Raw genomic sequence first — 115,343 nt, 5'->3', positions numbered from 1 at the left:
CCACGCGAGGTTTGGGTTTTATGGTCCAGTCCGCCGGTGAATTTCTGGCAACCGATGTGGTGCTGGCGGGGATCGCGGTCATTGCCGTTATCGCCTTTATTTTAGAACTGGGTTTGCGCGCGCTTCAGCGTCGTCTGACGCCCTGGCATGGAGAAGTACAATGAGTGAACGTCTGAACATTACCCCGCTGGGGCCGTATATTGGCGCACAAATTTCCGGTGCGGACCTGACGCGTCCGCTAAGCGATAACCAGTTTGAGCAGCTTTATCATGCGGTGCTGCGCCATCAGGTGGTGTTCCTGCGTGAGCAGGAGATTACGCCGCAGCAGCAGAGAGCGCTGGCGCTGCGTTTTGGCGATCTGCATATTCATCCGGTCTACCCGCATGCCGAAGACGTGGAGGAGATTATCGTGCTGGATACTCACAACGATAATCCGCCAGATAACGATAACTGGCACACCGATGTGACCTTTATCGACACGCCGCCAGCCGGGGCCATTCTGGCCGCAAAAACGCTGCCTTCGACCGGAGGCGATACGCTGTGGACCAGCGGGATTGCCGCTTATGAGGCGCTCTCTGAGCCGTTTCGCCAGTTGCTGAGCGGCCTGCGGGCAGAGCATGATTTCCGCAAATCGTTCCAGGAGTATAAATACCGTAAGACGGAAGAAGAGCACCAGCGCTGGCTGGAAGCGGTCGCCAAACATCCCCCGTTGCTGCATCCGGTGGTGAGAACGCATCCGGTAAGCGGTAAACAGGCGCTGTTTGTGAACGAGGGATTTACTACGCGGATTGTGGATGTCACGGAGAAAGAGAGCGAAGCGCTACTCGGGTTCCTGTTTGCGCATGTCACTAAACCAGAGTTTCAGGTGCGCTGGCGCTGGCAGCCTGGCGATGTGGCGATTTGGGATAACCGCGTGACACAGCATTACGCCAATGCGGATTATCTGCCGCAGCGGCGCATTATGCATCGGGCCACGATTTTAGGGGATAAGCCGTTCTACCGTGCGTCGTAACAGAGAATTACACCGTTCGGCACGCTGCGGTACCGTGCCGAATGGCGGCGCAAACGTCTTATTCTGTCTGTGAAACCAAATGCGGTTCGATATACCGCTGGTAGCGATTTGCCTTCAGATACGTTAAATCCACCAGCACCAGGCCATCCACGCAGTTGTTAAAGTCCGGGTCGCTGCCAAAGTCGATAAACTGTACGCCACCTGGCTCACACACTTCGGAATATTGCTTGTAGAGTGGTGGAATACCACAACCAAGGTTGCCGAGCAGCGATTTCAGTCGCGTCAGGTCTTCGCTGTAATCTTCCCCGCCAAACTGCGCCAGTGCGTCGGGTAACGAAGCCGGGTACGGTCGACGCGACTCCGCCAGCGGATGCGTTGCCGGAAACCACAGGCGATAAAAGGCAACCAGCAGATCGCGGGCCGAAGGCGGTAGCCCACCAGAAATGGAGACCGGGCCAAACAGGTAGCGATAGTGTGGATGGCGCGCCAGATACGCGCCGATGCCGGACCACAGATAGTCCAACCCGCGGCGTCCCCAGTAGCGTGGCTGAATAAAGCTGCGCCCCAGCTCAATGCCGTGCTGGAGGATATCGTCCATCCGTTCGTCGTAATGAAACAGGCTATAGCTGTAAATTCCGTCCAGCCCGCGCTTTTCCATCTGCAGTGCGGTCGGCGTAAAGCGGTAGGCGCCGACGATCTCCAGATCATCTTCATCCCACAGGATCAGATGCAGGTAGTCATCGTCATAACTGTCGATGTCGCGGCGTTTGCCGCTGCCTTCACCTACCGCACGGAAGGCGATTTCCCGCAGACGACCCAGCTCACGGAGCAACGGAACCTCTTCCTGACCGTTACGTTGCCAGAGATAGATAACCTTACCGTCTGCTGTACGTCCCAGGCACTCGGCCTGGTGTAGCTCGCGCTTGAGCAGGGCACGAGGTTCCGGGCGAGCGATCGCGCTTTCAGTTTTGAAGACGCCCGGCTGTCCTTTCCCCAGTAGCTGAACGTGCCGGTAGCACTTGTCAGTCATTTCTCGCGGCGTGGTTTGCGGGTTGCACCATGTCGACCACGCAATTTGCTCGCCAATGGTCACCGGCAGGTTGCTGTTACGGCGGCGGAACATCTGCTGCATTAACAACAGCATCGGCAGGTTTTGCGACACCAGAGTGCTGGCATAAAACAGCGTACTGTTGCGTGCCTCAATCCATGCAGGCAAGAGCGGTGCGCGGTATTTGGCGGCGAGCTTAATAAAGCCGGAGTGCCATTTTTTATCGTGAATGCCGCGCCGGGTTATGCGCGAAACCTCACCGGCGGGGAAGAAGATCAGCACACCGCCGTTTTGCAACTGTCGGTCCATCAGCTGTAGCGCCGCTTTAGCGGTGCGGCCATTAATATTATCCACCGGAATAAACAGCGAACTGAGCGGTTCGAGATGGGTGAGCATGCGGTTAGTGACGACTTTAACATCGCGGCGAACGCGAGAGACGGCGTACAGCAGGGCCAGGCCGTCGAGTGTGCCGGTAGGGTGGTTGGCGATGATAACCAGCGGCCCTTGTTCGGGAATTTGTTCCAGACTACGGACCGGAATTTGACAGTGAATGTTGAGGTGCTCCAGCACCTGTTCGACGGTATCTAACCCTTTCAGATGGCGGTGATGAGCGGCAAACTGTTGGAATTCCTCTTCATGTAACAGTTTTCTCAGTACTTTTTTTTGCCACGGGGCGGGCCTCGCCTCTGGCCACAGGTCGTCGATGACATTGTCGAGACTAAACATAGCGGCTCCTCCTCTGTCCTTTTGTGACAGTAGAAGGGCGATGTGTCGGTTAGATGGCGGTTTGGTGACGTTTTATGATAAAACGCCCCGCAGTGCGGGGCGTTGAAAGGAATTAACGCAGGATTTTTTTCTCAGCCAGATCGCGTGCGAAGTAGCTGAAAATCAGATCCGCGCCAGCGCGCTTGATCGAGCCTAAGCTTTCCAGCACCACTTTCTCTTCATCTATAGCACCCGCCATCGCCGCGAATTTGATCATCGCGTATTCACCGCTGACCTGATAAGCGCCAATCGGCAGCTCGGTGCGCTCGCGGATATCGCGCAGGATATCGAGGTATGCGCCAGCCGGTTTGACCATCAGGCAGTCTGCACCCTGAGCTTCATCCAGCAATGATTCGCGGATCGCTTCACGGCGGTTCATCGGGTTCATTTGATAGGTTTTACGATCGCCTTTCAGCGCGGTGCCTGCGGCTTCACGGAATGGGCCGTAGAAAGAAGAGGCAAACTTGGTGGAGTAGGACATGATCGCGGTATCGGTGAAGCCCGCGGCGTCCAGCGCCTGGCGAATTGCCTGCACCTGGCCGTCCATCGCGGCGGAAGGGGCGATGAAGTCAGCACCCGCAGCGGCGGCAACCACCGCCTGTTTGCCAAGATTAGCCAGGGTTAAATCGTTATCAACGCCGTGCTCGCATAATACGCCGCAGTGGCCGTGCGAGGTGTATTCACAGAAGCAGGTGTCGGACATGACGATCATTTCCGGTACGGTCTGCTTACAGATACGCGACATGCGCGCCACCAGCCCGTCTTCTTTCCAGGCGTCGCTGCCGGTGTCATCGGTGTGGTGGGAAATACCGAAGGTCATCACCGAACGGATGCCGGCGTTGGCAATGCGCTCAATCTCGCGTGCCAGATGTTTTTCCGGAATGCGCATCACGCCTGGCATGGCTTCGATGGCTTTGTAATCGTCGAGTTCTTCTTCAACAAAGATCGGCAACACCAGGTCATTTAAGCTGAGTGTTGTCTCTTCAAACATAGCGCGCAGCGCAGGTGATTTGCGCAGGCGGCGAGGGCGTTGGATTAGGTCTGTCATGGTATGCCTGATGTTTGTGAAATCGAAGGCCGTAGTATACCTGAACCTGATGCAAGGGAGTTTATGAAAGTTGCCTTTATGCCGCATCCGCCAGGAAAGCGTTTGTGAACACAGGCAAACGGGAGATTTTCAACCCGTTGCCTGTGGCGTGCTGAATCAGGATGCGGGAATCACTTGCGGTTTGTTGCCGCTCAGTTCGCTCACCAGATTGTTGATCCCGTCGCTCATATTGGTAAAGCGGGTCAACGGGGAGCGGGTCACCACGACAAAGGCCCCGACGTTTTGCTGTGGGATCATCGCCATATAAGTAATGAAGCCACCGCCGCCACCGGTTTTTTGAATAATGCCTGGTCGTCCATTCTTCGGCGCCATATAGACCCAGCCTAACCCTAGCGCATCGGCTCTGCCCGGAACATCCATCCCTATCACTTTGGTTAACTGCGTACGCTGATAAATCAGCGTCTGCATCCGGTCGGCCTGCTGGCTACGATGATAAAAATCAGAGGAGAGATACTGTTGCATCCAGCGCATCATATCACCGGGGGTAGAATAGACGCCGCCGCTGCCCATGGCCGCCAGCGTATTGTTACACGGGCTGGCGCCTTTTTCCGCGACCATCAGGCGTGCGCACTGATCGGGTGACGGGGTAAAGGTGGTGTCTTTCATCCCGAGTGGTCGGGTGATTTTCTCTTCAAACAACTGCGGATAAGGTTTGCCGGACGCGGTTCCCAGCGCATCGGCCAGCAGGTCAAACGCCAGGTTTGAATAAGAGGCCTGCGAGCCTGGTGCGGCTTTTAGCGTTGCGGTAGAGAGATAGCTCCAGCGTTGCTCACGAGTCGGCCAGACAAAGACCGGGCGTTTTGCCGCGCCGCCAGGCTGCTCGCGTGGCAGTGCGCTGGTGTGCGTTGCCAGATTCACCAGCGTAATAGGCGTTCCCTGATAGGTCGGCACGCGTGCGCCTGGTGGTGCATATTTACTCAATGGATCGTTGAGTTTTACTGTGCCCTGATCGAGTAATTTCACTAACATTTCGCTGGTCATTAATTTGGTCAACGACGCGATGCGAATGACGGAATCCAACTGCGGGTGAACATTATTGCCGGGGCGCGTTTCACCAAAGCTACGAAACACGCGCTGATTACCATCAATCACCACAAGCGCCATCCCTGTCGCTCCGCTGCCGTAGAAAATATGATCGGCATACCGGTCGACGATGTCAGAGGCAAAGACGGGATCGGTTATAGGCTGTGCCGCCTGGACAGATGTCAATGACGCCGCACACAGCGCGGCAGAAAAAAGCAGACTACGTTTCAACGGTGGTGTCCATGAGTTAGAGGAAGTAAAAGATGACGTGCGTATGCGTATTTATACTACTCGTTGGCATATTGCAAAGCGCTTATCAGCCAATGATAGTGGGAAAAACGTAACGATGAGTAAACGTGGGCTTTTCCCGGAGAGTGGATGTTCGCTTTTGTGATCTCACGCTGTAATAATCTGAACATGCCGGAACGCTGTCGGTGTGAAAACCGCAGAAACAATTCTACAAAACCAGATAGCGAACTAAGTGCGTCGGTTCTGGTCACAATTGTCGGTTTCAGCTTGTGTTTTTTGGGCGTAAGCCGTCTTGTCGCGGTAAACCACCGTGGCAAATGCACAGCAGTCGTCATAACGATAAGAAGTTAGCAGGAGAGCACTATGTTTAAGTCTTTTTTCCCAAAGCCGGGGCCGTTCTTTATTTCGGCATTTATTTGGGCACTGGTCGCTGTTGTATTTTGGCAGGCGGGTGGGGGCGCCTGGGTTGCACAGATTACCGGCGCATCGGGGGATGTACCGATTAGCGCAGCGCGATTCTGGTCGCTGGATTATCTGATTTTTTATGCGTACTACATTCTGTGTGTTGGCGTGTTTGCGCTGTTCTGGTTTCTCTACAGTCCGCACCGCTGGCAGTACTGGTCGATACTCGGTACCTCGCTGATTATCTTCGTTACCTGGTTTCTGGTTGAAGTCGGCGTCGCCGTCAACGCCTGGTATGCGCCGTTCTATGACCTGATTCAAACCGCGCTCAGCACGCCGCATAAGGTGAAGATTGAGCAGTTCTATCAGGAAGTGGGGATCTTTCTCGGGATTGCGCTGATTGCCGTCGTCATTGGCGTGATGAATAACTTCTTCGTCAGCCATTACGTCTTCCGCTGGCGTACCGCGATGAACGAACATTATATGGCGCACTGGCAGCATCTGCGTCATATCGAAGGTGCGGCGCAGCGTGTGCAGGAAGACACCATGCGTTTCGCTTCCACGCTGGAAGACATGGGCGTGAGTTTTATTAATGCGATTATGACGCTGATTGCCTTCCTGCCGGTACTGGTTACGCTCTCTGCGCATGTCCCGGATCTGCCGATTGTTGGGCATATTCCCTACGGTCTGGTGATTGCCGCGATTGTCTGGTCGTTGATGGGGACCGGGCTGCTGGCTGTGGTGGGGATCAAACTGCCTGGGCTGGAGTTCAAAAATCAGCGAGTGGAAGCGGCGTACCGTAAAGAGCTGGTGTACGGTGAAGATGATGGTAATCGCGCGACGCCGCCGACGGTTCGCGAGCTGTTCCACGCGGTGCGTCAAAACTATTTTCGCCTCTATTTTCACTATATGTACTTCAATATTGCCCGTATTCTTTACCTGCAGGTTGATAACGTTTTCGGCTTGTTCCTGCTGTTTCCATCGATTGTTGCCGGTACGATTACGCTCGGTCTGATGACGCAAATCACCAACGTGTTTGGTCAGGTACGCGGTTCGTTCCAGTATTTGATTAATTCGTGGACGACGCTGGTTGAGCTGATGTCTATCTATAAGCGTCTGCGTAGCTTCGAGCGTGAACTGGATGGTCAGGAAATTCAGGCTGTTACCCATACGCTTAGCTAACAAAAGGAGATGTTATGTCGACGGTTTCCCGTCTTTACCCCTGGTCTGGTCTGGCGGCGTTGGTGCTGGTGGGGTGTAGTAGCCAACCCGCGCAGCCATTAAAAAAGGGGGAGAAAGCCGTCGATGTGGCGAGCGTGGTGCGGCAAAAAATGCCTGCCAGTGTGAAAGACCGGGACGCGTGGGCGCAGGACCTGGCGAAAACGTTTGCCAGTCAGAAGCTGGCGCCGACGATTGAAAATATCTGTTCGGTGCTGGCGGTGGCGCAGCAGGAGTCCAACTATCAGGCCGATCCGGTTGTCCCGAATTTAAGCAAAATAGCCTGGAAAGAGATTGACCGTCGCGCCGAGCGTATGCATATTCCGGTGTTTTTGGTTCATACCGCACTGAAGATTAACTCGCCAAATGGGAAAAGCTACAGCGAGCGTCTGGATTCAGTGAAGACGGAAAAGCAGCTTAGCGCCATTTTTGATGATTTCATCAATATGGTGCCGATGGGACAGACGTTGTTTGGTTCGCTCAACCCGGTGCATACCGGGGGACCGATGCAGGTCAGCATTGCGTTTGCCGAACAGCATACTTCCGGATATCCGTGGAAAATGGAAGGAACGGTACGTCAGGAGGTCTTCACCCTGCGCGGCGGACTCTGGTTCGGCACGTATCACTTGCTGAATTACCCGGCGAACTATAGCGCACCCATCTTCCGTTTCGCGGATTTTAATGCGGGATGGTACGCCAGCCGTAATGCGGCGTTTCAGAATGCCGTCAGCAAAGCCAGTGGTGTGAAGCTGGCGCTGGATGGGGATTTGATTCTCTACAACAGCAAAGAACCGGGGAAAACGGAGCTGGCGGTACGCAAGCTTGCCGGGAAGCTGGGGATGAGTGAGAGCGATATCCATCGTCAGTTGCAAAAAGGCGACAGCCTGGCTTTTGAGGACACCGCGCTGTACGAGAAGATGTATAAGCTGGCGGAAGCGAAGGCAGGAAAAGCGTTACCACGGGAAATGCTGCCAGGTATTCAACTGGAAAGCCCGAAGATTACGCGTAATTTGACCACGGCATGGTTTGCTAAACGCGTGGACGATCGTCGGGCGAAGTGTATGGGTCAGTCATCGTTGTGATGACGATGGCGCCAGCGCACCACCGCCGCGATGACGCCAAGGATAAGGCATCCAGTGAGGAAGGGAATCAGTCCAAACAGGGTGCCGACGCCTAAGCCAATTTCAACGCGCGGGCGTCCGGTCTCTTGCATCTGTAGCTGCATCAGTTCTTCATAGATACCGGGCGCATGGGCTAACAGATTTAAAACCTGAGCTCCGGCCCAGAAGCAAAACAGCACAAAAACGGCATACGCAATGTTGCCGGGCAGAGAGGAGGTATCTCGATGCTTGCCCTTAAACAGGGATTTTGAGAGCGTAAAATCAGCCATAGAGACCTCCAGAAATATCCTGCGTTGTCGATGCCATACCAGTAACTGACAGTGAGTCTGACAGGTGATCGGGATTGTCAATATCAGAATGATGGTAATTTCAGGTAGAGATTATTCCTGGATTTTGGTTTTTTGTTGAGCGTCACAAATATGTAACCTTAAGTTAAATTAACTCACATTTCAGAATTTCCGCACAGGACGCAGACGCTCGCAGGGAAATGTGCGAGGATGCTGCTCAACGATGTACTTCCACCGGAGCTGTTATGAATCTGCCTGTAAAAATTCGCCGCGACTGGCACTATTACGCGTTTGCCATTGGGCTGATCTTTATTCTGAATGGCGTGGTGGGGTTATTGGGGTTTGAAGCGAAAGGATGGCAAACCTATGCGGTGGGGCTGGTTACGTGGGTGATTAGCTTTTGGCTCGCGGGACTTATTATTCGCCGCCGTGTCGATGAGGATGAAGACGTCAAGGATGCCCAATAGTTATCGGGCATCCTGTCTGCTTTTACATGCTGGTTTTCAGCGCGCTATCGGCTGCGTGGCGCTCCAGCGCCAGCTCGATCAGACGTGTGATCAGATCGGTATAGCCTAAGCCGCTGGCCTGCCACAGTTTGGGATACATACTGATGTTGGTAAAGCCCGGCAGCGTGTTGATCTCGTTGATCACCACATCATTCTCTGCGGTCAGGAACACATCCACCCGTGCCATCCCGGCGCAACCCAGCGTCTGGTAGGCCTGAATAGCGATCTCACGGATCTTGTCGTTAATTTCTGGCGCAATCGCCGCCGGAACCACGACTTTGGCCCCGTTATCGTCAATATATTTGGTGTCGTAGGCGTAGAAATCGCTGTTCAGGACGATCTCGCCGCAGGTGCTGGCCTGCGGGTGATCGTTCCCCAATACCGCACATTCGATCTCGCGGCCTTTGATTCCCTGTTCCACCACCACTTTATGATCGAACTCAAACGCCAGTGCTACAGCCTGGTCGTATTGCGCTTCGCTGGTGACTTTGCTGACGCCAACGGATGATCCCTGATTGGCTGGCTTCACAAACAGCGGCAGGCCCAGACGCGATTCGACCTCAGCAAAGCTGATGGCATTGCGATTGGCGCGGGTGAGCGTAATAAATGGCGCGATGTTTAATCCGGCATCGCGCAGCAGACGTTTGGTGACGTCTTTATCCATGCAGGCCGCAGAGCCCAGCACATCGGACCCGACGAACGGTAAATTCGCCACGCGCAGCATGCCTTGCAGTGAACCATCTTCACCCAGCGTGCCGTGCACGATAGGGAAAATAACATCGACCGTAGGCAGTGGCTGACCGTTTTGCGCATCGATCAGTTGCTGTTCTTGTTTACCCGGTACCTGCGCCAGGCTGGTCGCGGAAGGACGCAACGCAATGTGTGCCGGATCGTCAGCGTTGAGCAGATAGTTGCTGGCATCGCTCACGTGCCACTGCCCTTGTTTATCAATACCTAACAGCACAACGTCAAAGCGAGTCTTGTCGATGGCATCGACAATATTTTTTGCCGATTGCAATGACACTTCATGTTCCGCTGATTTACCACCAAATACGATTCCTACTCGCAACTTTGCCATCTTAAAAACCCATTCCTTGAATGCAAAGCACATACATTACCACGACAAAACGCAGGATTCCTCGGCTTCTGGCAGATTGTTTTGGTGGATTCCTCAGGAATGAATACGCACAAACCCACAGGGCATGTTCGAAGCATAATCCCCTGTGTGTAATGTGGGTTTGATGTGATGAATATCACAAATATGATGAGCGGGGAGATAAAATACTAAACTGTGAAACATCGCACCTCTGGACCCTCGTTTGCAGGCGCAATTTGTTAAGCTGCTCGCAGTTTTCAGCTACTTACCGTTATGAGTCCTTATGGAATCCTGGAGAGTTAACCTTATTTCCGTGTGGTTCGGTTGCTTTTTCACCGGACTGGCGATCAGCCAAATCCTGCCTTTTCTACCGCTCTATATCTCCCAACTGGGAGTCACCTCGCACGAAGCGCTCTCAATGTGGTCCGGGCTAACGTTTAGCGTCACGTTTCTTATTTCTGCCATTGTTTCACCGATGTGGGGCAGTTTAGCTGACCGTAAAGGGCGTAAGCTGATGCTGTTACGGGCCTCTCTGGGCATGGCCATTGCCATTTTGCTGCAGGCATTTGCCACTAACGTCTGGCAGCTTTTTCTGCTGCGAGGAGTGATGGGGTTAACGTCGGGATATATTCCTAATGCGATGGCGTTGGTGGCGTCGCAAGTCCCGCGTGAACGCAGTGGTTGGGCGTTGAGTACGCTCTCAACGGCGCAAATTAGTGGGGTGATTGGCGGGCCGCTGATGGGGGGTTTTATTGCCGACCATGTTGGCTTACGTGCGGTATTTTGTATTACCGCCGCGCTGTTGGTGGTGAGTTTTTTGGTCACGCTGTTCTTAATTAAAGAGGGTGTCCGACCGACGATTAAAAAAAGCGAGCGTTTAAGCGGAAAAGCTGTTTTTGCTTCGTTACCTTATCCCGTGCTGGTTATTAGCCTGTTTTTTACCACCATGGTGATTCAACTGTGTAACGGCTCAATTGGCCCCATTCTGGCGCTGTTTATCAAATCGATGGTGCCAGATAGCTCAAATATTGCTTTTCTCAGCGGGCTGATTGCCTCGGTTCCCGGCATATCCGCTTTGATTTCAGCGCCACGTCTTGGAAAGTTGGGTGACAGAATTGGTACTGAACGGATTTTAATGGCGACCTTAATCTTCGCGGTGGTGCTGTTTTTCGCTATGTCGTGGGTTACCACGCCGTTGCAACTGGGGATTTTGCGTTTTCTGCTCGGCTTTGCCGATGGCGCGATGTTGCCTGCGGTGCAAACGCTATTAGTGAAATACTCCAGCGAGCAGATTACCGGGCGCATCTTTGGGTATAACCAGTCGTTTATGTACCTTGGGAACGTTGCCGGACCCTTGATGGGGGCAACCGTGTCGGCCATGGCGGGTTTCCGCTGGGTCTTTATCGCTACCGCGAGCATTGTGCTTATTAATATCTGGCAACTGGCTATCGCGTTGCGACGCCGGCGTCTCGCTCGCTGAATGGCGGATTAACAACGCGGGTTGCCCGCGTTGTTAATCCATAATTGAAGATTATATATCCGGGTGACTATTAATCTCCTTACCCTTTTATATTGAATTATTCTGCAGAAAGCGTCATTCCCCCTTATTTTGTGTTGTGATTGTTTTCGCAAAACGCTTTATTTCTGCAATAAATACAACTTTCATCCTCTAGGAAGTCGTGAGTCTTAGTGATAACGTGGCCTTTATTTGGTTAAGGGAATACGAAAATGAAAAATCTCATCACTGAGTTGTTACTTAAGCTCGCCCAAAAAGAAGAAGAGTCGCAAGACCTGGCCGTGCAAGTCGCAACGTTAGAGCGGGTCATCATGGAAATGCTGCGCAACATGGCAACAAATGAGCAGCAAACCCTGATTCGTCAAATAGAAGACGCGCTGGCAGGGGTAAGTCAAATGCCCGCATTTCTGACGACGATGCACAGTGCTGGCGAAAACGTACCTAAAACGTGTTGAGATATCTGCAGATACTTATCCACGAATTATCATAAAAGTGTCACATCAAATACTTATAGTCGCTTTGTTTTAATTTTACCGTATTTGTACATGGAGAAAATAAAGTGAAACAAAGCGCACTCGCTATTGCCCTGTTACCCTTGCTGTTTACCCCGGTTATTCATGCAGAAACATCTACCGTAGCGGCTATGGATAATCGTGCCGCACAGGGAGATATCACTAAACCGGGTGGCGCACGTCGATTAACGACGGATCAAACGGCAGCACTACGAGATTCTTTGAGCGATAACCCAGCCAAAAATATTATTTTATTGATCGGCGATGGTATGGGGGACTCGGAAATTACCGCTGCGCGAAATTATGCCGAAGGCGCGGGTGGTTTTTTTAAAGGTATTGACGCGTTACCCCTGACCGGGCAATACACGCACTACGCATTGGATAAAAAAACGGGTAAACCTGACTATGTGACCGATTCCGCAGCCTCTGCGACGGCATGGACGACCGGGGTTAAAACATATAACGGTGCGCTGGCCGTTGATATTCACGAAAACGATCACGCCACTATTCTGGAAATGGCCAAAGCTGTCGGTCTGGCGACAGGCAACGTATCCACTGCTGAATTGCAGGATGCCACCCCCGCCGCACTGGTTGCGCATGTGACGTCGCGTAAATGTTACGGTCCGAGTGTCACCGCTGAGAAATGCCCGACAAATGCGCTGGAAAAAGGCGGTAAAGGCTCAATCACCGAGCAATTATTGAATGCCCGCGCTGACGTTACGCTGGGCGGCGGGGCAAAAACCTTTGCTGAGACCGCTGCAGCGGGCGAGTGGCAGGGTAAAACGCTGCGTGAACAGGCTCAGGTCCGTGGTTATCAGATGGTCAGTGATACCGCGACGCTGGCAGCCATTACCGAAGCGAACCAGGATAAACCGCTGTTAGGCTTGTTCTCTGACGGCAACATGCCGGTACGCTGGGAAGGGCCAAAAGCGTCTTACCACGGTAACCTTGATAAGCCAGTCGTGACCTGTACGCCAAATCCAAAACGTAACGACACGGTGCCAACGCTTGCCCAGATGACGGATAAAGCGATTGAGCTATTGAGCAAGAATGAAAAAGGCTTTTTCCTGCAGGTAGAAGGCGCGTCCATCGATAAGCAGGATCACGCCGCAAACCCGTGCGGTCAGATTGGTGAAACGGTCGATCTGGATGAAGCCGTACAGCGTGCGCTGGCCTTCGCGAAGAAAGACGGCAACACGCTGGTCGTCGTGACCGCTGACCACGCGCATGCCAGCCAGATTGTGGCGCCAGACACCAAAGCCCCAGGCCTGACTCAGGCGCTGAATACCAAAGATGGCGCGGTGATGGTTATCAGCTATGGTAACTCGGAAGAGGAATCACAGGAGCATACCGGCAGCCAACTGCGTATTGCCGCCTATGGCCCGCATGCGGCGAATGTGGTTGGCCTGACCGACCAGACCGACCTGTTTTACACCATGAAAGCGGCGTTAGGGCTGAAGTAACCTGCTATTTGGTCACTTAATTTGAATAATAAGGTGGCTATTTCTGCGTCAGCAACCAGACTTACTACACGTCATCCTTCAAGCAGCCAACGTTGAGGTCGCTTGAAAGGTGACGTGTAGAGTGAATACTCACAACAGGATGGTGCTATGAAAATAACATTGCTCGTTACCCTATTATTTGGCCTGGTTTTCTTAACTACCGTCGGCGCTGCCGAGAAGACGTTAACCCCGCAACAACAACGTATGACCACCTGCAACCAGCAGGCGACGGCGCAGACCTTAAAAGGGGATGCCCGGAAGACATATATGAGTGATTGCCTGAAAAACAGTAAGTCTGCGCCTGATGAAAAGAGTCTGACGCCGCAGCAGCAGAAAATGCGTGAATGCAACGTTCAGGCAACAGAGCAGTCGCTGAAAGGCGACGATCGTAAAAAATTTATGAGCGCTTGCCTGAAAAAAGCTGCGTAATACATACGGGTGAGCGGATAAAATCGCTCACCCGAAATATCATACTTCCGCCGCCAGACCCCTTTCTATAATTTGGGAAATTTGTTTCAGAATATTCCCAAATACGATGAATGATGAAAACTTTTATCAAAAGAAGGCCGTACCGAATGAAGCATTTATATCGCTTCATCAAAACGACCACCAACGTTCCGGTCTGCGATTTGCCCGACGGATAAGACTGCCTCGCGCAGTCGGGCTGGGGGGAATGTTTTTCCCCATCGCGTCGGTATTAGTCTCGCAACCCATAACCGGAGGTTGGTGGCTATTACTGGTGGGATGGGCGTTTGTCTGGCCGCATCTGGCGTGGCAGTTGGCGAGCAAAGCGGAAGATCCGCTGTACAGTGAATTTACGAATATTAAAGCCGATGCGATCCTCGCTGGCATGTGGGTGGGGATCATGGGGGCAAACCTGCTGCCATCCACGGCGCTGTTGATGATTATCTGCATCAACCTGATGGGCGCAGGTGGGGTGCGATTATTCATCGCTGGCGTCGTGTTGATGGTGGTTTCATGTCTGGTGACGCTACAGTTAACGGATATTCCGGTCGTGTTTAGCAGTACGCAACTGAGCGTGCTGTTGTCGCTGCCGGTACTGGTGATTTATCCGCTGCTGTTTGCCTGGGTTAGCTACCAGACGGTGATTAAATTGGCGGAGCATAAACGCCGCCTGCAGGTAATGAGTACGCGAGATGGAATGACCGGAGTTTATAACCGGCGCCATTGGGAGCTACTGCTGCGCAATGAGTTTGATAATTGCCGTCGTCAGCAACGTGATGCCACGCTGCTTATTATCGATATCGACCATTTTAAGAGCATCAATGATACCTGGGGGCATGACGTTGGGGATCAGGCGATTGTTGCGCTTACGCGTCAGTTGCAAATGACGCTGCGCGGCAGTGATGTGATTGGGCGTTTTGGTGGTGATGAGTTTGCGGTAATTATGTGTGGTACACCTGCTGCCAGCGCAATCGCGGCGATGTCGCGCGTCCATGAAAGACTTAGCCAGTTACGCTTGTCCTGTGCTCCGCAAGTAGCCCTGCGGATTAGCGTCGGTGTTGCTCCGCTGACTTCTGAAACAGAGCACTATCGGGAATGGTTGAAGTCAGCGGATATGGCGCTTTACAAAGCAAAGAATGCCGGACGTAACCGTACTGAAGCGGCGGCCTGACGTCCGACTGGCACTCAGGATTTGCTGAGTTTCTCTGATTGTTCCATGCACTTAACCATCGCTTCGATGACTGACGAACGGAAGCCGCGTTCTTCGAGGACGCGCACTGCCTCAATGGTGGTTCCGCCAGGCGAGCACACCATATCTTTCAGTTCTCCGGGATGTTTACCCGTTTCCAGTACCATCTTCGCCGATCCCATGACCGCCTGTGCCGCGAATTTATAGGCTTGTGCGCGTGGCATGCCGCCCTGAACGGCGGCATCCGCCATGGCTTCGATAAACATAAACACATATGCCGGGGCTGAACCGCTGACGCCAACGACCGGGTGAATCATCGATTCTGCGATGACTTCGGCTTCGCCAAAGCAGCGGAAAATATTCAACACATCAGCAGTATCTTCCGGTGTTACCAGCGCATTTGGGGTGACGGACGTCATTCCTGCATTGACCAGTGACGGCGTGTTAGGCATTGCGCGGATAATTTTACGGTCATGACCCAGTGCGCGGGCGAGCTGATCGAGGGTGACGCCCGCCGCGATGGATACCACCAGAGAATCTTTGTTCAGGCTGGAGGTGATTTCACTCAGCACTTTAATCATGATGCCTGGCTTCACGGCGCCAAAGACAATATCTGCGATTTGCGCGACTTCTTGCGCAGACTGCGCCGCATTTATGCCGTACTGATCGTGCAGCGCTGCGACTTTATCGGGAGAGGGGGTATAAACCCAGATTTGTCCGGGGAGTACCTGGCCGCTGGCGATCAGGCCGCCAAGAATCGCTTTACCCATATTACCGCAGCCGATAAAACCAATTTTCTTGTCCATCTTGTCACTCCCTATGCGTGATATTCATTGTTTTATACCCGTTATTCTTCAATTCACTTGAATTATTTAGGGTAAATCTGGGAAAGCTAAGCTTAGCGCGGAATGAAGGTGTTCAGAAGGAGAAACAGCGCTTTGCCTGAAAGTAAAAGCACGAGACAATGTGCAATTGCACATGTGTCTGGAGGTATTATGACGATTTGGGTGGATGCGGATGCGTGTCCGAATGTGATTAAAGACATTTTATATCGGGCTTCCGAGCGGATGCAGATGCCGCTCATTTTGGTCGCCAATCAGAGTTTGCGCGTTCCGCCTTCGCGTTTTATCCGCACCTTACGTGTTCCTGCCGGGTTTGATGTCGCCGATAACGAAATTGTGCGCCAGTGCAGCGCGGGAGACCTGGTTGTCACGGCGGATATCCCGCTGGCCTCTGAAGTCATTGAAAAAGGCGCTGCGGCACTCAACCCACGCGGTGAACGCTATACCGAGGCGACGATCCGTGAACGTCTGACGATGCGTGATTTTATGGATACGCTGCGTGCCAGCGGGATCCAGACCGGGGGGCCTGACAGCCTTTCACCGCGTGACAGGCAACATTTTGCGGCTGAACTGGACAAGTGGTGGCTGGAAGTTCAACGTAGAAAATAATAACTGTAATTTATTTTTTACACTTTCTTCGTTGTGAATTCTTGTTATAGTAGGGTTTAATCGGTTTTATCGCTCTGTTGGAATTAATTCTTTACGCTTTGGCGATGTACTAGTTTGATGGTATGATTATAACTTTAACAGCATCAGATCCCGCTTACCTGCGGTTCTCTGGGGAACTTCTGTGATGACACAACCGCTTTATCTTGTTGGCCCCCGGGGGTGTGGTAAGACGACAACCGGTATGGCGCTGGCGAAAGCCATCGACTTTCAGTTCGTTGATACCGATCGCTGGTTGCAATCACACGTGCAGATGACGGTGGCTGAAATTGTTGAAAGAGAAGGATGGGAAGGTTTTCGCGCCCAGGAAACGACCGCCTTGCAGGCCGTTACGGCCCCTTCAACCGTCGTGGCGACCGGCGGCGGTATTATTCTTACTGAATATAATCGTCACTACATGCGTAGTCACGGCATGGTCATCTATTTAAACGCACCGGTATCGGTACTGGTAAACCGCCTGGAAGTGGCGCCTGAGGAAGGATTGCGCCCGACGTTAACCGGCAAGCCATTAACCGAAGAAGTGCAGGAAGTTCTTGAGCAGCGCGATGCGCTGTATCGTGAAGCGGCGCATTATATTGTTGATGCGACGAATGAACCTTCGCAGGTTGTGGCCGATATTCTTGCGATACTGTCGCAAGCCCGGTCACGGCTACAGGGCGGAGCTTATTGTTAAGGGCTGCCCGATATAGACCGACCTTTCCACGCCATCCCAGGCGCGCAGACAAATTATCTGTCCTCTGCCAGAGCGTGCCTGTATCACAATTTTCGAACCTCCCGGTATACCGCGGAAAGTGAAAATTAAGCGATAACAATATAGTACTGGAATGATTTGGAATCTTTACACTATGCATCGCCGATCTGCTGCTACGCTTTTGAGCATTTGTAGCGCAGGTCAGCACCCGGCATTTGTCCGGGAATTCACGGCAAAGTAAGAAGACGGTGGAGCAACAAATGAGTACGTCGTTGGCTATCCTCACGATTGGTGTTGTGCCGATGTGTGAGGTGTTACCGCTCCTGACGGAATATATCGATGAACAACACATTACTCACCACAGCCTGCTGGGACAGATGCGGCGAGAAGATGTGATGGCTGAGTATGCAGTATCGCCCGGTGACGAGTCGTTATTGACGCTGCTGAGCGACCATCAACTGGCTCATGTCTCGCGCCAGAAAGTCGAGCGCGATTTGCAAAGTATTGTTGAAGTGCTGGATAACCAGGGGTTTGACGTTATTTTGCTGATGAGCACGGCCTCAATTTCCCGCCTGACGGCCCGCAATAGTATCCTGCTGGAGCCTTTACGAATTATTCCTCCCCTGGTGGCCTCAATTGTTGAAGGGCATCAGGTTGGGGTGATTGTGCCGGTCGCCGAATTGCTCCATGCCCAGGAACAAAAATGGCAGGTGCTACAGACGCCCCCTGTCTATGCCGTGGCAAACCCGATTCACGGTTCTGAACAACAGCTGATTGATGCCGGAAAAGATCTGCTTGAGCAGGGGGCGGATGTGATCATGCTGGATTGTTTGGGGTTTAACCAACGCCATCGTGATTTACTGCAAAAGTCGCTGGATGTCCCGGTTCTTTTGTCTAACGTACTGATTGCCCGACTGGCATCCGAGTTGCTCGCTTAATTTTGCGTGACAGCTACAACGTCAGGCCCCTATATTGGTTATCAACTTAATCACGAGATAGGGCCAGTTGTATGCTTCAAAGTAATGAATACTTTTCCGGCAAAGTAAAATCGATTGGTTTTACCAGCAGCAGTACTGGCCGCGCCAGCGTTGGCGTTATGGCGGAAGGTGAATACACCTTTGGTACGGCGGCACCTGAAGAGATGACGGTGGTAAGCGGTGCGTTAAATGTGTTACTGCCGGGGGAAACAGAGTGGAAAGTGTATGCCGCAGGGGACGTGTTTAACGTACCGGGCAACAGCGAATTTCATCTGCAAGTGGCAGAGCCAACATCCTATCTTTGCCGCTATTTGTAATTGTTTAGTGCCTGATAGTACTCACTTATCTGGCCTACGCCTATTGTAGGCCAGATAAGTCGTAAGGGGTGACATCGGGCAATACGACGTCACTCAGCGCTGTGCTTCGCCGCCTAAACCTTCCACCAGGCTTTTAATCAACGCGGCCAGTTCACCCGTCATCAGGATGAAATCGGCATCAAAACGTTGAGCATAGTCTTCACGGTCGATGTCTTCATTTTGATCGCGCAGTTCATCGCTGAACTTCAGACGCTTAATGGAACCGTCGTCGCACATGACAAACTGAATACGCTGCTGCCAGTCGAGCGCCAGCTTGGTGACCAGTTTGCCTGCTTCGATGTGTACGGCAATTTCATCGCAAACCAGATCCTGTTTCTTCGCGCGGATCACGCCACCATCTTCCAGCATCGCTTTCAGTTCGGCTTCATCCAGTAACTGGAAACCTTGCGCCGTCGTGCCGGAACGGACCCATTCGGTCAGCGTCAGTTCGATTGGGTTTTCCATCGTCAGCGGGACAACCGGCAGTGAACCGAGGCTTTTACGCAGCAGTGCCAGCGTGTCCTCTGCTTTCTTTGCGCTGGCACAGTCGACAATGATCAGGTCATTGACGGTGTCGATCCACATCATTGTCTGGCTGAAGCGGCTAAAGGCGCGCGGCAGCAATGAGTGCAACACTTCATCTTTCAGCGAGTCTTTTTCGGTCTTTTTGAGCTTGCGACCCTGCTCAGCTTCCAGTTTGGCTATTTTTGCTTCCAGCGCCTGTTTAATAACCGGCGACGGCAGAATTTTTTCTTCTTTGCGGGCGCAGATAATAATTTGGCCATTGGCGGTATGCGTTAATGCATCGCTGTGCGATCCCATCGGCGGCACCCAGCCCATTTTTGCCATATCCTGGCTACCGCAAGGGGTGAACGTCATTGATGCCAGCTGTTTTTCCATCTCTTCGGCACGCAAAGAAACATCGCGGCTAAGACGGTAAACCATTAAATTTTTGAACCACAGCATGATAATTTCCACGGCCTTGTCGTTAAATCCAGCGGGCATGATAGCGAATTGTCGCTATGCTTGCATTGTTAATCGGGAAGAGGAGTAAACCGTGCGTATAGGTATCGATTTAGGCGGTACGAAAACGGAAGTTATCGCGCTTGGCGATGCGGGTGAGCAGCTTTTTCGCCATCGCCTGCCGACGCCGCGTGATGATTATCGACAAACCATAGAAACCATCGCCGCGCTGGTGGAGATGGCGGAAAAAGCCACCGGGCAGACGGGAACCGTGGGGATGGGCATTCCCGGTTCAATTTCGCCTTATACCGGGGTGGTGAAAAATGCCAACTCGACCTGGCTCAATGGACAACCCTTTGACAAAGACCTGAGTACGCGACTGAACCGTGAAGTCCGCCTGGCAAACGATGCTAACTGCCTGGCGGTGTCTGAAGCGGTCGATGGCGCAGCCGCGGGAGCGCAGACCGTGTTTGCGGTGATAATTGGTACCGGCTGTGGTTCCGGTGTGGCGCTCAATGGCCGGGTGCATACCGGTGGTAATGGCACGGCGGGCGAGTGGGGGCATAATCCACTGCCGTGGATGGATGATGATGAGTTGCGCTATCGGCAAGAGGTGCCTTGCTATTGCGGTAAACAAGGCTGTATTGAAACCTTTATCTCAGGGACTGGATTTGCCACTGATTATCATCGCCTGAGCGGAAATCCGCTAAAAGGCAGTGAAATTATCCGTCTGGTAAACGAACAGGATGCGCTGGCGGAACAGGCGCTGAGCCGATATGAATTACGCCTGGCGAAATCGTTAGCGCATGTGGTGAATATTCTCGACCCGGATGTCATTGTGCTGGGCGGGGGAATGAGCAATGTCGACAGGCTGTACCAAAACGTTCCGTCACTGATTAAGCAGTTTGTCTTTGGCGGTGAGTGTGAAACGCCTCTGCGCAAGGCGTTGCACGGTGACTCCAGTGGCGTGCGCGGCGCGGCCTGGCTGTGGCCGCAGGCATAAACGTTTACGTCGCGGGTGCAACCTGTTGCACTCCGCGCTTCAGACGACCATAGATCAGCAGTGATGACATCGCGGAAAAAGACAGTAGCGCCGCAGGGATCGTGACGTAGTTGTAGGCAAAGCCCAGCGTCAACATTAAGCCGCCGAAGTAAGCGCCAATTGCGCTACCCAGATTAAAAGCCATTTGCCCTCCGGCCGCGCCCAGCAGTTCACCGCCCTTCGCGTTTTGCAGCAGTAAAATTTGCAGCGGCGCTGATAGCGCAAATAGTCCCGCACAGCAAATAAAGGCGAACGTCAGCGAGGCGGCTTTGATGCCGCCGAATGCAAACAGCAGCAGCAGAGCCACTACAATCACAAAATCGGTTACTACCGCAATGCGTAGCGGCGTGTAGCGACCAGACAGTCGTCCGCTCAGCAAGTTGCCCAACACCATCCCCAGCCCAACCAGCATCATGATGAAAGTCATCAGCGTTTCGGAGAAACCAGAGATGTACATCATGTAGGGTTTGACGTAGCTGAACCAGGCAAAAACACCGGCGTTCCCAAACATGGTGGCGGAGAAAATGAGCCACGGTGCGGGGCTTTTCAGAAAGTGAAATTGCTCGCGTAGCCTGCCTTTTGCTTCGTCGCGGAGGTTGGGTACCCAAAACATAACCGACAGAATAACGGCGATGTTAAACACGGCAATCAGCAGGAACGTGTAGCGCCAGCTAAACGTCTGACTCAGCCAGGTGCCAACGGGAATGCCAATCAGATTGGCGACGGTCATGCCGGAAATCATACCCGCTACGGCAGCGGTGACTTTACCAGGACGCGCCAGCTTTGACAGGATAATCGCGCCGACGCCAAAAAATGCCCCGTGTGGAAACCCGGAGACCAGCCGACCTACCGCCAGCATAAAATAGCTGGAAGAGAGGGTGAAGATGGCGTTACCGACCACACACAGCGTGACCAGAAACAGCAGAATATGCTTGAGCGAAAAACGATTGGAAAACACGGCAATAATGGGGGCGCCGATGACAACGCCAAAGGCGTAAAACGAAATCATATGGCCAGCATCGGGAATGGAAATGCCCACGTCACGCGCCAGTTCGGTTAAGACGCCCATAATGCCAAACTCGGCCATGCCCAGCCCAAACGTCCCGAGAGCTAAAGAGAAAATGACTTTTTTCATACTACCTGCCAACAATAAAGACGCAGGATGTGCGCCACAGCGTCGAATGCTCGCCGCCAATAAAGGGATAGCTTGCGGATAAGAAAAAGAGATTGCCATTTCATATCCGTCTTTGTGTATTCACGATCGTGCTATGTATTATGCCGGATGATGCTTACGCACATCCGGCCCGTGAAGCCACATCCGTTGGTTGATTACTCCACCGCAAACATCTTGTCGAGTTTGCTGTAACCCAGACCGTTGATTTTTTTAACCTTGATCTGCACCGGAATCCGTTCTTTCATCGCTTCAACGTGGCTTATCACGCCAATGGTCTTGCCGGTGGCGTTCAGGGCATCCAGCGCGTCGAGCGCGGTATCCAGCGTTTCGCTGTCCAGCGTGCCGAAACCTTCATCGAGGAACAGAGAGTCAATGCGTGTTTTGTGACTGACCAGGTCGGACAGCGCCAGCGCCAGCGCCAGGCTTACGAGGAAGCTTTCGCCGCCGGAGAGCGTGCGGGTATCACGCACGGCATCGGCCTGCCAGGTATCCACCACTTCAAGTTCCAGCGCCTCACTGGCCTTGCGTTGCAACAGATAGCGACCGTGCAGGCGGGTCAGCTGATTGTTGGCCAACCAGACCAGGTTATCCAGCGTCAGTCCCTGGGCAAACTTGCGGAATTTATCACCTTCTTTTGAGCCGATCAGCGCATTCAGGTAGCCCCAGTCTTCGACCTGCAGTGAGGCCTTTTCAATCTCTTGCATCAGGGTCTGCTGCTGCTGGCGGTTTTCGGCATCCTGCCTGAGCTGCTGGCGAATTTCGCCCTGACGCGTGGTGTTATCCCGCAGTTGTTGCGCGAGCTGTGCCAGTGCATCGCGAAGATAGTCCACAGTGAGCGTGAGATCCGCGCCGGCTGGCGGTTGCTGCTGATGCGTTGCCAGCGCCTGCTGAGCCTGGTTAAGCAGCGTTTGTGCCTGTTGGAGCTGGCCTTCCAGCGACTGCTTAAGCTGCTCAAGATGGTTAAATGCCTCTTCATCCAGCAGGGCGGCAAGGAAGGCGTCGCGATCGTCAAAAACACTGGCCTGCAATGCGCTATCAAACTGTGCCTGAATCTCTGCTGCGCGTTGAGCCTCCTGGGCTTCCTGTTGTTGCAGTGACTGCCACTGGCCCTGTAATGAGAGGCAGTCATCGTGCACCTGCCGCCAGTTTTCCAGCGCCAGGCTTTCTGTCGTTTCTTCCTTCGCGCCGGTTTCGGGCAAGGTTTCCAGCAATGGCGCAAGCTGTGCCATTTTCGCCTGGAGCTCGGTCAGTTCATTCTGGCGACGCTGCCACATCTGCGCTTCGCCCGCACGTGCGTTAAGCCAGGCGGTGATGTCGTCATCGGCAGGAAGCGACAGACCGTAGCGGGCTAATTCAGCGAGCAGCGTAGTCTGCCGCTGTTCAATATGCTGCTGAAGCTGGGTTATCTGTTCGGAATGCGCAGTAATTTGAGCCTGCAGGGCATGACGCAGGCTCAACTGGTGAAGCTGTTGTTCGTGTTCCTCCTGGGCTGCAAGCCAGGGGGCGATATCATCCTGCGGTTGTAACGTTATGTTCAGACGGGTAGTCAGCGCCTGCCACTCTTGAGTAAGTGCTTGCTCCTCCTGAGAAAGCGTCTGTACCTCACGTTCATCGTGCTGTAGCTGTTGGGTTATCGCGTCGAGCTGTCCGCGTAGCGTTGACCCCTCATCGGCCAGCGTTTTGACCTCTTTTTCTAATGCTTCCCGTCGCGCCTGATTGACGCTGAGCTCGAGCGTCTGATAGTGCTCAATGGCCGGATGCGTCGTGGAGCCACAAAGCGGACAAGGCTGTCCGGATTGCAGTAAAGCACGCTGACTTTCCAGATCTTTAATCCGTGCTTCCTGCTCGCAGAGCGTTTTTACATCGGTCAGATGCTGATTTTTATCTTTATAACGCTGACGTTTTTCGGCCAGGGCCGCGTTGCGTTGCGCTTGCTCCTGCTGGCGCTGCTGGATTGTGGTGCGTAGCTGTACCAGTTGTTTTTGTTTCGGCGCAATTTGTCCATGCAGATTGCTCAGTTGCTGGCGTAATGGACGCAACTGTGCGTGCTGCGCCAGCGCTACCGTGACCTCTTGCGCGCTAAGGGTCAGAGAGGGAAGTGGCAGTGCATCCAGCTTGCGCACGTCGCTGTCGCGGAGTGTTTGCCACTGACGTAGCTGCTCGTTAGCGTCAGATTGCTGTGCCAATAGCGCTTTCCATCCCGCCAGTTCGCTGCTCCATAAGCGGAAACGGTCATGTTCGTTCAGCCAGTCGGTTAGCGTCTGCTGCCCGGTGAGCAGGGTCGCCGACTGTTTTTGTGCCTGCTGACGGATGCGCCCACGCAGCGCTAAGCTGCTTTGTAAGCGAGCATTCACTTCCTGAATATTCTGTCGTGTTCGGCCGAGCGTGGCGGATTGTTCCTGAATTCGCTCCCAGTACGGGCGCAACGTTCTGGCGGGAAGTGCCAGGCTGAGTGTCGCCAGCTGCGGTTGTGCTTTTTCTTGCGCCTCTTTTGCGGTCTGTAAGGCTTGCTGGTGGCGGCTTACTTCTGCCTGTAGCTCATTTTGTCGGATGAGCCAATTGAGATGCTGTTGCTGGATTTGCTGACGGGTAAGATACTGTTTTTCTTCGTCAGTAAGTACCTGCAAACTTTCTGTCAGGGACTGCACCTGCTCTGCGGCGAGCAGGGCTACACCGCTGGCCTGCGCCTGTAGCTTTTCCAACGCTGTGCGCGCCGCTTTATGTTTTTCGAACACCATGGCGGAGATTTGTCCATAAATCTCGGTCCCCGTCAGTTCTTCCAGGAGCTCGGCGCGTTCTTTCGGTTTGGCATTGAGAAAAGCAGCGAATTGCCCCTGAGACAGCAACATAGAACGGGTAAAGCGTCCGTAGTCCAGACCGGTAAGTTCTGCGGTCATTTCCAGCTTGTCTTTAACTTTATCGGCGAGAATTTTGCCATCGGCGCAGCGAGCCAGTTCGACACGCGGAACCTGCAGGTTACCTTCTGGCTGGTTGCGCGCGCGGTTCTGACTCCAGAATGCGCGATAGGCTTCGCCTCTGACTTCGAATTCAACTTCGGCCAGACATTCCGCCGTGTCGCGGGTCATCAGGTCATTTTGCGACTGCGAGACGGTATTGAGTCGTGGTGTTTCGTGGTACAGCGCGAGGCAAATGGCGTCCAGTAGGGTGGTCTTCCCGGCACCGGTTGGACCGGTGATGGCGAACAGCCCGTTGCTGGCAAAAGGCTCTGCCGTGAAATCAACTTTCCATTCCCCTTTCAGGGAGTTGAGGTTTTTCAGACGCAGGCTGAGAATTTTCATGCTTCGGTCTCCCCGGCGAGCGTGTGTAAGGTCGTGCTAAACAGGTGATTCAGACGCTCACGCTGCGGATCGTCGAGTTCTTCCAGTGCCAGACGGCGGTCAAACACCTCCGTCACGCTCAATTCGCTCAACGTTTCACGTCGTTCATTGGCCATGATGCGCTCGCGTTGTTCACGACTACGCCGCACCAATAAGACTTCTACCGGTATGTCTTCGGTCAGGGCCTGGATTTTGCGCTGCATATCGTGCAGATAGTCATCGGTCGCGATTTCTATATCTAACCACACCGGCGGTTCCTGTTGCGTGCCACGCCATTGTTCCAGCTGTGCGCTAATCGTCGCTAAATCGCCTTTCAACACGGCAAGCTGTTGGGTTACTGGCACGATGAGGTTTTCAACGGCGCTCAGCTTACCGTTTTCAAAGCTCACCAGGTGGACGCATTTGCTTTTGCCGCACTCGTCAAAACTGAGTGCAATCGGGGAGCCGCAATAGCGAATATGCTCTGTACCGCCGATGGCCTGTGCCCGGTGAATATGTCCCAGCGCGATGTAATCCGCTGGTGGGAAATTTTGTGCCGGAAACGCATCCAGCGTCCCAATATAAATATCACGTACAGCGTCACTTTTACTGGCACCGACGGTGGTCAGATGCCCTGTCGCAATAATCGGCAGATTCTGCTCGCCACGCAGCGCGCAGGCGTCCTGATATTGTTGCTGGTAATAGTCGGTGATTGCACCTAATAAATGCTGCTGTTTTTCGTGACCGGTTAGCCCCGCCTGGCTGGTAATGATGTCACGTGGACGTAAAAAAGGAACCGGACAGAGGATTGCGCCCGGCGTGCCGTCGCGTTGAGGGAGCACTTGCGGCGCGTGGCCCGCGCTGGCCACGACGGTGGTGTTGAGGAATGCCAGAATATCGCGGGATTCATTGAGTGTGGCGACGGAGTCATGGTTTCCTGCCAGTACGACCAGATGACAGCCCGTTTGCTGTAGATTAACAACAAACCGGTTATACAGCTCGCGGGCGTAGCTGGGCGGTGAGCCGGTATCGAAAATATCACCTGCCACAATAATGGCATCCACCTGATGGGACTGTGCCGTTTCCAGCAGCCAGTCGAGAAAGGCCTGGTGTTCAGCGGCGCGGCTCTTGCTGTAGAAATTTTGGCCCAGATGCCAGTCAGACGTGTGGAGGATGCGCATAAGAGCTCCATGACAAAAAAACGATGGCGGAGATTATAACCTTGCAAGGGCGGTAATATCTTGTTTCCGGGCTGTCATAATTCGCCTGGCTGCGTTAAACCTGGACTATCTTTTCATAAATCTGTCATAAAAGTGACGCATAATGCCACGGTATTGATGGCAAACGATTTAATTATAAACAGGGCAAATCATGGCGAGACGTATTCTGGTCGTAGAAGATGAAGCTCCAATTCGTGAAATGGTCTGCTTCGTGCTCGAGCAAAACGGGTTTCAACCCGTAGAAGCCGAAGACTATGACAGTGCTGTGAACCAACTTAATGAACCCTGGCCGGATCTCGTCCTGCTTGACTGGATGCTTCCCGGCGGCTCGGGTCTACAGTTTATTAAACACCTCAAGCGGGAAGCGATGACGCGGGATATCCCCGTAATGATGCTGACGGCGCGCGGTGAAGAAGAAGACCGTGTGCGGGGTCTGGAAACCGGCGCGGATGACTATATTACTAAGCCGTTCTCTCCGAAGGAGCTGGTGGCGCGTATTAAAGCCGTTTTACGACGTATTTCCCCTATGGCGGTGGAAGAAGTTATCGAGATGCAAGGGCTGAGTCTTGATCCTACCTCGCACCGTGTGATGACCGGAGAGGACCCGCTGGATATGGGACCTACCGAATTCAAGTTGCTCCATTTCTTTATGACCCATCCTGAGCGTGTCTACAGCCGCGAGCAATTACTCAATCATGTGTGGGGAACCAACGTATATGTAGAGGACCGGACGGTCGATGTGCATATTCGCCGGTTGCGTAAAGCGCTGGAGCATAGCGGACACGATCGTATGGTGCAGACGGTACGCGGGACGGGATATCGCTTTTCGACTCGCTTCTGACTGCAGGTAATAAGAGCCTGAGGGATTAGGCTGTAAATGGAGTATGACGTTTGCTTGAACGATTGTCATGGAAAAGGCTGGTACTGGAGCTGATCCTCTGCTGCATACCGGCTTTTATCCTTAGCGCTTTTTTTGGTTATCTACCCTGGTTTTTACTGGCGTCGGTAACGGGCCTGCTTATCTGGCATTTCTGGAATTTATTGCGTTTGTCCTGGTGGCTGTGGGTCGACAGGAGTATGACGCCGCCACCGGGGCGTGGCAGTTGGGAGCCACTGCTCTACGGCCTGCATCAAATGCAGTTGCGTAATAAAAAGCGCCGTCGCGAATTGGGTAACCTCATTAAACGCTTTCGCAGCGGCGCCGAATCACTGCCCGACGCAGTGGTGCTGACCACCGAAGAAGGCGGGATTTTCTGGTGTAACGGACTGGCACAGCAGGTTTTAGGGTTACGCTGGCCGGATGATAGCGGGCAAAACATTCTTAACCTGCTGCGCTATCCGGAATTTACACTGTATCTGAAAACACGCGACTTTAGTCGGCCAATTAATCTGGTACTCAACACCGGACGACATCTGGAAATTCGCGTAATGCCCTACACCGATAAGCAATTGCTGATGGTGGCGCGTGATGTTACGCAGATGCACCAGTTGGAAGGTTCCCGACGTAACTTTTTCGCTAACGCCAGCCATGAGCTGCGCACGCCGCTGACGGTGTTGCAAGGTTATCTGGAGATGATGCAGGAGCATCCGCTGGAAGGGACGACGCGAGAAAAAGCGCTGCATACCATGCGTGAGCAAACCTACCGTATGGAAGGGCTGGTGAAGCAGTTGCTAACACTGTCGAAAATTGAAGCCGCACCGGCGATGATGCTCAATGAAAAGGTGGATGTGCCGATGATGCTGCGCGTGGTTGAACACGAAGCACAGACGCTGAGCCAGCATAAACACACGTTTACTTTTGATGTTGATAGCCAACTGAACGTGCGGGGCAACGAAGAACAACTGCGTAGCGCAATCTCAAACCTCGTGTATAACGCAGTGAATCACACGCCTGCGGGAACGCATATTACCGTACGCTGGCAGCATGTGGCGTCGGGAGCGGAGTTTAGCGTGGAAGATAACGGTCCGGGTATCGCTGCTGAGCATATTCCACGTCTGACTGAGCGTTTTTATCGTGTAGATAAAGCACGATCCCGACAAACGGGGGGGAGCGGATTAGGACTGGCGATTGTGAAGCATGCCCTGCATCATCACGACAGCCGTTTGAATATCGACAGCACCCCAGGCAAAGGGACACGATTTAGTTTTGTGCTCGCGGAACGTTTAATTGCCAAAAATAACGGTTAAAAGGTATTCGTAAGCTTATCTTTCCAAAAGCCAGCGCAAGCTGGCTTTTTTTGTTGCAGTCAATAAAGAGATACTGAATTTTACGACGTTTGATTGTTTTTTGTTCGCATGATTACCCACGTCTTTTTCCAGGGAATGGTGTTTTGTGCTGGCTCAATTTTTCATATCGCTATATTGTTCTGGTTTTTAGATCCCACCTTGCTTTAAAACGTTATAAGCGTTTAAATTGCGCATCAAATGCTGTCATACCGACTGCATTTACGCGGTAAATCGAAAAACTATTCTTCGCCGCGCCAGGCTGGGAGAATTTCCCGCTGGAATTGCTTAAAAATACCGCTGTATCGTCCCGCAGGGAAAGGCAGAAAATTAAACGTTTTCAACACCACATCCACAGGCAGTAAGACTTTATGACCCATCAGTTAAAATCGCGCGATATTATCGCTCTGGGATTTATGACATTTGCACTGTTCGTTGGTGCAGGTAACATTATTTTCCCCCCAATGGTTGGTTTGCAGGCAGGCGAACACGTCTGGACCGCAGCCTTTGGCTTCCTGATTACCGCCGTCGGCCTTCCGGTACTTACCGTGGTCGCACTGGCGAAAGTGGGCGGCGGCGTGGACAGCCTGAGCACGCCTATCGGTAAAGTTGCCGGTCTGCTGCTGGCTACCGTCTGCTATCTGGCCGTGGGGCCATTATTCGCCACGCCGCGTACCGCAACGGTTTCGTTCGAAGTTGGGATTGCACCGCTGACCGGTGATTCCGCGCTGCCGCTGTTCATCTACAGCGTGGTGTACTTCGCGATTGTGATTCTGGTGTCACTGTATCCCGGCAAACTGCTGGATACCGTGGGCAACTTCCTGGCTCCGTTGAAAATTCTGGCACTGGTTGTGCTTTCCGTGGCGGCGATTGTCTGGCCAGCGGGCCCGATCAGCAATGCGATGGAAGCCTATCAAAACGCAGCATTCTCGAATGGTTTTGTGAACGGCTATCTGACGATGGATACGCTGGGTGCGATGGTATTTGGTATTGTTATTGTGAATGCCGCTCGTTCGCGTGGCGTTACCGAAGCGCGTCTGTTGACCCGTTACACCGTCTGGGCTGGCCTGATGGCGGGTGTGGGTTTAACGCTGCTGTACCTCGCGTTGTTCCGTCTGGGTTCAGACAGTGCGACGCTGGTCGATCAATCTGCTAACGGCGCGGCAATTCTGCATGCGTATGTTCAGCACACCTTCGGTGGTGCAGGCAGCTTCCTGCTGGCGGCGTTGATTTTCATCGCTTGCCTGGTCACCGCGGTTGGCCTGACCTGTGCATGCGCTGAGTTCTTCGCGCAGTATGTTCCGCTGTCTTATCGTACGCTGGTGTTTATCCTTGGCGGCTTCTCGATGGTGGTCTCTAACCTGGGCCTGAGCCATCTGATTCAGATCTCTATTCCGGTGCTGACGGCTATCTATCCGCCATGTATCGCACTGGTTGTATTAAGCTTTACCCGCTCATGGTGGCATAATTCTTCCCGCGTCATTGCACCTGCGATGTTTATCAGCCTGATTTTTGGTATCCTTGATGGCATTAAAGCTTCTGCAATTGGCGATGTCTTACCAGCCTGGACCCAGCGTTTACCGCTGGCGGAGCAGGGGCTGGCGTGGTTGATGCCAACAGTCGTGATGGTGGTCCTGGCCGTTATCTGGGATCGCGCAGCGGGTCGACAAGTGACCTCCAGCGCACACTAATATCACTGACAATAAGTTTTAACCACGGGGCTATTAATATGGCCCCGTGGTTTTTTTATTGTGTTAACAGGTTAGGAATCGATGGAAAGTAATAACAAGCTAAAGCGTGGGCTGAGCACCCGGCACATTCGCTTTATGGCATTAGGTTCAGCAATTGGTACCGGGCTGTTCTACGGTTCAGCCGATGCCATCAAAATGGCGGGGCCGAGCGTGTTGCTGGCCTATATTATCGGTGGCGTCGCGGCGTACATTATTATGCGTGCGCTGGGCGAAATGTCAGTCCATAACCCCGCAGCCAGCTCTTTCTCGCGCTATGCGCAGGAAAACCTCGGACCGTTGGCTGGCTACATTACCGGCTGGACCTACTGTTTTGAAATCCTGATAGTCGCCATTGCCGACGTGACAGCCTTCGGTATATACATGGGCGTTTGGTTCCCGGCTGTACCGCACTGGATTTGGGTACTCAGCGTCGTGCTGATTATCTGCGCCATCAACCTGATGAGCGTGAAGGTGTTTGGTGAGCTGGAGTTCTGGTTCTCATTTTTCAAAGTCGCCACCATCATTGTTATGATTGTTGCTGGTTTCGGCATTATCATTTGGGGGATTGGTAACGGCGGGCAACCAACCGGTATCCATAATCTGTGGAGCAACGGCGGCTTCTTCAGCAACGGCTGGCTCGGCATGGTGATGTCGCTACAAATGGTGATGTTCGCCTACGGTGGGATTGAGATTATCGGGATTACCGCGGGCGAGGCCAAAGACCCGGAAAAATCTATTCCGCGTGCCATCAATTCTGTCCCCATGCGCATTCTGGTGTTTTATGTGGGGACGCTGTTCGTCATTATGTCTATCTACCCGTGGAACCAGGTCGGTACCGACGGTAGCCCGTTCGTTATGACATTCCAGCACATGGGCATTACCTTTGCAGCCGGGATCCTCAACTTTGTGGTTCTGACTGCGTCGCTGTCAGCCATTAACTCTGATGTATTCGGTGTGGGGCGTATGCTGCACGGCATGGCGGAGCAGGGCAGTGCCCCGAAAATGTTCGCTAAGACGTCGCGTCGTGGCGTGCCGTGGGTCACGGTGATGGTGATGACTATCGCGCTGCTGTTTGCGGTGTATCTTAACTACATCATGCCGGAAAACGTCTTCCTGGTGATCGCCTCTTTGGCAACGTTCGCCACGGTTTGGGTGTGGATAATGATCCTGCTGTCGCAGATTGCTTTCCGTCGTCGTCTGCAGCCGGAAGAAGTCAACGCGCTGAAGTTTAAAGTACCGGGTGGGGTAACGACGACCGTTGTTGGCCTGATTTTCCTGGTCTTTATCATCGCGCTTATCGGCTATCATCCGGATACCCGCATTTCGCTGTACGTCGGCTTTGCGTGGATCCTCCTGCTGCTTGCTGGCTGGGTTTTCAAGCGCCGTCGCGAGCGCCAACTGGCTGAAGTACAGTAATTTGTTTGCCGGGTAAGACAGTGTCGACGCCCGGCAACATCTCCTCCCCCGCGCTCCTCCCCCAATAAACGTTAAGATGATGAGTGATCCTGCACTTCGCTATGGCAAGGTGTCGTCATTATCATCAAAGGGGATACGTGATGTTGAACGCCTGGCACCTTCCGGTTGCCCCATTTGTGAAGCAAAACAAAGATCAACTGACGATTACGTTATGGCTGGCAGGGGAAAATCCTCCTCAGCGGGTGACGCTACGCGCAGAAAACGATAACGAAGAGATTTCGCTGGCTATGCACAAGCAGCGTAGCCAACCGCACCCTGGTGTCACCGCGTGGCGTGCGGCGATCGATCTTACCAGCGGGCAGCCCCGCCGACGCTATAGCTTTAAATTACTGTGGCTCGATCGCCAGCTATGGTTCACCCCGCAGGGATTCAGCCATTTTCCGCCTGCGCGTCTGGAGCAGTTTGCCGTCGATGTACCGGATAATGGTCCACAGTGGGTGGCCGATCAGATTTTTTATCAGATTTTCCCGGATCGCTTTGCCCGCAGCCAGTCGCGTGAAGCGGCTCAGGATAACGTCTATTACCATCACGCCGCCGGACACGACATCGTGCGGCGCGAGTGGGACGAGCCGCTTACGGCTCAGGCCGGTGGTTCGACGTTTTATGGCGGAGATTTGGACGGCATCAGCGAAAAGCTGCCGTATCTGAAGACGTTAGGGGTCACGGCGCTGTACCTGAATCCGGTATTTACCGCGCCGAGCGTACATAAATACGATACTGAAGATTATCGCCATGTTGATCCGCAGTTTGGCGGCGATCGGGCGTTGTTGCGCTTGCGGCAGAACACGCAACGGCAGGGGATGCGGCTGATTCTGGACGGTGTCTTTAACCATAGCGGCGATTCGCATGCCTGGTTTGACCGGCATAATCGCGGGACGGGTGGAGCGTGTCATAATCCGGATTCCCCCTGGCGTGACTGGTACCATTTCTCTGATGATGGGGTTGCGCTGGACTGGTTGGGGTACTCAAGCCTACCCAAACTGGACTTTTCCTCTGAAAGCCTGGTGAATGAAATTTATCGTGGCGAAGACAGTATTGTTCGCCACTGGCTAAAAGCACCGTGGAGTATGGACGGCTGGCGACTGGATGTCGTGCATATGCTGGGCGAGGCGGGTGGCGCACGTAATAACTTGCAGCATGTCGCCGGAATTACGCTGGCGGCGAAAGAAACCCAGCCAGAGGCGTATGTGGTGGGTGAACATTTTGGCGATGCACGCCAGTGGTTGCAGGCCGATGCGGAAGATGCCGCCATGAACTATCGCGGCTTTACTTTCCCCCTCTGGGGATTCCTCGCCAATACCGATATTTCATACGACCCACAATCTATTGACGCTCAGACCTGTATGGCGTGGATGGATAACTACCGTGCGGGCCTGTCGCATCAGCAGCAGTTGCGGATGTTTAATCAACTCGACAGCCACGATACCGCCCGCTTTAAATCTTTGCTGGGTAAAGACGTTGCACGCTTACCGCTGGCGGTGGTGTGGCTGTTTACCTGGCCTGGCGTGCCCTGTATTTACTACGGTGACGAAGTGGGGCTGGACGGGAATAACGATCCGTTTTGCCGCAAGACGTTCCCGTGGCAGCCTGAACATCAGGATGCTAACCTGCTGGCGTTGTACCAGCGACTGGCAAAATTACGCCACCAGAGCCAGGCGTTACGCCATGGTGGCTGTCAGGTGATTTACGCCGAGGATAACGTGGTGGTATTTGTACGCGTGCTAAACCGCCAGCGCGTGTTGGTGGCGATCAATCGCGGTCACGCTTGTGAAGTCGTGCTGCCAGCCTCACCGTTGCTCAATGTCAGTCAATGGCAGCACCAGGAGGGCAAAGGCCAACTCGTCGATGATATCCTGACGCTGCCCGCAATATCGGCTTCAGTCTGGATGAGTCATTGATATAAGCGCGCAATTTCCTCACTGGCCAGCAGCGCGTCTCGCCACCAGCGCTGCGCCAGTCCTTCGCTACTATTGCGCCATGCCATATAGGCGACGTCTTTTTGACGAAATGAGATAACCGTCTTTTCCACCAGTTCACCGCTGGTAATCCATGGGCTGGCAATGTGGCGGGGGAGAAATCCGCAGCCCATTCCCGCCCGCAGCAGCATCACCTTACTGTGGAAATCATCGACGCGAATCTGCGCCTGTTCATCCATCAGGTTGGTCTGTAACGGGTGGCAAAAGCGAGCGCTGTCGCTGATAACAATCGCCCGGTGCAGGCACAATTGCTCATTCGTCAGGTCATCAGGCGCGCTCGCCAGCGGGTGCCCTGGGGCGACGACAAAGACATTGTCCAGCGTGCCGAGCATTTTGTAGGACCAGGCTGCGGATGTGGGCGGTTCATTAATTGCGCCGAGGATAATATCCGCCCCGTTATGGGTCAGTTCTTCCCATGAACCCGCCAGCGTATGGTGGGTGAAGTTGAGACGAGTTTTTTTATTAAGTGCATGAAATTCATCAATAATGGATAGCAATGAGGCAAAGGGAAAGGAGTCATCGAGCGCGATTGCCAGATCCTTTTCCCAGCCGGAACTTAGCTGTATTGCCTGCTTTTCGAGATCTTTTGCCGCACTCAGCAGTAGACGCCCTTTTTCCAGCATCATCCGTCCGGTGTCGGTGAATTTTGCCCGGTGCCCGGAACGGTCAAGCAATTCGATGTTCAGATCGCTTTCCAGCTTCTGAATCATATAGCTGAGTGCGGCAGGTGTTTTAAATAGCGATTCGGCCGCCGCGGCAAAAGAGCCGTGCTTGTCGAGTGCATCGAGGATCAGCAGAACATCCAGATTGAGGCGCATAAGCAGAAAATATCCTGATAATTAAACCCCTCTGTTGTACCGAACGGCGAAAAACAATGCCAGTGAATAAATTAGATGAGTCATGTGTATTTTTTTGATGATGACCAGGATATATCGCAACATGAAATAATTAATTTCACGAGATGGTAAGTTTTCTTTAATAACTCGTTAGAAATTTCCCGCTATACTCAACAAGCTTTCTGATTCAGGATCCTGCTGCTGACGGCAGATACAGACCGTTGCCTTTTAACTTATTGATTAAGAAGGTGTGATATGTCTATCCGGGAACTGATTGACCCTCAAAACTCCACGCTAATTTTTATTGACCATCAACCGCAAATGTCATTTGGTGTGGCGAATATTGATCGCCAGACATTGAAAAATAATACCGTCGCATTAGCCAAAGCCGGGAAAATATTCAATGTTCCAGTAATTTATACTTCAGTGGAAACGAAAAGTTTTAGCGGATATATCTGGCCGGAATTGTTAGCCGTTCATCCTGATGTGAAACCGATAGAACGTACGTCTATGAACTCCTGGGAAGATGCCGCCTTTGTGAAGGCGGTGGCAGCGACCGGGCGTAAAAAACTGATTATTTCCGCGTTGTGGACCGAAGTCTGCCTGACGTTCCCGGCGTTAATGGCGCTGGAAGCGGGCTATGAAGTGTATGTCGTGACGGATACCTCCGGTGGTACGTCTGTGGATGCTCATGAACGTTCGATTGATCGCATGGTGCAGGCAGGGGCCGTTCCGGTCACCTGGCAGCAGGTGTTGTTGGAGTATCAGCGTGACTGGTCACGTAAAGAAACCTACGACGCCGTCATGGATTTGGTGCGTGAACACAGCGGTGCTTACGGTATGGGTGTGGATTACGCGTATACCATGGTGCATGGCGCGCCGGAACGTAAAGCCTGAGTACACGCCATTTTTCATGTTGCCTCTTTGTTGGCTTCGTTTGCGTACCCCGGTCACTGACTTATGTCAGTGACCGGGGCTACACAATCTTGCCACCTCGATGTTTCACGAATGATTGTGTATTGCTTTCATGGCTTAAGCAGGTCAATTTCCCTTTAGCAAGGAACCTTTCATGGCGCAGAACAAACATGTGACGTTGGTAATTACTCACACCCTGCGGCCTGACCAGGCGCAGCGTTATGAGCAGTGGCTGGGGAAAATCATGCCGCTGGCCGCCGAGTTTCCCGGGCATCTTGGGGCGAATGTCATTCGACCTACAGATGGACAAAACCTGTGGAACATCATTATCCGCTTCGACACCCTTGAGCATCTGTATAACTGGACTCAATCCGATACGCGCCGGGAGCTGGTTGAGGAAATTGCGCCGCTGCTGGCCGAAGGCGATAAAACAGAAGTACGCACCGAAGCGGCCTTCTGGTTTACTCCGCCAGCCCCCCATGTACGCCAGCCCAAACGCTGGAAGCAGTTTTTGATAACGCTGCTGGTGATTTTCCCCAGTACCAACCTGGTGCCGTGGCTGACCGGTATTCTGCTGCCTTCAATGAAAGGCTCGTTACTCCTGCATCTGATTAATGATGCCTGTGTGGTTGCGCTGGTGGTCTGGTTGTGGATGCCCATCGTAACCCGTCTGTTTGCCGGATGGCTGAAAAAAGCCTGACCGGTTTCTCAGGAGATTGTTATGTCTCAAACTGCCACATTGATTCTGACTCACGGAAAAATTCATACTCTCGAAAAGCAAAGCCCGCAGGTAGAGGCGGTGGCGATCGCCAACGGGAAGATCCTCGTGACGGGTAGTCACGATCGGGTAATGAGCTTTGCGACCGACGGTACGCAGATTGTCGATCTGCAGGGACACACCGTGATCCCGGGTTTAAATGATTCACACCTGCACCTCATTCGCGGTGGGTTGAACTACAACCTGGAACTGCGCTGGGAAGGGGTCCCATCGCTCGCGGATGCGCTGCGCATGCTCAAAGAGCAAGCCGATCGGACGCCGTCTCCGCAATGGGTGCGGGTGGTCGGCGGCTGGAGCGAGTTTCAGTTTGCCGAACGCCGTATGCCGACGTTGGAAGAACTGAACGATGCTGCACCGGATACACCGGTATTTGTTTTGCACCTCTACGACCGGGCGTTGCTGAACCGTGCGGCGCTGAAAGCCGTTGGCTACACCAAAGCCACACCGGACCCGGCGGGGGGAGAGATTGTACGTGACGGCAATGGTAATCCTACCGGAATGCTGATCGCCAAGCCCAACGCCATGATCCTCTATTCGACGCTGGCGAAAGGGCCAAAACTGCCGTTAGAGATGCAGGTTAACTCGACCCGCCAGTTTATGCGTGAGCTGAACCGACTGGGGCTGACCAGCGCCATCGATGCCGGCGGCGGTTTCCAGAACTACCCGGAAGATTACGAGATCATCGAGCAACTGCACGCTAACCAGCAGATGACAGTGCGTATTGCCTACAACCTGTTTACCCAGCGTCCGAAGCAGGAAGTGGAAGATTTTGAGCGCTGGACGGATATGCTCAAACCCGGGCAGGGAACCGACTTCTATCGTGCTAACGGGGCAGGGGAAATGTTGGTCTTCTCGGCGGCTGACTTCGAAGATTTCCTGCAGCCACGTCCGGATTTACCGGAAGGGATGGAAGAGGAACTGGAGCGTGTCGTACGTCATCTGGTGGAGCATCGCTGGCCGTTCCGCCTGCATGCCACTTATGATGAGTCCATCAGCCGTATGCTCGACGTGTTTGAGAAGGTGAACCGTGACATCCCGTTCAATGGCCTGCACTGGTTCTTCGATCACGCCGAAACGATTACTGAACGCAACATCGAGCGGGTAAAAGCACTGGGCGGTGGCATTGCCGTTCAGCACCGTATGGCATTCCAGGGCGAGTATTTTGTCGATCGCTATGGCAAAGAGGCGGTGAAACATACGCCGCCGGTGGCGAAAATGCTGGCGGCTGATGTACCGGTTGGTCTGGGTACTGATGCTACGCGCGTGGCAAGTTACAACCCGTGGACCGCGTTGTACTGGCTGGTATCAGGACGCACCGTTGGCGGTATGGCGATGTACGATGATAACAACCGCCTGGCGCGTGATGTTGCCCTGGAACTGTGGACAGCAGGCAGCGCCTGGTTCTCCAGCGAGCAGGGGAAGAAAGGGCGTATTGAAAAGGATCAACTGGCTGATCTGGTGGTGCTGTCAAAAGACTATTTCAGCGTGCCGGAAGAAGAGATCAAAGGCATTGAGTCAGTGATGACCATTGTCGATGGCAAAGTGGTTTATGCGGCCGGACATTTCTCCCCGCTGGCCCCCCCAGCGATTCCGGTTGTCCCTGACTGGTCGCCCGTGGTGAAAGTACCAGGACATTATCGCTCAGCGCCGCCGGTTGCTGCAAAGGTTGGGGCAATGGTGCAGATGCATCAGTGCTGCGGAAGCTGTGGTGTACATGGCCATCAACATGATATTGCGCGTAAAGCAGGGATACCGGTATCAGATGACCGGGCCTTCTGGGGCGCGCTCGGCTGCTCTTGCTTCGCGTTTTAACGCACGGGCCAGCGCCAATAAAAAAGGCCGCTTTTGCGGCCTTTTTTCGATTCATGCCAATTACAGGCTGGAAACGTTTTCGGTCAGGTATTTTGCTACGCCGTCCGGAGACGCGTTCATACCTTCTTTACCTTTTTCCCACTGTGCCGGGCAAACGTCGCCATGTTCTTCGTGGAACTGCAGCGCGTCAACCATGCGCAGCATTTCGTCAATGTTACGGCCCAGCGGCAGGTCGTTAACAACCTGATGGCGAACAACGCCGTTAGCGTCGATCAGGAAAGAACCACGCAGAGCAACGCCCGCTTCCGGGTGCTCGATGCCGTAGGCTTTCTGGATTTCGCGTTTGATGTCAGCAACCATTGCGTATTTCACTGCACCGATGCCGCCTTTGTCGACAGGGGTGTTACGCCATGCGTTGTGGACAAATTCAGAGTCAAAAGAAACGCCAACCACTTCAACGCCACGTTTCTGGAATTCTTCGTAACGCTTGTCGAATGCGATCAGTTCAGACGGGCAAACGAAGGTGAAGTCCATTGGCCAGAAGAACAGAACGGTGGTTTTACCGTTGGTATGCTGTTTGAAGTTGAAGTTATCAACAATCTCACCGCTACCCAGTACCGCAGCTGCTGTGAAATCCGGAGCCTGACGAGTTACCAGTACCATATAAATTCTCCTGCAAAGTTAAGGGTTTTTTGGAACGCAACGCGGGCCAGTATAGAGAGTGTTTGGCAATAAGACAAAGAGGCGCTGGCAATCAATGAGACAGGTTTTGACTATCAATGTTTGCCGGATAATGGCTTCGCCTTATCCGGCCTACAACGCATGCTGCAATCAAAGCGTTTTACGGCGTGCCTGTTCCATCATCTGCGGGTAAAACTGCCAGAAGCGTTCTTCTAAGGCATCGTAATGGGTGTCCAGGTCGTACCATGAATCGCGCAGGGCATCGAGACGTGGACGGCGACTGGCCATCCCGTTGAGTACGTTCTGGATAAAATCCATGTCGCGGTAGCGCTCAAGCCATTTCTCTGACCACATATAATTGTTCAGATTAATAAAGCGCGGCGGTGATTCTGGCAGAATAGTGGCAACCTGGGTGTGTGCGTAGCGCACAAAATCCGTCAGCGGGAAATCGGGAGAGATTTCCGACCAGTGGCGCGACAGAAAATGATCCCACATGACGTCCAGCGTAATCGGCGCGACGCGACGCGTTTCGTTACGAAACCACTCTTTGGCTTCACGCACCTGCGGCAGGTTATCGGTCATCACGTCGATACGACGATGCATGAAGATGCCTTCCACCACGTCAGGCGAGTAGTGCGTTTCCGGATTACCGCGGACAAAATCGGCCAGCAGATTGCCGGAAAGCGAGCTATCCGCTAAATGTGCTAAGTGCAGGTGTGCAAGAAAATTCATAGTTAAACGTTTATCCAGAGGGGTAAAGGTTGCAGGGAGAACGCCCCGGCACTAGACTACCCGCCTCTTATTTTAGTCTGAGTCAGTGTCATGCGCGTTACCGATTTCACCTTTGAATTACCCGAATCCCTGATTGCCCACTATCCGCAAGCTGAGCGCAGCAGTTGCCGCTTGCTGTCACTGGATGGGCCGACGGGCGCGCTGACGCACGGTACTTTCACCGATTTGCTCGATAAGCTCAACCCTGGAGATCTGCTGGTCTTTAATAACACCCGCGTGATCCCGGCTCGTCTGTTTGGCCGTAAAGCCAGCGGCGGCAAGATTGAAGTGCTGGTCGAGCGTATGCTGGATGACAAACGTATTCTGGCGCATATTCGCGCCTCGAAAGCGCCGAAACCGGGTGCCGAACTGCTACTGGGTGACGACGAAAGTATTAATGCGACGATGGTCGCTCGCCATGACGCGCTGTTTGAAGTTGAGTTTAACGACGAACGCAGCGTGCTGGATATCCTCAACACCATCGGCCATATGCCGCTGCCGCCGTATATCGACCGTCCGGATGAAGACGCCGACCGCGAGCTGTACCAGACCGTGTACAGCGAAAAACCGGGTGCCGTCGCCGCGCCGACCGCGGGCCTGCACTTTGACGATCCGCTGCTGGCTAAACTGCGCGATAAAGGCATTGAGATGGCGTTCGTCACGCTACACGTAGGGGCAGGGACATTCCAGCCGGTGCGTGTAGACACTATCGAAGATCACATCATGCACTCGGAATACGCGGAAGTACCGCAGGATGTGGTTGATGCGGTGCTGGCGGCGAAAGCACGCGGTAACCGCGTTATTGCCGTGGGCACTACCTCCGTGCGTTCACTGGAAAGCGCAGCGCAGGCAGCCAAAAACGACCTTATTGAACCGTTCTTCGGCGATACGCAGATCTTCATCTATCCAGGTTATCAATACAAAGTGATAGACGCGTTGGTGACCAACTTCCATCTGCCGGAATCGACGCTGATCATGCTGGTTTCCGCCTTTGCAGGTTATAAAAACACCATGCACGCCTATCATGAAGCGGTAAAAGCGGAATATCGCTTTTTTAGTTACGGTGATGCGATGTTTATCACGTACAATCCGCAGGCTATTTCTGAGCGACCGTGAGAAGGCTATCTCACTTGCCATTTTGATGGCGGGCAGTGCTCGTCATCCTCACGTACTGCGTGTACGCTCCGGTGGCTGTGCGCTGGTCGCTCCCAAACTGGCTGCGCCGATTGCGCCTTCGCCAGTGGGTTAAAATATTTATACTCCGTGGAGTGAATCCATGGGGAAAGTTTAATCATCAGACTGTCTCTCTGATGCAGGAGAAAAAATGAAATTTGAACTGGATACCACCGATGGTCGCGCACGCCGCGGCCGCCTGGTTTTTGATCGTGGCGTAGTGGAAACGCCTGCCTTTATGCCGGTCGGTACTTACGGCACTGTTAAGGGTATGACGCCAGAAGAAGTTGAAGCGACTGGCGCACAGATCATCCTCGGCAACACCTTCCACCTGTGGCTGCGCCCGGGTCAGGAAATCATGAAGCTGCACGGCGACCTGCACGATTTCATGCAGTGGAAAGGACCGATCCTCACTGATTCCGGTGGTTTCCAGGTGTTCAGCCTGGGCGATATCCGTAAGATAACCGAGCAGGGCGTGCATTTCCGTAACCCGATCAACGGCGATCCGATTTTCCTCGATCCCGAGAAGTCGATGGAGATTCAATACGATCTCGGTTCCGATATCGTGATGATCTTCGACGAATGCACACCGTACCCGGCAGACTGGGACTATGCTAAACGCTCAATGGAGATGTCTTTGCGTTGGGCGAAGCGCAGCCGTGATCGTTTTGATAGCCTTGGCAACAAAAATGCGCTTTTTGGCATCATTCAGGGCAGTGTTTACGAAGATTTACGTGATATCTCCGTCAAAGGTCTGGTAGATATTGGCTTTGATGGCTACGCTGTCGGCGGTTTGGCTGTCGGTGAGCCGAAAGCGGATATGCACCGCATTCTGGAACATGTTTGCCCGCAAATTCCGGCAGATAAACCTCGCTATCTGATGGGCGTTGGCAAACCAGAAGATCTGGTTGAAGGCGTGCGTCGTGGTATCGATATGTTTGACTGCGTGATGCCAACGCGAAATGCCCGTAATGGTCATTTGTTTGTGACTGACGGCGTGGTAAAAATTCGTAATGCGAAACATAAAAGCGACACCAGTCCGCTCGATGCCGAGTGTGATTGCTACACCTGTCGCAATTATTCGCGTGCTTACTTGCATCATCTCGACCGTTGCAACGAAATATTGGGCGCGCGACTCAACACGATTCATAACCTTCGCTACTACCAGCGTTTGATGGCGGGTTTACGCAAGGCTATTGAAGAGGGTAAATTAGAGAGCTTCGTGACCGATTTTTACCAACGTCAGGGTCGACCTGTTCCACCTTTGAACGTTGATTAATTTTAATAATGAGGGAATTTGAATGAGCTTTTTTATTTCTGATGCGGTAGCGGCAACAGGTGCTCCGGCGCAGGGCAGCCCGATGTCTCTGATTCTGATGCTGGTGGTGTTTGGTCTGATTTTCTACTTCATGATCCTGCGCCCACAGCAAAAGCGTACCAAAGAACATAAAAACCTGATGAGCTCCATTGCCAAGGGTGATGAAGTGCTGACTAACGGTGGCCTGGTAGGTCGCGTGACCAAAGTAGCAGAAACTGGCTACATCGCTATCGCGCTGAACGACACCACTGAAGTGGTTATCAAACGTGATTTCGTAGCTGCCGTTCTGCCGAAAGGCACGATGAAGGCGCTGTAATTTATTGTTTTCCCAAAGGGAACTGCCGTGTTAAACCGTTATCCTTTGTGGAAGTACATTATGCTGGTCGTCGTTATTATCGTCGGCCTGCTTTACGCACTTCCCAACCTGTATGGTGAGGATCCGGCTGTTCAAATCACTGGCGTGCGCGGTGCCGCCGCCAGTGAGCAAACGCTGATCCAGGTCCAGAAAACGTTACAAGAAGATAAAATCACACCTAAGTCTGTGGCTCTGGAAGAGGGCGCTATTCTTGCGCGCTTTGACTCCACCGATACCCAACTGCGCGCACGTGAAGTGTTGATGGGCGTGCTGGGTGATCAATACGTCGTGGCGCTTAACCTTGCTCCGGCAACGCCCCGTTGGCTGGCAGCCATTCACGCAGAACCGATGAAACTCGGTCTTGATCTGCGTGGCGGCGTTCACTTCCTGATGGAAGTGGATATGGACACCGCACTGGGTAAATTGCAGGAACAAAATATCGATAGCCTGCGCAGCGATCTGCGTGAAAAAGGCATTCCTTATACTACCGTTCGGAAAGAAGATAACTACGGTCTGAGCATCACCTTCCGTGATGGAAATGCCCGTGATGAAGCGATCTCTTACCTGAGCAAGCGTCACCAGGATCTGGTGATTTCCAGCCAGGGCAGCAATGCGCTGCGTGCGGTGATGACCGATGCGCGCCTGAGTGAAGCGCGTGAATACGCGGTACAGCAGAACATCAACATTCTGCGTAATCGTGTTAACCAACTGGGTGTTGCTGAACCTGTTGTTCAGCGTCAGGGTGCTGACCGTATCGTCGTCGAACTGCCGGGTATCCAGGATACCGCGCGTGCGAAAGAAATTTTGGGCGCCACCGCGACGCTGGAATTCCGTCTGGTAAATACCAACGTTGACCAGTCTGCTGCGGCATCCGGACGTGTTCCGGGTGATTCGGAAGTGAAACAATCCCGTGAAGGTCAGCCAGTAGTGCTGTACAAGCGCGTGATACTGACCGGTGACCACATCACCGACTCCACTTCCAGCCAGGACGAATACAATCAGCCGCAGGTTAACATCTCGCTGGATAGCGCAGGTGGTAACATCATGTCTAACTTCACCAAGGACAACATCGGTAAACCGATGGCGACCCTGTTCGTGGAGTACAAAGACAGCGGTAAGAAAGATGCCAACGGTCGTGCCGTACTGGTGAAACAGGAAGAGGTGATTAACATTGCCAACATCCAGTCTCGCCTGGGCAACAGCTTCCGTATTACCGGTATCAACAACCCGAATGAAGCGCGTCAGCTTTCCCTGCTGTTACGTGCTGGTGCATTGATTGCGCCGATTCAGATTGTTGAAGAAAGGACAATCGGCCCAACCCTGGGTATGCAGAACATTAAACAGGGTCTGGAAGCGTGTCTGGCCGGTCTGGTGGTTTCAATTCTGTTCATGATCTTCTTCTATAAGAAGTTCGGTCTGATTGCGACAAGCGCGCTGATTGCCAACCTGGTATTGATTGTCGGCATTATGTCACTATTGCCGGGGGCGACGTTGAGTATGCCGGGTATTGCGGGGATCGTCTTAACCCTTGCCGTCGCGGTCGATGCTAACGTATTGATCAACGAACGTATCAAAGAAGAGTTGAGCAACGGACGTTCGGTGCAGCAAGCAATCAATGAAGGTTATGCGGGTGCATTTAGCTCCATCTTCGATGCGAACATTACGACGTTGATCAAGGTCATCATCCTGTACGCAGTCGGCACCGGGGCAATTAAAGGGTTCGCGATTACTACTGGTATTGGTGTGGCGACGTCGATGTTTACCGCGATTGTCGGTACACGTGCCATCGTAAACCTGTTGTATGGCGGCAAGCGCGTCAAAAAGCTGTCAATCTGAGGAGTGCGATGTGGCACAGGAATATACTGTTGAACAATTGAACCACGGCCGTAAAGTCTGGGACTTTATGCGCTGGGACTACTGGGCTTTCGGCATTTCTGGTTTCCTGCTGATTGCGGCCATCATTGTGATGGGCGTACGCGGGTTTAACTGGGGGCTCGATTTCACCGGTGGTACGGTGATTGAAATTACGCTGGAAAAACCAGCGGACATGGACGTGATGCGCGATGCGCTGGAGAAAGCGGGCTTTGTGGATCCGCTGCTGCAGAACTTCGGCAGCAGCCACGACATTATGGTGCGTATGCCGCCAACTGAAGGGGCAAACGGCGGCCAGGTGTTGGGCAGCAAAGTGTTGAGTGTGATTAACGAGTCCACCAACCAAAACGCGGCGGTGAAGCGAATTGAATTCGTCGGGCCGAGCGTGGGGGCAGACCTGGCGCAAACCGGTGCGATGGCGCTGATGGCGGCACTGATCTCCATCCTGGTCTATGTTGGTTTCCGCTTCGAGTGGCGACTGGCGGCAGGTGTGGTTATCGCATTGGCGCACGACGTTATCATTACGCTCGGGATCCTGTCGTTGTTCCATATCGAGATTGACCTGACTATCGTTGCCTCACTGATGTCGGTAATCGGTTACTCGTTGAACGACAGTATCGTGGTATCTGACCGTATTCGTGAAAACTTCCGCAAGATTCGTCGCGGTACGCCTTACGAAATCTTTAACGTGTCACTGACCCAGACGCTGCACCGTACGTTGATTACATCCGGTACCACGTTGATGGTTATCCTGATGCTGTTCCTGTTCGGTGGCCCGGTACTGGAAGGCTTCTCGCTGACCATGTTGATCGGTGTGTCTATCGGTACTGCATCGTCTATCTATGTGGCTTCGGCACTGGCGTTGAAGCTGGGTATGAAGCGCGAGCACATGCTGCAGCAGAAGGTCGAGAAAGAAGGGGCGGATCAGCCGTCAATTCTGCCTTAACCAACGCAGGCAAAAGTACTGAAATCCCGATCGCAAGGTCGGGATTTTTTTTGCCTGTGGAAACTCCACAGCCTCTCTGTGTAATGCCAGTTAGCTAACGCCTCAGTTTTAGAAAGCATCACATGTGTTGGCAGAGATAATGAACATGCTATCTCTGAGGAACGGAGACTTATTCAGAGCAAAACGTTCTCTATACATGTTTAACTGATCATCATTACAGCCTGGCTGTGGAACAAAAAAAGCCAGCGGTTAAGCTGGCTTGTCTTTGATTAATTTACTGGATTAGAAGTTGTAACCTACAACCAGGTAACCACCCCAACCGGTAGATTTCGCGCTGAAGTCACCTTCGCCCCAGTTCAGAGTATCGCCGCCTTTCCACTGGCCGCCGTTATGGAAATAACGCGCGACGACAGAGTAGTGCCAGTGATCATAGTTCAGGGCCAGAACATGGCTGGATGCGATAGAGTTGCTGGTACGGTTCGGATCATCACCCAGATCTGAGCCCCAGTCGAAGTTGGTGAAGCCGATATAGGTCAGCTGGCCGCCCCAAACCTGAGTGATTGGCACAAAGTATTTAACTTTGAAACGGTAACCATCCCACTCGTTTTCGTTAGACGCGCCATAGTTCTGCCACTGGTATTTAGCATACACGTTCAGAGACAGGCCCATCGGCAGGCCGGTGTCGATATCAGTACCCAGACCCATGTACCAGGTGCTCTGACGGCTGGCTTTGTTGTCACCCATATCGTAGATATAGTTGTTGGCAAAGTACCATTCTTTGAACGGACCAAAGCTCAGGTCAGCACCCGTCAGTTTATCGATAGAGAAACGCGGTTCGATTTCCATGAACAGCGGGGAACCGTCAGACCAGATGCCTTTATCGTTGCCGTTACCCCAGTCAAAGGTCTTAGGAATATCGATGTAGCCATAGAAATCAAACCAGTCTTTTTTGGCAAACGCTTCGTATTCGAGATAAACGTCGTTGTTCAGCTTCGGAGAAAAGCGAGTGTGGTAGCTACCCACAACGTTAACGCTCTGATGCCACCAGTCGGAAAGATATTGCGGTTTGTCATTTTCTGCCGCGTTTGCAACAGTAAATGATGAGGAGAGCGCCAGCACTGCACCGGCTGCAAGTAATGTTTTTTTCATATGTATGCCACTGTTTGAAATCCCTTTCGGGAGTGAAAAAGGCGCAAATTGCGTTTCTAAATATTTCGTATTTCTTCGGAGCCTATTATAAAAATCATTGTTCACAAAAATATGTCTTGTTTCACAGTTCTATCATTTACGTAATCGATTGCGTTCACGTTTGCGTACTTTAGGCGGCGAATTGTACTGGCTCCCATGAATGTTGCCAAGTTTTACCGGAAATATCGGTTATGTCAGGGGAGTAACATAATAAGGCGGAGTGATGTTGCGGAACGCACAAAAACGTTCCGCAAAAAGTTTATTGACTAACAGGCTGGATGTCGTGGATGCGAACAAAACCTAACTGGTCAGGAGACAGTCCGTTTAGCTGCAACGGAATATCTACATCGCTGGGGGCAAGGATACTCGCCGGGGCGTTTATCAACTGATTCTGTACATTCACTTCCTGGTAGTTGTCTGTGGTGCCCTGAATCTGTCCGTACTCTACAGTACCGCTAAAGGCAGGGAGCGGGGTATTCGATTCCCCCTGAATCCGCAGCGTCAGGCGCGTTCCTGCCGCATTTGGCGCAATATTCACCAGCGACATACGCAGCGTGCCGATCTGACTATCCAGCCGGGCAGGTGTTTTGGAACCGGGTAGCAGGTAGGCTCCGCTGGTCGATTTGGCATTCAACATATTTTGTTGCGTAATTTTTACCGTTTCCTGATTGAGCTGCGTCATCTCTTTATTCAACGTGCTAACGCTTTGATGCATCTGGCGTACTTCGCTTTGCTGTGCACAGGCGCTGAGGCTAAAGAGGCTTCCCACCAGGAGAATTCTTAGGTAACGTCTTGTCATTGTGATTACTTCCTTCATTGTCGCGATAGCATAATGGTAGTGTGCGCAGAGCACGAAGGCATCGATCCTTTGTCTCAAAAGCGCTCCGCCTTTGTTGTCACGCCAGTTCAGGGTAAAATAGATTTCTGCGAACCACTAAGGTACAGGACGCCGTATGCATTGCCCATTCTGTTTCGCCGTAGACACCAAGGTAATTGACTCTCGTCTTGTGGGCGAGGGCTCTTCGGTACGCCGCCGCCGACAGTGTCTGGTCTGTAACGAACGTTTCACCACCTTTGAGGTGGCTGAACTTGTTATGCCGCGCGTTGTAAAAAGCAACGATGTGCGTGAACCCTTTAATGAAGAGAAGCTGCGTAGCGGCATGCTCAGAGCGCTGGAGAAACGTCCGGTCAGCGCTGATGACGTCGAAATGGCGTTAAACCATATAAAATCACAGCTGCGTGCGACAGGCGAGCGTGAAGTGCCGAGTAAGATGATCGGCAACCTGGTGATGGAGCAGCTGAAAAAGCTCGATAAAGTCGCTTACATCCGCTTTGCCTCGGTTTACCGGAGCTTCGAAGATATCAAAGAATTTGGCGAAGAGATTGCTCGCCTACAGGACTAAGCCATGCAGGATGAATTGTACATGGCGCGAGCGCTGAAGCTTGCTGCGCGCGGACGTTTTACTACTCACCCCAATCCCAACGTGGGCTGTGTGATTGTTAAAGATGGGGAAATCGTCGGTGAGGGGTATCACCATCGCGCGGGCGAGCCTCATGCCGAAGTCCATGCTCTGCGTATGGCGGGAGAAAAAGCGCAGGGGGCAACGGCCTACGTTACGCTTGAACCCTGTAGTCATCATGGTCGCACGCCGCCGTGCTGCGATGCGCTGATCGCCGCCGGTGTGACGCGTGTGGTTGCTGCTATGCAAGATCCTAATCCACAGGTCGCTGGCCGTGGGCTTTATCGCTTGCAGCAGGCGGGCATTGACGTCAGCCATGGCCTGATGATGAGCGAAGTTGAGCAGCTTAATAAGGGCTTTCTCAAACGGATGCGTACCGGATTCCCTTACGTACAGCTCAAGCTGGGCGCCTCGCTTGATGGGCGTACGGCGATGGCCAGTGGTGAAAGCCAGTGGATCACCTCGCCGCAGGCACGTCGCGATGTGCAACGCCTGCGCGCGCAAAGTCATGCCATTTTAACCAGCAGCGCCACGGTACTGGCGGATGACCCTCAGCTTACCGTTCGTTGGGAAGAACTGGGGGAGTCAACCCAGGCGAGTTATCCGCAGGAAAATCTGCGCCAGCCGATCCGTATTGTACTTGATAGCCAGAACCAGGTGACACCGGCGCATCGTATTGTGCAACAGCCTGGAGAAACCTGGATTGTCCGTACCCAGGACGATCCTCGCAGCTGGCCGGAAACGGTTCGTAGCCTGAAGGTGCCGGAACATAACGGGCATCTGGATCTGGTGGTGTTGATGATGCAGCTGGGCAAGCAGCAAATTAACAGTATTTGGGTTGAGGCCGGGCCAACACTTGCAGGCGCGTTATTACAGGCTGGCGTGGTGGATGAGCTAATCGTCTATGTTGCGCCTAAACTGTTAGGCAGTGATGCCCGGGGATTATGTGTGCTTCCAGGCCTTGAGAAACTGGCTGACGCCCCCCATTTCAAATTCAACGAAATACGCCATGTAGGTCCGGACCTTTGCCTGCATTTAGTGGGCGCATGATCTCCCGGTTCGAAAGGGAAGCAGCGCACAGATTATTATGATAAAATCCGCCCCCCTGCGGGGTCTAGTGAATCCGAAGGAAGAATATGAACATTATTGAAGCTAACGTTGCTACCCCGGACGCTCGCGTCGCCATCACCATTGCGCGTTTCAACAACTTTATCAATGACAGCCTGCTGGAAGGTGCGATCGACGCCCTGAAACGTATTGGTCAGGTTAAAGATGAAAATATTACCGTCGTTTGGGTTCCAGGCGCGTATGAGCTGCCGCTGGCGGCTGACGCACTGGCAAAAACCGGTAAATATGACGCGGTGATTGCGCTGGGTACGGTTATCCGTGGCGGTACCGCACACTTCGAATATGTGGCTGGCGGTGCAAGCAATGGCCTGGCGCATGTCGCTCAGGACAGCGGTATTCCGGTAGCCTTCGGTGTTCTGACCACCGAAAGTATTGAACAAGCCATCGAACGTGCTGGCACCAAAGCCGGCAACAAAGGCGCAGAAGCTGCACTGACTGCGCTTGAAATGATTAATGTATTGAAAGCCATCAAGGCCTGATTTTTGTAAGGGGAAATCCGTGAAACCTGCTGCTCGTCGCCGCGCCCGTGAGTGTGCCGTCCAGGCGCTCTACTCCTGGCAGTTGTCCCAGAACGACATCGCTGATGTTGAATACCAGTTCCTGGCGGAACAGGACGTAAAAGATGTCGACGTTCTGTATTTCCGTGAACTGCTGTCCGGGGTGGCGACTAACAGCGCGTACCTGGATGGACTGATGAAGCCTTACCTGTCTCGCCTGTTGGAAGAGCTGGGTCAGGTAGAAAAAGCCGTGCTGCGTATTGCGCTGTTCGAACTGTCTAAGCGTAGTGATGTGCCGTATAAAGTGGCCATTAACGAAGCGATTGAACTGGCGAAAACCTTCGGCGCTGAAGATAGCCACAAATTCGTCAACGGCGTACTGGATAAAGCAGCACCTGTGATTCGCCCCAACAAAAAGTGATCCCGAGGCCGGCTGGAGGGTGGAACCTGTTTCCACTGTCCCCGGCTTTTTCTTTTTTCCTGCTGAGGCATAACGTATGGCATGTGGCGAGTTTTCCCTGATTGCCCGTTATTTTGACCGCGTAAGAAGCTCTCGTCTTGATGTCGAAACCGGTATTGGCGACGATTGCGCACTTCTGAACATTCCTGAAAAACAGACGCTGGCGATCAGTACCGATACGCTGGTGGCTGGCAACCACTTCCTCCCCGATATCGATCCCACAGACCTTGCCTGGAAAGCGCTGGCGGTGAACTTGAGCGATCTGGCAGCGATGGGAGCCGATCCGGCATGGCTGACGCTGGCAATCACATTGCCTGACGTCGATGAAGCCTGGCTTGAAGCTTTCAGTGATGGCCTGTTTGAGCTCCTGAATTACTATGATATGCAGCTGATTGGCGGTGACACCACGCGTGGGCCGCTGTCGCTGACGCTGGGTATTCATGGCTACGTCCCGGTTGGACGGGCCTTAAAACGCTCCGGTGCGAAACCGGGCGACTGGATTTACGTTACCGGTACGCCGGGCGACAGCGCTGCCGGGTTGGCTATTCTGCAAAACCGATTGCAGGTAACTGATGCCAAAGATGCTGACTATCTGCTCAAGCGGCACCTGCGTCCTACGCCGCGAATTTTACAAGGGCAAGCCCTGCGCGACCTGGCGAGTGCCGCTATCGATCTCTCGGACGGTCTGATTTCAGATCTGGGCCATATCGTTAAAGCCAGCGGCTGCGGCGCACGGATTAACGTCGATGCTCTGCCATATTCCACTGCGTTTACCCAACACGTCGAGCCTGAACAGGCGTTGCGTTGGGCGCTCTCGGGCGGTGAAGATTATGAGTTATGCTTTACCGTACCGGAAATGAATCGTGGGGCGCTGGACGTCGCGCTGGGGCATCTCGGCACACCGTTTACCTGCATTGGGCAGATGAGTGCGGATGTGGAAGGCATTCATTTTACGCGTGATGGAAAGCCCGTCACGTTTGACTGGAAAGGATATGACCATTTTGCCGCGCCTTAAAAAAGATGTCGCAAAAAGCCGTTTGAGCATGCGTAATCCGTGGCACCTGCTGGCTACCGGATTTGGCAGTGGATTGAGCCCGATTGTACCGGGCACCATGGGATCGCTGGCGGCGATCCCATTTTGGTATTTAATGACATTTCTGCCGTGGCAACTCTATTCACTGGTGGTCATGCTGTCGATCTGTATTGGCGTCTATCTGTGCCATCAGACGGCAAAAGATATGGGTGTGCACGATCACGGCAGCATTGTCTGGGACGAGTTTGTCGGAATGTGGATAACCCTGATGGCGCTGCCGACCAACGACTGGCAGTGGGTTGCCGCTGGATTTGTGATTTTCCGTATTCTGGATATGTGGAAACCCTGGCCGATTCGCTGGTTCGATCGTAACGTACATGGCGGCACGGGGATCATGATCGATGATATTGTCGCCGGGATACTTTCTGCAGGGATCCTGTATTTTATCGGCCATCACTGGCCGGTAGGGATCATTTAAAGGGGATGCCGGATGGCGGCGTAAACGCCTTATCCGGCCTACAATCTACAACCGCGCTTATTTAAATCCCACCACCGGATGCTGTTTGTACGGCATTTCCAGTTCGGCAATGTGCTCTGGTTTCAGCGTTAAATCTACCGCGTTAAGTAATTCATCCAACTGTTCTTCCCGCGATGAGCCGATAATCGGTGCGGCGACGCCTGGCTTGCTTAACAGCCATGCCAGCGCGACCTGCGCGCGCGTTACGCCCAGTTCCTCGCTGACGCCGGTCAGCCGTTCGGCAATTTGTGCGTCGTTTTCATCGCTCTCGCTGTACAAATTTTTACCGACCTCATCGGAAACCAGACGCGCGGTCGTTTCTCCCCACGGGCGCGTCAGGCGACCACGCGCCAGCGGGCTCCATGGGATCACCGCCACACCCTCCTGAGAGCAAAGCGGTAGCATTTCGCGTTCTTCTTCGCGGTAGATCAGGTTGTAGTGATCCTGCATGCTGATAAATTGCGCCCAGCCGTGTTGTTTCTGCAGGGCCAGTGCCTGAGCAAACTGCGAAGCGTGCATGGATGATGCGCCGATGTAGCGCGCTTTTCCGGCTTTTACGACGTCATTAAGCGCTTCCAGCGTTTCTTCAATGGGCGTGTTGTAATCCCAACGGTGAATTTGCAGGATGTCCACATAGTCCATACCCAGGCGTCTGAGGCTGTCGTCGATTGAGCGCAGGATTTGTGCGCGGGATAATCCTTCTGCTAAATCATCTACCTGGTGAAAAACCTTGGTCGCCACCACGACATCTTCGCGGCGGGCGAAATCGCGCAGCGCACGGCCGACAATTTCCTCACTGCTGCCTGCGGAGTAACTGTTTGCGGTATCGAAAAAGTTAATACCACCCTCAAGGGCATGTTTGATAATCGGGCGACTACTCTCTTCTGGTAGCGTCCAGGCGTGATTGCCGCGATGGGGTTCGCCAAACGTCATGCAGCCCAGACAAAGGCGGGAGACCCGAAGGTCGGTTTTTCCTAAGGTGTTGTATTGCATAAATTCGCTCCTGCTTAGCGTGTTATTCATTAAGCATAGCAGGAGCGAGAGGGGGATTATGCCAGCCAGGCCTTGATTTTGGCCTCAATTCCGGCGGCATTCAGGCCCAGTTCGGCGCGAGCCTCGTCCTGAGTACCCTGGGGAATGAAGAAATCAGGCAGACCAATGTTCAGTACCGGAACCGGCTTACGATGCGCCATCAGCACTTCGTTTACGCCGCTACCTGCGCCGCCCATAATGGCGTTTTCTTCAATCGTCACCAGCACGTCGTGCTGTGCTGCCATTTCCAGAATCAGTGCTTCATCCAGCGGTTTCACGAAGCGCATATCGACCAGCGTTGCGTTCAGCGATTCCGCGACCTGAGCCGCTTCCGGCATCAGCGTACCGAAGTTCAGAATCGCCAGTTTCTCACCGTGACGCTTGACGATACCTTTACCGATAGGCAATTGCTCCAGCGGCGTCAGCTCAACACCTACGGCAGTACCGCGGGGATAACGCACGACCGTTGGGCCATTGTTGTAGTGATAGCCGGTAAATAACATTTGGCGACATTCGTTCTCATCGCTCGGGGTCATAATGACCATTTCCGGGATGCAGCGCAGGAAGGAAAGATCGAATGCACCCTGGTGAGTTTGCCCATCAGCACCCACGATTCCTGCCCGATCAACGGCGAACAGGACCGGTAGTTTCTGAATGGCAACATCGTGCAGCACCTGATCGTAGGCGCGTTGCAAGAACGTGGAATAGATAGCGACGATGGGTTTATAACCACCAATCGCCAGGCCGGCCGCAAAGGTCACCGCATGCTGCTCGGCAATGGCCACGTCGAAGTAGCGATCCGGGAACTTACGCGAGAACTCCACCATACCGGAGCCTTCACGCATCGCCGGGGTGATCGCCATCAGCTTGTTGTCTTTTGCTGCGGTTTCACACAGCCAGTCACCGAAGATTTTTGAATAGCTCGGCAGACCGCCGCTGCTTTTCGGCAGGCATCCGCTGGACGGATCGAATTTGGGCACCGCGTGGAAGGTGATCGGATCTTTTTCTGCCGGCTCGTAGCCACGACCCTTCTTGGTCATGATGTGCAGGAACTGCGGGCCTTTCAGATCCCGCATGTTTTTCAGCGTGGTGATAAGACCCAACACGTCGTGGCCGTCTACCGGGCCAATATAGTTAAAGCCCAGCTCTTCAAACAGTGTGCCGGGTACGACCATACCTTTGATGTGTTCTTCGGTACGTTTGAGTAGCTCTTTAATCGGCGGTACGCCGGAGAACACTTTCTTGCCGCCTTCGCGCAGCGACGAATAGAGTTTTCCAGAGAGCAGTTGCGCCAGGTGGTTATTCAGCGCACCGACGTTTTCCGAAATCGACATTTCATTGTCATTGAGGATAACCAGCATGTCGGGCTTAATATCGCCCGCATGGTTCATCGCTTCAAACGCCATCCCTGCGGTGATGGCACCGTCGCCAATGACGCATACGGTGCGGCGCTCTTTGCCTTCTTTCTCGGCGGCAACCGCAATGCCGATGCCTGCGCTGATAGAGGTTGAGGAGTGGCCAACGCTCAGTACGTCATACTCACTCTCGCCGCGCCACGGGAACGGATGCAAACCGCCTTTCTGGCGAATAGTGCCAATCTTATCGCGGCGGCCGGTAAGAATTTTGTGCGGATAAGCCTGATGTCCCACATCCCAGATTAACTGGTCGAACGGGGTGTTGTAGACATAGTGCAGCGCGACGGTGAGTTCCACCGTGCCCAGACCAGAGGCGAAGTGCCCGCTGGAACGGCTCACGCTGTCGAGCAAATAGCGGCGCAGTTCGTCGCAAAGCTTAGGCAGGCTCTCTTTTGGCAGCAGTCTTAACTCCTGGGTGGAGTCGACCAACGCCAGGGTCGGGTATTTGGCTATATCAAAACTCATCGCAAGCTCATTGGATATGTTGGTTTATTTATCACGCTGGATTATGTAGTCCGCTAGCGCTTCCAGTGCCGAGGTATCGAGAGACTGTGCGGCCAGCAAACTTAACGACTGGCGGGCATCCTCAATTAAATCCCGGGCTTTATTCCGGGCTTGCTCAAGACCCAGAAGTGCAGGATAGGTACTTTTGCCAAGCTGCTGGTCGGCACCCTGACGTTTACCCAATGTTGCAGTATCGCCTACCACATCCAGTATGTCATCCTGAACCTGGAAGGCCAGACCGATACTTTCGGCGTATGTGTCGAGTATCGGCAGAAGTTCTCTCCCTTTATCGCCAGCACTTAACGCACCCAGACGAACGGCGGCGCGAATCAATGCGCCGGTTTTATGGCGATGAATACGCTCCAGCGCCGCCAGTTCTACCTGCTGACCTTCTGCTGCCAGATCCAGCGCCTGACCGCCACACATACCGGCGATACCACTGGCCTGAGCCAGTTCAGAGATCATCGCGATGCGGTCACGGTCGGCGACTTCCGGCATCGGGGCGTCGCTGATAATAGAGAACGCCAGCGTTTGCAGCGCATCACCGGCCAGAATCGCATTCGCTTCGCCAAACTTGACGTGGCAGGTTGGCAGACCGCGACGCAGATCATCGTCGTCCATCGCGGGCAAATCATCGTGTATCAGCGAATAGGCATGGATGCACTCAACCGCGGCGGCGGGGGCGTCAAGCGTACTCAGGCTCACGCCAAACATCTGACCGGTCGCATACACCAAAAACGGGCGCAGACGTTTACCGCCTAATAATGCGCCATACTGCATGGTTTCGACCACGGGAGTGTTCTGAAAGGGCAGTGGCGCGATAAAACGGCTCAGTGCCTGGTTAGCCTGCTCAACGCAAGCCTGTAGCTGCTGCGTAAAATCCATTTACTCATTATCCGGTGTAAAAGGCGTGAGGGCGGCGTCTTCAGTTTCTGACAGCAGGATTTGCACGCGCTGTTCAGCCTGTTGCAATTTGACTTGTCCCTGACGTGCCAGCTGTACGCCACGTTCGAATTCGTTCAGCGCCTCTTCCAGCGGCAAATCGCCGCTTTCCAGACGGGTGACAATCTGTTCCAGCTCGCTCAGCGCAGTTTCAAAGCTGGCGGGCGCTTCATTTTTCTTCGGCATAATGAATGTCTGACTCTCTGTATTGACAGCACAAGACTATGGTAACGGACTCGCACTGATAAGCAAATAACGCGCAATGTGCACAGTAGCCGCGCGATGGTGGTATACTTGCGCGCTTGGATGCAGTCGCGGGTATGGGCTGCTGTATTATTTTCCATCACAAGTCGTTCAGACTTGCCAAAGAACCATTGCCGCCATGAAGTTTATCATTAAATTGTTCCCAGAAATCACCATCAAAAGCCAATCTGTGCGTTTGCGCTTTATAAAAATTCTGACAGGGAACATCCGTAACGTTTTAAAGCACTACGATGAAGACCTTGCCGTTGTCCGTCACTGGGATCACGTTGAGGTTCGCGCCAAAGATGAAAGCCAGCGTCTCGATATTCGTGACGCGTTAACCCGAATCCCGGGTATTCACCATATTCTCGAAGTAGAAGACGTGCCGTTTACTGATATGCACGATATTTTCGAGAAAGCGCTGGTGCAGTATCGCGATCAACTGGAAGGAAAAACCTTCTGTGTGCGCGTCAAGCGCCGCGGCAAGCATGAGTTTAGCTCCATCGAGGTGGAACGTTATGTTGGCGGCGGACTGAATCAGCATATTGAATCTGCACGCGTGAAGCTGACGAAGCCGGATGTGACGGTTAATCTTGAAATCGAAAACGACCGTCTGCTGCTGGTTAAAGGCCGCTATGAAGGTATCGGCGGTTTCCCGATTGGTACACAAGAAGACGTACTGTCGCTGATCTCCGGTGGTTTCGACTCCGGCGTTTCCAGCTACATGCTGATGCGTCGCGGCTGCCGCGTACACTATTGCTTCTTCAACCTCGGCGGCGCTGCGCATGAAATCGGCGTTCGCCAGGTGGCGCATTATCTGTGGAACCGCTTTGGTAGCTCACATCGCGTACGTTTTGTTGCGATCAACTTTGAACCAGTGGTCGGTGAGATCCTGGAAAAAGTCGACGACGGTCAGATGGGCGTGGTCCTTAAGCGCATGATGGTCCGTGCGGCGTCTAAAGTGGCTGAACGCTATGGCGTACAGGCGCTGGTGACCGGTGAAGCGCTGGGCCAGGTGTCCAGCCAGACGCTGACCAATCTGCGTTTAATCGACAACGTATCTGACACCCTGATCCTGCGCCCGCTTATCTCCCATGATAAAGAGCACATCATCAATCTGGCGCGTGAAATCGGTACTGAAGACTTCGCCCGTACCATGCCGGAATACTGTGGGGTGATTTCAAAAAGCCCGACGGTGAAAGCGGTTAAAGCGAAGATTGAGGCCGAAGAAGAAAACTTCGATTTCTCGATCCTCGATAAAGTGGTTGAAGAAGCCAACAATATCGATATTCGCGACATTGCCCAGCAGACGCAGCAGACCGTGGTGGAAGTTGAAACCGTGAGCGGCTTTGGCCCTAACGATGTGATTCTGGATATTCGCTCCGTGGATGAACAGGATGACAAACCGCTGAAGGTGGAAGGTGTGGATGTGGTTTCTCTGCCGTTCTACAAGTTGAGCACCAAATTCGGCGATCTGGACCAGAATAAAACCTGGCTGCTGTGGTGTGAACGCGGGGTGATGAGCCGTCTGCAGGCGCTGTATCTGCGCGAGCAGGGCTTTGAAAACGTGAAGGTGTATCGCCCGTAGTCCCTTTTGCCTGATGGCGCTGCGCTTATCAGGCCTACAAATTGTACGTTTTTGTAGGTCTGATAAGGCGTTTACGCTGCCATCCGACAAGTATGCTTACTCGTAGTAGTTATAAATTCCCGCAGCCATCACCAGTTGTGATGCCACTTCGTAAGCTTTTTCGCGACTCACCAGCAGATCAATGATTTTTAAACCGAAATCGATGGAAGTCCCCGGTCCCTGGCTGGTTAACAGGTTGACACGTGGATCCCATACCACTCGCTTGTCCTGCCACTGATCGGTGGGAATTTTGTCTTTCAGCGCCGGAAAACCGGTCATGTTACCGATGGGGAAAATATCGTGCGGGACGAGCACGGTGGCGGCAGCGGCACAGATTGCCGCGACAATGCGCCCGGAGCGATGAAACTGTTTCACGGTTTCGACCAGTAGAGGGCTATCGCGAAAACACTCGGCGCCTTGAATGCCTCCAGGCAACACGATAATGTCGAAATCGCCGTCCGCAACTTCGACCAGGGGCGCATCAGCCAGTAATTTTACGCCACGCGAACAGACAATCGTCAGGTTGCCATCGCTGGCGACGCTTGCGGTCGTGACTTTAATGCCGCCACGAACCAGCAGATCGATAGTGGTGACCGCTTCGGTCTCTTCACTACCAGGGGCGAGGCAAACCAGTGCCTGAGCGCTCATACTCACTCTCCTTTCGCTTTACCATTTCAAACAGGCGGGCATTTTCCGGGACGGCGATGCCGTGCGCACGTGCGCGTTTTAACAAATAACCGGTAATGTAGTCGATCTCAGTATGACGCAAGGCACGAATATCCTGCAGCATTGATGAGATATTTTCCGCCGTACTGTCAATCACTTGCTCGACATAATAGCGTAAATCATCCACTGATGTGTGGTGGCCTTCGCGCTCGATGACCGCCGCCACTTCCTCGCATATCAACGCTATTTTTTCTGGATGCTGACGCAGCTCGCCGTTGGGACAGTTCCAGAGTGCGGTGAGTGGATTAATGACGCAGTTGACGGCCAGTTTGCGCCAAAGCTCGGCGCGAATAGTGTCGTGCCAGGCGACATCAGGCAGGACATCTTGCAGGATTTCAGCCAGATAACTGAAATCACCGTCTTGTTCACGCGCCGGACCGATGCGCGTTGTGCCCTGGGCGACATGAATAATAACGTTCCCGTCACGGCGTGCCGCGTGAGTGGTGGTGCCCATCAGCAGAGGTTGCTTAATGTTATGCAACTCTTCAATCGTTCCCATGCCGTTGTGAATCAGCAGAATAGGAGTGGTTTCAGGCAGAATTGCGGCCAGGCCTTTTACCGCATCAGAAACCTGCCAGGCTTTGAGGGTGACTAGCAGCAGGTCGCTTTTCGCCAAAAAGTCGGGGTCGTTTGCCGTCAGGGATTCATTAAAAACGGATCCATCCGTGTCGATCAGGTTCACGCTGCAATAGGGTTGCGGTACGCGTAGCCACCCCTGCACCTCATGTCCATGTTTGCATAGCGCGGTTAGCCAAAGCTGGCCTAACGCTCCGCATCCCAGTACGGTAATTTTCATTCTTCCTCCTCACCTGCAACAGCACCAGGTGTTAATCCATATCCGCTACATCCCATTATTGTTCGCAGCTATCAGTACCACGTACAATTAAAGGATACAGCCTAGTATAGCGCTGTCTGTTGAGTAACTTTGCAGGTATTATGCTTCGCATCAAAAATGAAGGGAGAGGAAAAGATGCCATCTTTCGATATTGTTTCTGAAGTTGATCTTCAGGAAGCCCGTAACGCGGTTGATAATGCCAGCCGTGAAGTGGAGTCACGCTTCGATTTTCGTGGCGTTGAGGCGACTTTTGAGCTGAACGAGTCAAATAAGACGATTAAGGTGCTGAGCGAGTCTGATTTCCAGGTTAATCAGTTGTTGGATATTTTGCGTGCCAAGCTGCTGAAACGTGGCATTGAAGGCACGTCGCTGGATGTACCAGAAACTTTCGTGCACAGCGGTAAAACCTGGTTTGTCGAAGCTAAGCTGAAGCAAGGCATTGAAAGCGCAGTGCAGAAGAAAATTGTCAAGTTGATCAAAGACAGCAAACTGAAGGTGCAGGCGCAGATTCAGGGCGAAGAAATTCGTGTGACCGGTAAGGCGCGTGACGATCTGCAATCCGTTATGGCGCTGGTTCGCGGTGGTGATCTCGGACAGCCGTTCCAGTTCAAGAACTTCCGCGATTAAGTCGTTATGTCAGATGGCGTGAGCCGCCATCTGACAAATCTCATCTTCAAGCCTGGCTAATCGTCTGTTCAACCTCAAATCGATTTGTCACTTTGCTGTCGATCTTCACGTAGGCTGAATGCTCTTTCGCGATAATTAACACTTCGCTTATCCCTTCTTTTGCCAGCAGACGCTGCTTCAGGGTGTCATCCGCAGCAATCTCTGGTGGGATTTCCACGCGCAGGCTACTGACATATGGCGGCTCTTTCATTGTACTTGCCACCGCCAACCAAACTGCCGCCAGAAGTGCACCGGCCAGAAATACCGCCTGACCATCAAACATTTCAACCACCCAACCGCCGAGCGAACCGCCAATCGCCACGCCAAGAAACTGGCTGGTGGAGTAAACGCCCATCGCCGTGCCTTTATAGCCAGCCGGGGACTCTTTGCTGATAAGCGAGGGGAGGAGGGCTTCCATCAGGTTGAAGGCGAGGAAGAATATCTGCACGCCGGCAATCAGGCCCCAGAAACGAATGTTAGCGCTCCACAATACAATCTCTGCGATAAGGATCAGTAACACGCAGGCGAGGAACACGCGTTTCATCTTGCGCTTCACTTCGGCGTAAATGATGAACGGCACCACGGAAACAAAAGACAACAGCATCGTCACCAGATAAATTTTCCAGTGTTCGGCGGCGGGGAAGCCCGCTTTCGCCAGTTGGCCTGGTAAGGCGACGAAGGTGGACATCAGTAAAATGTGCAGACACATGATGCCGAAATTGAGCTTCAGCAGTTTAGGCTCTGCCAGGACTTTACTGAAGCTGCCTTTGACCATGCCTGATTCGCGGTTCAGCACGTGGCTGGTGCTATTGGGAACGACCCAAATGGTCAGCACAATACCGGTGGTGGCGAGCGCGGCAATCATCCAGAACAGCGCGTGTAATCCCAGCGCGTGGGTGACGATGGGCCCCAGCACCATCGCAATGGCGAAAGTGATACCAAAGCTAACGCCGATAAACGCCATTGCTTTGGTGCGATTTTGTTCGCGGGTTAAGTCAGACAGCAGCGCCATCACGGCAGCGGCAATCGCGCCAGAGCCTTGCAGCGCCCGGCCGAGAATAATTCCCCAGATTGAATCGGAAAGGGCGGCAATCACGCTGCCGAGAACGAATACCGCCAGCCCCCCGACGATAAGCGGCTTACGACCGATACGGTCAGAGAGCAGACCAAAGGGGATCTGGAAAACGGCCTGTGCCAGACCATAAATACCGATGGCAAGGCCTATCAGCGCTTCGCTGGCACCTTGTAGCGCCATACCGTATGTGGTCAGAACCGGCAGGACCATAAACATGCCAAGCATGCGCAACGAGAATACGGTCCCTAAACCCCAGGTGGCGCGCAACTCACCGGGCGTCATTTTGTAATCGTTCATTCCCACCTCTGTATTAATTTCGCGCCTAGTGTAAAGCGGGGAAGGAATGGGGTAAACCACTACGATATGTGGAATTGTGTAGCGGGAAAATTGAAATAGTTACAATTGCAACTAATTTACTTGCGATAATTACAGGTGTAGTCTTTTTGTGGTTGTTTCTAATGGAAAGAGGGAAAAGGAAAATGGTATTTCGCGATAAATATAATCAATTGCTTCAAGCTGATGACTGTATTTAGTGGACATCAATCTAATGAGTATTCAAGACGATGTATTAAAGCTTTTCAGGGAAGAAATACCTGGGTTTTTGGATGAAAACTGGAAGGAGCTTCCTTTAGAACTCGACTCAGAATTGTTTGACGCTCCCGGTGATGATCTCCACAGTGCTCTGGATAGATATGAGAAAGAGTTCAAAGTCGATTTATCATGTGTGAACTGGAAACCTTATTATCCATGGCACAATCTGCCACTATTCACGAGATGGTTCAAAGCTAACCGGGAAGAAGTGGAAGCAACACGTTTACCGTTAACCGTAAGGATGTTTGCTGAGTCGGCTGAAGCGGGGAAATGGCTGTTTGAGATCTGACCTGATGAACAAAAAGACGAGACCTGACGCTCTCAAAATCGCGTAGTAAAAAAAGATGCCGAAGTACCCTGTTAGCATTCGCTGAATTTACCCAACCCAGGTCAACAGATTGTGTGAATTATGCATCATAAAGTCTAATGATATCATCACATTAGCGCGCCAAAAAGAACGCATTCAATGGACATCTTTCTGATGAGAAATTATGAAGCTGAAGTTATTGAGTACATCATGAAGAATTACCCAATTAGGGAACGTTGGTTCAGACCTGGTCTTAAGCAGGTCACTAAAGAATGGACCCTTAAGGATGACTTTCAGTTTGTTCCGGAAGATGCGTATGATTTTTTGGCTGATTTATTTGAGCATTTTGATATTGAATATTCGACGTTTGATGGAAGGAATTATATTGAACAAGAATACCCTTTCTGGCGAAAAGACCCTCCTGAAATTGAGTTAAAGCCTTTGACAGTAGGTATGATTATTGAGTCAGCAAAGGCTGGGAAATGGCTCTATAACTGAATAACATTCTTGCCAATAAAAAGGGTGCCGGAGCACCCTTTTCGTATCTGCAGATTCTTACCAGACGTAAGTCAGCAGGTTCTGCGAGTTTGGCACCATAAAGTCGACGGACATCATCACGCTGAGCGCGGTAATGGCGATGATGGAGAAACCGAACAGCTTACGCGCCCAGACTCTGTCATCTTCCACTTTATAACCGCGCAGCGCCATGCCCAACCACCAGACGCTCACCGCCGCTGCAACAATCAGGTATTTATATCCTGCATAGCCGCCCAGGGTTAGCATCAGTGTGGCAATAGCAAATGCCACGATGTACAGCGTGATATGGTTCTTCGCGACCGAAATACCTTTCACCACCGGCAGTACCGGGATGTTGGCAGCCTGATAATCCTTAAAGCGGAAAATCGCAATCGCGTAAGAGTGCGGCATCTGCCACAGGCTGAAAATAGCCAGCAGAATCAGCGCACCGCTATCGAACACACCGGTTACGGCGCAGTAGCCAATCACCGGCGGTGCTGCGCCGGAGAGTGAGCCAATCAGCGTACCGTAAACGGAATGGCGCTTCATATACAGGCTATAGACGCCCACATAGACCACGAAGCCCATTACCCCCAGCCAGCAGGCCAGAGGGTTTGCGCCAAACCACAGCAGCATAAAGCCAGCAATACCCAGCAGGGTGGCGTAGACCAGCGAGACCGCAGGGGAAATCAGACCTTTAACCAGCACGCGGTTTTTGGTCCTCTCCATCTTCCTGTCGATATCCCTGTCGATGTAGTTGTTAAATACACAACCCGACGCCACAACCAGTGACACCCCAACCAGCGTGTAGATAAACAGGGGATAATCAATGCTGCCTTTCGAGGCCAGCAGGAATCCCCCAATCACCGAGATCAGGTTGCCAAAGATGATGCCTGGTTTCGTTACTTGCAGGTATTGCTTAAACATCATAATCGCCGCTCTTAGTGCATCATCATGTTGTAGTTCAGGTTCCACATAATCCAGATGGAGCCCACAACCAGGATGGCGATGATTAGCACAGTAAAGACAAAGGCCGTCATGTTCCAACCTTCATCAGATTTGCTATTCATGTGCAGGAAGCACACCAGGTGCACCAGAATCTGTACCACTGCCATTGCCAGAATAGTTCCCAGAATGACGGCAGGAGAGGCAGAACCTGTCATAACCATCCAGAACGGAATGACCGTCAGGATTACCGACAGGATAAACCCTGTCATGTAGGTTTTTACGCTGCCATGGGATGCGCCGCCGCTCTCGTTAGAATGACTCATTACATCGCCCCCATCAGATAAACAACAGTGAACACACAGATCCACACCACATCAAGGAAGTGCCAGAACAGGCTCAGACACATGATGCGGGTGCGGTTAGTACTGGTCAGGCCGCGACGAGCAACTTGCACCATCAGCACCGCCATCCAGATAAGACCGGAGGTGACGTGCAGACCGTGCGTGCCGACCAGCGCGAAGAACGCAGACAGGAAGCCGCTGCGATCCGGGCCCATACCGTTAACAATCAGGTGATGGAATTCATAGAGTTCCATCCCGATGAATCCGGCACCGAACAAGAAGGTCAACGCCAGCCAGGAGATAACCTGGCTCTTGTTGTTCTTGTACATGGCAATCGCTGCCATGCCGTAAGTAATGGAGCTGAATAACAGCAGGAATGTTTCAACCAGAACGAACGGCAGTTCAAAAATGTCCTTACCTGTTGGGCCACCCGCGGTGCCGTTCACCAGAACGGCATAGGTTGCAAACAGAATAGAGAACAGAATGCAGTCGCTCATCAGGTAGACCCAGAATCCGAAGATCTTGGTCTGGCCTGCATCGTGGTGCCCGTGTTCGTGCGCGTGGGCAGTCGCGTGCGTTAAAGTATCAGTTGCCATTTTTCAGCCCTGCCTTAGTAATCTCATCGAAATGCTGGTTTTCCAGTTTTTCGACTTCCGGGACCGGCACGTAGTAATCCACGTCTTCATCAAAGCTTTTCACGATCCAACTGATGATCATGCCTGCGAAGCTTGCAATCGCCAGCCACCAGATATGCCAGATCATGGCGAAACCAAACAGCGTTGCGAAGGCGGTAATGACGATACCGGCACCGCTGTTCTTCGGCATATGAATTTCTTCATAGTGCGCAGGCTGCTTGTACGCTTCACCTTTTTCTTTCATTTCCCAGAAGGCATCACGCTCGTGAACGTGCGGCACAACGGCAAAGTTATAGAACGGAGGCGGGGAAGAGGTTGCCCACTCCAGCGTACGACCACCCCATGGGTCACCGGTCAGGTCACGGTTCTGCTCGCGGTCGCGAATAGACACGTAGATCTGAATCAGCTGGCACAGGATACCCAGTGCAATCAGCGCGGCGCCGCAAGCGGCAACGACCAGCATTGGATGGAACTGAGGGTCAATCTGCTGGCTGAGGCGACGGGTCATACCCATAAAGCCCAGCACGTACAGCGGCATAAATGCCACGAAGAAGCCGATGATCCAGAACCAGAATGCGCGTTTACCCCAGGTTTCGTTCAGCGTGAAGCCAAACGCTTTTGGCCACCAGTAGGTCATACCTGCGAAGCAGCCAAATACGACGCCGCCGATGATAACGTTATGGAAGTGCGCAATCAGGAACAGGCTGTTGTGCAGTACGAAGTCCGCACCCGGCACCGCCAGCAGTACGCCGGTCATGCCGCCGACTGAGAAGGTGACGATAAAGCCAATCGTCCACAGCATTGCTGAGTGGAATACGATACGGCCTTGATACATGGTGAACAGCCAGTTGAAGATCTTCACCCCGGTCGGGATGGCGATAATCATGGTGGTGATACCGAAGAAGGCGTTTACGTTAGCGCCTGCACCCATGGTGAAGAAGTGGTGCAGCCAAACAACGAACGACAGAACGGTGATACACACGGTTGCCCACACCAGCGAGGTGTAACCAAACAGACGTTTACGCGAGAAGGTTGCAGCGATTTCGGAGAACACACCGAACACCGGCAGAACCAGAATGTACACTTCCGGATGGCCCCAGGCCCAAATCAGGTTGATGTACATCATCATGTTGCCGCCCATATCGTTGGTAAAGAAATGGGTGCCCAGATAGCGATCCAGGGTCAGCAACGCGACGGTAACCGTCAGGATTGGGAAAGACGCGATAATCAGGATGTTTGCGCACAGAGATGCCCAGCTAAATACCGGCATCTTGAACATGGTCATTCCTGGTGCACGCATCTTAATGATGGTCACAAAGAAGTTGATACCGGTCAGCGTTGTACCGATACCGGACAACTGGACCGCCCATATCCAATAATCGACCCCGACGCTTGGACTGTACTCTATTCCCGAGAGTGGCGGATAGGCCAGCCAACCGGTCTGTGCGAATTCACCTACACCCAGAGACAGGTTAACCAGAATGACGCCGACAACGGTGAACCAGAAGCTCAGGTTGTTCAGGAACGGGAATGCAACGTCACGTGCGCCGATCTGCAGTGGAACCACCAGGTTCATCAGACCGATAACAAATGGCATTGCCACGAAGAAGATCATAATCACGCCGTGAGCCGTGAAGATCTGGTCGTAGTGGTGAGGAGGCAGGAAGCCCGCTTCACCTGCAGAAGCCAGCGCTTGCTGACTACGCATCATGATGGCGTCAGCAAAGCCACGAATCAACATGACGATTGCGACGATGACATACATGATGCCAAGGCGTTTGTGGTCAACCGAAGTTAGCCACTCTTTCCACAGGTAGGTCCACTTACCGAAGTAAGTGATAAGGCCGAGTAAGGCCGCACCACCGATGATAATGGCAGCGATCGTAACCATGACGATTGGTTCATGGAACGGAACTGCATCCAGTGTCAATTTTCCGAACATCGTATTCTTCCTCAGCCCCTTGAGTTCGCGGATTCCGCGTGGCTCATGTCCATGCCTTCCATGCCTTCGTGTGCGCTGTGCTCACCTTCGGGTTGGGTCATGTCCATGCTCTTACCGTGAGCCATAAATTTGTTAATAACGTCTTTAAACAAATCCGGTTTCACGTTGGAGAAGTATTCCACCGAGTTGTATTCGCTTGGCGCAGCCACTTTCTCGAACGCAGCCATGTCGCTCATGGTGTCCGTGGACTGTTTAGCTTTAGCAACCCATTGGTCGAATTCGGCGCGGTCCTTTGTTGCGATAGCCTTGAACTTCATACCGGAGAAGCCTGGTCCGCTATAACTTGCGGAGATACCATCATAAGTACCGACTTCGTTGGCGATCAGATGCAGTCGAGTCTGCATGCCGGCCATGGCATAAATCTGGCTACCCAGACGCGGGATAAAGAAGGAGTTCATCACGGAGTTGGATGTCACTTTGAATTCAACCGGAGTATTCGCCGGGAAGGCGATTTCATTCACGGTAGCGATACCTTGTTCCGGATAGATGAAGAACCATTTCCAGTCCATGGAAACCACTTCGATGGTAATGGGCTTCTCGTCATGCGCCAGCGGTTTGCTTGGCTCAAGAGCGTGAGTGGTTTTCCAGGTCAGAACGGCAAGGAAAATGATGATTAAGATAGGCACCGTCCAGACCACAGCTTCCACTTTATTGGAGTGTGACCAGTTCGGGCTGTACTTCGCATCTTTATTGCTTGCACGGTACTTCCAGGCAAAACCAACAGCCATCAAGATGGCAGGAATAACGACAATCAACATCAGGCCAAATGCCGTCAGTATCAATGACCGTTGTTCCAGTCCAATCTGTCCTTTAGGGTCAAGCAGCGCAGAATTACAGCCACTGAGTAATGCAGTGCCTGCAATTAATGACAACCATCCCAAACTTTTATTGTATTTCCTGAGTCTCATTTAACGACCTCAATTCCACGGGACCGGGTGGCGTTTAAAGTGTGAGGGCATTTTACGGGAAGGTTACATTACTGTAAACATCATTGGATCTGTGTTACCGGGTTCTGCCGCGCATGTCACATATGTTGCAATATATGTCGCTTCGGCTTTAAGAACCTGTTGCAACATCACGTTATAACGAAAGCGGGTGAGCAGGGGCGCTGTTGAGGGCAATTGGTATAACCAATACGAAAATAAAACAATTGTTTAACAATTGATTATCAATAAAAAGACAAATAAAGAACAAAAAATAAATGTGATTCGGCTGAATCGAGTAAGGGAAATAGAATTTATAAAAGGAGTCAATAATTTCCAAATTCTATGGCGCACAAAACAACAAATATTATTTTCATTAACTGCTGTTTATTTAGCCGTTATAATTACGCAAGGTGATTACAACGGCCAAATATGCTCGTCATACTTCAAGCTACGGGTGTGTTGGCTTTCCTCGCTCACCCCAGTCACTTACTTATGTAAGCTCCTGGGGATTTGCTGCGTCGCCGCCTTCCCGTAACTCGAATTATTTAGAGCATAAATACGCAACATCACATCAGACGTGTTTTTCGTAGTGCAAGATAGTCCAGTAACCCACCAAATACGACGCCACAGATGGCGACCGCGACTGAGACTTCAAGCAGCTCAGCCAGGAAAGAGAAGTTGGTGTAATCCAGTGCGTTCATGGTGAGCAGCAACAGCCAAACAGCCAGCAAACAGCAGCCCGTCACCAGCGTCATCAAAGCAAGATTGTACGCCCCACGGAACTCTGTGCGTGGAATAAAACTCTCATTTTGCCAGCTATGTTCCAGCGTCTGGCGACAAACCAGCAGCAGCAGGAGTCCAGGGATCGCAGCAAACACGGAAAACAGATAAAACGTTGGCCAACCGTGCGCCTCGACGAACCAACCTGCCACTGGGCCGACATAAACGCGCCCCACAGCGGAAAGCGCGGAGAGCAGGGCGAACTGCGTTGCGGAGAAGGATTTATTGCACAGCGTCATTAATAAGGCGACAAACGCCGCAGTACCCATCCCGCCGCACAGGTTTTCGAAGAAAACCGCTGCCGCCATACTGAACATGTGCTTGTCGGTAATAGAAAGCAGCCAGTATCCGGCATTCGATACGCCCTGCAGAATGCCGAAAATGAGTAGCGCGCGAAACAGCGAAAGACGCTGCATCAGGATCCCACCGTACAGCGCGCCGACTATTGTCGCCAGCAGTCCCAGCGTTTTATTGACGACGCCGACTTCACCGGCATCAAATCCGACACCGCGGATTAAAAACGTCGTGGTCAGGCTCATGGCGAAAGCATCACCGAGCTTGTACAGCACAATGAGCAGCAATATCAGCCAGGCGTTGTTACGACCAAAAAAGTCACGCAGTGGCGCAGCAACCGCTTGTTCCAATGTTTTAGGCACGGGAATGGTGTCAGTGGGTTCGGGTGCTAACAGGGTGGCGATAATGCAGGGAATCAGTAGCGCGGCCATCAGCCAGTACATACCTTGCCAGCCGAGCCAGCGGTCGGCCATCCACAGTGCCAGACCACCGGAAACCAGCATCCCCAGGCGGTAACCCAGTACGCTGATTGCTGCACCGGTACCACGTTCTTCTGCTGGTAAAACGTCTGTTTTCCAGGCGTCAAAAACAATATCCTGCGACGCCGAACAAAATGCGATCACCACTGCGAGTGCCGCCATCCAGCGTAACTGTGTGCCAGGTTCCAGAAAACCCATCGCGGCGATGGAAATAAGAAGCAATACCTGGGTAGTCAGCAGCCAACCGCGACGACGACCTAAAAACGGTGGGGTATAGCGGTCCATTACCGGGGACCAGAGAAACTTAAATACGTAGGCCTGGCCGACCAGAGAAAAGAAACCGATAGTTTTCAGATCGATATTTTCGACCGTCATCCACGCCTGAAGCGTACCTGAGGTCAGGGCGAGCGGTAAACCGGAAGCAAAACCTAACATCAGCAGAATCGCTGATTTTGGTTGCTGAAAAATACGTAAATAGTGATTGGACATGGGCATTAAAAGCTGACCCGGCGAAATGCCGGGTCAGGGGGCTTAAATTAGCGAGCGTTCTGCTTGATGAAATCGTGAACGCTGGTGTCCTGGGACATATCAGCGATGGTGTCGGTCAAGACGCTGTTAACGGCATCAGCAATATTTTTGTTAGAGGCCTGGAATGCGCCTTCAACAGAGTAGCTTGCACGGTAGTTTTTGGTCATCTTGTTGCCGTTGGCAGCCGTTGCAATAATGGCGATGTCTGCTTTGGTGGCGATGTTATAGCGCACGCTACCTTGCGACACATCAGCGTACAGCTGGCTTACGATGATTTGCAGGTTAACTGCACCGTTTGGACCCACCATATAACCGCGTGCAGTCATCTGTTTTTCCAGCACTTCTTGCAGCAGGAAGCGCAGATCGCGAGACGCAGTCAGCGTAACCAGTTGATTGTCGCGGGTGACTTTTGCCAGCGCCTGATCCTGACGCTGGTCGGCGCCATTGATACTGACAGTTACCCCCATCAGACTCGGATCCTGCTGTGGCAGGGTAATTTTCGGCGATACGTTGATGGTAGTGGGCGGCGTTGCGCAGCCAGCCAACATAAACAGCGCCACTAAAGGAAAGAGGATTTTTTTAAACATGCCAGGGCTCTCAGCGAATCTAAATTGTATGGTTAGCGAAAATTCCCGCCATCATAACATCGCCAACGATGAGGGGAAGTGGGTAACGCATGTAAATTCATCATGTTGTCCGTTTGATGATGTTGTAGAGACCCAAAATGGCCTTTTTGCAATAACGCGAACACAAGAATCAGTAAACTTCATTCGTTTGGGTGAGAAAATCAGACAAGCGCTAATTTTTTGTTGCTAAGGTGTAATGGAAACGGTAAAAGCGGCTAGTATTTAAAGGGATGGGTGACATCTCAGCGTTGTCGGAGGAAAAATTTCATGATGATTCGTGAGCAAATAGAAGAAAAATTAAGGGCAGCGTTCCAACCCGTGTTCCTCGAAGTTGTGGATGAAAGCTATCGTCACAATGTCCCGGCTGGTTCTGAAAGCCACTTTAAGGTTGTGCTGGTCAGCGATCGCTTTACAGGTGAACGTTTTCTTAATCGTCATCGGATGATTTACAGCACGTTAACGGCGGAGCTTTCCACAACCGTACATGCTCTGGCCCTGCATACCTACACCATTAAGGAGTGGGAAGCGCTGCAGGACACCATTTTTGCATCCCCCCCGTGTCGTGGAGCGGGAAGCATCGCCTAAAAAACGGATTTGCAACAACCGGCGCTTTTCCAGTATGTTGCTACAGATTATGTGAAAACGGCCTGCGGGCCGTTTTGTTTTGTCTGAATTCTGAGTAGGTCGTCCAGTATTCAGACAAAAATTAGCCGGGAATTGTGAAAAAAGCCGCAGCAACGCGCAATAACCGTTCTCGACTCATAAAAGTGATGCCGCTATAATGCGCGTCTTATTTTTCGGAATGTCTTCGGGATGATTCTGACGACAGGGAATGTGATTGATTATGAGAACATCCCAGTTCCGCGAAGCCAACAACCTGTGCTTGCGGAGAAGAGTTGACCGAGCACTGTGATTTTTTGAGGTAACAAGATGCAAGTTTCAGTTGAAACCACTCAAGGCCTTGGCCGCCGTGTAACGATTACTATCGCTGCTGACAGCATCGAGACCGCTGTGAAAAGCGAGCTGGTCAACGTAGCGAAGAAAGTGCGTATTGACGGTTTCCGCAAAGGAAAAGTACCGATGAATGTCGTTGCTCAGCGTTATGGCGCTTCTGTTCGCCAGGACGTTCTGGGTGACCTGATGAGCCGTAACTTCGTTGATGCCATCATCAAAGAAAAAATTAATCCGGCTGGCGCACCGAACTACGTTCCGGGCGAATACAAACTGGGTGAAGATTTCACTTACGCGGTAGAGTTCGAAGTTTACCCGGAAGTTGAGCTGACCGGTCTGGACGCAATCGAAGTTGAAAAACCGGTTGTTGAAGTTACCGACGCTGACGTTGACGTGATGCTGGATACCCTGCGTAAGCAGCAGGCGACCTGGAAAGACAAAGACGGCGCTGCTGATGCAGAAGACCGTGTAACCATCGACTTCACCGGTTCTGTAGACGGCGAAGAGTTCGAAGGCGGCAAAGCGTCTGACTTCGTACTGGCGATGGGCCAGGGTCGTATGATCCCGGGCTTTGAAGAAGGCGTTAAAGGCCACAAAGCTGGCGAAGAATTCACCATCGACGTGACCTTCCCGGAAGAGTACCACGCTGAAAACCTGAAAGGTAAAGCTGCTAAATTCGTTATCAACCTGAAGAAAGTTGAAGAACGTGAACTGCCGGAGCTGACCGAAGAATTCATCAAACGTTTCGGCGTTGAAGATGGTTCCGTAGCAGGTCTGCGCGCTGAAGTGCGTAAAAACATGGAACGTGAGCTGAAAGGCGCTGTGCGTAACCGCGTTAAGTCTCAGGCGATCGAAGGTCTGGTTAAAGCCAACGACATCGACGTTCCTGCTGCACTGATCGACAGCGAAATCGACGTTCTGCGTCGCCAGGCTGCACAGCGTTTCGGTGGCAACGAGAAGCAAGCTCTGGAACTGCCGCGGGAACTGTTCGAAGAACAGGCTAAGCGTCGCGTCGTTGTTGGTCTGCTGCTGGGCGAAGTGATTCGTACCAACGAGCTGAAAGCTGACGAAGATCGCGTAAAAGGCCTGATCGAAGAGATGGCTTCTGCTTACGAAGATCCGAAAGAAGTTGTTGAGTTCTACAGCAAAAACAAAGAGCTGATGGACAACATGCGTAACGTTGCTCTGGAAGAGCAGGCTGTTGAAGCGGTTCTGGCGAAAGCGAAAGTGACTGAAAAAGCCACTACTTTCAACGAACTGATGAACCAGCAGGCGTAATTCGTCGCTTTTATAGCACGAAATTCGCACATAAACCCGTCACCTTCTGGTGGCGGGTTTTTTTTTGTCACGCATTTTGCATGGGAAGGGTGCGAAAACAGCGTTTCAGTGTTAGCGTTACAACAAAAGATTGTTATGCTTGAATTATGGCGATGTCGTACCCATTACAGAGGGACTAGCTGATAATCCGTCCATAAGGTTACAATCAGCACAGCAGGTTTTTTCAAATTTTATCCAGGAGACGGAAATGTCATACAGCGGCGAACGAGATAACTTTGCACCCCATATGGCGCTGGTGCCGATGGTCATTGAACAGACCTCGCGTGGTGAGCGCTCTTTTGATATCTATTCTCGTCTACTTAAGGAACGCGTCATTTTTCTGACCGGCCAGGTCGAAGACCATATGGCTAACCTGATCGTGGCGCAGATGCTGTTCCTGGAAGCAGAAAACCCGGAAAAAGATATCTACCTGTACATCAACTCCCCTGGTGGAGTGATCACTGCCGGGATGTCTATCTATGACACCATGCAGTTTATTAAGCCGGACGTCAGCACCATTTGTATGGGCCAGGCGGCCTCAATGGGTGCGTTCCTGCTGACGGCCGGGGCGAAAGGTAAACGTTTTTGCCTGCCTAACTCTCGCGTCATGATCCACCAGCCTCTGGGCGGTTACCAGGGTCAGGCAACGGATATTGAAATTCATGCCCGTGAAATCCTGAAGGTAAAAGGGCGCATGAACGAACTTATGGCGCATCATACGGGTCAATCTCTTGAACAGATTGAACGCGATACCGAGCGCGATCGCTTCCTCTCCGCTTCTGAAGCGGTAGAGTACGGCCTGGTCGACTCGATTTTGACCCATCGTAATTAATGCCCAGGGCGCAGGTGTGCCGCTATAATTACCTGGAGCGGCACAACGCTGACTAGCGTCTTGCGCCTGAGAATGGCATTTGCGTCGTCGTGTGCGGCACAAAGAACAAAGAAGAGGTTTTGACCCATGACAGATAAACGCAAAGATGGCTCGGGCAAATTGTTGTACTGCTCTTTTTGCGGCAAAAGCCAGCATGAAGTGCGTAAGCTGATTGCCGGACCATCCGTGTATATCTGCGACGAATGTGTTGATTTATGTAACGACATCATTCGCGAAGAGATTAAGGAAGTAGCACCGCACCGTGAACGCAGTGCGCTGCCGACGCCACATGAAATTCGCAACCACCTGGACGATTACGTTATTGGTCAGGAACAGGCGAAGAAAGTGCTGGCGGTCGCGGTATACAACCATTACAAACGTCTGCGCAACGGCGACACCAGCAATGGCGTCGAGTTGGGCAAAAGTAACATCCTGCTGATTGGCCCGACGGGTTCTGGTAAAACGCTGTTGGCTGAAACGCTGGCGCGTCTGCTGGACGTTCCGTTCACCATGGCCGATGCCACCACCCTGACCGAAGCCGGTTATGTGGGTGAAGATGTTGAAAATATTATTCAGAAGCTGCTGCAGAAGTGCGATTACGACGTGCAGAAAGCGCAGCGCGGTATTGTCTATATCGATGAGATCGACAAGATTTCGCGTAAATCAGACAATCCGTCTATTACGCGTGACGTTTCCGGTGAAGGCGTACAGCAGGCGCTGTTGAAACTGATCGAAGGTACGGTTGCCGCCGTTCCGCCACAGGGTGGACGTAAACATCCGCAGCAGGAATTCCTGCAGGTTGATACCTCCAAGATTCTGTTTATCTGCGGTGGTGCATTCGCCGGTCTGGATAAGGTGATTGCTAACCGCGTTGAAACCGGCTCCGGCATTGGTTTTGGCGCGACGGTAAAAGCCCAGTCCGATAAGGCCAGCGAAGGTGAACTGTTGTCGCAGGTTGAACCGGAAGATCTGATCAAATTTGGTCTGATTCCTGAGTTCATCGGTCGTCTGCCCGTAGTGGCAACGCTGAGCGAACTGAGCGAAGAAGCGCTGATCCAGATCCTGAAAGAGCCGAAAAACGCCCTGACTAAGCAGTATCAGGCGCTGTTCAATCTTGAAGGTGTGGATCTGGAATTCCGCGAGGAAGCGCTGGATGCTATCGCCAGGAAAGCGATGATTCGTAAAACCGGTGCGCGTGGTCTGCGTTCTATCGTCGAAGCCGCGTTGCTTGACACCATGTACGATCTTCCTTCTATGGAAGACGTTGAAAAAGTGGTGATCGACGAGTCTGTGATTGGCGGTCAGAGCAAGCCGTTGCTGATTTACGGTAAGCCTGAAGCACAGCAGGCATCTGGCGAATAATTCATCAATTCATACAGTCGTTTAACCAAAAAGGGGGGATTTTATCTCCCCTTTTATTTTTCCGTAAACATGGCGTTGAATGTGTGGGAAACATCCCCATATACTGACATACATGTTAAAGGTGGTGTGAAGCACAGTCGTACCACCTGATTACCTGGCGGAAACTAAACTAAGAGAGAGCTCTATGAATCCTGAGCGTTCTGAACGCATTGAAATCCCCGTATTGCCATTGCGCGATGTGGTGGTTTATCCGCACATGGTCATACCCTTATTTGTAGGGCGGGAAAAATCTATCCGTTGTCTTGAAGCGGCTATGGACCATGATAAAAAAATCATGCTGGTCGCACAGAAAGAAGCGTCAACGGATGAGCCGGGTGTAAACGATCTTTTCACCGTCGGGACCGTGGCCTCTATTTTGCAGATGCTGAAACTGCCTGACGGCACCGTAAAAGTGCTGGTCGAGGGGTTACAGCGCGCGCGTATTTCTGCGTTGTCAGACAACGGCGAGCATTTCTCTGCGAAAGCGGAGTACCTTGATTCGCCTGCTATTGATGAGCGCGAACAGGAAGTGCTGGTACGTACAGCTATCAGCCAGTTCGAAGGCTATATCAAGCTAAACAAAAAAATCCCACCAGAAGTGCTGACGTCGCTGAACAGCATCGACGATCCCGCGCGTCTGGCGGACACCATCGCTGCCCATATGCCGCTGAAGCTGGCGGATAAGCAGTCCGTGCTGGAGATGTCCGACGTGAATGAACGTCTGGAATATCTGATGGCAATGATGGAATCCGAAATCGATCTGCTGCAGGTTGAGAAACGCATTCGCAACCGCGTGAAAAAGCAGATGGAAAAATCCCAGCGTGAGTACTATCTGAACGAGCAAATGAAAGCGATTCAGAAAGAGCTCGGCGAGATGGACGATGCGCCGGATGAAAACGAAGCGCTGAAACGTAAGATCGACGCGGCGAAGATGCCGAAAGAGGCAAAAGAGAAAGCGGAAGCAGAGCTGCAGAAGCTGAAAATGATGTCTCCGATGTCGGCGGAAGCGACGGTCGTGCGTGGCTACATCGACTGGATGGTACAGGTTCCGTGGAATGCGCGTAGCAAGGTCAAAAAAGACCTGCGTCAGGCGCAGGAAATCCTCGATACCGACCATTATGGTCTGGAGCGCGTGAAAGACCGCATTCTTGAGTATCTTGCGGTCCAGAGCCGTGTAAACAAAATCAAGGGACCGATCCTGTGTCTGGTTGGACCGCCGGGGGTGGGTAAAACCTCTTTGGGTCAGTCCATCGCGAAGGCGACAGGGCGTAAATACATCCGTATGGCGCTTGGCGGCGTGCGTGATGAGGCTGAAATTCGTGGTCACCGCCGGACCTATATCGGTTCGATGCCGGGCAAACTGATCCAGAAAATGGCTAAAGTGGGCGTTAAAAACCCGCTGTTCCTGCTCGATGAGATCGACAAAATGTCTTCTGACATGCGTGGCGATCCGGCATCAGCACTGCTTGAGGTATTGGATCCAGAGCAGAACGTGGCGTTCAGCGATCACTACCTGGAAGTGGACTACGACCTCAGCGACGTGATGTTCGTTGCGACCTCGAACTCCATGAACATTCCGGCACCGTTGCTGGATCGTATGGAAGTGATTCGTCTGTCTGGCTATACCGAAGACGAGAAGCTGAATATTGCTAAACGTCATCTGTTGCCAAAACAGATTGAGCGTAATGCGCTGAAAAAAGGCGAGCTGACGGTTGATGATAGCGCCATTGTGGGCATCATTCGTTACTACACCCGTGAAGCGGGCGTGCGTAGTCTGGAGCGTGAAATCTCCAAACTGTGCCGCAAAGCGGTTAAGCAATTGTTACTCGATAAGTCACTGAAACACATCGAGATCAATGGCGATAACCTGCACGACTACCTGGGTGTGCAGCGCTTTGACTATGGCCGTGCGGATAACGAAAACCGCGTCGGTCAGGTTACGGGGCTGGCATGGACGGAAGTGGGCGGCGATCTGCTGACCATTGAAACCGCCTGTGTACCGGGCAAAGGTAAGCTGACTTACACCGGATCGCTCGGCGAAGTGATGCAGGAATCCATTCAGGCAGCGCTGACCGTGGTGCGTGCGCGTGCGGAAAAACTGGGTATTAACCCGGACTTTTACGAAAAACGCGACATCCACGTTCACGTACCTGAAGGCGCGACGCCAAAAGATGGCCCTAGTGCGGGTATTGCCATGTGCACTGCGCTGGTCTCATGTCTGACCGGTAACCCAGTTCGTGCCGATGTGGCAATGACCGGCGAGATCACCCTGCGTGGTCAGGTTCTGCCTATCGGTGGTTTGAAAGAAAAACTGCTGGCGGCACACCGTGGTGGCATTAAGACGGTCTTAATTCCAGACGAAAACAAACGTGACCTGGAAGAGATTCCGGACAACGTCATTGCCGATCTTAATATTCACCCGGTGAAACGTATTGAGGAAGTTCTGACTCTTGCGTTGCAAAATGAACCCTCTGGAATGCAGGTTGTGACAGCAAAATAGTGACCTCGCGCAAAGAGCATTAATAAAAACAGGGCTGGCAGGCCATTTCGGGCTTGCCAGCCTTTTTTTGTATAGCTAATTTAGATAACGGATTGGGCTTGCCATCATTATCGGGTGTTGTAAGGGCATGGCAGGCCTGATATAACTGCTGCGCGGTCGCACTTTGAAGGATTCTGGTGCGATATATATTATAAAGAGGAAGAGAAGAGTGAATAAATCTCAACTGATCGACAAAATTGCTGCAGGGGCTGATATCTCTAAAGCTGCGGCTGGACGTGCGTTAGATGCAATTATTGCTTCTGTTACCGAATCCCTGAAAGAAGGTGATGACGTAGCACTGGTAGGTTTTGGTACTTTTGCCGTTAAAGAGCGTGCTGCCCGTACTGGTCGCAACCCGCAAACAGGTAAAGAGATCACCATCGCCGCGGCTAAAGTACCGGGCTTCCGTGCAGGTAAAGCACTGAAAGACGCGGTAAACTAAGTGATTTCCCCTTTGGGGATGTGACTAAGTACAAGGGCGCATCAACCGATGTGCCTTTTTTATTTCTGATTCCAGTACTTTCTATGCGTTGTGGGCTGACAATTGCCCCTGTTTCTTGTCACAATAGGCCTTTGTGCGCAGCGTTCAGGAAACGCTATGCTGCGTGAAGCATATATACTCAAAATCCTTGCCGCCGTTGTTGTAACCAACGCGGAGGCGGCCTGAAGGATAACGCGTATAGTCATCTACAGCGGAGTGTGGTTACACCATGATGGACAGCTTACGCACGGCTGCTAACAGTCTCGTGCTCAAGATTATTTTCGGTATCATTATCGTGTCGTTCATTTTGACCGGCGTGAGTGGTTACCTGATTGGCGGGGGCAATAACTACGCCGCTAAAGTGAATGGCCAGGAGATCAGCCGCGGGCAGTTCGAGAATGCGTTCAACAGCGAACGTAACCGCATGCAGCAACAGCTGGGCGATCAATATTCTGAGCTGGCGGCGAACGAAGGTTATATGAAAACGCTGCGTCAGCAGGTGCTGAATCGTCTTGTGGACGAAGCGCTGCTGGATCAGTACTCCCGTGAGCTTAAGCTCAACATTAGCGACGATCAGATTAAGCAGGCTATTTTCGCCACACCGGCTTTCCAGGTTGACGGCAAATTTGATAACAACCGCTATAACGCGATTGTGAATCAGATGGGAATGACTGCAGATCAGTATGCTCAGGCATTGCGTAACCAGCTCACCACGCAACAGTTGATCAACGGCGTGGCCGGGACCGACTTCATGCTGAAGGGTGAAACGGACGAACTGGCTGCACTGGTTGCACAGCAACGTATCGTGCGTGAAGCGACGATTGATGTTAATGCTCTTGCCGCGAAGCAGTCGGTTACCGACGAAGAAGTGGCCAGTTACTACGAGCAGAATAAAAATCGCTTTATGACGCCGGAACAGTTCCGCGTGAGCTATATCAAGCTGGACGCTGCAGCAATGCAGGAAACCGCCAGCGATGCTGATATTCAGTCTTATTATGACCAGCATCAGGATCAGTTCACTCAGCCGCAGCGTAATCGCTACAGCATCATCCAGACCAAAACGGAAGATGAAGCAAAAGCGGTGCTTGATGCGCTGAACAAAGGCGGTGATTTTGCGACTCTGGCGAAAGAAAAATCTGCCGATATCATCTCCGCCCGTAACGGCGGTGATATGGGTTGGCTGGAAGACTCCACCACCCCAGATGAGCTGAAAAATGCCGGTCTGAAAGAAAAAGGCCAGCTGTCAGGCGTGATTAAGTCTTCTGTTGGCTTCCTCGTGGCGCGTCTTGACGACGTACAGCCTGCGCAGGTTAAACCGCTCAGCGAAGCGCGTGACGACATTGCGGCGAAAGTGAAGCAGGAAAAAGCGCTGGATGCCTACTATGCGTTGCAGCAGAAAGTCAGCGATGCTGCCAGCAATGATAACGAATCTCTGGCGGGTGCGGAGCAGGCTGCAGGAATGAAAGCGGTTGAAACGGGCTGGTTTAGCCGTGACAGCTTGCCGGAAGAACTGAATTTCAAACCTGTTGCTGACATCATTTTCAATGGTGGTCTGATTGGCGAGAACGGTACGCCGGGCAGTAACTCCGACATCATCACCGTGGATGGCGATCGTGCGTTTGTGCTGCGTATTAGCGAACACAAAGCAGAGGCAGTTAAGCCGTTAGCGGAAGTGAAAGAGCAGGTTACCGCGCTCGTTAAGCACAATAAAGCTGAGCAGCAGGCGAAACTGGATGCGGATAAACTGCTGGCCGATCTGAAAGCCGGTAAAGGCGATGAAGCGCTGAAAGCGGCGGGTCTGCGCTTTGGCGAGGCAAAAACGCTGAGCCGTACCGGGCAGGATCCGTTGAGTCAGGCGGCCTTTGGCCTGAGCCTGCCTGCGAAAGACAAGCCGAGCTACGGTGTTGCGAACGATATGCAGGGTAACGTTGTACTGTTGGCGCTGGACGAGGTGAAAGCCGGTTCTATGCCTGAAGCGCAGAAAAAAGCGATGGTTCAGGGGATTACTCAGAACAACGCGCAGATTGTCTTCGAAGCACTGATGAGCAACCTGCGTAAAGCGGCAAAAATTAAAGTCGGTGACGCGCTGGAACAGCAGCAATAACCGAGTCTGCTCGCAAAAAATTGCAAAAGTTTGTATCTACCAAAGGCCGCTTTCGCGGCCTTTTCCATTTCTGATAATTGCCATTTGTCTGACGTTTATCTCCCCGCTATCGTGGCTCCGCTGTTAACTAACAAGGAGCAAAACAGTATGAAACATGGAATTAAAGCCCTGCTTATCACCTTTTCATTGACCTGCGCCGGTATGGCTCAAACTGCACTTGCAGCGGAACCTGCCGTCAAAAGTCAGGCGGTTCAGACCAAAGCGGATGCCTCAGGAGGTACACACGGCAAAGCCACGCCAGCGACAAAGGCGGGCGATGATGAAGGCACCAGGGTAAGCATCAACAGCGCCTCAGCGGAGGATTTGGCGCGAGTGATGAATGGGGTTGGGTTGAAAAAAGCACAGGCGATTGTCAGCTATCGTGAGGAGTACGGGCCGTTCAAAACGGTGGAGGACTTAAAGCAGGTGCCGGGCATGGGCAGTTCGCTGGTGGAACGTAACCTGGCAGTTTTAACACTTTAATAACTTGCAGAGCGCTGAAAGTTTGCCAGACTGTAGAGGTCATACCAGTTATGACCTCTTTACCCTGAAGTCTGTTCCTATAAAAACAACGTAAGGCGCCTGCGCTATGCAAACACAAATCAAAGTTCGTGGTTTTCATCTTGATGTCTATCAGCACGTAAACAATGCCCGCTATCTGGAGTTTCTGGAAGAAGCCCGCTGGGATGGTCTGGAAAACAGTGACAGTTTTCAATGGATGACTGCACACCACATCGCGTTTGTGGTGGTTAACATCAATATCAACTACCGCCGTCCTGCCGTGCTGAGCGATCTGTTGACCATAACCAGCCAGGTCCAACAGTTAAATGGCAAAAGCGGCGTATTGAATCAGACCATCACACTGGAGCCAGAGGGACAGGTAGTGGCTGATGCGTTGATTACTTTCGTCTGTATTGATTTGAAAACGCAGAAAGCGCTGCCGCTGGAAGGGGAGTTACGCGAGAAACTGGAGCAGATGGTGCAGTAGTGGCATTGAGTACATGTAGGCCGGATAAGCAAAGCGCCATCCGGCAATACAATCACTTTAACCCGGTTTTCTGCTTCATCGCCGCCATCACCGCCGGCTTATCCGCCAGATAATGGTTCAGACCATTGGCTCGCAGATTACAGGCAGCACAATGGCCGCAACCATTGCCCTTGATCCCGTTATAGCAGGTCAGCGTCTCTTCACGCACCAGGTCTAACTTGCCCCAGTAGTCGGCCAACGCCCAGGTTTCGGCTTTATCAATCCACATCAACGGGGTTTCGAAACGGATGTCTTTTGCCATTCCCAGACTGACGGCATGATTCAGGGCTTTGACAAACTCGTCACGACAGTCCGGATAACCAGAGAAATCGGTTTCGCAAACGCCGGTAATGACCGCCTCTGCCTGTACCTGGTAAGCGTAAATTGCCGCCAGCGTTAAGAACAGAATGTTACGACCTGGCACAAAAGTATTCGGGATACCGTTTGTGTCCGGTTCATAATCGGGTACCGGGATATTGTCGCGGGTCAGGCTGCTGACAGCCAGTTCGCTGAGCAGCGTCACATCGAGAACTTTGTGCGCACGGGCGCCGAGTTTTAAGGCCAGATCACGTGCGACGTCAATTTCAGCGCGATGACGCTGACCATAATCAAAGGTCACGCAGTGCACTTCATCATACTGATGTAGCGCTTGCGCCAGACAGGTCGTGGAGTCCTGGCCTCCACTAAATACAACAACGGCACGTTTCATGGCTTTTCCTGACAAATAACGAAAGCGCTTATGGTAGCGCCTGGGCGTGTCGCCGACCAGCTTCTTCACGCTGAAGGCGGCGGTAGCCAGGCCTCGGTGAACTCAAACCAGCCGCGCGGATTCAAACGTACGCCATTTACGCCCGGCGGAGCGCTAATTCGATAGTGATAATTGAACAGCGGCGTAAGCGTGGCGTCATGCATTAACGTTGCAAAAACCTGCTGTAAAGCCGCATGACGATCATCCTCATCTGCCTGAATTTGCAAAGCATCCAGCGTGGTCTGCAGATGAGTATATGCGGGTGCATTCAGAACGTGTGACCAGAGCTGATCGCAGCGCAGCCACTGTTCGAGGGTATATTCAGGCGCTTCGCCAATCAGCCTGTCGCCCATCATCAGATCGGCCTGGGCTAAAGGATGATCGCCATCCCAGTTTTTAGCATTATGAAAAATAAGCGTTAATTCACAACCCTGTTTTGCCAGCGCCTGGCGCAGCTGTTCCGCCATCGTATGCAGTTCGACGGGTAAGTGGTAGGCCAGCGTCAGTTTTTCCGGCAACGCCACCTCGTCCAGCGCATCCCATTGTGGGATCGTCCATCCTGGCAGCAGGGCATTGCTGGGGGTAATGAGGTTTTCATCCACTTCAAGCGTCTGTAGCAGGGAAGAACGGTGGATAATATTGACCAGTCGACGGGCCTGCTGCGTATTCAGTCGCGCGCTTTTTCTGAGCGTGAGATAGCAAAAACCGAGGCTGATCCCGCTACTCACCTGGCTTAGCATGGGCAGTTCCTCTGGTTTACCTATTGCAATTTGCACCGGATGGCGACAGCTGGTGCCCAAATCCTGGGAGAAAAGCTGCGGGGTTATCCAGTATTCAATGGCTTTCAATAGCGGATGACTCAGGTGGTAGTGATCGTGACTCTCGATGCGCACCAGCTCAGGGGTATACAGCGTCAACCGGAACGGGCCGGTACCTACAAACGGATGGTCCGGATGCGCCAGGTGACTGCTGTAGCTTGCCAGACGATGCGCCAGCCAGAAATCGGGGCGATGCAGAATAAAGGTCAGGCACTGGGGATGCGTCACCTCAATGCGTTTTACGCTGATAAACAGCTTATTCAGCGCGGGTAGCGCTAACAGCTTCAACAGCTGTTGATGTAGCTGTGTGCTGCTGACCGCATCGCCGTTATGCCAGTACAGGGTGGAACGAATATAGAAATCCCAGCGCAGACCGTCAGCAGAGATATTCCAGTGGTGGGCTAAATCGCCGCAGGGGCGTTGCGTGTGGCTGTCAAAACGAGTCAGGCCAGAGAACACCTGCCCGGCAAGGTGCTGCTCTGCACGACCGGGCAGGAATCCAGGATGCAAAGGTTCGAGCTGGCGATAATAGGGGATACGCAGGGTTGGCGTATCATTTTGCCATTGCCCGCCCATAAACGGCTGCAGCAGGGTTCTTAATTCCCCGGGGGCCAGTTGAGCCAGTTCCAGTACGCTGAGCTGTTCACCCTTTTGCAGTGCCTGCTCCATCATCGTGTTGCGCAGCGAGTCCGGAGTGACCAAAAAACGTAATGCTCCGCGTTTCCCGCGTCCGGATTGAGCGTGCCACTCCAGCCAGCCAGCATCCTGCGCTTGCCTGAGCAGGGTACGGACATGGCGCTCGCTGCAAAAGCAGCGTTCAGCCAGTTCCCCGACGGTGACTGACTGCGGCTCTCCGTTCGAAGGCTGCCACAGGCGTTGATACTGGTTCAGGCGATTAAGCAGACGCATTGATACTTTATCCTTCAGGATGCCCGTTAACGGTTTTTGCGCAGAGAAACCCGGAACAATTTATATTATCTATTCACTATTACTTCCGTATATCTCAGGAGATACTGAATCACAAGTTAACCGCGTCACAGTGTGGAGAAAGAAATGGCTCGTCTGGCTGCATTTGATATGGATGGCACCCTTTTGATGCCGAATCACCACTTAGGTGATGAAACCCTTTCGACGCTGGCACGCCTGCGTGAACGAGATATCACGCTGACGTTTGCGACCGGTCGTCATGTGCTGGAGATGCGCCATATTTTGGGCTCGATCTCGCTGGACGCCTTTTTAATCACCGGTAACGGGACGCGTATTCACTCGCTGGAAGGCGATGTATTGCATCGTCAGGATCTGGCTCCCTCGGTTGCCGATATCGTATTGCACCAGCGGTGGGAAACGCAGGCCAGCATGCATGTTTTTAATGACAATGGCTGGTTCACCGGGCAAGAGATCCCGTCACTGTTGCAAGCGCATGTGTACAGCGGATTTCGTTATCAGATAGTGGATGTGAAGCGTATTCCTGCTCATCAGGTCACGAAAATCTGCTTCTGTGGCGATCATGATGATTTGGTTCGCCTGCGTATTCAGTTGAATGACGCGCTGGGCGAGCAGGCGAATCTCTGTTTTTCCGCGGTTGATTGTCTTGAAGTGCTGCCGCTGGGCTGTAACAAAGGCTCTGCGCTGGCGGTACTGAGCGATCACTTGGGTTATTCCATGGCTGACTGCATGGCGTTTGGCGACGCCATGAACGATCGTGAAATGTTGGGCCGCGTTGGGCGTGGTCTGATTATGGGGAACGCGATGCCGCAGCTTATTGCTGCGCTGCCTCATTTATCGGTGATTGGGCATTGCCGCAATCAGGCGGTATCACACTTTTTGACGCATTGGCTGGACAATCCAAATCTACCTTATTCCCCCGAATGAGAGATCCCTTCCAGCAAGCCAGACCTTAGCGTCTGGCTTTTTTTTGACCGATTAATGGGTGTTCAGCAGGCGGGCAAGTTCTGCTTTCGATGGCGTTAAATCACCGATGTGTGCCTCGACCCACTGCGGGTTGTAATAGGTTTCCAGATAGCGTTCGCCGCTGTCGCACAGCAACGTAACCAGCGACCCCGTTTCTCCTGCATCGCGCATCCGAGCGGCAAGTTGTAACGTTCCCCACATGTTGGTTCCGGTTGAGGCGCCCACTTTACGGCCTAGCTGCGTCTCCAGCCAGTGCGCGGTGGCCACGCTTGCGGCATCCGGAACGCGCAACATTTCATCAACCACATCAGGGATGAAAGAAGGCTCTACGCGTGGACGGCCAATGCCTTCAATTTTGCTGCCGACCGGGCTGCGTAATGTTGCATCGCGATCCTGCCAGTAAGGCAGAAAGACCGAGTTCTCCGGGTCTACCACCATCAGACGAGTGTCGTAGCCCTGACAGCGGATATAACGGCCAATGGTTGCAGAGGTGCCACCGGTTCCTGCGCTCATCACGATATGGCGGGGGACGGGGTTGGGCTCGCACTGCATCTGGCGGAAGATACTGTCGGCAATATTGTTGTTACCACGCCAGTCAGTCGCGCGTTCAGCGTAGGTGAACTGGTCCATATAATGCCCGTTCAGTTCACGTGCCAGCTGTTCAGAAGCCGCATAGATTTCGCAGGCGCTTTCCACGAAATGGCAGCGACCGCCGTAAAATTCAATCTGTTCAATTTTGCGTTTTGCCGTACAGGAAGGCATAACGGCAATAAATGGCAGTCTAAGCAGACGGGCGAAATAGGCCTCAGAGACCGCCGTTGAACCGGAGGATGATTCGATAATCGTGGTGCCTTCTTTAATCCAGCCATTACACAGTCCATAGAGAAACAGTGAGCGTGCCAGGCGATGTTTCAGGCTACCGGTTGGATGCGTGCTCTCATCTTTTAAATAGAGCTGAATACCCGGAAACGCCGGTAGCGACAGACGAATGAGGTGCGTATCCGCAGAACGCTGGTAATCCGCGTTGATTTCATTGATGGCGTTTTTAACCCAGGAGCTATTCATCATTAATAGATATCCATTTGTCATTTTGTGCCCAGAATAGCGAAAAGCACGGAAAAAATTGTTGCCATTTAGCCTTTAAAATAGAATGTAAGGAGAAAATTCTTCTCTGTGGAGTGGATATGTTAGACAAAATTGACCGTAAGCTGCTTGGCCTACTACAACAAGACTGCACCCTTTCTTTGCAGGCGTTAGCCGATGCCGTTAATCTGACGACCACCCCCTGCTGGAAACGGCTCAAGCGGCTTGAGGATGACGGCATTCTGCTGGGCAAGGTTGCTCTTCTGGATCCAGAGAAACTGGGGCTGGGACTCACCGCGTTTGTGCTGATCAAAACCCAGCATCACAGCAGCGAGTGGTACTGCCGCTTTGTCACCGAAGTGAGTGGGATGCCGGAGGTGCTGGGTTTCTGGCGAATGGCTGGGGAGTACGACTACCTGATGCGGGTGCAGGTTGCTGATATGAAACGCTATGATGATTTTTATAAGCGTCTGGTGAATAGCGTACCGGGCCTGTCTGACGTTACCTCCAGTTTTGCGATGGAACAGATTAAATACACGACTGCTCTACCTATTGAATAATTCTCCCGGCGCTTATCGCCGGAAATCTTGTCAGGACATAACGCGTGCGATTATTTGCTCAATTAAGCTGGTACTTCCGCCGGGAGTGGCGTCGCTACCTCGGGGCTGTAGCCTTGCTTATCATCATCGCTATTCTTCAGCTTATCCCGCCGAAAGTGGTTGGGATCATTGTCGATGGCGTGACGACTCAACGCTTCACCACCGAGCGGCTGCTGATGTGGGTCGGCACAATTGCCCTGATCGCCGTGGTGGTTTATTTGCTGCGCTATGTCTGGCGCGTACTGCTGTTCGGCGCATCCTACCAACTGGCAGTTGAACTGCGCGAAGACTATTACCGCCAGTTGAGCCGCCAGCATCCCGAATTTTATCTGCGTCATCGCACTGGCGATCTGATGGCGCGTGCAACAAACGATGTTGATCGGGTGGTGTTTGCGGCTGGCGAAGGTGTATTGACGCTGGTGGACTCACTGGTCATGGGGTGCGCGGTGTTGATCGTGATGTCTACGCAAATCAGTTGGGAGCTGACGCTGATCGCGCTACTCCCAATGCCGGTGATGGCGATAATGATCAAACGTTACGGCGATCGACTGCATAACCGCTTTAAGGTGGCGCAAGCAGCGTTCTCCAGCCTTAACGATCGTACTCAGGAAAGCCTTACCAGTATCCGTATGATTAAGGCTTTTGGTCTGGAAGACCGACAGTCGTCGCTATTTGCCGCAGATGCTAAAGATACCGGCAAGAAAAACCTGCGCGTGGCCCGCATTGACGCTCGTTTTGACCCCACGATTTATATCGCTATTGGTATGGCTAACCTGCTGGCTATCGCCGGGGGAAGCTGGATGGTGGTGCATGGTTCTCTGACTCTTGGTCAGTTAACCAGCTTTATGATGTATCTCGGTCTGATGATTTGGCCGATGCTGGCACTGGCATGGATGTTTAACATTGTTGAGCGAGGCAGCGCCGCATATAGCCGTATTCGCGCGATGCTGGCTGAAGCCCCCGTGGTGGATGATGGGACAGAACCCGTACCAGAAGGACGTGGCGAGTTAGCGGTGGCCATTCGCGAATTTTGCTACCCGCAAACGGCTCATCCGGTGCTGGAGAATGTGAATTTCCAGCTTAAGCCGGGGCAGATGCTGGGCATTTGTGGCCCAACTGGGGCAGGGAAAAGTACCGTACTGTCGCTGCTCCAGCGCCACTTCGATATCACTCAAGGGGATGTGCGTTTTCATGATATTCCGTTAACGCGCTTGCAGCTTGATAACTGGCGTAGCCGCCTGGCAGTGGTCAGCCAGACACCTTTCCTGTTCTCGGATACCGTCGCCAACAACATTGCGCTTGGACGCCCGCAGGCCACGCAGGAAGAGATCGAGCATGTGGCACGCCTTGCCAGCGTGCATGAGGATATTTTACGTCTTCCGCAGGGCTACGACACCGAAGTGGGCGAACGCGGCGTGATGCTGTCCGGTGGACAAAAACAGCGTATTTCTATCGCTCGTGCGCTGCTGCTGAATGCTGAAATCCTGATCCTGGATGATGCGTTATCGGCGGTGGACGGTCGTACTGAACATCAAATCCTGCATAACCTGCGTCAGTGGGGCGAAGGCCGAACCGTGATAATCAGCGCTCACCGTTTATCTGCGCTGACAGAAGCCAATGAAATTATCGTGATGCAGCACGGACATATTGCTCAGCGTGGCGAACACGATGCGCTGGTGCAACAACCTGGCTGGTATCGTGATATGTACCGTTATCAGCAACTGGAAGCGGCATTGTCTGATGCGCCGGCGATCGACGAGGAGGCGGCTAATGCGTAGTTTTGGACAATTATGGCCGACCCTGAAAAGGCTGCTGTCGTACGGCTCGCCGTGGCGAAAACAGCTGTCTATCGCGGTTGTCATGCTGTGGGTAGCGGCAGCGGCAGAGGTGAGTGGTCCGCTGCTGATTAGCTATTTTATCGATAACATGGTGGCGAAGAACAATCTGCCGCTGGCGATGGTCGCTGGGCTGGTGGCGGCGTATGTCGGTCTGCAACTGTTGGCTGCGGGCCTGCATTACGCGCAGTCATTACTCTTTAACCAGGCGGCCGTTGGTGTGGTGCAGCAGTTACGTACCGATGTGATGGATGCCGCGCTGCGTCAGCCGCTCAGTGCTTTTGATACTCAGCCAGTCGGGCAGCTTATCTCCCGGGTGACCAATGACACCGAAGTGATCCGCGACCTGTACGTGACGGTGGTCGCGACGGTACTGCGCAGCGCCGCCTTAATCGGTGCCATGCTGGTCGCGATGTTCAGCCTTGAATGGCGGATGGCGCTGGTGGCGATGGCCATATTCCCGGCTGTGCTGGTGGTGATGGTGATTTATCAGCGCTATAGCACCCCCATTGTGCGTCGCGTTCGCGCCTATCTGGCGGATATTAACGATGGCTTTAACGAAGTCATCAACGGCATGAGCGTTATCCAGCAGTTCCGCCAGCAGGCGCGTTTTGGCGAGAGAATGGGCGAAGCCAGCCGTTCGCACTATATGGCGCGCATGCAAACGCTGCGACTGGATGGCTTTTTGTTGCGCCCGTTGCTCAGCCTGTTTTCTGCCCTGATCCTCTGCGGTTTGCTGATGCTGTTTAGCTTTACGTCCGGCACAGCCATTGAGGTTGGGGTGCTGTATGCGTTTATCAGCTATCTGGGGCGTTTGAACGAGCCGCTGATCGAGTTAACCACCCAGCAATCCATGCTGCAGCAGGCGGTTGTCGCCGGTGAGAGGGTATTCGAGCTGATGGACGGGCCTCGTCAGCGCTACGGTGAAGATGATCGACCGCTCAAAAGCGGAGATATTGAGGTGGATAACGTTTCATTTGCCTATCGCGACAACAATCTGGTGCTGCAAAACATCAGTCTGTCCGTGCCTTCGCGCAGCTTTGTGGCGTTGGTCGGACACACCGGCAGCGGCAAAAGTACGCTGGCCAGCCTGCTGATGGGTTACTACCCGCTGACGCAGGGTGAAATCCGTCTGGACGGTCGACCGCTGTCTTCTCTGAGCCACGGTGCGTTACGCCAGGGCGTTGCGATGGTGCAGCAGGATCCGGTAGTGATGGCGGATACCTTCCTGGCCAACGTCACGCTGGGCCGCGATATCTCAGAAGAGCGGGTATGGCAGGCGCTGGAGACGGTGCAACTGGCGGAGCTGGCGCGCGGGTTGAGCGAGGGGATTCATACCCGGCTGGGCGAGCAGGGCAATAATCTCTCCGTTGGGCAGAAACAGCTGCTGGCGCTGGCGCGGGTATTGGTTGAAACGCCGCAGGTGCTGATTTTGGACGAAGCGACGGCCAGCATTGACTCCGGTACTGAACAGGCTATTCAGCAGGCGTTGGCGGCGGTACGTGAGCACACCACGCTGGTGGTGATTGCGCATCGGTTATCGACGATTGTCGATGCAGATACCATTCTGGTACTGCACCGGGGGCAGGCCGTTGAGCGCGGCACGCACCAGCAACTGCTTGCCGCACAGGGCCGCTATTGGCAAATGTACCAACTGCAGTTGGCGGGCGAAGAGCTGGCGGCTAGCGTAAACGACGATTCGGCAATCGCCTGATGGCGCAGCGTTTATCCGGCCACGCGGTATCGTAGGCCTGAAGAAGCGTTTTCGCCGCCATCCGGCAATCAACAATCTGGTGCAAAAATGTAACGCACTATGCACCGTTATAGTGCGTTTTTTCTTTTTCTATCCTCGCCGTACCCCGTGCGGCTGAATCATCCCGCGTTTTTCATTCCTGGCACACCCCTTGCAATGTTCAGCATGTGTATCTGCAGCCACTACTGAATTCTGACTGGAGGGGATCTATGAAGCTGGTTACCGTGGTAATCAAACCGTTCAAACTGGAAGACGTCCGTGAAGCATTGTCGTCTATGGGTATTCAGGGGCTGACCGTCACCGAAGTGAAGGGGTTTGGCCGACAAAAAGGTCATGCTGAGTTGTACCGGGGAGCGGAATACAGCGTCAACTTCTTACCCAAAGTGAAGATTGATGTGGCAATTGCTGATGACCAACTGGATGGCGTAATTGATGTCATCAGTAAGGCCGCCTACACCGGAAAAATTGGCGACGGCAAAATTTTCGTCGCCGAGCTGCAACGTGTGATTCGTATTCGTACCGGCGAAGCCGACGAAGCCGCACTGTAACGTCTGGCACACAGTGATAGGAAACCAAAAAATGAAGATAGCAACGATGAAAACGGGTATTGCATCACTGGCGCTGCTGCCGGGACTGGCGATGGCGGCACCGGCGGTCGCGGATAAAGCCGATAACGCTTTTATGATGATCTGTACCGCGCTGGTGCTGTTTATGACAATCCCTGGCATTGCGCTGTTCTACGGCGGATTGATTCGCGGTAAGAACGTGCTGTCAATGCTGACTCAGGTTACGGTGACATTCGCTCTGGTCTGTATTTTGTGGGTGGTTTATGGCTACTCGCTGGCTTTTGGCGAAGGGAATAATTTCTTCGGCAACTTCAACTGGGTCATGCTGAAGAATATTGCACTGACGGCGGTGACGGGGAGCTTCTACCAGTACATCCACGTTGCTTTTCAGGGGTCCTTCGCCTGTATCACCGTTGGGCTGATTGTCGGGGCGCTGGCTGAACGTATTCGCTTCTCAGCGGTGCTGATTTTTGTGGTGGTGTGGCTGACGCTGTCCTACATCCCTATTGCACATATGGTCTGGGGTGGTGGTTTGCTGGCTACGCACGGTGCGCTGGATTTTGCTGGCGGCACGGTAGTCCATATCAACGCCGCGATTGCCGGCCTGGTTGGGGCTTATCTGATTGGTAAACGCGTCGGTTTTGGCAAAGAAGCGTTTAAGCCGCATAACCTGCCAATGGTCTTTACCGGTACGGCTATTCTCTATATCGGCTGGTTTGGCTTTAACGCCGGTTCAGCGGGTATGGCGAATGAAATTGCCGCACTGGCCTTCGTGAATACCGTTGTTGCAACTGCGGCCGCTATTCTCGGCTGGATCTTCGGTGAATGGGCGCTGCGTGGCAAACCATCATTGCTGGGAGCCTGTTCTGGCGCCATTGCGGGTCTGGTTGGTGTGACGCCTGCCTGTGGTTATATCGGTGTTGGTGGTGCGTTGATCATCGGCGTGGTTGCCGGTTTGGCAGGGCTGTGGGGAGTGACGATGCTGAAGCGCTTTCTGCGCGTTGATGACCCGTGTGATGTCTTCGGTGTTCACGGTGTCTGTGGCATTGTCGGCTGTATCCTGACTGGCGTATTCGCCGCCAGCTCTCTGGGCGGAGTGGGCTTTGCCGAAGGCGTTACCATGGGGCATCAGCTGCTGGTGCAACTGGAAAGCGTGGCGATCACCATTGTCTGGTCCGGTGTCGTAGCCTTCATTGGCTATAAGCTGGCGGACATGACGGTAGGTCTGCGCGTACCGGAAGAGCAGGAGCGCGAAGGGTTGGATGTGAACAGCCACGGCGAAAACGCCTACAACGCCTGATGTTTCAATCCGCCGGATGGCGCTAAACGCTTATCCGGCCTACGACGATGTAGTCTGTAGGCCGGATAAGACATCAATTGCGATTACGCATGACCCCTTCCTGCACGGTAGAGGCGACCAGCACGCCGTCCTGGGTATAAAACTCCCCGCGTACAAACCCCCGGGCACCGGAGGCCGATGTACTTTCTACGTTGTACAACAACCACTCATTGATATTAAAAGGACGATGGAACCACATAGAATGGTCGATCGTAGCGATCTGAATCCCTTTTTCCAGAAAACCAATGCCATACGGTTGTAAAGCAACGGGCAGGAAGTTCAGATCAGAAGCGTAACCCAGCAGATACTGATGTACGCGAAGATCGTCCTGCAGCGTGCCGTTCGCGCGGATCCACACCTGGCGAGTCGGGTCGGCAACGTGACCTTTTAACGGATTATGAAACTCCACCGGACGGACTTCCAGCGGGCGGTCGTTGATAAATTTTTCTTTCAACAGCGGCGGCAGCAGGTGAGCGACCGAACGGGCGATCTCAGTTTCTGATTTAAGCTCTTCAGGGCCAGGCGCTGCCGGCATCTCTTTTTGATGCTCAAACCCATCTTCTGGTGCCTGGAAAGAGGCAGTCATATAAAAAATGGGTTTCCCATTCTGGATCGCGGCAACGCGGCGGGCGCTGAAGCTGTTACCATCGCGCAGCACCTCGACATCATAGATGATAGGCTTTTGGCTATCGCCCGGACGTAAAAAGTAGCTGTGGAAGGAGTGCACCAGACGCTCTTCCGGCACGGTCTCTTTCGCGGCGTACAACGCCTGACCGACAACTTGTCCACCAAAAACCTGACGTAACCCTAAGTCTTCACTTTGGCCCCGAAAGAGTCCTTCTTCAATTTTTTCCAGATTTAACAATGTCAGCAAATTTTTCAGTGCCAGACTCATACGTGCTCTCCAGGTAATAGCGTTCTCGCCGCGAGGTAGGCAGAGTATAACGCAATTTTGAAAGTGGTCCGATGGGTGCAATTGTCTGAATTACAGGCCTATTACAAGCAGAAATTGCTAATTTGTGCCACACTTAGTCATGTTATGTTTTTGTTAACCACTCTTCTGGCGAGGAAAGTTCTCGCTGGTGCATAGATGAGAAGGAGAATTTAATGAAACTCGTGCACATGGTAAGTGGTTTAGCGGTTGCGGTCGCTCTGGCGGCCTGTGCTGGTAAAAGTGCTGATATTCAAACACCTGCGCCAAGTCCTAATACGTCAATTGCTGACACACAGTCAAAAATTCAACAGCCGAATGTGTCTGGTACGGTATGGATCCGCCAGAAGGTGGCCTTACCGCCGGATGCCGTGCTGACCGTCACACTGTCAGATGCGTCGCTTGCCGATGCACCGTCAAAAGTGCTGTCGCAAAAAGTTGTGCGTACCGAGGGTAAACAAGCACCATTCAGCTTCGTGCTCCCGTTTAACCCGGCAGATATTCAGCCGAACGCCCGTATTCTGCTGAGTGCGGCGATTACGGTGAATGATAAACTGGTCTTTATTACTGATACCGTCCAGACGGTTATCAATCAGGGCGGGACTAAAGCTGACCTGACCCTGGTCCCGGTCCAGCAGACGGCCGTTCCAGTACAGGCGAGCGGTGGCGCCGCGACAACGGTACCGTCAACGTCACCCACGCAGGTGAATCCGTCTTCCGCAGTTCCTGCCCCGACACAGTACTAAGGGCATTCTACCCCTCTCCATCTGGAGAGGGTTAGTACACCCAGCGATAGCGCTGTAAATCGATTTGTCCACTCCCTGAAACCACAATACCTTCCGCCAGCAATGCCTGACGTTGTCGTTGCAGGTCAGGTCCAGTCAGTGAAATCATTCCGTGACGATTAACCACGCGATACCAGGGCAGGGTGCTACCTTCGGGCAGTCGCTTGAGTACACCGCCCACCTGGCGTGCAGCGCGCGGTGAGCCAGCAAGCCTGGCGACATCGCCATAGGTGGTGACGAATCCTTCGGGGATTGAGGCAACGATTTGCCAGACGCGTTGAGGGAAAGAGTCTTGTATATCCATCGTTTATTCCTGCGCTAATCCTCCAGCATAATCCCGAATGACGAGGTAGTGAAGCTTCATTGCACAAGAAAACAGCATCCGATGCGGGATGGGTTGCAATTACAGGGTGCAGCAGTGATAATGCGCCTGCGCGTTGGTTAACAACGCTCTCAATGGGGGCTCTGTTGGTTCTCCCGCAACGCTACTCTGTTCACCAGGTCAGGTCCGGAAGGAAGCAGCCAGGGCAGATGACGTGTGTGCCGGGATGTAGCTGGCAGGGCCCCCACCCAATTCTGCCGTCCGGCAATCTCAGTTCTTCTCATCTTCTTTTCTTTGTCATCGTATTGTCATTTTATTGTCATCAAATGCTGTCAATGTGTTTCGGGGATGTTATTTGATGCTTTTGCCGCCGCCATCGCGCTGTAACAACAGGGTCTTACATCCGGTATGTTTTGGCTGACCACAAGGATTTTCTACGATGTCGACCGCAGTATTGAATGTCAAAATTGATGAGGCGCTAAAAGAAAAGCTGCGTCATTACGCTGAAGTAAATAATGAGAACCTAAGTATCTCGACGGAAAAATTGCTGCATATCGCGTTTTCCGCCATTGAAGAGGCGGGAGTCTCCGCTGACGATATTGATAGCCAGCATACGGAAGAATCCGTGGTTGAAGCACTGACTCCTAAAGAAATCAAAGCGCTGCGCAGATTACTGAAGAAGAAAAAATGAAACAACAACCGCTCTCAACCGCCTGTAATTATGGCGAAGCCTGTGAATTGCTCCGTTCCGGTTATGTGAAACATGTTCGTCTGAGCTGGAATGTCGGTAGCGATGAGTTTTTCCGTATTGCTTCTGACTGGTGCGATGCCGGGGCGAAAATTAAGAAAGACGGCGAGAATTTTGTGATTTCCCTGAAGGGGTTCCCGGTTCCTCCCCAGCGGTAATATTGCCCGGAAATCCTCGTCTATCACGGCATTCAAGGACGAGTCCTTTGACTCGTCGATTAGATTATTTTGCGCATTTTCCCGTGACTTGCCTGTAAACGCAGGTTGTCCCAAATGGGTTGCAACGTCCGGAAGGCCGAGCGCATTGTGTCATCGGGCAGTGCGAAAGGCATGCGTAAGAAGCGATCGAATGCGCCATCCAGGCCGAAGCGCGTCCCGGTACCCAACTGAATACCTGCACTTTCGGCGCGGGTGGCAAACAACGTCGCCAGCGTATCGGGTAATTCAACCCAGAAAGAGAGTCCCCCCTGCGGTTGAGTAAACTGCCATTCCGGGAAATGTGTCTTCATCAGGTCATGGCACAGATCGCGCCGGGTGGTGAGCAATTGCCGTCTGTCGGGAAGAAAATCGGCCGCATTGTCCAGTAACCAACCCGTGGCAAGCTGTTCAAGCACTGGTGATCCTAAATCAAATGTGTCGCGAGTCTGTACCAGCGCAGCAATGGTACGCGACGAGGCCCGAATCCATCCCAGACGCAGACCTCCCCAAAAACTTTTCCCCGCTGATCCCAGCATGATGATGGGCGCGTCATCATGGAATGCCGCCAGCGGTGGTGGTGGCGGGGCGTCATACCACAGATTGACCATGGTTTCGTCCACCACCAGTGTCGTGCGGGTTCTGGCGGAGATATCGGCGATAGCCTGGCGCGTCGCCGCATCCATACAACGTCCGGTAGGGTTGTGAAAATCTGGCATCAGGTAGGCCATTCTCGGTGCGGTTTGCGCAATAGTGGCAACAAGGCCCGATGTATCCCAGCCGTGTTCTGGCAGTGATACGCCAACGGGGCGGCAGGATGCACCCTGAATGGCTGCAATAGCGAGCGGATAGGTAGGATGATCGACCAACACACGATCGCCGGGACCTGTGAGCAAACGCAGGATCAGCGCCAGACCGCTGACTGCGCCATTCACCACCATTATTTCATCCGGCTGTGTGGGTAATCCGCGTTCGCAATAATGCCGGGCAATAGAGTCGCGCAGCGTTGGCAACCCCTGGGGTAAATACCCTGAACTTAGCAAATGCTGTGGCATCGCGAGCAGGGCTTGCTGGTATGCATGATGAATTTCGGGCCCGGCGCTGAGCGCCGCTGTGGACAAATCCAGCGCGGTGCTGGTGCCGGTTCGCGTCGGTACATGACGAATATGTTCCGGCAGGATCACGCGTGAACCACTTCCATGGCGGCTTTCCAGATACCCTTCTTCCCGCAGTTGCGCCATTGCGCTGGCAATCGTCGTGCGACTGACTTCAAGCACGGCGGCCAACTCGCGTTCGCCGGGTAAGCGGGTATCCAGCGCCAGTCGACCATCCAGGATCAGCAGGCGCAGTGCCTCTGCCAATTGTCGCCAGATAGGTGAACGCGAGGGGGTCTCCTGCCAGTGCCCAAGCAGGCGCTGCAGGGACTGGCTTCCATAACGGCGAGATGACATAGCAGTCCACTTTTTGAAAACTGGACATTAATCATAGTGCCAATTGCGGTGAAGATGAAAGCTATCTGAGAGGGGGGGGGGAGAAAATTATGCTGCGTCGTTTACTTCAGCTGTATGTCGGACTGGCGCTGTACGGCGTTTCGACGGCGATGTTTGTACGTGCAGATTTAGGGGCTGACCCGTGGAACGTATTTCATCTGGGCGTGGCAAATCTATTATCGATGAATATCGGCCTGGTGATCATCGCCGTGGGGGTACTGGTCCTGCTGGCATGGATACCACTGCGCCAGCGCCCCGGATTTGGCACTCTCAGCAATGTCATTATGATTGGTTTGGCGGCAGATGCTGCGCTGGCGGTGATCCCAGGATTTGAATCGCTACTGACGCGCAGTGGACTGCTGGTGGCGGCGGTTATCTTGAATGCGCTAGCGACCAGCCTGTACATCGGTGCCGGTTTTGGGGCGGGCCCACGCGACGGCCTGATGACCGGCATTCATGCGCGTACTGGTTGGTCTGTACGGACTATCCGGACCGCAATCGAGGTGTCGGTTTTGCTCAGCGGTTGGCTTCTTGGCGGAACCGTGGGTGTTGGAACAGTACTGTATGCGTTAGCTATTGGACCGTTAATTCAGATTTGCCTGCCGTGGTTTCGTCATCAGCCGCAGTCACGTATTCGTGTTCGGAATGAGCCTACGGCGTGATTGCCTGCTGACGACTAAACTTAACCTCGACTGACGCGGCCGGAATCGGCTTGCCGCGCAGTACACTTCGGAGGTTTATCTGATGAAGTATGTTGATGGTTTTGTTGTTGCCGTTCCTGCCGAAAACAAGGAGGCATATATCGCGATGGCGGCAAAGGCTGCTCCGCTTTTCAAGGAATTCGGCGCGCTGCGCGTTGTGGAGTGTTGGGCTGATGATGTTCCCGACGGTAAGTTGACCGATTTTCGTATGGCGGTCAAAGCGCAGGATCATGAGGAAGTGGTATTCAGCTGGATTGAATACCCTTCCAAAGAAGTCCGCGATGCGGCGAACCAGAAGATGATGTCCGATCCCCGTATGAAGGAGTTTGGTGAATCTATGCCATTTGATGGCAAGCGAATGATCTACGGTGGATTCTCGCCCATTATGGAAGAGTGACGTGACTGGCTGTGCGGCGTGCCGCCAGCCATCTCAATACACGCCAGTGCCATGCTAAAGTCGTTTTTCCGCCCACAGAATAAATTCCGCCTTTGGCAGTGCTTTGCTGTACAGCCAGCCCTGACCATACTGTACGCCATGTTGACGTAGCCAGCTTTCCTGGTTCTCGGTCTCGATGCCTTCTGCCACCATTTCCAGCTTCAGCGTTTTCGCTATCTCGATAATATGTGGCGTGACGTTATTGTATTCCAGCGCATCAACAAACGATTTGTCTATCTTCAGGATGTCCACATCCAGATCCTGCAAATAACTCAGGCTGGAATAGCCTGTACCAAAATCATCAATATAAATAGGGTGGCCAGCCTGGCGGTATTTGGCGATAAACGGTGCACTGTTTTTCGGGTCGGCAAATTCACGCTCAGTCAGCTCCAGGGCAATTTGTGCGGGGTTTAGTTGCCAGTGGTTAACCATGTGGCTTAACAGTGCCGGCAGCGTTTCGGACTTCAAATCGGCCGACTCAAGGTTGAGGGATATATGCTGTTGAGGATGTTGATGCAGCCATTTACCCAGATCCTCGAAGACGTTTTCAATAATCAAACGTGTGAGAGGTTCTGTCAGGCCGGTCTCTTCGGCCAGGGGGATAAAAATATCGGGTGAGAGATAGCTACCGTCAGCTTGTCGCCAGCGGGCCAGTGCTTCTGCACCCACGACCTTTCCCGTTTTGAGCGAAATAATGGGCTGGTAATGGACCTTGATAGCCCGGTTCTGAATGGCGTCTTGCAATTGGTGATGGGGGGACTGCAAGCGGCGCAAAATACGCAGAATAAAGAAGGCGGTGAGCAGGCCAATAATAATCCCTGCCGGGAGCCAGATCAGCGCCTGTCGGTGCCAGGATTTTTGCAAAGGTAATGTCGACGCCCAGCTGACGATCGTGATACCCAGTTCGGGGAAAGGGCGAGAATTATAAATACTGCCCTCTTTTTGAAAATGGCTGATAGAACTGTCTTTTTGCAGTTGATGCAACACGTCTAAAGGGAGATCGGCACTACTGGCCACCACGATGTTGCTTACTGTACCCACAATGGCGACTTCGATAGGCCATGAACCAAAAGGGATAACATCAATGAACGATCCCGGATCGATCATCACCACATAATGTTCGCTGCCAAGCGCCGCCATAAAACGTTGTATTCCGAGGTCGTTTTGCGAGGTTAACCAGGCGCGATAGCCATCAGGTGTCATTTTCATTGGCGGCGGAAACGCAGCAGCCAGGCTTCTTTTTTCAAGGGAGGAACACTGTGGAACATTGTCTTTGAGGTACATCACTTCCTGAATATAACGGTAGCTGTATGACAACCGGCGCATTTCCAGTAAATGTTCCTCTGAGCAGGGCACCCCCTGGAAGGCTTCTATTTTGCGTAGCGCTTTTTTGGCCTGCTCGCCAACGCGTTCCGTACGCAAAGCGACCCGGGTAGAGAATGAATCAAGCTCATCTATAAATTTCGTTTCGACCTGACGATGTGCCAGCCACAGGCTTAAACACACCGGTATGAGGATGGACAGAACCAGTATTCCCGTCACCAGGCCAATCAGATGTCGTGTTGTCACAGTGATATCCTTATTAACACAGCGTAGAGAAAGTATATCCGAAAGCTAAAAAAGCAATTCGATTGGCATCATATATTTAGGGCCACTTATCACTCCGATAAATTACCCATAGCATAAATCAGGTTGAGATCTGTTCGGGAGTGGTGTATTTTTATGGGTATGTTATAACGTAACAAATTGAGGTTGCCATGAAACCGGATATCCACCCTTTTTATCGCCCAGTGGTGTTTCACGATACCAGTGCCAATGAATACTTTAAGGTCGGTTCGACGATCAAAACCGAACGAGAGATTGAGTTCGAGGGCCAAATGTACCCGTACGTAACGCTTGATATCTCGTCTAAGTCACATCCGTACTACACCGGTAAACAGAAAACCTTCGATAACGAAGGCAGCGCGGCGCGTTTCCAGAAACGTTTCGGCCACTTCATTGGCACTAAGCGAGGTTAAGATGCAGGTACTCAATTCACTTCGCAGCGCAAAGCAGCGGCACCCTGACTGCCAGATAGTCAAACGCAAAGGGCGTTTGTACGTCATCTGCAAAACGAATCCGCGGTTTAAAGCGGTACAGGGCCGTAAAAAAAGACGTTAGTCACTTTGCCAGCATTACAGGGACTGAAGTGCGTTCCCCTCGGGGGACGCACTTTTTTTGTTTGTGACAGGGCGTGATTACTGACTGGCCTGCGCGCGGGTGAGTGTGAAGACATCATAAAATGACAGTTCGCCTTTCCGCGTTATCATTTTTTGCAGTTGGGCCTTATGTTCACTGTCGACTTGGGGAGAGTGCAGGATAGTGTCGATGAGCGAGGGTGGCACAAAACGCGTGTTGTACCATTCACCGTTATAGCAGACTCTGAAATCCAGTACGTCAATGTCTTCAAAGCGGTAACGCGGCGCAACATCAAAAAAGAAAAAGGCGTTGAGTAAGGCGAACAGTACCACCAACAGCCATACCGAATCGACCAGCGTTTCTGATTGCAGCATAACCGCCAGCGTGGCAAAAAACGCAACATACATGCCGATAAATAGCCCTGGATGTTTACGAATAAAGCTGATGCTAAAGCGCGGTTTGTTGTCGCGCTTTTCGCGAATATTTAAGTCGTCGATGGTTTCGGTAAGCAGGCGTTGTATTTCTGTCATCTCTTGCCTTCGTGAAGTCTGCAATAGTCAGGAGGGATCAGCCCATTTTAAAAGGGGATACTGTCTGAGAAAAGTAACAGATTAACCACAATTTAGCATAACAGTTACATATCAGATCACAGTGTTTTGATGATCCGTGCCGGATTGCCTCCGACGACGGTGTTTGCCGGAACGCTTTTAGTCACCACTGCGCCTGACGCCACAACCACGTTGTCGCCCAGTGTTACACCCGGATTTATGACTGCGCGCCCCCCGATCCAGACATTATTCCCGATAGTTACAGGTTTCCCTAGTTCAACCCCGCTGTTGCGTTCGTTAGCGTCCAGTGGATGAGTTGCCGTATAGATATGGACTCCCGGTGCCAGCATACAGTTATCACCGATGTGGATTGGGCAGACATCAAGCATGACGCAGTCGAAGTTGGCGTAAAACGCTTTGCCGAGATAAATGTTATACCCGTAGTCGCAACGAAAAGAGGGCTCAATGTAAGCGCCTTCGCTTTGACCCAACAGATCGTGCAAGATAGCCTGACGTTCACTCTGCGCATCGGGTGCGGTGGCATTGTATCGGTGGATGAGTTGACGTGCGCGGAGACGGTCGTTGCGCAACGTTTCATCTGCCGGGCGATACAGTTCTCCGGCGATCATCTTTTTCTTCTCTTCACTCATTACGAACTTTCCTGTTTGCTGATAGGCAGTCACAGTACAGTAAAACGCAATGCAGGGAGGGGGAACGTTCCCGTTTTCTCGCTGTGATCGCAATCACGTGATTTGAATTAAATAATGTTTTTTGGTACGGGAAATGGTCAGTCAGACAAACAAATGTTTTGCGATACCTGACTTAACCTCATGAGCAATTAACGAATAAATTTCCAAACAGAGGTTGGGATCTTGTCGTAGAGCTTATTCATGGTCAATTCAGCAAGACGATGATCGGCGGCTGAGTAAAATACAGCCAGTTCATTGTCAGACAATTCATATTTATTTTTCTCAATAACACGTTCAAGTGTGTCAATTGTTTGACAGCGTCGCAGGCGCATCAAATAATCTGTTTTAGTTAATGGTTTATCGGACATAACTCTTACCTATGATTGTAATAATTTTTAACAAGACAAACTGACAGGATTAGCCCTGGTGGCATTGACAAAACAGCGAAACAGTCGATTACCTGACTTCCGCCATTTCTGCAGATCCTGCGTATTAATACCATAACTACTGAACAACATAAAAGTGTCATCCAGGTATTCATCAATCTGCGCGATCAGCTTATTGTCCTCATTGTACTTAATTTTATAATTAAGTGCGAAGGTTGCAATATGCTCTATCAGTTCATTGAGCTGCAAGCTGGTTGCGGAGGTAGGGTCATTTACCCAACCATGGTTGCTTTGTTCAAGGTTTGCAAGACAGTCATGATACAGGGTTTCGCAGAGAAATTTAAGCTGCGCGATATCATGTCTTTTCGGTGAGTATTCATCCATAACGCATCCCCTTCTTAGTGGTTTAGACTAACCGAACACCTTTCGGGATGGATACAACAAACGACCTGGAACTTGCCCGCGACTCCTGATGATTTAACTATAATCTACTCTAAAAAAGATTTCATCGTCATATCACGAAAAATTACAATTATGTAAAATTATGATGCAGTGCCATTTTTACATTTTAACAGATAAATGCTGGTATTCGAAATGGAACAACTTCGTTATTCTCGGCCAATCATCACGTTATCTTGTTTAGGTTTAGCAACGAAAGGCGACAATCGACTCTGTGAACGAAAACTAGGAATAGTCTTAATATTTATTTAGGTAAATAAAGGTTCGTGACGTTTTTTAAGAATAGCCTTTAAGCTCGCAAGGATTATATCGCTTATTTAAACAAGAGAAAATAAACGAAATCGCAATAAGCGATTTTTATGATTTTTTTCCAGAAAAAAGGCCGCTTGCGCGGCCTTATCTTTAGGAATGTATCAATGATGCTCAACTGAGTGGCTATGTTCAACATCTTCATTCTTGCGGCTAAAGCGGCGGCGGACCACCACAAAGAACACCGGAACAAAGAAGATAGCCAATACGGTTGCTGTGACCATCCCGCCCATTACGCCAGTACCGACGGCGTTCTGCGCGCCACTACCTGCACCTGAGCTGATAACCAGCGGCATTACGCCGAGGATAAAGGCTAACGATGTCATCAGAATCGGACGTAAACGCATACGAACCGCGTCCAGCGTCGCTTCTACCAGGCCTTTACCTTCTTTATCCATCAAGTCTTTGGCGAATTCGACGATCAATATCGCGTTCTTCGCCGACAACCCAATGGTTGTGAGCAGGCCCACCTGGAAGTAAACGTCGTTGGTCAAACCACGGAACGTTGCCGCCAGCAGCGCACCGATAACCCCCAGCGGAACAACCAGCATAACGGAGAACGGAATTGACCAGCTCTCGTACAATGCTGCCAGACACAGGAAGACGACGATCAGTGAAATCGCATACAGGGCAGGTGCCTGGTTACCAGACAGTCGTTCCTGATAGGACATGCCCGTCCAGTCATAGCCGATACCGGATGGCAGTTTGCTGGCCAGTTGCTCCATCATTGCCATCGCTTCACCGGTACTTTTACCCGGTGCGGCCTGGCCCAGGATTTCCATGGACGGCAGACCGTTATAGCGTTCCAGACGCGGTGAACCATATTCCCAACGCGAGGAAGAGAACGCAGAGAACGGCACCATTTGTCCATCGCTACCGCGGACATACCAGTTTCCAATATCTTCCGGCAACATACGGTATTTGGCTTCAGACATGACGTAAACTTTCTTCACACGACCACGGTCGATGAAGTCGTTCACGTAGCTTCCGCCCCATGCCGCGCCCAGCGTTGTATTAATGTCACTAATGGAAACACCCAGAGCCTGCGCTTTTTCCTGATCGATATCGATCTTGAATTGCGGAGTATCTTCCAGACCGTTAGGACGTACGCCCACTAACAAATCAGGATGTTTCGCGACTTCACCAAACAGCTGGTTACGCGCCTGAGTCAATTTTTCATGGCCCAGACCGGCCTGGTCAATCAACTGGAAGTCGAAACCCGTCGCGGTGCCCAGTTCTACAATTGCTGGCAGGTTAAAGGCGAACACCATGGCGTCTTTAATCTGCGAGAACGCCCCCATCGCACGCTGAGTAATCGCTTCTACTTTGTTCTCTTCACCTGGACGTTCACTCCAGTCTTTCAGAGAGACGAATGCGATACCGGTGTTCTGACCACGACCAGCAAAGCCGAAGCCGTTAACCGCAAACACCGATTCAACATTCGCTTTTTCTTTGGTCAGGTAGTAATCCGTCACTTCGTCCAGCACTTTCTGGGTACGCTCTTGCGTTGCACCCGCTGGCAGCTGAGCCATGGTCAGGAATACACCCTGGTCTTCATCTGGCAGGAAGGAGCTTGGCAGGCGAACGAACAGATAGGCCATGCCGACGACGATGATCAGATACAGCGCCAGGTAGCGACCGGTGCTGCGCAGAATACCGCCTACGCTATCGGTGTAGTGGTGCGTGCTCTTATCGAACATGCGGTTGAACCAACCGAAGAAGCCCGTTTTGCCTTCACCGTGATCGCCTTTAGCAATCGGTTTAAGCATGGTTGCACACAGGGCAGGGGTCAGAATCAACGCCACCAGTACAGACAACGCCATTGCGGAAACAATGGTGATGGAGAACTGACGGTAAATTGCACCGGTAGACCCCCCGAAGAAGGCCATTGGGATAAATACCGCTGACAGTACCATCGCGATACCCACCAATGCGCCCTGAATCTGGCCCATTGATTTACGCGTTGCTTCTTTCGGTGGTAGCCCTTCTTCAGCCATGACACGTTCAACGTTCTCGACCACCACGATGGCGTCATCCACCAACAGGCCGATGGCGAGCACCATCCCGAACATCGTTAGCGTGTTTATCGAGAAGCCGAAAATTGCCAGCACAGCAAAAGTACCCAACAAGACGACCGGGACGGCGATAGTCGGAATCAACGTCGCGCGGAAGTTCTGCAGGAACAGATACATAACCAGGAACACGAGGATGATTGCTTCCGCCAGCGTCTTCACAACTTCGTGAATAGAGATTTTCACGAACGGTGTTGTGTCATACGGATAAACAATTTTCAGGCCTGATGGGAAGAACGGTTCCATCTTCACCAGTTCAGCACGGATAGCCGCTGCAGTATCCAGGGCGTTCGCGCCGGTAGCCAGTTTGATACCCAGACCAGACGCAGGCTTGCCGTTGAACTTCGCAATGATGTCGTAGTTTTCACCACCCAGTTCAATCTTCGCTACATCGCGCAGACGAACCTGGGAGCCATCCTGGTTCACTTTCAGCAGAATTTTGCCGAATTCGTCGGTCGAGGTCAGACGCGTCTGAGCAATGATAGAGGCGTTCAGTTGCTGGCCTTTCACGGGTGGCGTACCACCAAGCTGACCGGCTGCAACCTGGGCGTTCTGCGCTTTAATCGCGGAAATCACATCTACCGGCGTAAGCTGGTATTTGTTCAGTTCGGTTGGGTCCATCCAGATACGCATCGCGTACTGTGAACCGAACAGCTGCACGTCACCGACACCTGAAGTACGGCTGATGGTGTCTTTCATGTTAGCGGCGACGTAATCCGAGATATCTTCCTGCGTCATGGTGCCATCGGTGTTGATAACACCAACAACCATCAGGAAGCTGCTGGATGACTTCTCAACGCTAACCCCTTGCTGCTGTACTTCCTGAGGCAGCAACGGCATGGCCAGCTGCAGTTTGTTCTGCACCTGTACCTGCGCGATATCTGCATCAGTACCGGACTGGAAGGTTAAGGTGATCTGCACGGTACCCGTGGAGTCACTGTTTGAGGACATGTACATCAGGTTATCGATACCGTTCATATTCTGTTCGATAACCTGCGTAACAGTATCCTGTACTGTTTTGGCATCAGCGCCAGGGTAGGTCGCGGAGATCGTCACTGCCGGAGGTGCAATAGTAGGATATTGCGCTACCGGCAATTTGAGGATCGCGAGCCCCCCTGCCAACATGATGATAATGGCGATCACCCACGCAAATATGGGGCGATCGATAAAGAAATTAGGCATGTCTTAACGGCTCCTGTTTAAGTTAAGACTTGGACTGTTCAGGCTGGCTACCGCTTGCGGCTGGCTGGTTATTATCCGCGGTGACTTCCTGCGCTTTAACCTGAGCGCCAGGACGAACTTTCTGCAGCCCACTTACAATCACGCGGTCGCCCGGCTTAAGTCCTTCAGTGACTAACCATTTGTCGCCAATTGCTTGTGCTGCCACAATTTGACGCGTTTCAACTTTGTCATCAGCACCGATAACTAACGCACTGGCATCGCCACGCGGTGTACGGGTAACGCCTTGCTGTGGAACCAGTAACGCCGTTGGGTTTGTCCCTTCTTCCAGACGCGCACGGACGAACATGCCCGGCAGTAAGGTGTGATCCGGGTTCGGGAAGATTGCGCGTAACGTAATTGACCCAGTGGTTTGATCAACCGTCACATCCGAAAACTCCAGCGTACCGGACTGCGGGAATTTAATACCGTCGCTGGTGACCAGTTCGACTTTTGCTTTACCGTTCTCTTGCTTCAGCGTGCCATTGGCCAACTCTTGTTTCAGGCGCAGGAAATCGTTACTTGACTGCGTCACATCGACATAGATGGGATCCAACTGCTGAACGGTCGCCAGTGCTGTTGCCTGACCGTTTTGCACCAGTGCGCCTTCAGTAACGGATGACTTACCAATGCGGCCGCTGATTGGCGACGTGACTTTGGTATAGGCCAGATTGATACGTGCGGTTTCTACTGCGGCTTTCGCAGCGACAACAGCAGCGTTCGCCTGTTGTGCATCTGCCTGCGCGCTATCGTAGTCCTGTTGGCTGATGTATTTCGTACCTAACAGTTTCTGATAACGTTTAACCGTCAACTGAGCGATATTTGCCGCTGCTTGTGCTTTGGCCAGATCGCCTTTCGCACTTTCGTACGCGGCCTGGTAAGTAGCAGGATCAATCTGATAGAGAGACACACCTGCTTCAATGTCGCCGCCTTCGGTAAAGTTACGCTTCAGGATAATACCGCTGACCTGAGGGCGAACTTCCGCAATGCGAAAAGCACTGGTGCGACCAGGGAGTTCAGTTGTGATCTGTAGAGGTTCAGTTTTGAGCGTCACAACTCCAACTTCTGGCATCTGCTGGCCCCCTTGTTGGGCCTGTTTGTCGTCACATCCTGTTAGCGCTAAGCTGCCTGAGAGCATCAGAACGACTGCCAGAGGCGTTAACCCTCTGTTTTTGTTCATATGTAAACCTCGAGTGTCCGATTTCAAATTGATCAATGGCTTAAAGCCCATAAACCCATTGCTGCGTTTATATTATCGTCGTGCTATGGTACATACATTCACAAATGTATGTAAATCTAACGCCTGTAAATTCACTGACCTATGGCACGAAAAACCAAACAACAAGCACAGGAAACACGGCAGCACATTCTGGATGTTGCCCTGCGTTTGTTTTCGCAGCAAGGGGTATCATCCACCTCGCTTGCGGAGATCGCAAAAGCCGCTGGTGTAACTCGCGGTGCTATCTATTGGCATTTCAAAAATAAGTCGGATTTATTCAGTGAAATCTGGGAGCTAGCAAAACCTAACATTGATGAGTTAGAAACTGAGTATCAGGCAAAATTCCCCGACGATCCACTATCAGTATTAAGAGAAATATTAGTTTACGTTCTTGAAGCGACCGTGACTGAAGAACGCCGACGTTTATTGATGGAGATTATATTCCACAAATGCGAATTTGTCGGGGAAATAGCAACAGTTCAACTGGTTCAACGCAGCCTGTGTCTCGAAAACTATGACCGGATCGAACAAACGCTGCGACACTGTATGGCTGCAAACATGTTGCCGGAGAATCTGAATACGCGCCGTGTGGCAGTGCTACTGCGTAGTTATATCTCCGGGATCATTGAGAACTGGTTATTCGCGCCCGAATCGTTTGATTTGCGAAAAGAGGCGCGCGACTACGTTGCAGTGCTACTGGAGATGTGTCTGCTTTGTCCGACACTGCGTGTGAAGGTCGCAGAGGCGGGCTAACTTTCGGACCCAATACCAGGAATTCTCCTGGAGGGTTTCCCTCCTGCTATTCTGTCCGTCACAGCCGTGATATTCTTGCCGCTTGACTATTTTCGGTCACTTTCCCGGTTCAGAAACGTTCATTCTCATGACTATGTTGCAGCTCTATAAACGTTCACAGCATCTTATTGCTATAAGCATTCTTTTCTTCATTCTACTGCTGTCCAGCCAGTCATCAGCATTTGCGCGGGCGCAACAGAATGGTGAACTACCGACAAAAGCGGATATTCAGAGCCAGTTAGACACGCTGAATAAACAAAAAGATCTTTCCGCGCAGGACAAACTGGTTCAGCAGGATCTCATCGATACTATCGCCACGCTGGATAAAATAGATCGCGTAAAAGATGAGACCGTACAGCTTCGTCAGAAAGTGGCTCAGGCGCCGGAGAAAATGCGCCAGGCAACGGATGCATTGAATTCGCTCAGCGATGTCGATAATGACGATGAAACGCGAAAAACGCTGAGTACGCTCTCTCTGCGTCAGCTTGAATCTCGTGTCGCCCAGGTGCTGGACGATCTGCAAAGCGCGCAAAACGACCTTGCCGCCTACAACAGTCAGTTGGTTTCGCTGCAAACGCAGCCAGAGCGCGTGCAAAATGCGATGTACACCGCATCACAGCAAATGCAGCAAATCCGTAATCGCCTGGATGGGACTAATGTGGGTGAGGCGGCATTACGCCCCAGCCAACAGGTGTTGCTGCAGGCGCAGCAAGCGTTGCTGAGCGCGCAGATCGATCAACAGCGTAAGAGTCTGGAAGGCAACACGGTTTTGCAGGATACCTTGCAGAAACAGCGTGATTATGTAACGGCGAATACGAATCGTCTTGAACATCAGCTTCAGTTGCTGCAGGAAGCGGTGAACAGCAAACGTCTGACGCTAACCGAAAAGACGGCGCAGGAAGCGGTAACACCAGACGAAGCGGCGCGTATCCAGACCAACCCGCTAGTTAAACAAGAACTTGATATTAACCATCAGCTCAGTCAGCGTCTGATATCTGCCACCGAAAACGGCAACGCGCTAATGCAGCAAAACATTAAAGTCAAAAACTGGCTTGATCGTGCGCTGCAATCTGAACGCAATATTAAAGAACAAATCGCCGTGCTGAAAGGCAGCCTGCTGTTGTCACGCATTCTGTACCAGCAACAGCAAACGCTGCCGTCGGCAGATGAACTTGCCGACATGACCAACCGTATTGCCGACTTACGTCTGGAACAATTCGAGGTCAACCAGCAGCGTGATGCGCTATTCCAGAATGATGCGTTTGTCGCCAAACTAGAAGAAGGGCACAGCAATGAAGTGAATGGCGAAGTCCATGATGCCCTGCTGCAGGTTGTGGATATGCGTCGTGAACTGTTGGACCAGCTCAATAAGCAGTTGGGTAACCAATTGATGATGGCCATTAACCTGCAAATTAATCAGCAGCAGTTAATGAGCGTATCGAAAAACCTGAAAGGGATCCTCACGCAGCAAATCTTCTGGGTAAACAGTAACCGCCCGATGGACTGGGACTGGATCAAGGCGTTCCCGCAAACGCTAAAAGACCAGTTTAAGTCGATGAAAATTACCGTGAACTGGGAGAAAGCCTGGCCGGCGGTATTCATTGCATTCCTGGCCGGTCTGCCGTTGCTGCTTATTGCCGGGCTCATCCGCTGGCGTCTGAAATGGCTGAAAGAGTATCAGGCAAAACTCGCCGCCGCGGTGGGTAACCTGCGTAATGACAGCCAGCTTAACACGCCAAAAGCGATACTGATTGATTTGATCAGAGCCTTGCCTGCGTGTCTGATTATTCTCGCCGTAGGCTTGATTCTGCTGACGATGCAATTAAACGTCAGCGATCTGCTGTGGGCATTCAGTAAGAAGATGACCGTTTTCTGGCTGGTGTTTGGTCTGTGCTGGAAGGTACTGGAAAAAGATGGCGTGGCGATACGTCATTTTGGCATGCCAGCGAAACAGACCAGCCACTGGCGTCGCCAGATTGTGCGTATTAGCCTTGCGCTGTTGCCGCTTAACTTCTGGTCGGTTATTGCTGAACTGTCGCCGCTTAATCTGATGGACGATGTATTAGGGCAAGTCGTTATTTTCTTTAACCTGCTGCTGATCGCCTTCCTGGTGTGGCCAATGTGCCGTGAAAGCTGGCGTGACAAAGAGTCGCACGGTCTGCGTCTGGTCACTATCACCGTACTGTCTATTATCCCGATTGCATTAATGGTGCTGACGGCGACCGGTTATTTCTACACCACGCTGCGCCTGGCCGGTCGTTGGATTGAAACGGTTTATCTGGTTATTGTCTGGAACCTGCTATACCAGACGGTGCTGCGTGGGTTGAGCGTGGCGGCACGCCGCATTGCCTGGCGGCGTGCGTTAGCGCGTCGTCAGAATCTGGTAAAAGAAGGGGCCGAAGGCGCAGAACCGCAGGAAGAACCGACCATCGCGCTGGAACAGGTAAACCAGCAAACGCTGCGTATTACGATGCTGTTGATGGTGGCACTGTTTGGTGTTCTGTTCTGGGCAATTTGGTCCGATCTGATCACCGTGTTTAGTTACCTCGACAGCATTACGCTTTGGCATTACAACGGTACTGAAGCGGGAGCTGCAGTGGTGAAAGATGTCACCATGGGCAGTTTGCTGTTTGCCATTATTGCCTCGATGGTGGCGTGGGCGCTGATCCGCAACTTACCTGGTCTGCTCGAAGTGCTGGTGCTGTCGCGACTCAAAATGCGCCAGGGCGCATCGTATGCCATCACCACGATCCTCAATTACGCGATTATCGCTATCGGGGCAATGACAGTCTTCGGGTCGCTCGGCGTATCGTGGGACAAACTCCAGTGGCTGGCAGCGGCCCTGTCGGTTGGTCTGGGTTTTGGCTTACAGGAAATCTTCGGTAACTTCGTCTCGGGTCTGATTATTCTGTTTGAACGTCCGGTACGTATTGGCGATACGGTTACCATTGGTACGTTCTCCGGTACGGTCAGCAAGATCCGTATTCGTGCAACAACGATTACCGACTTTGATCGTAAAGAGGTCATTATCCCGAATAAGGCGTTTGTGACGGAGCGTCTGATCAACTGGTCACTGTCCGATACCACCACACGCCTGGTTATTCGTATTGGCGTGGCTTATGGTTCAGATCTGGATAAAGTGAAGAAAGTGCTGCTGCAGGCGGCAACGGAACATCCGAAAGTGATGCACGATCCGGAACCGGCAGTGTTCTTTACGGCTTTCGGCGCCAGCACGCTGGATCATGAACTGCGTTTATACGTTCGCGAACTGCGGGATCGCAGCCACACGGTTGATGAACTGAACCGCGCAGTTGATCGTTTATGTCGTGAAAACAATATTGATATCGCCTTTAACCAACTCGAAGTGCACCTGCATAATGCGAAAGGTGACACCGTGACCGAGGTTAAGCGTGACATCATCAAAGGCGACGATCCGACGCCTTCTGTAGGTTAAGTTGCAATCAGGGTGGCAAATATGCCGCCCTGATTGCATTTAGTGCGTCAGCGCGACCAGTTCTTCCTGCGTCAGGCCCGTAAGGTGCGTAATCAGATCCGGTTCCAGGCCGCGGGCGAGCATTTTTTGTGCGATATTACGCGCTTCAACCTGCCGACCTTCTTCTAACCCTTTTTCCAGACCTTTTTCCAGACCTTGCTGCATTCCTTCTGCTCTACCTTTTTCTTCCAACCATTCGGCAATCGTCATCAGCTGTTCCTTGTACTGTGGCGCACTCTGCGCCAGTTGGCGGACAAGTACGCCGGGTTCCGTGGTATTTCCTGCTTTAAGCATGTAATTAATCAAAACGTCGATTTGATATTCTGTCAGATGCTCTTGCGTTAAGAGCGTAATAAGTTGATCCAATAATTCGCTCAGATCCCGTCGACGAATATGTTTTTGCAGGAGTTCCAGCATCGCTACCCGTTGATGCTGCAGGATCTGATTATCTGGCATTACGGTCAGGTCTACCAGTGCAAATTCATTGCCATAAAGCGCTTTCGCAAGCTTTGGCTCGCTAAACAGGTGATGCCAGTTAAGGGTATAGGGCCACGGACTTTCCGTGCCATGGTAAAACAGGACAGGGACAACCAGAGGTAGCGTTTTATGCCCGGCGTTAAGGTGATGCTGCATGGCGGCAATAGCGTAGCGCATCAGGCGAAAGGCCATGAATTTATCGGGTTTGCTCTGATGTTCAATCAGCGCGTAAACGTAGCCGGGTCCATGTTTTGTTTGTAGGGAATAGAGGATATCTGAATAGCAGGTGCGTAAATCATCCTCAATAAAGCTGCCTGATTCCAGCGTTAATGTCGCCATATCGCATATATTGAGAAATGCTTCAGGCAAATGGATTTGCAAAAAATCTCGGGCGACCTCTTTTTGCGTCAGCATTTGCCGAAAGACCGCATCGTGCGGTGTGGTGGGGAGTCGTTCCATGATCGGTCCGTTATCGTCGTGATGTTGCGACGACTCTGACACCGAAGCCAATGGCAGACCAGAGGGCAATTAATCAGTTTGCGAGGAGTCTTCCGCTGTTTTAAGTTTGTTTTCATAATCACGCATAACGATCTCCAGCGCGCGTAGCACTGTGCGCGCTGGTAGTTGATTCTCTTCAAGTAAAACAATCAAATCGACGGCCAGTTTGACCTCGTCCGGGGCGTTCTCTAATGACATAAATTCTCCGGGGATTAACGGGTTAAACGCGCCAGCACGTTTTCTATTCTTGCCAGCGCATGACGGCAGCGCGCCAGTCGTGCTTCGAACGCCTCGACTTCTCGGTGCAGCTTTTGCTGCTCCTCAAACCCCGAGGCCTGAGCTAATCGCTCTTTACGTTCACGTGTCATCTCAACCAGACGCCGTTCAAATTCCTGATGCTGAACGCGTTTACGCTGCCAGCGGGCAAGACCCGGCGAGGCGCTGTCCCACTCGCGGAGCGACCAGGTGGCGGATTCGCGTGAAATCGCCTCTAACTGTGAGGCGAGATGCTCTGCAAGCCAGGCAATTTGCGGCAATTGTTGCTGCTCAACGGCACGACGCAGGGCGGCAAGATTATCGTCAGCTTCATCCAGGTAAGCCTGCAGCAGCGTGCTGCGAGTACGAAAAAGATGCCTGTCAAAGCGGGCGCTGAGCGTTGCGTGATGAGCCAAAGGCGCACATTGCTGGCGCAGGGTGTTGAGTTGACTTTCGAGCTTCTGTAGTAGCATGACGGTTTTCACGACAACACTCCGATGAAAATGAGAACTGTTATGCTAAAGTAGCGATTCTCTGTGTTAAGTACTCATACTATGCAACGCATTATTCTAATCATCATTGGCTGGATAGCGGTAGTGTTAGGCACGCTGGGCGTTGTATTGCCACTGTTGCCGACCACGCCATTTATCCTGCTGGCCGCCTGGTGTTTTGCTCGTTCATCGCCTCGCTTTCACGCCTGGCTGCTTTATCGTTCGTGGTTCGGCGGTTATTTGCGTCACTGGCAAAAACACCGCGCGATGCCGCCGGGAGCCAAGCCTCGCGCTATTTTATTGATCGTGCTGACATTTAGCGTTTCATTGTGGTTCGTGACTATGTTGTGGGTTCGCGTACTGCTGCTGGTGATGCTCGCCTGTTTGCTGATTTTTATGTGGCGAATCCCGGTGGTTGATGAAAAGCAACAAAAGCACTGAAGCACAATAATCGCTGTTGCAATTGTCTCTCACAGTCAGTAAATTCGACCGTTTTCGAGCACAGGCGCAGATGGTCAAAGGTTAAGCAAGTGTAACCCTGGCCCTTAATATAGACACAAAATCATTCAAGCTACGTCGAGGCGGCAACTGAATGAATCCCCGGAGCTTACATCAGTAAGTGACTGGGATGAATGAAGGCAGCCAACAAAGAGGTAGTTTGAAGGATGAAGTGTATAGTGCGCCGTGAAGTAATACTGTATTAATCAGGCACAAACTTATGACCGCGACTGCACAGCAGCTTGAGTTTCTCAAAAATAGCATCAAAAGCATCCATGACTACCCGAAACCGGGCATTCTTTTCCGTGATGTCACCAGTTTGCTGGAAGACCCGAAAGCGTATGCGCTCAGCATCGAATTGCTGGTTGAGCGTTACAAAAATGCCGGTATTACCAAAGTGGTCGGCACTGAAGCGCGTGGCTTCCTGTTTGGCGCACCGGTTGCGTTGGGTCTGGGCGTCGGGTTCGTTCCCGTGCGTAAACCGCGTAAGCTTCCGCGTGAAGTCATTGCTGAGAGCTATGAGCTGGAATACGGCACCGATCAGCTGGAAATCCACGTTGATGCCATCAAACCGGGCGACAAAGTTCTGGTCGTCGACGACCTGCTGGCAACCGGTGGCACGATTGAAGCGACCGTGAAGCTGATCCGTCGTCTGGGCGGCGAAGTGACCGATGCCGCTTTTATCATTAACCTGTTCGATCTGGGCGGCGAACAGCGTCTGGAAAAACAGGGGCTGACCTGTTATAGCCTGGTTCCATTCCCGGGCCACTAATTTAGGGCTATCTTATCCCGGCTGAATGAATACCGAGACACACAACCTCGCCGTCGCTGCGAGGTTGTGTTAGCATTATCCCCCTGTGAATCCACCCTCCAGCCTTTCAGAGCCTGCCAATGAGTTATCAGGTCTTAGCCCGAAAATGGCGCCCACAAACCTTTGCTGACGTCGTCGGCCAGGAACATGTGCTGACGGCACTGGCGAACGGCTTGTCGCTAGGGCGTATTCATCATGCTTATTTGTTTTCCGGCACCCGTGGCGTCGGGAAAACCTCTATCGCCCGCTTGCTGGCGAAGGGATTAAACTGTGAAACCGGCATCACCGCCACGCCGTGCGGCGTGTGCGATAACTGTCGCGAAATCGAGCAGGGGCGTTTTGTCGATCTGATTGAGATAGATGCTGCGTCGCGCACCAAAGTCGAGGACACCCGCGATCTGCTGGATAACGTCCAGTATGCGCCAGCGCGTGGTCGCTTTAAGGTCTACTTGATCGACGAAGTGCACATGCTGTCGCGCCACAGTTTTAACGCTTTACTGAAAACGCTCGAAGAGCCGCCCGCACACGTTAAGTTCTTGCTGGCGACTACCGATCCGCAGAAGCTGCCGGTGACTATCCTGTCGCGCTGTCTGCAATTCCACCTTAAGGCGTTGGATGTTGAGCAGATTCGCCATCAGCTTGAGCATATCCTCAAAGAAGAGCATATCGCCCATGAGCCTCGTGCACTGCAACTGCTGGCTCGCGCCGCGGACGGCAGCCTGCGCGATGCGCTGAGCCTGACCGATCAGGCGATCGCCAGCGGCGATGGTCAGGTGTCGACCGACGCGGTCAGCACCATGCTCGGTACGCTGGATGACGATCAGGCGCTGTCGCTCGTTGAGGCGGTTGTCGCTGCGGATGGCGAACGCGTTATGACGCTGGTGAACGACGCCGCCGCGCGCGGTATTGAATGGGAAGCGTTGCTGGTTGAGATGTCGGCCCTGCTGCATCGTATTGCCATGGTTCAACTTTCACCCGCCGCGCTCGGCAGCGATATGGCCGCCATTGAACAGCGTATGCGTGAACTGGCGCGAATTGTTCCGCCAACCGATGTGCAGCTTTACTATCAGACTTTGTTAATCGGGCGCAAAGAACTGCCGTATGCGCCGGACAGGCGAATGGGCGTCGAAATGACGCTGCTGCGTGCGCTGGCTTTTCATCCGCGCATGCCGCTCCCGGAACCTGAAGTTCCACGACAGTCGTTTGCCCCGGTCGCACCCACTGCGGTGATGACCCCGACTCAGGTGCAGCAGCAGGCTGCGCCTGCTCAGCAGCAACAGAATGTGCCGCTCTCCGATGCCACCAGCCAGGTGCTGGCGGCGCGCAGTCAGCTGCAACGCGCTCAGGGAGCAACCAAAGCAAAAAAGAGTGAACCGGCAGCCGCTTCCCGCGCGCGGCCGGTGAATAATGCTGCGCTGGAAAGACTGGCTTCGGTGTCGGAACGTGTTCAGGCGCGTCCGGCGGTCTCTGCGCTGGAAAAAGCACCGGCGAAGAAAGAAGCGTATCGCTGGAAAGCGACCAATCCGGTTGCAGAAGTCAAAGAAGTCGTCGCCACGCCAAAAGCCCTGAAAAAAGCGCTTGAGCATGAAAAAACGCCGGAACTGGCGGCAAAGCTTGCGGCTGAAGCTATTGAACGCGACCCGTGGGCCGCCCAGGTGAGCCACCTCTCGCTGCCTAAACTGGTGGAGCAGGTGGCGCTTAATGCCTGGAAAGAAGAGAATGGCAACGTGGTTTGCCTGCACCTGCGTTCCACGCAGCGACACCTTAATTCCAGCGGCGCGCAGCAAAAACTGGCTGAAGCACTGAGTTCCTTAACGGGGTCAACGGTTGAATTGACCATCGTTGAAGATGATAATCCAGCGGTGCGTACGCCGCTGGAGTGGCGTCAGGCCATTTACGAAGAGAAACTCGCGCAGGCGCGTGAGTCGATTATTGCGGATAATAACATCCAGACGCTGCGTCGTTTTTTCGATGCGGAGCTGGACGAAGAGAGTATTCGCCCCATTTGATCGTGAGCCTAATGGTTTGACGGTCGTCATCCCTTAACGTGATTGAGAGAGAAGCCTATGTTTGGTAAAGGCGGTCTGGGTAACCTGATGAAACAGGCCCAGCAGATGCAAGAAAAAATGCAGCAGATGCAGGAAGAAGTCGCCAAGCTGGAAGTGACCGGCGAATCTGGCGCGGGTCTGGTAAAAGTGACCATCAACGGCGCGCACAACTGCCGTCGTGTGGAGATCGATCCAAGCCTGCTGGAAGACGACAAAGAAATGCTGGAAGACCTGGTCGCTGCAGCATTTAACGATGCGGCACGTCGCATTGAAGAAACGCAGAAAGAGAAGATGGCCTCTGTTTCCTCCGGTATGCAGCTGCCACCTGGCTTTAAGATGCCGTTCTGATGCAAACCAGCCCGCTGTTAACTCAGCTGATGGAAGCATTGCGCTGTCTGCCGGGCGTAGGTCCGAAGTCGGCGCAGCGCATGGCGTTCACGCTCCTGCAGCGCGATCGCAGCGG

General features: G+C 52.5%; 112 protein-coding genes, 1 other RNA gene and 1 other annotated feature (2 of these 114 only partly in view). Of the genes, 68 read left to right on the top strand and 45 right to left on the bottom strand.

Annotated elements, in window-relative coordinates; all coding sequences use genetic code 11:
• A protein-coding gene (tauC, locus tag FDX19_RS24090; protein WP_137384671.1) for a taurine ABC transporter permease TauC crosses the window boundary here: on the top strand, nt 1–164 show its 3' portion. Its footprint begins 664 nt before the window's first position; only the last 164 of its 828 coding nucleotides appear in the window; its start codon lies beyond the left edge, outside the window; it ends in the stop codon at nt 162–164.
• Nucleotides 161–1,012, top strand: a complete 852-nt coding sequence (gene tauD / locus FDX19_RS24085; protein WP_137384670.1) for a taurine dioxygenase — start codon at nt 161–163, stop codon at nt 1,010–1,012. The genes tauC and tauD overlap by 4 nt, the downstream gene beginning before the upstream one ends.
• Before the next feature lie 58 nt (nt 1,013–1,070).
• Here tauD and FDX19_RS24080 read toward each other — a convergent pair whose 3' ends face one another.
• From FDX19_RS24080 to ampH, 3 genes are all read right to left on the bottom strand, one after another.
• A complete protein-coding gene (locus tag FDX19_RS24080; RefSeq protein WP_137384669.1) occupies nt 1,071–2,786 on the bottom strand; it encodes a lysophospholipid acyltransferase family protein in 1,716 nt (571 codons plus the stop codon).
• 112 nt (nt 2,787–2,898) lie between these two features.
• On the bottom strand, nt 2,899–3,873 hold the full coding sequence (hemB, locus tag FDX19_RS24075) for a porphobilinogen synthase (RefSeq protein ID WP_137384668.1): 975 nt from the start codon (nt 3,871–3,873) through the stop codon (nt 2,899–2,901).
• Between the two features lie 156 nt (nt 3,874–4,029).
• Nucleotides 4,030–5,187 carry a D-alanyl-D-alanine-carboxypeptidase/endopeptidase AmpH gene (gene ampH, locus FDX19_RS24070; protein ID WP_048212469.1) on the bottom strand — a complete coding sequence of 386 codons (1,158 nt, stop codon included), beginning with the start codon at nt 5,185–5,187 and terminating at the stop codon, nt 4,030–4,032.
• A gap of 381 nt (nt 5,188–5,568) precedes the next feature.
• On the opposite strand from ampH, the gene sbmA reads away from it, so the two are divergent.
• Both sbmA and FDX19_RS24060 read left to right on the top strand, forming a co-directional pair.
• Nucleotides 5,569–6,789: a peptide antibiotic transporter SbmA gene (gene sbmA / locus FDX19_RS24065; RefSeq protein WP_137384667.1), complete on the top strand. Its 1,221-nt coding sequence runs from the start codon at nt 5,569–5,571 to the stop codon at nt 6,787–6,789.
• Between the two features lie 14 nt (nt 6,790–6,803).
• Nucleotides 6,804–7,907 carry a DUF1615 domain-containing protein gene (locus tag FDX19_RS24060; RefSeq protein WP_137384666.1) on the top strand — a complete coding sequence of 368 codons (1,104 nt, stop codon included), beginning with the start codon at nt 6,804–6,806 and terminating at the stop codon, nt 7,905–7,907.
• On the opposite strand, the gene FDX19_RS24055 is transcribed toward FDX19_RS24060, so the two are convergent.
• Nucleotides 7,892–8,215, bottom strand: a complete 324-nt coding sequence (locus tag FDX19_RS24055) for a YaiY family protein (RefSeq protein WP_048212467.1) — start codon at nt 8,213–8,215, stop codon at nt 7,892–7,894. The genes FDX19_RS24060 and FDX19_RS24055 overlap by 16 nt on opposite strands.
• A gap of 263 nt (nt 8,216–8,478) precedes the next feature.
• On the opposite strand from FDX19_RS24055, the gene FDX19_RS24050 reads away from it, so the two are divergent.
• Nucleotides 8,479–8,700 carry a DUF2754 domain-containing protein gene (locus FDX19_RS24050; RefSeq protein WP_137384665.1) on the top strand — a complete coding sequence of 74 codons (222 nt, stop codon included), beginning with the start codon at nt 8,479–8,481 and terminating at the stop codon, nt 8,698–8,700.
• Between the two features lie 22 nt (nt 8,701–8,722).
• Here the strand turns inward: FDX19_RS24050 and ddlA are convergent, their stop codons facing one another.
• A complete protein-coding gene (gene ddlA / locus FDX19_RS24045; RefSeq protein WP_137384664.1) occupies nt 8,723–9,817 on the bottom strand; it encodes a D-alanine--D-alanine ligase in 1,095 nt (364 codons plus the stop codon).
• 301 nt (nt 9,818–10,118) lie between these two features.
• Here ddlA and FDX19_RS24040 point away from each other — a divergent pair, with 301 nt between their 5' ends.
• From FDX19_RS24040 to adrA, 5 genes are all read left to right on the top strand, one after another.
• Nucleotides 10,119–11,315 carry a multidrug efflux MFS transporter gene (locus FDX19_RS24040; protein ID WP_137384663.1) on the top strand — a complete coding sequence of 399 codons (1,197 nt, stop codon included), beginning with the start codon at nt 10,119–10,121 and terminating at the stop codon, nt 11,313–11,315.
• Between the two features lie 248 nt (nt 11,316–11,563).
• Entirely contained in the window at nt 11,564–11,806 is a 243-nt protein-coding gene (locus FDX19_RS24035; protein ID WP_124021484.1) for a sigma-S stabilization anti-adapter protein IraP, read from the top strand.
• Between the two features lie 104 nt (nt 11,807–11,910).
• Complete coding sequence (gene phoA, locus FDX19_RS24030; RefSeq protein WP_137384662.1) at nt 11,911–13,326, top strand: alkaline phosphatase; 1,416 nt, start codon at nt 11,911–11,913, stop codon at nt 13,324–13,326.
• A 147-nt stretch (nt 13,327–13,473) separates the two neighbouring features.
• Complete coding sequence (gene psiF / locus FDX19_RS24025; RefSeq protein WP_048212462.1) at nt 13,474–13,794, top strand: phosphate starvation-inducible protein PsiF; 321 nt, start codon at nt 13,474–13,476, stop codon at nt 13,792–13,794.
• Between the two features lie 91 nt (nt 13,795–13,885).
• A complete protein-coding gene (gene adrA / locus FDX19_RS24020; protein WP_137384661.1) occupies nt 13,886–15,001 on the top strand; it encodes a diguanylate cyclase AdrA in 1,116 nt (371 codons plus the stop codon).
• Nucleotides 15,002–15,015: 14 nt separating this feature from the next.
• Here adrA and proC read toward each other — a convergent pair whose 3' ends face one another.
• Complete coding sequence (gene proC / locus FDX19_RS24015; RefSeq protein WP_048212460.1) at nt 15,016–15,825, bottom strand: pyrroline-5-carboxylate reductase; 810 nt, start codon at nt 15,823–15,825, stop codon at nt 15,016–15,018.
• A gap of 189 nt (nt 15,826–16,014) precedes the next feature.
• Here proC and FDX19_RS24010 point away from each other — a divergent pair, with 189 nt between their 5' ends.
• The 4 genes from FDX19_RS24010 to ppnP all read left to right on the top strand — a co-directional run bounded on the left by FDX19_RS24010 (nt 16,015) and on the right by ppnP (nt 18,512).
• Nucleotides 16,015–16,470 (top strand): YaiI/YqxD family protein, encoded by a 456-nt coding sequence (locus FDX19_RS24010; RefSeq protein WP_101741820.1) that lies wholly within the window; start codon nt 16,015–16,017, stop codon nt 16,468–16,470.
• A gap of 184 nt (nt 16,471–16,654) precedes the next feature.
• Nucleotides 16,655–17,200, top strand: a complete 546-nt coding sequence (gene aroL / locus FDX19_RS24005) for a shikimate kinase AroL (RefSeq protein ID WP_137384660.1) — start codon at nt 16,655–16,657, stop codon at nt 17,198–17,200.
• Nucleotides 17,201–17,478: 278 nt separating this feature from the next.
• Nucleotides 17,479–18,156 (top strand): AroM family protein, encoded by a 678-nt coding sequence (locus tag FDX19_RS24000; RefSeq protein WP_137384659.1) that lies wholly within the window; start codon nt 17,479–17,481, stop codon nt 18,154–18,156.
• 71 nt (nt 18,157–18,227) lie between these two features.
• Complete coding sequence (ppnP, locus tag FDX19_RS23995) at nt 18,228–18,512, top strand: pyrimidine/purine nucleoside phosphorylase (RefSeq protein WP_003021477.1); 285 nt, start codon at nt 18,228–18,230, stop codon at nt 18,510–18,512.
• A gap of 93 nt (nt 18,513–18,605) precedes the next feature.
• Here ppnP and rdgC read toward each other — a convergent pair whose 3' ends face one another.
• Complete coding sequence (gene rdgC, locus FDX19_RS23990; RefSeq protein ID WP_137384658.1) at nt 18,606–19,517, bottom strand: recombination-associated protein RdgC; 912 nt, start codon at nt 19,515–19,517, stop codon at nt 18,606–18,608.
• 91 nt (nt 19,518–19,608) lie between these two features.
• Between rdgC and mak the strand changes: the two genes are divergently transcribed.
• Entirely contained in the window at nt 19,609–20,517 is a 909-nt protein-coding gene (gene mak / locus FDX19_RS23985; RefSeq protein ID WP_137384657.1) for a fructokinase, read from the top strand.
• A 4-nt stretch (nt 20,518–20,521) separates the two neighbouring features.
• On the opposite strand, the gene araJ is transcribed toward mak, so the two are convergent.
• The 3 genes from araJ to sbcD form a co-directional block, all read right to left on the bottom strand.
• Nucleotides 20,522–21,691: an MFS transporter AraJ gene (gene araJ / locus FDX19_RS23980; protein WP_137384707.1), complete on the bottom strand. Its 1,170-nt coding sequence runs from the start codon at nt 21,689–21,691 to the stop codon at nt 20,522–20,524.
• Between the two features lie 194 nt (nt 21,692–21,885).
• Complete coding sequence (gene sbcC / locus FDX19_RS23975) at nt 21,886–25,029, bottom strand: exonuclease subunit SbcC (protein ID WP_137384656.1); 3,144 nt, start codon at nt 25,027–25,029, stop codon at nt 21,886–21,888.
• Nucleotides 25,026–26,228, bottom strand: coding sequence for an exonuclease subunit SbcD (gene sbcD, locus FDX19_RS23970; RefSeq protein WP_137384655.1), 1,203 nt, complete (start codon nt 26,226–26,228; stop codon nt 25,026–25,028). The genes sbcC and sbcD overlap by 4 nt, the downstream gene beginning before the upstream one ends.
• A gap of 190 nt (nt 26,229–26,418) precedes the next feature.
• Between sbcD and phoB the strand changes: the two genes are divergently transcribed.
• The 5 genes from phoB (at nt 26,419) to malZ (ending at nt 33,594) form a co-directional block, all read left to right on the top strand.
• A complete protein-coding gene (gene phoB / locus FDX19_RS23965; RefSeq protein ID WP_003021496.1) occupies nt 26,419–27,108 on the top strand; it encodes a phosphate response regulator transcription factor PhoB in 690 nt (229 codons plus the stop codon).
• A gap of 50 nt (nt 27,109–27,158) precedes the next feature.
• Entirely contained in the window at nt 27,159–28,454 is a 1,296-nt protein-coding gene (gene phoR, locus FDX19_RS23960; protein ID WP_137384654.1) for a phosphate regulon sensor histidine kinase PhoR, read from the top strand.
• 407 nt (nt 28,455–28,861) lie between these two features.
• A complete protein-coding gene (brnQ, locus tag FDX19_RS23955; RefSeq protein ID WP_040232748.1) occupies nt 28,862–30,181 on the top strand; it encodes a branched-chain amino acid transporter carrier protein BrnQ in 1,320 nt (439 codons plus the stop codon).
• An 81-nt stretch (nt 30,182–30,262) separates the two neighbouring features.
• Nucleotides 30,263–31,636 carry a proline-specific permease ProY gene (gene proY, locus FDX19_RS23950; RefSeq protein ID WP_137384653.1) on the top strand — a complete coding sequence of 458 codons (1,374 nt, stop codon included), beginning with the start codon at nt 30,263–30,265 and terminating at the stop codon, nt 31,634–31,636.
• A 140-nt stretch (nt 31,637–31,776) separates the two neighbouring features.
• Nucleotides 31,777–33,594: a maltodextrin glucosidase gene (gene malZ / locus FDX19_RS23945; protein WP_137384652.1), complete on the top strand. Its 1,818-nt coding sequence runs from the start codon at nt 31,777–31,779 to the stop codon at nt 33,592–33,594.
• On the opposite strand, the gene FDX19_RS23940 is transcribed toward malZ, so the two are convergent.
• The gene (locus FDX19_RS23940) at nt 33,588–34,490 is read right to left on the bottom strand and encodes a LysR family transcriptional regulator (RefSeq protein ID WP_137384651.1); all 903 of its coding nucleotides are present in this window, start codon (nt 34,488–34,490) and stop codon (nt 33,588–33,590) included. The two genes, malZ and FDX19_RS23940, sit on opposite strands and share 7 nt — an antisense overlap.
• Before the next feature lie 273 nt (nt 34,491–34,763).
• Here FDX19_RS23940 and FDX19_RS23935 point away from each other — a divergent pair, with 273 nt between their 5' ends.
• From FDX19_RS23935 to FDX19_RS23925, 3 genes are all read left to right on the top strand, one after another.
• A complete protein-coding gene (locus FDX19_RS23935) occupies nt 34,764–35,405 on the top strand; it encodes a hydrolase (protein ID WP_047416914.1) in 642 nt (213 codons plus the stop codon).
• A 172-nt stretch (nt 35,406–35,577) separates the two neighbouring features.
• The gene (locus tag FDX19_RS23930; protein ID WP_005125120.1) at nt 35,578–36,123 is read left to right on the top strand and encodes an antibiotic biosynthesis monooxygenase; all 546 of its coding nucleotides are present in this window, start codon (nt 35,578–35,580) and stop codon (nt 36,121–36,123) included.
• Between the two features lie 21 nt (nt 36,124–36,144).
• Nucleotides 36,145–38,013: an amidohydrolase gene (locus tag FDX19_RS23925; protein WP_137384650.1), complete on the top strand. Its 1,869-nt coding sequence runs from the start codon at nt 36,145–36,147 to the stop codon at nt 38,011–38,013.
• 60 nt (nt 38,014–38,073) lie between these two features.
• Here FDX19_RS23925 and FDX19_RS23920 read toward each other — a convergent pair whose 3' ends face one another.
• Together FDX19_RS23920 and acpH are read right to left on the bottom strand one after the other, a co-directional pair.
• Nucleotides 38,074–38,676, bottom strand: a complete 603-nt coding sequence (locus tag FDX19_RS23920; protein ID WP_048212444.1) for a peroxiredoxin — start codon at nt 38,674–38,676, stop codon at nt 38,074–38,076.
• A 168-nt stretch (nt 38,677–38,844) separates the two neighbouring features.
• Nucleotides 38,845–39,426 (bottom strand): ACP phosphodiesterase, encoded by a 582-nt coding sequence (gene acpH / locus FDX19_RS23915; protein WP_137384649.1) that lies wholly within the window; start codon nt 39,424–39,426, stop codon nt 38,845–38,847.
• 90 nt (nt 39,427–39,516) lie between these two features.
• Between acpH and queA the strand changes: the two genes are divergently transcribed.
• From queA to secF, 5 genes are all read left to right on the top strand, one after another.
• Nucleotides 39,517–40,581, top strand: a complete 1,065-nt coding sequence (gene queA / locus FDX19_RS23910; RefSeq protein WP_137384648.1) for a tRNA preQ1(34) S-adenosylmethionine ribosyltransferase-isomerase QueA — start codon at nt 39,517–39,519, stop codon at nt 40,579–40,581.
• A 208-nt stretch (nt 40,582–40,789) separates the two neighbouring features.
• Nucleotides 40,790–41,917, top strand: a complete 1,128-nt coding sequence (gene tgt, locus FDX19_RS23905; RefSeq protein ID WP_137384647.1) for a tRNA guanosine(34) transglycosylase Tgt — start codon at nt 40,790–40,792, stop codon at nt 41,915–41,917.
• Nucleotides 41,918–41,939: 22 nt separating this feature from the next.
• Complete coding sequence (yajC, locus tag FDX19_RS23900; RefSeq protein WP_061155582.1) at nt 41,940–42,272, top strand: preprotein translocase subunit YajC; 333 nt, start codon at nt 41,940–41,942, stop codon at nt 42,270–42,272.
• A 27-nt stretch (nt 42,273–42,299) separates the two neighbouring features.
• Nucleotides 42,300–44,147 carry a protein translocase subunit SecD gene (gene secD / locus FDX19_RS23895; protein WP_137384646.1) on the top strand — a complete coding sequence of 616 codons (1,848 nt, stop codon included), beginning with the start codon at nt 42,300–42,302 and terminating at the stop codon, nt 44,145–44,147.
• A 10-nt stretch (nt 44,148–44,157) separates the two neighbouring features.
• On the top strand, nt 44,158–45,129 hold the full coding sequence (gene secF / locus FDX19_RS23890; protein ID WP_137384645.1) for a protein translocase subunit SecF: 972 nt from the start codon (nt 44,158–44,160) through the stop codon (nt 45,127–45,129).
• Nucleotides 45,130–45,411: 282 nt separating this feature from the next.
• Here the strand turns inward: secF and FDX19_RS23885 are convergent, their stop codons facing one another.
• Nucleotides 45,412–46,278 (bottom strand): nucleoside-specific channel-forming protein Tsx, encoded by an 867-nt coding sequence (locus FDX19_RS23885; RefSeq protein ID WP_137384644.1) that lies wholly within the window; start codon nt 46,276–46,278, stop codon nt 45,412–45,414.
• Between the two features lie 298 nt (nt 46,279–46,576).
• Nucleotides 46,577–47,116, bottom strand: coding sequence for a DUF3251 domain-containing protein (locus tag FDX19_RS23880; protein WP_137384643.1), 540 nt, complete (start codon nt 47,114–47,116; stop codon nt 46,577–46,579).
• Between the two features lie 154 nt (nt 47,117–47,270).
• Here FDX19_RS23880 and nrdR point away from each other — a divergent pair, with 154 nt between their 5' ends.
• The 6 genes from nrdR to pgpA all read left to right on the top strand — a co-directional run bounded on the left by nrdR (nt 47,271) and on the right by pgpA (nt 51,373).
• Nucleotides 47,271–47,720: a transcriptional regulator NrdR gene (nrdR, locus tag FDX19_RS23875; protein ID WP_003021571.1), complete on the top strand. Its 450-nt coding sequence runs from the start codon at nt 47,271–47,273 to the stop codon at nt 47,718–47,720.
• Between the two features lie 3 nt (nt 47,721–47,723).
• On the top strand, nt 47,724–48,827 hold the full coding sequence (gene ribD, locus FDX19_RS23870; protein WP_137384642.1) for a bifunctional diaminohydroxyphosphoribosylaminopyrimidine deaminase/5-amino-6-(5-phosphoribosylamino)uracil reductase RibD: 1,104 nt from the start codon (nt 47,724–47,726) through the stop codon (nt 48,825–48,827).
• Between the two features lie 86 nt (nt 48,828–48,913).
• Nucleotides 48,914–49,384: a 6,7-dimethyl-8-ribityllumazine synthase gene (gene ribE, locus FDX19_RS23865; RefSeq protein ID WP_003021575.1), complete on the top strand. Its 471-nt coding sequence runs from the start codon at nt 48,914–48,916 to the stop codon at nt 49,382–49,384.
• 19 nt (nt 49,385–49,403) lie between these two features.
• Nucleotides 49,404–49,823 carry a transcription antitermination factor NusB gene (gene nusB, locus FDX19_RS23860; RefSeq protein WP_000801129.1) on the top strand — a complete coding sequence of 140 codons (420 nt, stop codon included), beginning with the start codon at nt 49,404–49,406 and terminating at the stop codon, nt 49,821–49,823.
• Between the two features lie 76 nt (nt 49,824–49,899).
• Nucleotides 49,900–50,877 (top strand): thiamine-phosphate kinase, encoded by a 978-nt coding sequence (thiL, locus tag FDX19_RS23855; RefSeq protein WP_137384641.1) that lies wholly within the window; start codon nt 49,900–49,902, stop codon nt 50,875–50,877.
• Nucleotides 50,855–51,373 (top strand): phosphatidylglycerophosphatase A, encoded by a 519-nt coding sequence (gene pgpA, locus FDX19_RS23850; RefSeq protein WP_003021578.1) that lies wholly within the window; start codon nt 50,855–50,857, stop codon nt 51,371–51,373. Before thiL ends, pgpA begins: the two co-directional genes overlap by 23 nt.
• 57 nt (nt 51,374–51,430) lie before the next feature.
• On the opposite strand, the gene yajO is transcribed toward pgpA, so the two are convergent.
• From yajO to xseB, 4 genes are read right to left on the bottom strand one after another with little or no spacing between them, the layout of a single operon-like run.
• Nucleotides 51,431–52,405: a 1-deoxyxylulose-5-phosphate synthase YajO gene (yajO, locus tag FDX19_RS23845; RefSeq protein ID WP_137384640.1), complete on the bottom strand. Its 975-nt coding sequence runs from the start codon at nt 52,403–52,405 to the stop codon at nt 51,431–51,433.
• Nucleotides 52,406–52,461: 56 nt separating this feature from the next.
• Nucleotides 52,462–54,324, bottom strand: coding sequence for a 1-deoxy-D-xylulose-5-phosphate synthase (gene dxs, locus FDX19_RS23840; protein WP_137384639.1), 1,863 nt, complete (start codon nt 54,322–54,324; stop codon nt 52,462–52,464).
• Between the two features lie 24 nt (nt 54,325–54,348).
• The gene (gene ispA, locus FDX19_RS23835) at nt 54,349–55,248 is read right to left on the bottom strand and encodes a (2E,6E)-farnesyl diphosphate synthase (RefSeq protein WP_137384638.1); all 900 of its coding nucleotides are present in this window, start codon (nt 55,246–55,248) and stop codon (nt 54,349–54,351) included.
• Nucleotides 55,249–55,491: an exodeoxyribonuclease VII small subunit gene (gene xseB, locus FDX19_RS23830; protein WP_096759458.1), complete on the bottom strand. Its 243-nt coding sequence runs from the start codon at nt 55,489–55,491 to the stop codon at nt 55,249–55,251.
• A gap of 196 nt (nt 55,492–55,687) precedes the next feature.
• On the opposite strand from xseB, the gene thiI reads away from it, so the two are divergent.
• Nucleotides 55,688–57,136: a tRNA uracil 4-sulfurtransferase ThiI gene (gene thiI, locus FDX19_RS23825; protein WP_137384637.1), complete on the top strand. Its 1,449-nt coding sequence runs from the start codon at nt 55,688–55,690 to the stop codon at nt 57,134–57,136.
• Nucleotides 57,137–57,232: 96 nt separating this feature from the next.
• Here thiI and yajL read toward each other — a convergent pair whose 3' ends face one another.
• Together yajL and panE are read right to left on the bottom strand one after the other, a co-directional pair.
• Nucleotides 57,233–57,823 (bottom strand): protein deglycase YajL, encoded by a 591-nt coding sequence (gene yajL / locus FDX19_RS23820; protein WP_137384636.1) that lies wholly within the window; start codon nt 57,821–57,823, stop codon nt 57,233–57,235.
• Nucleotides 57,786–58,697, bottom strand: coding sequence for a 2-dehydropantoate 2-reductase (gene panE / locus FDX19_RS23815; protein WP_137384635.1), 912 nt, complete (start codon nt 58,695–58,697; stop codon nt 57,786–57,788). Before panE ends, yajL begins: the two co-directional genes overlap by 38 nt.
• A 174-nt stretch (nt 58,698–58,871) precedes the next feature.
• On the opposite strand from panE, the gene FDX19_RS23810 reads away from it, so the two are divergent.
• Complete coding sequence (locus FDX19_RS23810) at nt 58,872–59,363, top strand: YajQ family cyclic di-GMP-binding protein (protein WP_003831002.1); 492 nt, start codon at nt 58,872–58,874, stop codon at nt 59,361–59,363.
• A 46-nt stretch (nt 59,364–59,409) separates the two neighbouring features.
• On the opposite strand, the gene FDX19_RS23805 is transcribed toward FDX19_RS23810, so the two are convergent.
• Entirely contained in the window at nt 59,410–60,774 is a 1,365-nt protein-coding gene (locus tag FDX19_RS23805) for an MFS transporter (protein ID WP_137384634.1), read from the bottom strand.
• Nucleotides 60,775–61,024: 250 nt separating this feature from the next.
• Here FDX19_RS23805 and FDX19_RS23795 point away from each other — a divergent pair, with 250 nt between their 5' ends.
• Nucleotides 61,025–61,357: a DUF1493 family protein gene (locus FDX19_RS23795; protein WP_137384633.1), complete on the top strand. Its 333-nt coding sequence runs from the start codon at nt 61,025–61,027 to the stop codon at nt 61,355–61,357.
• Nucleotides 61,358–61,534: 177 nt separating this feature from the next.
• Nucleotides 61,535–61,873 (top strand): DUF1493 family protein, encoded by a 339-nt coding sequence (locus FDX19_RS23790; RefSeq protein ID WP_249357597.1) that lies wholly within the window; start codon nt 61,535–61,537, stop codon nt 61,871–61,873.
• Between the two features lie 57 nt (nt 61,874–61,930).
• Here the strand turns inward: FDX19_RS23790 and cyoE are convergent, their stop codons facing one another.
• The 7 genes from cyoE to FDX19_RS23750 form a co-directional block, all read right to left on the bottom strand.
• Nucleotides 61,931–62,821 carry a heme o synthase gene (gene cyoE / locus FDX19_RS23785; RefSeq protein ID WP_100194043.1) on the bottom strand — a complete coding sequence of 297 codons (891 nt, stop codon included), beginning with the start codon at nt 62,819–62,821 and terminating at the stop codon, nt 61,931–61,933.
• A gap of 11 nt (nt 62,822–62,832) precedes the next feature.
• Nucleotides 62,833–63,162, bottom strand: a complete 330-nt coding sequence (locus FDX19_RS23780) for a cytochrome o ubiquinol oxidase subunit IV (RefSeq protein WP_137384632.1) — start codon at nt 63,160–63,162, stop codon at nt 62,833–62,835.
• Complete coding sequence (locus tag FDX19_RS23775; RefSeq protein ID WP_003831007.1) at nt 63,162–63,776, bottom strand: cytochrome o ubiquinol oxidase subunit III; 615 nt, start codon at nt 63,774–63,776, stop codon at nt 63,162–63,164. Before FDX19_RS23775 ends, FDX19_RS23780 begins: the two co-directional genes overlap by 1 nt.
• Nucleotides 63,766–65,757, bottom strand: coding sequence for a cytochrome o ubiquinol oxidase subunit I (gene cyoB, locus FDX19_RS23770; protein WP_003021610.1), 1,992 nt, complete (start codon nt 65,755–65,757; stop codon nt 63,766–63,768). The genes FDX19_RS23775 and cyoB overlap by 11 nt, the downstream gene beginning before the upstream one ends.
• An 11-nt stretch (nt 65,758–65,768) precedes the next feature.
• A complete protein-coding gene (gene cyoA / locus FDX19_RS23765; protein ID WP_137384631.1) occupies nt 65,769–66,725 on the bottom strand; it encodes a cytochrome o ubiquinol oxidase subunit II in 957 nt (318 codons plus the stop codon).
• 584 nt (nt 66,726–67,309) lie between these two features.
• A complete protein-coding gene (gene ampG / locus FDX19_RS23755; protein ID WP_137384705.1) occupies nt 67,310–68,785 on the bottom strand; it encodes a muropeptide MFS transporter AmpG in 1,476 nt (491 codons plus the stop codon).
• Nucleotides 68,786–68,832: 47 nt separating this feature from the next.
• Nucleotides 68,833–69,411: a lipoprotein gene (locus FDX19_RS23750; protein ID WP_005125164.1), complete on the bottom strand. Its 579-nt coding sequence runs from the start codon at nt 69,409–69,411 to the stop codon at nt 68,833–68,835.
• A gap of 306 nt (nt 69,412–69,717) precedes the next feature.
• Between FDX19_RS23750 and bolA the strand changes: the two genes are divergently transcribed.
• The 9 genes from bolA (at nt 69,718) to FDX19_RS23705 (ending at nt 80,141) form a co-directional block, all read left to right on the top strand.
• Entirely contained in the window at nt 69,718–70,035 is a 318-nt protein-coding gene (gene bolA / locus FDX19_RS23745) for a transcriptional regulator BolA (protein WP_040232707.1), read from the top strand.
• A gap of 345 nt (nt 70,036–70,380) precedes the next feature.
• Nucleotides 70,381–71,679, top strand: coding sequence for a trigger factor (gene tig / locus FDX19_RS23740; protein WP_137384629.1), 1,299 nt, complete (start codon nt 70,381–70,383; stop codon nt 71,677–71,679).
• A gap of 247 nt (nt 71,680–71,926) precedes the next feature.
• Entirely contained in the window at nt 71,927–72,550 is a 624-nt protein-coding gene (gene clpP, locus FDX19_RS23735) for an ATP-dependent Clp endopeptidase proteolytic subunit ClpP (protein WP_003021624.1), read from the top strand.
• Between the two features lie 126 nt (nt 72,551–72,676).
• On the top strand, nt 72,677–73,951 hold the full coding sequence (gene clpX / locus FDX19_RS23730) for an ATP-dependent protease ATP-binding subunit ClpX (RefSeq protein ID WP_040232704.1): 1,275 nt from the start codon (nt 72,677–72,679) through the stop codon (nt 73,949–73,951).
• A gap of 184 nt (nt 73,952–74,135) precedes the next feature.
• Nucleotides 74,136–76,490 (top strand): endopeptidase La, encoded by a 2,355-nt coding sequence (gene lon / locus FDX19_RS23725; RefSeq protein WP_003831014.1) that lies wholly within the window; start codon nt 74,136–74,138, stop codon nt 76,488–76,490.
• Between the two features lie 190 nt (nt 76,491–76,680).
• Nucleotides 76,681–76,971 (top strand): nucleoid-associated protein HU-beta, encoded by a 291-nt coding sequence (gene hupB, locus FDX19_RS23720; RefSeq protein WP_219352570.1) that lies wholly within the window; start codon nt 76,681–76,683, stop codon nt 76,969–76,971.
• A 268-nt stretch (nt 76,972–77,239) separates the two neighbouring features.
• The gene (gene ppiD, locus FDX19_RS23715) at nt 77,240–79,114 is read left to right on the top strand and encodes a peptidylprolyl isomerase (protein ID WP_137384628.1); all 1,875 of its coding nucleotides are present in this window, start codon (nt 77,240–77,242) and stop codon (nt 79,112–79,114) included.
• Between the two features lie 147 nt (nt 79,115–79,261).
• Nucleotides 79,262–79,636, top strand: coding sequence for a helix-hairpin-helix domain-containing protein (locus tag FDX19_RS23710; protein ID WP_137384627.1), 375 nt, complete (start codon nt 79,262–79,264; stop codon nt 79,634–79,636).
• A 106-nt stretch (nt 79,637–79,742) separates the two neighbouring features.
• Nucleotides 79,743–80,141 carry a YbgC/FadM family acyl-CoA thioesterase gene (locus FDX19_RS23705; protein ID WP_005125170.1) on the top strand — a complete coding sequence of 133 codons (399 nt, stop codon included), beginning with the start codon at nt 79,743–79,745 and terminating at the stop codon, nt 80,139–80,141.
• Nucleotides 80,142–80,193: 52 nt separating this feature from the next.
• On the opposite strand, the gene queC is transcribed toward FDX19_RS23705, so the two are convergent.
• Nucleotides 80,194–80,889 carry a 7-cyano-7-deazaguanine synthase QueC gene (gene queC, locus FDX19_RS23700; RefSeq protein WP_137384626.1) on the bottom strand — a complete coding sequence of 232 codons (696 nt, stop codon included), beginning with the start codon at nt 80,887–80,889 and terminating at the stop codon, nt 80,194–80,196.
• 65 nt (nt 80,890–80,954) lie between these two features.
• Nucleotides 80,955–82,655, bottom strand: coding sequence for an SgrR family transcriptional regulator (locus FDX19_RS23695; RefSeq protein ID WP_137384625.1), 1,701 nt, complete (start codon nt 82,653–82,655; stop codon nt 80,955–80,957).
• Between the two features lie 144 nt (nt 82,656–82,799).
• On the opposite strand from FDX19_RS23695, the gene cof reads away from it, so the two are divergent.
• Nucleotides 82,800–83,618 (top strand): HMP-PP phosphatase, encoded by an 819-nt coding sequence (gene cof, locus FDX19_RS23685; protein WP_137384624.1) that lies wholly within the window; start codon nt 82,800–82,802, stop codon nt 83,616–83,618.
• A 51-nt stretch (nt 83,619–83,669) separates the two neighbouring features.
• Here the strand turns inward: cof and FDX19_RS23680 are convergent, their stop codons facing one another.
• Complete coding sequence (locus tag FDX19_RS23680) at nt 83,670–84,725, bottom strand: PLP-dependent cysteine synthase family protein (protein ID WP_137384623.1); 1,056 nt, start codon at nt 84,723–84,725, stop codon at nt 83,670–83,672.
• A 116-nt stretch (nt 84,726–84,841) separates the two neighbouring features.
• On the opposite strand from FDX19_RS23680, the gene decR reads away from it, so the two are divergent.
• From decR to amtB, 5 genes are all read left to right on the top strand, one after another.
• Complete coding sequence (gene decR / locus FDX19_RS23675; RefSeq protein WP_170974431.1) at nt 84,842–85,300, top strand: DNA-binding transcriptional regulator DecR; 459 nt, start codon at nt 84,842–84,844, stop codon at nt 85,298–85,300.
• Nucleotides 85,301–85,344: 44 nt separating this feature from the next.
• On the top strand, nt 85,345–87,117 hold the full coding sequence (locus tag FDX19_RS23670; RefSeq protein ID WP_137384621.1) for a SmdA family multidrug ABC transporter permease/ATP-binding protein: 1,773 nt from the start codon (nt 85,345–85,347) through the stop codon (nt 87,115–87,117).
• A complete protein-coding gene (locus FDX19_RS23665; RefSeq protein ID WP_137384620.1) occupies nt 87,110–88,888 on the top strand; it encodes a SmdB family multidrug efflux ABC transporter permease/ATP-binding protein in 1,779 nt (592 codons plus the stop codon). Before FDX19_RS23670 ends, FDX19_RS23665 begins: the two co-directional genes overlap by 8 nt.
• Before the next feature lie 248 nt (nt 88,889–89,136).
• Nucleotides 89,137–89,475, top strand: a complete 339-nt coding sequence (gene glnK / locus FDX19_RS23660; protein WP_137384619.1) for a P-II family nitrogen regulator — start codon at nt 89,137–89,139, stop codon at nt 89,473–89,475.
• A 31-nt stretch (nt 89,476–89,506) separates the two neighbouring features.
• Nucleotides 89,507–90,793, top strand: a complete 1,287-nt coding sequence (amtB, locus tag FDX19_RS23655) for an ammonium transporter AmtB (protein ID WP_115600833.1) — start codon at nt 89,507–89,509, stop codon at nt 90,791–90,793.
• Nucleotides 90,794–90,866: 73 nt separating this feature from the next.
• Here amtB and tesB read toward each other — a convergent pair whose 3' ends face one another.
• The gene (gene tesB, locus FDX19_RS23650) at nt 90,867–91,727 is read right to left on the bottom strand and encodes an acyl-CoA thioesterase II (RefSeq protein ID WP_137384618.1); all 861 of its coding nucleotides are present in this window, start codon (nt 91,725–91,727) and stop codon (nt 90,867–90,869) included.
• Nucleotides 91,728–91,939: 212 nt separating this feature from the next.
• Here tesB and FDX19_RS23645 point away from each other — a divergent pair, with 212 nt between their 5' ends.
• Entirely contained in the window at nt 91,940–92,509 is a 570-nt protein-coding gene (locus FDX19_RS23645) for a YbaY family lipoprotein (protein ID WP_137384617.1), read from the top strand.
• A gap of 31 nt (nt 92,510–92,540) precedes the next feature.
• On the opposite strand, the gene FDX19_RS23640 is transcribed toward FDX19_RS23645, so the two are convergent.
• A complete protein-coding gene (locus tag FDX19_RS23640; protein WP_137384616.1) occupies nt 92,541–92,852 on the bottom strand; it encodes an MGMT family protein in 312 nt (103 codons plus the stop codon).
• A 162-nt stretch (nt 92,853–93,014) separates the two neighbouring features.
• Between FDX19_RS23640 and ffs the strand changes: the two genes are divergently transcribed.
• The 3 genes from ffs (at nt 93,015) to FDX19_RS23625 (ending at nt 93,776) form a co-directional block, all read left to right on the top strand.
• Nucleotides 93,015–93,111, top strand: an RNA gene (ffs, locus tag FDX19_RS23635) — signal recognition particle sRNA small type.
• A 198-nt stretch (nt 93,112–93,309) separates the two neighbouring features.
• Nucleotides 93,310–93,561 carry a hypothetical protein gene (locus FDX19_RS23630; RefSeq protein WP_137384615.1) on the top strand — a complete coding sequence of 84 codons (252 nt, stop codon included), beginning with the start codon at nt 93,310–93,312 and terminating at the stop codon, nt 93,559–93,561.
• Nucleotides 93,558–93,776 carry a hypothetical protein gene (locus FDX19_RS23625; RefSeq protein ID WP_005125184.1) on the top strand — a complete coding sequence of 73 codons (219 nt, stop codon included), beginning with the start codon at nt 93,558–93,560 and terminating at the stop codon, nt 93,774–93,776. The genes FDX19_RS23630 and FDX19_RS23625 overlap by 4 nt, the downstream gene beginning before the upstream one ends.
• 59 nt (nt 93,777–93,835) lie before the next feature.
• Here the strand turns inward: FDX19_RS23625 and FDX19_RS23620 are convergent, their stop codons facing one another.
• Complete coding sequence (locus tag FDX19_RS23620; RefSeq protein WP_137384614.1) at nt 93,836–95,263, bottom strand: PLP-dependent aminotransferase family protein; 1,428 nt, start codon at nt 95,261–95,263, stop codon at nt 93,836–93,838.
• 89 nt (nt 95,264–95,352) lie between these two features.
• Here FDX19_RS23620 and FDX19_RS23615 point away from each other — a divergent pair, with 89 nt between their 5' ends.
• Together FDX19_RS23615 and FDX19_RS23610 are read left to right on the top strand one after the other, a co-directional pair.
• Nucleotides 95,353–95,964, top strand: a complete 612-nt coding sequence (locus tag FDX19_RS23615; protein WP_137384613.1) for a YitT family protein — start codon at nt 95,353–95,355, stop codon at nt 95,962–95,964.
• A gap of 82 nt (nt 95,965–96,046) precedes the next feature.
• Complete coding sequence (locus FDX19_RS23610; protein WP_061067436.1) at nt 96,047–96,400, top strand: DUF1428 domain-containing protein; 354 nt, start codon at nt 96,047–96,049, stop codon at nt 96,398–96,400.
• A gap of 54 nt (nt 96,401–96,454) precedes the next feature.
• Here FDX19_RS23610 and FDX19_RS23605 read toward each other — a convergent pair whose 3' ends face one another.
• Complete coding sequence (locus FDX19_RS23605) at nt 96,455–98,008, bottom strand: EAL domain-containing protein (RefSeq protein WP_137384612.1); 1,554 nt, start codon at nt 98,006–98,008, stop codon at nt 96,455–96,457.
• 188 nt (nt 98,009–98,196) lie between these two features.
• Between FDX19_RS23605 and FDX19_RS23600 the strand changes: the two genes are divergently transcribed.
• The gene (locus FDX19_RS23600) at nt 98,197–98,457 is read left to right on the top strand and encodes a type B 50S ribosomal protein L31 (protein ID WP_005125189.1); all 261 of its coding nucleotides are present in this window, start codon (nt 98,197–98,199) and stop codon (nt 98,455–98,457) included.
• Nucleotide 98,458: 1 nt separating this feature from the next.
• Entirely contained in the window at nt 98,459–98,599 is a 141-nt protein-coding gene (gene ykgO / locus FDX19_RS23595; protein ID WP_005125190.1) for a type B 50S ribosomal protein L36, read from the top strand.
• Between the two features lie 77 nt (nt 98,600–98,676).
• On the opposite strand, the gene FDX19_RS23590 is transcribed toward ykgO, so the two are convergent.
• From FDX19_RS23590 to acrA, 6 genes are all read right to left on the bottom strand, one after another.
• Nucleotides 98,677–99,147 (bottom strand): YlaC family protein, encoded by a 471-nt coding sequence (locus FDX19_RS23590; protein ID WP_040232692.1) that lies wholly within the window; start codon nt 99,145–99,147, stop codon nt 98,677–98,679.
• 116 nt (nt 99,148–99,263) lie between these two features.
• On the bottom strand, nt 99,264–99,815 hold the full coding sequence (gene maa / locus FDX19_RS23585) for a maltose O-acetyltransferase (RefSeq protein WP_137384611.1): 552 nt from the start codon (nt 99,813–99,815) through the stop codon (nt 99,264–99,266).
• Nucleotides 99,816–100,003: 188 nt separating this feature from the next.
• Nucleotides 100,004–100,222 carry an HHA domain-containing protein gene (locus tag FDX19_RS23580; RefSeq protein WP_002892050.1) on the bottom strand — a complete coding sequence of 73 codons (219 nt, stop codon included), beginning with the start codon at nt 100,220–100,222 and terminating at the stop codon, nt 100,004–100,006.
• A 27-nt stretch (nt 100,223–100,249) separates the two neighbouring features.
• Nucleotides 100,250–100,624 (bottom strand): Hha toxicity modulator TomB, encoded by a 375-nt coding sequence (tomB, locus tag FDX19_RS23575; protein WP_003021733.1) that lies wholly within the window; start codon nt 100,622–100,624, stop codon nt 100,250–100,252.
• Nucleotides 100,625–101,112: 488 nt separating this feature from the next.
• Entirely contained in the window at nt 101,113–104,262 is a 3,150-nt protein-coding gene (gene acrB, locus FDX19_RS23570) for an efflux RND transporter permease AcrB (protein ID WP_137384610.1), read from the bottom strand.
• Between the two features lie 22 nt (nt 104,263–104,284).
• Nucleotides 104,285–105,478, bottom strand: coding sequence for a multidrug efflux RND transporter periplasmic adaptor subunit AcrA (gene acrA, locus FDX19_RS23565; RefSeq protein ID WP_048212410.1), 1,194 nt, complete (start codon nt 105,476–105,478; stop codon nt 104,285–104,287).
• A 141-nt stretch (nt 105,479–105,619) separates the two neighbouring features.
• On the opposite strand from acrA, the gene acrR reads away from it, so the two are divergent.
• Nucleotides 105,620–106,270, top strand: a complete 651-nt coding sequence (acrR, locus tag FDX19_RS23560; protein WP_137384609.1) for a multidrug efflux transporter transcriptional repressor AcrR — start codon at nt 105,620–105,622, stop codon at nt 106,268–106,270.
• 127 nt (nt 106,271–106,397) lie between these two features.
• Complete coding sequence (gene mscK, locus FDX19_RS23555) at nt 106,398–109,763, top strand: mechanosensitive channel MscK (RefSeq protein ID WP_137384608.1); 3,366 nt, start codon at nt 106,398–106,400, stop codon at nt 109,761–109,763.
• A 39-nt stretch (nt 109,764–109,802) separates the two neighbouring features.
• Here mscK and FDX19_RS23550 read toward each other — a convergent pair whose 3' ends face one another.
• The 3 genes from FDX19_RS23550 to priC form a co-directional block, all read right to left on the bottom strand.
• Complete coding sequence (locus tag FDX19_RS23550) at nt 109,803–110,738, bottom strand: Rpn family recombination-promoting nuclease/putative transposase (protein ID WP_137384607.1); 936 nt, start codon at nt 110,736–110,738, stop codon at nt 109,803–109,805.
• Nucleotides 110,739–110,807: 69 nt separating this feature from the next.
• Entirely contained in the window at nt 110,808–110,975 is a 168-nt protein-coding gene (rsmS, locus tag FDX19_RS23545) for a pleiotropic regulatory protein RsmS (protein ID WP_137384606.1), read from the bottom strand.
• 14 nt (nt 110,976–110,989) lie between these two features.
• Nucleotides 110,990–111,517 (bottom strand): primosomal replication protein N'', encoded by a 528-nt coding sequence (priC, locus tag FDX19_RS23540; protein ID WP_170974430.1) that lies wholly within the window; start codon nt 111,515–111,517, stop codon nt 110,990–110,992.
• Nucleotides 111,518–111,586: 69 nt separating this feature from the next.
• On the opposite strand from priC, the gene FDX19_RS23535 reads away from it, so the two are divergent.
• The 5 genes from FDX19_RS23535 to recR form a co-directional block, all read left to right on the top strand.
• A complete protein-coding gene (locus FDX19_RS23535) occupies nt 111,587–111,964 on the top strand; it encodes a DUF454 family protein (RefSeq protein WP_121584307.1) in 378 nt (125 codons plus the stop codon).
• Between the two features lie 277 nt (nt 111,965–112,241).
• Nucleotides 112,242–112,793, top strand: a complete 552-nt coding sequence (apt, locus tag FDX19_RS23530) for an adenine phosphoribosyltransferase (RefSeq protein ID WP_006685676.1) — start codon at nt 112,242–112,244, stop codon at nt 112,791–112,793.
• A gap of 119 nt (nt 112,794–112,912) precedes the next feature.
• Entirely contained in the window at nt 112,913–114,841 is a 1,929-nt protein-coding gene (gene dnaX / locus FDX19_RS23525; protein WP_137384605.1) for a DNA polymerase III subunit gamma/tau, read from the top strand.
• Nucleotides 114,174–114,238: a sequence feature (DnaX frameshifting element), on the top strand. It overlaps the preceding gene by 65 nt.
• A gap of 57 nt (nt 114,842–114,898) precedes the next feature.
• Nucleotides 114,899–115,228, top strand: coding sequence for a YbaB/EbfC family nucleoid-associated protein (locus FDX19_RS23520; protein ID WP_003021764.1), 330 nt, complete (start codon nt 114,899–114,901; stop codon nt 115,226–115,228).
• Nucleotides 115,228–115,343: the start of a recombination mediator RecR gene (recR, locus tag FDX19_RS23515; RefSeq protein WP_079938353.1), read on the top strand. Its footprint extends 490 nt past the window's final position; only the first 116 of its 606 coding nucleotides appear in the window; its start codon is at nt 115,228–115,230; the stop codon falls past the right edge of the window. Before FDX19_RS23520 ends, recR begins: the two co-directional genes overlap by 1 nt.

Source organism: Citrobacter sp. wls619, from assembly GCF_005281345.1.
Lineage (GTDB): Bacteria > Pseudomonadota > Gammaproteobacteria > Enterobacterales > Enterobacteriaceae > Citrobacter.
Note: the sequence above shows the minus strand (reverse complement) of the source record. Positions and strands in the feature narration are given on the sequence as shown.

Bases quoted from the DNA above. Each gene is read 5' to 3' on its own strand.
- ykgO (WP_005125190.1), top strand. From the start codon at position 98,459: ATGCAGGTACTCAATTCACTTCGCAGCGCAAAGCAGCGGCACCCTGAC.
- FDX19_RS24010 (WP_101741820.1), top strand. From the start codon at position 16,015: ATGACGATTTGGGTGGATGCGGATGCGTGTCCGAATGTGATTAAAGAC.
- FDX19_RS23580 (WP_002892050.1), bottom strand. From the start codon at position 100,222: ATGTCCGATAAACCATTAACTAAAACAGATTATTTGATGCGCCTGCGA.
- FDX19_RS24040 (WP_137384663.1), top strand. From the start codon at position 10,119: ATGGAATCCTGGAGAGTTAACCTTATTTCCGTGTGGTTCGGTTGCTTT.
- FDX19_RS23615 (WP_137384613.1), top strand. From the start codon at position 95,353: ATGCTGCGTCGTTTACTTCAGCTGTATGTCGGACTGGCGCTGTACGGC.
- FDX19_RS23795 (WP_137384633.1), top strand. From the start codon at position 61,025: ATGAGTATTCAAGACGATGTATTAAAGCTTTTCAGGGAAGAAATACCT.
- FDX19_RS23630 (WP_137384615.1), top strand. From the start codon at position 93,310: ATGTCGACCGCAGTATTGAATGTCAAAATTGATGAGGCGCTAAAAGAA.
- mscK (WP_137384608.1), top strand. From the start codon at position 106,398: ATGACTATGTTGCAGCTCTATAAACGTTCACAGCATCTTATTGCTATA.
- ampG (WP_137384705.1), bottom strand. From the start codon at position 68,785: ATGTCCAATCACTATTTACGTATTTTTCAGCAACCAAAATCAGCGATT.
- yajO (WP_137384640.1), bottom strand. From the start codon at position 52,405: ATGCAATACAACACCTTAGGAAAAACCGACCTTCGGGTCTCCCGCCTT.
- queA (WP_137384648.1), top strand. From the start codon at position 39,517: ATGCGCGTTACCGATTTCACCTTTGAATTACCCGAATCCCTGATTGCC.
- rsmS (WP_137384606.1), bottom strand. From the start codon at position 110,975: ATGTCATTAGAGAACGCCCCGGACGAGGTCAAACTGGCCGTCGATTTG.
- sbmA (WP_137384667.1), top strand. From the start codon at position 5,569: ATGTTTAAGTCTTTTTTCCCAAAGCCGGGGCCGTTCTTTATTTCGGCA.
- yajC (WP_061155582.1), top strand. From the start codon at position 41,940: ATGAGCTTTTTTATTTCTGATGCGGTAGCGGCAACAGGTGCTCCGGCG.
- araJ (WP_137384707.1), bottom strand. From the start codon at position 21,691: ATGAAAAAAGTCATTTTCTCTTTAGCTCTCGGGACGTTTGGGCTGGGC.
- ribD (WP_137384642.1), top strand. From the start codon at position 47,724: ATGCAGGATGAATTGTACATGGCGCGAGCGCTGAAGCTTGCTGCGCGC.
- FDX19_RS23930 (WP_005125120.1), top strand. From the start codon at position 35,578: ATGGCGCAGAACAAACATGTGACGTTGGTAATTACTCACACCCTGCGG.
- bolA (WP_040232707.1), top strand. From the start codon at position 69,718: ATGATGATTCGTGAGCAAATAGAAGAAAAATTAAGGGCAGCGTTCCAA.
- FDX19_RS23710 (WP_137384627.1), top strand. From the start codon at position 79,262: ATGAAACATGGAATTAAAGCCCTGCTTATCACCTTTTCATTGACCTGC.
- proY (WP_137384653.1), top strand. From the start codon at position 30,263: ATGGAAAGTAATAACAAGCTAAAGCGTGGGCTGAGCACCCGGCACATT.
- cyoB (WP_003021610.1), bottom strand. From the start codon at position 65,757: ATGTTCGGAAAATTGACACTGGATGCAGTTCCGTTCCATGAACCAATC.
- thiL (WP_137384641.1), top strand. From the start codon at position 49,900: ATGGCATGTGGCGAGTTTTCCCTGATTGCCCGTTATTTTGACCGCGTA.
- FDX19_RS23610 (WP_061067436.1), top strand. From the start codon at position 96,047: ATGAAGTATGTTGATGGTTTTGTTGTTGCCGTTCCTGCCGAAAACAAG.
- FDX19_RS23750 (WP_005125164.1), bottom strand. From the start codon at position 69,411: ATGTTTAAAAAAATCCTCTTTCCTTTAGTGGCGCTGTTTATGTTGGCT.
- FDX19_RS23620 (WP_137384614.1), bottom strand. From the start codon at position 95,263: ATGTCATCTCGCCGTTATGGAAGCCAGTCCCTGCAGCGCCTGCTTGGG.
- aroL (WP_137384660.1), top strand. From the start codon at position 16,655: ATGACACAACCGCTTTATCTTGTTGGCCCCCGGGGGTGTGGTAAGACG.
- pgpA (WP_003021578.1), top strand. From the start codon at position 50,855: ATGACCATTTTGCCGCGCCTTAAAAAAGATGTCGCAAAAAGCCGTTTG.
- amtB (WP_115600833.1), top strand. From the start codon at position 89,507: ATGAAGATAGCAACGATGAAAACGGGTATTGCATCACTGGCGCTGCTG.
- FDX19_RS23935 (WP_047416914.1), top strand. From the start codon at position 34,764: ATGTCTATCCGGGAACTGATTGACCCTCAAAACTCCACGCTAATTTTT.
- FDX19_RS24000 (WP_137384659.1), top strand. From the start codon at position 17,479: ATGAGTACGTCGTTGGCTATCCTCACGATTGGTGTTGTGCCGATGTGT.
- acrR (WP_137384609.1), top strand. From the start codon at position 105,620: ATGGCACGAAAAACCAAACAACAAGCACAGGAAACACGGCAGCACATT.
- FDX19_RS23625 (WP_005125184.1), top strand. From the start codon at position 93,558: ATGAAACAACAACCGCTCTCAACCGCCTGTAATTATGGCGAAGCCTGT.
- tomB (WP_003021733.1), bottom strand. From the start codon at position 100,624: ATGGATGAATACTCACCGAAAAGACATGATATCGCGCAGCTTAAATTT.
- acrB (WP_137384610.1), bottom strand. From the start codon at position 104,262: ATGCCTAATTTCTTTATCGATCGCCCCATATTTGCGTGGGTGATCGCC.
- tgt (WP_137384647.1), top strand. From the start codon at position 40,790: ATGAAATTTGAACTGGATACCACCGATGGTCGCGCACGCCGCGGCCGC.
- FDX19_RS23775 (WP_003831007.1), bottom strand. From the start codon at position 63,776: ATGGCAACTGATACTTTAACGCACGCGACTGCCCACGCGCACGAACAC.
- thiI (WP_137384637.1), top strand. From the start codon at position 55,688: ATGAAGTTTATCATTAAATTGTTCCCAGAAATCACCATCAAAAGCCAA.
- FDX19_RS23640 (WP_137384616.1), bottom strand. From the start codon at position 92,852: ATGGATATACAAGACTCTTTCCCTCAACGCGTCTGGCAAATCGTTGCC.
- queC (WP_137384626.1), bottom strand. From the start codon at position 80,889: ATGAAACGTGCCGTTGTTGTATTTAGTGGAGGCCAGGACTCCACGACC.
- ddlA (WP_137384664.1), bottom strand. From the start codon at position 9,817: ATGGCAAAGTTGCGAGTAGGAATCGTATTTGGTGGTAAATCAGCGGAA.
- panE (WP_137384635.1), bottom strand. From the start codon at position 58,697: ATGAAAATTACCGTACTGGGATGCGGAGCGTTAGGCCAGCTTTGGCTA.
- lon (WP_003831014.1), top strand. From the start codon at position 74,136: ATGAATCCTGAGCGTTCTGAACGCATTGAAATCCCCGTATTGCCATTG.
- brnQ (WP_040232748.1), top strand. From the start codon at position 28,862: ATGACCCATCAGTTAAAATCGCGCGATATTATCGCTCTGGGATTTATG.
- FDX19_RS23680 (WP_137384623.1), bottom strand. From the start codon at position 84,725: ATGATGAATAGCTCCTGGGTTAAAAACGCCATCAATGAAATCAACGCG.
- FDX19_RS23790 (WP_249357597.1), top strand. From the start codon at position 61,535: ATGGACATCTTTCTGATGAGAAATTATGAAGCTGAAGTTATTGAGTAC.
- rdgC (WP_137384658.1), bottom strand. From the start codon at position 19,517: ATGCTGTGGTTCAAAAATTTAATGGTTTACCGTCTTAGCCGCGATGTT.
- FDX19_RS24060 (WP_137384666.1), top strand. From the start codon at position 6,804: ATGTCGACGGTTTCCCGTCTTTACCCCTGGTCTGGTCTGGCGGCGTTG.
- yajL (WP_137384636.1), bottom strand. From the start codon at position 57,823: ATGAGCGCTCAGGCACTGGTTTGCCTCGCCCCTGGTAGTGAAGAGACC.
- decR (WP_170974431.1), top strand. From the start codon at position 84,842: ATGTTAGACAAAATTGACCGTAAGCTGCTTGGCCTACTACAACAAGAC.
- xseB (WP_096759458.1), bottom strand. From the start codon at position 55,491: ATGCCGAAGAAAAATGAAGCGCCCGCCAGCTTTGAAACTGCGCTGAGC.
- FDX19_RS23695 (WP_137384625.1), bottom strand. From the start codon at position 82,655: ATGCGTCTGCTTAATCGCCTGAACCAGTATCAACGCCTGTGGCAGCCT.
- FDX19_RS23535 (WP_121584307.1), top strand. From the start codon at position 111,587: ATGCAACGCATTATTCTAATCATCATTGGCTGGATAGCGGTAGTGTTA.
- ppiD (WP_137384628.1), top strand. From the start codon at position 77,240: ATGATGGACAGCTTACGCACGGCTGCTAACAGTCTCGTGCTCAAGATT.
- ribE (WP_003021575.1), top strand. From the start codon at position 48,914: ATGAACATTATTGAAGCTAACGTTGCTACCCCGGACGCTCGCGTCGCC.
- FDX19_RS23920 (WP_048212444.1), bottom strand. From the start codon at position 38,676: ATGGTACTGGTAACTCGTCAGGCTCCGGATTTCACAGCAGCTGCGGTA.
- FDX19_RS23805 (WP_137384634.1), bottom strand. From the start codon at position 60,774: ATGAACGATTACAAAATGACGCCCGGTGAGTTGCGCGCCACCTGGGGT.
- acrA (WP_048212410.1), bottom strand. From the start codon at position 105,478: ATGAACAAAAACAGAGGGTTAACGCCTCTGGCAGTCGTTCTGATGCTC.
- FDX19_RS23780 (WP_137384632.1), bottom strand. From the start codon at position 63,162: ATGAGTCATTCTAACGAGAGCGGCGGCGCATCCCATGGCAGCGTAAAA.
- tauD (WP_137384670.1), top strand. From the start codon at position 161: ATGAGTGAACGTCTGAACATTACCCCGCTGGGGCCGTATATTGGCGCA.
- phoB (WP_003021496.1), top strand. From the start codon at position 26,419: ATGGCGAGACGTATTCTGGTCGTAGAAGATGAAGCTCCAATTCGTGAA.
- tig (WP_137384629.1), top strand. From the start codon at position 70,381: ATGCAAGTTTCAGTTGAAACCACTCAAGGCCTTGGCCGCCGTGTAACG.
- proC (WP_048212460.1), bottom strand. From the start codon at position 15,825: ATGGACAAGAAAATTGGTTTTATCGGCTGCGGTAATATGGGTAAAGCG.
- FDX19_RS23550 (WP_137384607.1), bottom strand. From the start codon at position 110,738: ATGGAACGACTCCCCACCACACCGCACGATGCGGTCTTTCGGCAAATG.
- FDX19_RS23925 (WP_137384650.1), top strand. From the start codon at position 36,145: ATGTCTCAAACTGCCACATTGATTCTGACTCACGGAAAAATTCATACT.
- clpP (WP_003021624.1), top strand. From the start codon at position 71,927: ATGTCATACAGCGGCGAACGAGATAACTTTGCACCCCATATGGCGCTG.
- psiF (WP_048212462.1), top strand. From the start codon at position 13,474: ATGAAAATAACATTGCTCGTTACCCTATTATTTGGCCTGGTTTTCTTA.
- FDX19_RS23940 (WP_137384651.1), bottom strand. From the start codon at position 34,490: ATGCGCCTCAATCTGGATGTTCTGCTGATCCTCGATGCACTCGACAAG.
- dxs (WP_137384639.1), bottom strand. From the start codon at position 54,324: ATGAGTTTTGATATAGCCAAATACCCGACCCTGGCGTTGGTCGACTCC.
- FDX19_RS24035 (WP_124021484.1), top strand. From the start codon at position 11,564: ATGAAAAATCTCATCACTGAGTTGTTACTTAAGCTCGCCCAAAAAGAA.
- malZ (WP_137384652.1), top strand. From the start codon at position 31,777: ATGTTGAACGCCTGGCACCTTCCGGTTGCCCCATTTGTGAAGCAAAAC.
- cyoE (WP_100194043.1), bottom strand. From the start codon at position 62,821: ATGATGTTTAAGCAATACCTGCAAGTAACGAAACCAGGCATCATCTTT.
- FDX19_RS24080 (WP_137384669.1), bottom strand. From the start codon at position 2,786: ATGTTTAGTCTCGACAATGTCATCGACGACCTGTGGCCAGAGGCGAGG.
- clpX (WP_040232704.1), top strand. From the start codon at position 72,677: ATGACAGATAAACGCAAAGATGGCTCGGGCAAATTGTTGTACTGCTCT.
- FDX19_RS24050 (WP_137384665.1), top strand. From the start codon at position 8,479: ATGAATCTGCCTGTAAAAATTCGCCGCGACTGGCACTATTACGCGTTT.
- cof (WP_137384624.1), top strand. From the start codon at position 82,800: ATGGCTCGTCTGGCTGCATTTGATATGGATGGCACCCTTTTGATGCCG.
- dnaX (WP_137384605.1), top strand. From the start codon at position 112,913: ATGAGTTATCAGGTCTTAGCCCGAAAATGGCGCCCACAAACCTTTGCT.
- FDX19_RS23520 (WP_003021764.1), top strand. From the start codon at position 114,899: ATGTTTGGTAAAGGCGGTCTGGGTAACCTGATGAAACAGGCCCAGCAG.
- ppnP (WP_003021477.1), top strand. From the start codon at position 18,228: ATGCTTCAAAGTAATGAATACTTTTCCGGCAAAGTAAAATCGATTGGT.
- ispA (WP_137384638.1), bottom strand. From the start codon at position 55,248: ATGGATTTTACGCAGCAGCTACAGGCTTGCGTTGAGCAGGCTAACCAG.
- FDX19_RS23880 (WP_137384643.1), bottom strand. From the start codon at position 47,116: ATGACAAGACGTTACCTAAGAATTCTCCTGGTGGGAAGCCTCTTTAGC.
- maa (WP_137384611.1), bottom strand. From the start codon at position 99,815: ATGAGTGAAGAGAAGAAAAAGATGATCGCCGGAGAACTGTATCGCCCG.
- FDX19_RS23705 (WP_005125170.1), top strand. From the start codon at position 79,743: ATGCAAACACAAATCAAAGTTCGTGGTTTTCATCTTGATGTCTATCAG.
- acpH (WP_137384649.1), bottom strand. From the start codon at position 39,426: ATGAATTTTCTTGCACACCTGCACTTAGCACATTTAGCGGATAGCTCG.
- hemB (WP_137384668.1), bottom strand. From the start codon at position 3,873: ATGACAGACCTAATCCAACGCCCTCGCCGCCTGCGCAAATCACCTGCG.
- FDX19_RS23885 (WP_137384644.1), bottom strand. From the start codon at position 46,278: ATGAAAAAAACATTACTTGCAGCCGGTGCAGTGCTGGCGCTCTCCTCA.
- FDX19_RS23810 (WP_003831002.1), top strand. From the start codon at position 58,872: ATGCCATCTTTCGATATTGTTTCTGAAGTTGATCTTCAGGAAGCCCGT.
- nrdR (WP_003021571.1), top strand. From the start codon at position 47,271: ATGCATTGCCCATTCTGTTTCGCCGTAGACACCAAGGTAATTGACTCT.
- glnK (WP_137384619.1), top strand. From the start codon at position 89,137: ATGAAGCTGGTTACCGTGGTAATCAAACCGTTCAAACTGGAAGACGTC.
- sbcC (WP_137384656.1), bottom strand. From the start codon at position 25,029: ATGAAAATTCTCAGCCTGCGTCTGAAAAACCTCAACTCCCTGAAAGGG.
- FDX19_RS23600 (WP_005125189.1), top strand. From the start codon at position 98,197: ATGAAACCGGATATCCACCCTTTTTATCGCCCAGTGGTGTTTCACGAT.
- FDX19_RS23665 (WP_137384620.1), top strand. From the start codon at position 87,110: ATGCGTAGTTTTGGACAATTATGGCCGACCCTGAAAAGGCTGCTGTCG.
- FDX19_RS24055 (WP_048212467.1), bottom strand. From the start codon at position 8,215: ATGGCTGATTTTACGCTCTCAAAATCCCTGTTTAAGGGCAAGCATCGA.
- sbcD (WP_137384655.1), bottom strand. From the start codon at position 26,228: ATGCGCATCCTCCACACGTCTGACTGGCATCTGGGCCAAAATTTCTAC.
- FDX19_RS23645 (WP_137384617.1), top strand. From the start codon at position 91,940: ATGAAACTCGTGCACATGGTAAGTGGTTTAGCGGTTGCGGTCGCTCTG.
- FDX19_RS23590 (WP_040232692.1), bottom strand. From the start codon at position 99,147: ATGACAGAAATACAACGCCTGCTTACCGAAACCATCGACGACTTAAAT.
- apt (WP_006685676.1), top strand. From the start codon at position 112,242: ATGACCGCGACTGCACAGCAGCTTGAGTTTCTCAAAAATAGCATCAAA.
- cyoA (WP_137384631.1), bottom strand. From the start codon at position 66,725: ATGAGACTCAGGAAATACAATAAAAGTTTGGGATGGTTGTCATTAATT.
- tesB (WP_137384618.1), bottom strand. From the start codon at position 91,727: ATGAGTCTGGCACTGAAAAATTTGCTGACATTGTTAAATCTGGAAAAA.